The organism is Bacillus sp. Medicinal_06, assembly GCF_056711665.1.
In genome coordinates, this window is the sequence record NZ_JBWYHD010000006.1 from 344,204 (window position 1) to 444,461 (window position 100,258).

Below are 100,258 nucleotides of genomic sequence, written 5' to 3' on the forward strand. Positions count from 1 at the left end.
GGGTCAGCTTTTTTTATGAATGTATATCACCCCTTCTAGCACATATTACATATAACACCCTATGTACTAGGAGGTCCGTGATGAAACAAATGCCAAATCAAATTATGATATTATGGATTGCACAAATTTTATTCTATTTCACCACAGTTCATATAAGCTCATTTCCTTATGCTTTTTTCTTTACGATTATTTATGTACTCATCAACTTACTATTTCTATTCATTTCAAATAAATTTGCTTTCACTTTATTTATTGCCGGAACTCTCCTCTCCGTCTTCTATTTATTTTATGAAGCATGGTTATATTTATGGGATACTTCTACACAACTTACCTACATCATCGTTCATTTCCTAGCAATTGTGAATTTCTTTCTTATCTATATATCGACTTATATGTTAAAAAAACTCTTGCATGAAAATAGACGCTTGCAACAACAAGTCCATACACTTGAACAATATATTGGAGAAACAAAGTTATTAACAAGGCAGGAATTTGAAAGACGTGGTTTATTACTCGAAGCGGCTATGAAAAGGCGGAGTGAAACAGGCATGCTTGTCTATTTTTCATTCGCCTCTTTTGGTAGCTATACAAAACGAAGCGTCATGGATCGCGTCGCCTCCCTCCTACTTGATACAGTGCGGAGTGATTTTGATTTAGTTGGAAAATATGATGACAATACATTAGTCATTTTACTCCAAAATACAAATGAAGCTGGTGCAAATATTGTTTTGATGCGCCTTGAAAATAAATGGGAAGAATGGTTAACTGAGGATGCTCTTTCAAAAATTATAATCAAACAAGAAAAATTTGGAGAGCAGGTGTTAACAACATGATGACACTTATTCTTCTCCTGCTATTTCTTCTATTTTGCCTACTTGTTTTTTGGATTAGCATCATTTTTTCTATTAAATATGTGCTTATTTTTACAGCTTTCTTATTTTCTGGCTTGCTCGTCTACTATTCCTTACTAACACTTGCTGGACTTGTTCATCGAAATCGCAAGCTAAAGAATCGGACATTAGAACATTACCCGAGCGTAGATATACTGATTCCTGCACATAATGAAGGCGTTGTGATTATGGATACGTTAACTGCGATGGCAAATATCGAGTATCCTGGAAAACTTACCATTTATTTATTAAATGATAATTCCCAAGATGAAACTGGAGAAATTGGTGATGAATACGATGAGGCCTATGTGCATATAAAACATATCCGCGTACCACCTGGAGAGCCGAAAGGAAAATCACGTGTATTAAACTACGGGCTCAGCATATCAAATGGAGAGTATTTTTGTGTGTATGACGCCGATAACCAACCAGAGCCACATGCGCTGCGCATGCTTGTTGAATACGCAGAAACGACAAAAGATGCGGTCGGTGCGGTCGGCCATGTTCGCACTGTCAATGAAGAACGAAACTGGCTTACTAGGATGATCTCTCTTGAGTTTCAAATCTTCCAGTTACTCATGCAGTCTGGTCGTTGGCTCTTATTCCAAACTGGTTCATTAACAGGAACAAACATGCTCCTTCGTCGCTCCACACTTGAAGAGCTCGGTGGCTACGATCCTTATGCCATTGCTGAAGATGCAGAACTCACATTGCGAATTACACAAAAAGGATATCTATTACCAATCGTACCTGAATCCATTACATGGGAACAAGAACCGGAACATTTAAAAATTCTCATTAAACAACGAACACGCTGGCTTCAGGGCAACTTATATATTTTAGAAAAGATGTTTTCCTCCTTCAGCTTCTTTAAAGGAAAACTACTCGTTCATTCCTTGCAGCAAGTACTAGTATACGTTGTCTTTTGGCTGTTCCTAATCATCTCAAATGTATGGTTCATTATAGGCTTACTCGGTCTCTTTCAAATCAGCTATACTATTCCATTACTATTTATGTGGTACGTCGCTTACATCACATACACATCGCAACTCTTTAGTGCACAAAGCGTCGAAAATACATTCACGCCAACGAACATATTTATCAGCATCATTATGTACTTCACATACGCCCAACTCTTTACGTACCTATTTATCCGGAGTCTCATCCTATACTTACGCGCGAAAAGTAAAAAACAAATCATCGGATGGGACAAAACGGTAAGATTTAAAAAATAAAAGCGGAGGTGGCTCGGTCAGAATCGCAGGGCGTTGGAGCCACCGACAGAGAAGCGTTTTTTGCTTCGTCCGAGGGGGCGAAACGACCGGAGATTCTAGCCACCGCAGCTAGATACTAATAAAAGCGCAAGCGGCTCGGTCAGAATGAAAAAACCTTTGATTAAAAAAATAAGCACAGAGCGCCGTATGCTCTGTGCTTATTCTCACTTTAAATCTATATATCGGACAATACCCCTTAGTCGAAAGCAATTTTCACGTCCATCCCCCAACGAACGATCTACTTTCTTTTATATACGAAAAAGTGACTGCTATTTTTGTAAAACCAATTGCTTCTCTTGTTGCTCTTTAGATACTTCAGTCTTTGGTTCCGTGTTTTCTTGCACATTACGATGTGCCACACGTTTCAAACAAATATGCTTCCACTTTCTTTCGTAACGCTTCATTATTCTAGTTGTCCCCCTTGAATACGCTTAAAAACTATTTGAAATCGCTTACAGGAAATAATATAGCACATATACGAAAAAGTGACAACACATTTCCGACAAATTTTTGACAAAAATTTGGATGACCTTTGACAATATATCGACGGTTCGACACCTTGCGATAACTGACAACCACTAGAAATTCACACACCTCGCAAAAAAGAGCTGATTCAAAATCAGCTCTTTTCTTCTATATTATTATTTATGCTGATGGTGATGTCGACCTTCCTTTTGCAATTCTTTAAATAAAGCTGCAATCATAAAGAAAATAACAAATACAAACGGGAATGCTGCGATAATCGAAGCAGTTTGTAAAGCCTCTAATCCACCTACATATAGTAAGATTGCTGCTAGTGCTGCCTGTACAAGACCCCAAACTAATTTAATTCGATTTGGCGGGTTTAAGCTACCATGTGTCGTTAACATCCCAAGAACAAATGTCGCAGAATCTGCTGATGTAATAAAGAATGTTGAAATCAATAGAATCGCCAGAACCGATAAAGCTGGCCCCATACTACCCATATGATCTAACACAGCAAATAGGCCTACCTCTGTACCCATTTCCTTAATTTGTTCGTAAATATTTGCTCCATCAAACAACTCCATGTGAATGCCAGTTCCTCCAAATACTGAGAACCAAAGCGCACCAATAATTGTTGGAACGAGTAACACACCAATCACAAACTCACGAATCGTACGTCCACGTGACACACGGGCAATGAATGTACCAACGAATGGTGACCATGCAATCCACCATGCCCAGTAGAAAATCGTCCATGATTGAATCCACTGGTTGCCACCCTCATCTAATGGGCTTAAACGGAAACTCATACTCGGCAACTCTTGAATGTACGAACCGATTGTAGAAGTAAAGTAATTCATAATAAAGTTCGTTGGACCTGCAAATAATAAAATTGCCATAAGTGCAAAGGCTAAAATAATATTTGTATTACTTAAATATTTAATACCTTTATCTAATCCTGTTTGAGCAGATAACATATACAGAACCGTTACAATCCCAATAATAACTAGCTGCGTTGTTAATGAGTTTGGAATCGATGTTAAATAGCTAACACCACCTGCAATTTGCTTCGCTCCAAGCCCTAATGAAGTTGCAACACCAAATACTGTCGCAAATACAGCTAACACATCAAATATATGCGCAATACGGCCATGCTCACCGCTCTTAAATAAAGGACCAACTGTTGCACTAATTGTACTTGGCTTTCCTTTTCGGAATGTGAAATAAGCGATGCATAATGCTACAAGTGCATATAAGCCCCACGGATGCAATCCCCAATGGAAGAATGAAAAGCGAAGTGCAAGACGTGCACTCTCTTCTGTGGCACTTTCTCCAAATGGCGGTGCATATAAATGATTTAATGGTTCCGCAACGCCCCAAAAAATCAAACCGATTCCCATACCAGCACTAAAGAGCATAGCGAACCACGTCATATAACTATAATCAGGTTCATCATCGTCTTTACCTAAACGAATGGAACCGTACTTGGAAACAATTAAAAAGATAGCAACTCCTAAAAAGATAGAAACAGAAATAATATAAAACCACCCAAACTTACTAACTAACGCAGTTTGAATTGCAGTAGTTACATTTCCTAAGCTACCTTTTCCAATTATAGATTCGGGAATAATCCCCCAAATTGTAAATGCAATACATAATGTTAATGAGACAATAAATGTTTTTGTCAGTTTCCTCATAAAATCCCCCTTTTGTAGGTTTCTTTTCTTCGTAAAATGACCCTAATTCCGATAAATTAAATCGGATAAAGTGAAATGTTTCTTACGGTGATTTTCTTCAATTTCTCTAAAATCAGCCTTCACTAATTAGAATTCTTATGGACAAGTTCATCTTCCATATAACCGCTTGGATTATACAATGAAGATGCTACTGCCAAATCGTGCGAGATAGATGCGGATGGGAATATGTTTTCCCAAAAAATGGTGTGTTACATTTTAAAAAAAGGCAAATATATCGATTACCACTCTTTCTTTTTGTAACAATTATGCGGTTGTTTTGTCAGGATATTGTACGTATTTATAAATGCACAAACAAAATGTTTATGTTTATATAACTATTTTAGGCATAATTCGGTAAAATTCTCAATGAATGTAACACCTTAGTAAACCTTTTGTAACATTTGTGTAATATTATTATCTTCAATGAAAAATACCCTTCGTATTACAAATCATAGGGATATCTACTAAACCTCTTGAAAATATAGATTAAAAAACGTTTTCTATCATTTTTTTCTATATTACAGAGTATTAATGCTTTGTTACGAATGGTTTGTAATTGTGTGTTTTCCCAAATTCCGAAAAAAACAGTTGCTATAATGAGGACACGAAAACAAACGCAATGGAGGCTATCATGAAAAAATTAATTGGTATAGCAACAGCAGCAGTTTTTGGTCTTGGGATTTTCACTACTTCTGCACAAGCAGAAACTGTTGTAACAACAGACGTATTAAATGTACGAGAGAACCCAACTACTGAATCAAAAGTTGTAGGAAAATTATTAAATGGTCATAAATTAGATGTTACAAATACAACAAACGGATGGTCACAAATCAAATTAAATGGTAAAGACGTATTCGTAAGTGCAGAATTCACAAAAAGCATCTATTACGTAACAGCAAACGTATTAAACGTACGTGCTGAAGCGAACACAAACTCAGAAATTCTTGGTACGCTTAAGAAAGACGATATGATTGAAACAACAAGCCAAGTACAAAATGAGTGGTTACAATTCGAATATAACGGAAAAACGGCTTACGTTCATGTTCCTTACTTAACAGGTACAGCACCTGTTATTGAAAAACAAGAAACGCCTGCTCCTGCTAAAGCTGAAGCACCTGCAAAAGCAGAGGCACAAGCTCCAGCGGCACAAGAAAAACCAGCTGCTAAGCCAGCTGTTAAAGCAGCAACTACAAACGCTCCTGCAGGTGGCCGTGAGCTAACAGTTGTAGCAACAGCATATACAGCTCATCCGAGTGAAAATGGCGGCACATATGGTGGTCGTGTATTAACTGCAATGGGTCATGACCTAACAGCGAACCCAAACATGAAGATGATTGCTGTTGATCCGAAAGTGATTCCATTAGGATCAAAAGTATGGGTAGAAGGATATGGAGAAGCAATTGCTGGTGACACTGGTGGTGCAATTAAAGGTAACCGTATCGACGTTCTAGTTGGCTCTGACGCAATTGCTAACAAATGGGGACGTAAAACTGTTAAAGTGAAAATTTTAAAATAACCAATGACTGCTAAAAATTCAGCCAGTTCTCATATATTGAGAGCTGGCTTTTATTTATATAACCATAACTGAAAAGATTCTTTTTTATTTGGATGGATGCGGTTAGGGCTTTTTTAGCCCCATGCCATGTTTCAAACTAAGGGAGAAAATGAGTGCAGGTCTCTTTTGATTCTTCATAGCGGTGATTTATATATTGGTAAATCGAAATCGGTATATATATAATGACGATAAGGAGGCTACAATATGAATCTAAATGCAAAAGTAGATTGGATCGGCACACCAAAGCCATACATATACAAAGACGATGTAACATATGATGCGACCGCAATTGATTTTTCACTTGAAAAGGATGACAATCGCTATAAGTTGATTGTGCTCAAGCACGATCAATCCCTTCAATATAAGTTTGTGCAATACGGCATAAAACCGGGATCACACAAACCATTTCCAATTGATATACCCTTTCAAGAAGAAATGCTCCCATTAGTAGAAAGAATTCTACAAGATCCATACGTACGAGCTTTTCGCACTTTGTAGAAGCGTCGATATTTCCAGGCAAACGATCGATACACAAAAAAAAGACTACCTCTTTCTAAAGAGATAGTCTTTTCGCATGTTAACGTGTTGGACCAGATATTTCTTCTGATTTCAACGTGTTATTCGCACCAAGTGAGTGATACAATATTTCCCCATCAGCATTCACTGTAACAATATGTTCATTGCTAAAGCTTTTGAATTTCACAGATCCATCACCATAACGAATATTATATTCTTCATATGTCGTTACTTTATATTTCGTAGAACTTTGACGTTCAATGTTACGAACTTCAAATTTTAATAAATCCTCAGTAATTCCTTTTTTCTTTAAATATTGCAGATAATCGCGGTCTTCTTTATATGATTTTCCGCTCTTATCATAGTTATTTTCAATTAAACTAAAGTCATTTAAAGCGATCGCACGTACGTTGTCATAAATATGATTTCGAATGAAATCACCGATCGCAGTATCAGATGTTTCTTTTGGGAATTTTAAATAATAAGAGCTTTCATCACCAATTTTTACACTTTCAGATTTCACAGTTCCAAACTCTGTTTGTTTTTCTAAATGCACCTCAACCGTTTCATCTGTTGGTACAGGGCCTAGTTTATAACTGCCGTAATTTAATTTCCCACGCTTTTTGCCATTTACAATGACACTCGCACTATTTTCATCCGAAGAGATTGTTACGTAGTTGCCTTCAAGTGGTAATTTCACATCCACTTTCCCTTCTTTTTCTCCAGCTAATTCAACTTCTTTTTCCGTTTCCAGTTCAGTAAGATCGGCTTTCGCTTTTGCTTTTACTACATACGTCCCAGGGAAATAAGGCCCGATTTCTTTAGAAGATTTCTCACTAGAAATGTCAGTCACTTTTTTATCATTTACATATACTTCTGCAGTTTTTGCAGTTGTGCTGACCGTCATGAAATACGACTTAATGCTGAACTTATATTTCGGATATAAGAACCATTCTTTCCCATCTTCTACAATTTGCCCATCCACAAAGCTTTCTTTATCAACAAGCTTTGCATCTACCTTTTGCTTTTGTAAGTAAGATAACAATTCTTTATTGTACGAAGGGTTATCCTTTAAATAACGTAAATAAGATTTAATATCTTCTGTTTTAATTTTCAAACCTGGGTCATCCGATTTTATAAGAGAATCAATTGTATTTATATCTTTTTTATTGAAGGCATCAATTAATACATTGATTTGCTTTTCTTTCGAAAATTTATATGCTCCGAATTTATACGCACCAAACAATGCAGCCGCAAACACTGCAAGTATAATGAAAAGCACGATATTCTTCTTACTTTTCTTCGGCTGTACTTCCTGACGATATGTCCCTCTTTGCACATCCACTCTCGAAGCAGCCACATTTTCTTCAATTACTTCTACTTTACTTCCGCATTCCGAACAAAAATTCAAGTGATCTGCAACTGTTTTTTTACATGTTCCACAAAACTTCAATATACTTTCCTCCTACTTCCTTCCCAATTTCATTCCAGCGAAAGCGGCCACATATGTCAGAATAAAGCTACCGAGTGCAAATACATCCAGCTCCCTTGCATAGATAGCATCGTTCCACTCACTCCAAACATACTTGTCAAATTCCCTGAAATATCAATTTGAAACTTGGAAAGAATATTTACTAAGAGCATCATAACTGTGTAAACACCACTACATACAGCGAGTGTTACATATATATTAGCCTCCCGTATTCTCGCTAATTTTTGTCCCACTCTAAACATAAAGAAAAACGGAATAATAAGCAGTAACAATCCATAATGGAATGTATTATTTACATCTTCTATTCCAGCAAGTTCTTCTGGCCTTGCCCCTTCAGCAATCGCAAGATCCTTTAATCCTGTTCCATTAAAGGACATGCCCGATACAAATGAGAACTGCATTTCATTGTCTTTTCCTTTTGCATTCTTACGTGAAATGCCTTTATCAAAAGCAGGACTTTTCACTTCTACTGGTGCAAGATGAGCCATATTCCATACTTGCGGTGTTACTTGTAGTGATAACATCACGCGTTGCGATGTTGTAGATGTTAATTCTTTCAATGGTTTCACACTATCTTCTTTCATAAAGAGAGCAATTACACATAAAATAACAGCTGTTAGCAAAAAGCCTTTTATCATTGCTGCTACTCCGTAATAAAGTGATGTTCCGTATGGAAGTAGCTCACGGAATGCTTCGGCCATATTGTTTTGGCTTGTATGAGCAATCATCCCTAATAAACTAAACATCGTTCCACATATAAACCCACTCACTAAACTTTTAAAGGAAGAATATCCAACTGATACTGTTACAGCATCCATCCCCGGAATAGAGATTGATTTAGATGCAATGAAACTAATAATAAATAAAAATAGACCATAAACAATACCAACTGTAGCTGCCATTGTCACCTGTTCACCGATTGTATTCGCAATACGTTGTTTTCCAATCCATATACCTGTTCCGCCTAAAATAATAAATGGAATCAATAATAATAGTAAAAATGGAGTATGCCAATATAAAGAAAGAATCATTCCATCTGCATCTTCGGCTGAAAATCCAAGTAAATGGTAGTTTAATAGTGTAGCTGTTGCTCCATTATAAAAACCTGATAGCATATCTAATTCACGCGCAAACTTCTGAAGAAACTCTTGCGTCATTGCTGCAAATATAAAACTTCCAATCCATCCCGCAAGTAACATAAGAACACTCGCAATCGCTCCGCCAATTACCCCGGTTCTTAAGCCGTTCTTATGTAATCCTAATTCTACTTTAGGTCCTTTTTCCATACTCGGTAACTTTACGATTTGATCTTTCTTCTTCATGGTAAATAAAGAATACCCACAATTTTGACAGTACAGATTTTGCTGAGCATTTTCATTCCCACAACCACGGCAATATTTAGAGTTGTCTTGTTCAAGAACAACACTGTCCTCGGGCACCATTGCCATACTTCCTTCGTTAGGACAGTAGTTCACTTCTTCATGTTGATTTCCACACATGCGACAGTACATTTTATTCACTCCCCACCCTGCTTCATTCCACAAACAGGGCAATAGATGGAGTTTTTTGCAATGTGTTCATTACATGCGACACACGCAACCTTTTCCTCACTACTCTCTACCGCTAGCATTGGATTTGGTTTTCCGCATGACCCGCAAAACTTGTCATTGATTGATAGAGAACCACCACATTCACATGTCGCTTTCTCTCCTTGCTGCTTTTGCAATTCAACAATTCGCTTTCGCGCTTGATAAATCGCAACATCGAATACTTGGATTGGAGTAACCAATTGCTTTAATTCTGCTTCATTCACTCCAGAGTCTCGAAGCTGAACATACACCTTTTGACCAAGATCCAACAAAACTTCTGTCTTCTTTTGGAGCTGCACTTGTATTTCCTTTTTCAACTGTGCAATTTCTTGTGCAACCTGCAGTTTCATCTTTCCCTGTTCAATTCCCTCTTGCAGTTTATTCATACCGCTACCTAATTTCGTCTGTAAATCTGACAAACGCAATCTCCCTCTAGATAAAAAATGATATATTTTACCAAGTTAATATTACCGTGTTTTTCTATTTTTTGTGCAGGCAAATTCATTTTTTCTGTTTTCCCATCTTTTTGTTTATAATGGTAGAGGAAAGAAATCTTTGTACGGAGGAAAACTTATGCTGCAACATTCAATTACGAAAGATGAAATTATGATGATCGCCAGTGAGTTTGTTCAAGGGCTCGATCCGCAGCAAGCAGCCGATCAAGAGCATGTTGCCACTGCTCGCCATTTATATCGTAGCGGCTTTGTTTACAACGTTGATTTTGACGGTTATACGTTATCAGGTACAGTAGATGCTGAAGGAAATGTGTATAGCGTTCATATTCCGATTCGTAATATCGCCGAAAGTTATTGTGATTGCTTTGCACCGACGCAGTGTGAGCACATGCTCGCTGTTCTGCTATCAGCTGCTTCTAGCTTTGGGCAAGTGGGAGAAGTATTAACATTATTTAAAAATAAAACGAAACCATCACTCCCCCCGATTCGAACAGCACGACAAGTATTACAATCTTCAGCATTTGAAGAAACAGATTTTAAAAGTTGGCACGCATATTTTGAATCTGAATATAGCACGTTTAAAAAAGAACAAACACGGCTCACATATAAACAAATGTATTTTCTTATGAGTATCTTTACGGACTTTTACATGAAATTAGAACGAAAAGCACCACGCGTCATTGCCATACATGAATTGTTCAAATTGCACGGCGCACTGTTTAGCTTTCAAAAGTTACTAGAAGAAATCACGGAATTTGAGACAAACAAAACGTATTCCTATCACCAACCAATTCATGTTGTTCGTCTATTTGTTGATAAAGTGGAATCCATTGTACGTGACTTAAAATCAGAATCGGTTCCGGCTGAATGTGAAACAATTTTGCAAGAAACAGCTCGCCAAGTGCATAGCATTTTCTTCTCTACCGACTCCTATACACAGGAGAGATTCTTTATTTACCGGCATATATGGGGAGAGTTGCTAGCAGAAGCAGATTGGATCCAAGAAGAAGAAACACGAATTGATGCGAAGATGAATCCAATTTCGAAGGCACTCGCCTCTTCTCACCTATTCTTTTTAAAGCAAGAAGATGACGTTGCTATGGAATTGCTCGAAACACAACCATCGCAAGTGGTCGGCCTTTATTTCGACTGGCTCGAAGAATTGCTAAGTACCATGCAGTGGGAGCGCGCCAAGAATTGGCTGTCTTTCACATATAAACAATTGAAGAAAACAATAAATGATCCGGCCGATCCTCTTTTTGTAAAAGATATCGTTCGTTTGTTCATCATGATGTACGAAACATATGCGACGCACACAAACGAACAAGCAGGTCTTGAGATGATTTTGCAAGAACTATTGCCATACAGCTTCACAAACTATGAGCAATACGTACTAGCAAAAAAACAATATGATGCATGGACAGAACTTCATCTTTTATACGGATTTGAGGCAATTGAATTGCTAAAAGAACCACTAAAAGAAATCGAAAAAGAAGCACCAGAAGCAGCTCTTCCGCTCTATCATCTCGCAGCAGTGCAAGCAATTGAAGAACGGAATCGTAAGTCATATCGCCGCGCAGTCCGCTACTTAAAGAAATTGCGTATGCTCTATAAACGGCTCAAACGAACAGATGAGTGGCACATTTTCATTGTCCAAATCGCTAACTTACATTCACGCCTAAGAGCACTTCAGGAAGAACTGCGGAAAGGAAAGTTAATCGATGATCATACAAACTGAAGTAACAATTCGGCTCCAGCACGTAAGTCAAGGGTGGTTCCTTTGGGGAGAAGATGAAACCGGCAATCTCTTACCTATAACAGATTGGAAACAAAATGCTTTCACATGGCACACGACGTCCTTCTTTGGTACCTTTTTAAAAGAAGCTTCACATGAAGGACGAAGCGGTTTCATGTTAACAAACGTCCAAGCGCTAGAATACATTGCAAAAAAACCGATGAATTCCTTTGCTGGATTACAAATTAACGGTCCTGTGACTGCGCTTATGCCTGGTGCTAAAGAGCTATGGGATCACTTTACAACCGGAAACTTTGTACCAGATATGAAGCGTTGGGGTAATAATCCATCATGGAAAGCCATCGATGTTTCAATCCAAGATGAAACGCTTGGATCACTTTTCTCACATGCGATTAATGAAACAATTCGGCAAGACGCACGCTCTAGCGAGGGCTGGGAAAATGCAAAACGGTTATATGAACACTATGACTTTACGAAAAGACAATTGGAAACAGCGCTTCATGAAGAAGATTGGTTCCGAAAGATTGGTTACATAGAAGACGATCTTCCATTTACCATCGGTCTTCGCCTCCAAGAACCACAAGATGATTTTGAAATGTGGAAGCTTGAAACAATTATTACGACAAAGCGCGGAACTCACCGAATATATGTATATAATGGCATCGATTCACTACCAAAAAGATGGCATAGCTATGAAGAACGTATTAAAGAAACCCAGGAAGGATTCGGCAAGCTAGTCCCATGGCTTCGTGAAGATGATCACTTTCGAACGGAGCTCTATGAAACAGAAGCATGGAACTTCTTAACGGAAGCGAGCAACGAATTATTAGCAGCCGGCGTTGATATCTTACTACCGTCTTGGTGGCAAAATTTAAAAGCAACGAAACCGAAGTTACGCGTTCAATTGAAGCAAAGTACAAATCAAGTGCAGTCCTTCTTTGGTATGAACACTCTCGTTGATTTTGACTGGCGCGTTTCTACAGATGGGATTGATCTGTCAGAAAGTGAATTTTTTGACCTTGTCGAACAAAATAAACGACTTTTCAATTTAAATGGACAATGGATGAGACTGGATCCTGCCTTTATTGAAGAAGTGAAAAAACTCATGAAACGCGCAGATAAATATGGGCTTGAAATGAAAGATGTCTTGCAGCAACATTTATCAAACTCTGCCGAAGTAGAAGTCGTAGAAGAAGACAATCCATTTACGGATATTGAAATCAAGCTAGATGGCTATTACGAGGAACTCATCCAAAAGCTCCTCCATATCGGAGACATTCCAAAAGTTCCAATACCATTCTCCTTAAAGGCCACACTTCGTCCATACCAAAACCATGGTGTAGAGTGGCTCTTATATTTACGAGAACTCGGGTTTGGGGCTTTGCTAGCAGATGATATGGGACTTGGGAAAAGTATCCAAACCATTACTTACTTATTATATGTAAAAGAAAAGCGTCTCCAAACAGGCCCGGCATTAATCATCGCACCGACGTCTGTTCTTGGAAATTGGCAAAAAGAATTTGAACGCTTTGCCCCGAATTTACAGGTTCAACTGCATTATGGAAGCAACCGTTCAAAAGGCGATTCATTTAAAGACTTCCTTCAAAATGCAGATGTTGTACTAACTTCTTATGCATTAGCACAACTTGATGAAGAAGAGTTAAACGCGCAGTGCTGGGATGTAATCATCTTAGATGAGGCGCAGAATATTAAGAACCCGCAAACGAAACAATCTAGAGCGGTTCGTAATTTACAAGCAAATCACAAAATCGCTTTAACAGGTACACCTGTAGAAAACCGATTAGCAGAGCTATGGTCTATTTTTGACTTCTTGAATCACGGATATCTTGGTAGCCTAGGACAATTTCAGCGCCGTTTCGTAACACCGATTGAAAAAGACCGTGATGAAGCAAAAATCCAGCAAGTACAAAGATTCATCGCACCTTTCTTACTGCGCCGAACAAAACAAGACCAAACAGTCGCATTAAACTTACCGGACAAACAAGAACAGAAAGTATACTGCCCGCTAACAGGTGAGCAAGCATCACTATATGAACAGCTCGTACAAGATACGCTGCAAAATGTTGAAGGCTTAACAGGTATTGAAAGACGCGGCTTTATTTTAATGATGCTCAGTAAGCTAAAGCAAATTTGTAATCATCCTGCTCTTTATTTAAAAGAGGAAGAACCAAAAGATATTGTGCAGCGTTCCATGAAGACCCAAACATTAATGGATCTCATTGAAAATATAAAAGATCAAAATGAAAGCTGCTTAATTTTCACTCAATATATCGGAATGGGAAATATGCTACAGAAAATATTAGAAGAGAAATTCGGTCAGCGTGTTCTCTTCCTAAATGGTAGTGTACCGAAGGCAGAACGGGATAAGATGATCGAACAATTCCAAAATGGAACATATGACATCTTCATCCTCTCATTAAAAGCTGGTGGCACCGGTCTAAATTTAACTGCCGCAAACCATGTCATTCACTATGATCGTTGGTGGAATCCAGCTGTAGAAAATCAAGCAACAGACCGCGCTTATCGCATCGGTCAAAAGCGATTTGTACATGTCCATAAACTCATTACAACAGGTACACTTGAAGAAAAAATCGATGAAATGCTAGAGCGGAAACAATCGCTAAGTAGCGCCATCATCACAAGTGACAGCTGGATGACTGAGCTATCAACAGACGAATTGAAAGAATTACTTGGTGTATAACAAGAAATGTCGCATATTGCCGAATGGTCGATATCTTATGCCGAATCGCTGATATATTCCGAGTTACAGCTGATATATCTCAAAAATCGCCGATATCCGAAGCAACATACTGAAAATATATAAAAAAAGGAGCTATCCCGAAGGGTTAGCTCCTTTTTCTATGCCAAAACCAATTGCTTATTATAATTCCTGTCAATCCGCCCGACGTATCTAAAACAGAATCTTGCCACATCGGTGTACGGTCACCGGTAAACCATTGGTGAATTTCATCGAATGTTGCATATCCAGCGACAAAAAGAAGTGCAAATAAAAAAGACCTCTTCCTCGAATACCCTGAACGATGCAATGCATAGTATGTCAATGATCCAAGCATAAAGAACACCATAAAGTGAGCTCCCTTTCGAAGGAAAAACTCAATAAAACCGCCAACACCTTTATTTTCAATACTAACTGGTGTTCCTCCGCCATAATCAATGGATACCCATGAAAAATGTTCTTTCACAAATTCCACATTCACGTACTGCTCAATATCTGAACGCATATCCTGCTTCTTGTAAGGCTGTGCTGAAGAATAAAAAATAATCCCCATCCATAGTAAAACGGGAATCCAAACTAACCATTTACGATTCATCTTTAGAAACTCCTCTCTTATTCTTCTAAGAGTACCAAAAAAAAGAAAAAATTTCACGCCAAAATATGACCGTTGCCTCCTATATATAAGACGAAAAGGGGGTGAAAAACATGGCGATCGAAACGATTGTAACTGATTTAAGCTTACGCCTTGTCCTAAACGGTGGCACAGACAACAACGGGAAAGCAATCTTAAAAAACAAACAGTTTAAACGAGTAAAACCGAACGCTGATACAGCAAAAGTCCATGAAGTGGGACTGGCTCTTGCTTCCTTACAAGGATTAAAGCTTCATGCTGTTCAACTTTTAAGCACATCTGATATTTCGAATCCGTAAATTTTAATGAAAAGGAGGTAACTGACAATGACAGCACTCGAGCTGATTTTCTTAAAAGAGGATGGAAAAATCGTCGTCTTTTCTATCGACAATCCAATTACACCTGTGAATGAACAAACCATTAGCCAAGTGATGGACACAATTCTCTCCTCTGAAATTTTCTTATCACTTAGCGGGAACACTCGTAAAAAAGGAGCACGCCTCGTTGAAAAGAAAGTATCAGAAGTAACACTTGCTCCTTAAACCAAAAAGACGAAGCTGCATCACTTTGCAGCTTCGTCTTTTTTCTTCGGCATCTCAATCGGAATAAAAATATGAGAGAACCCAACTGAAACATATTTATAGTTTTCTTTGCCTAGTGTAAATTCTGTCGTATATGTCGAGAAGAAAATATAATCATTTCGCTTTGTATAATGATTAATCAACACGTCAACTTGTGGCTCTACATATTTCTTCGCTAACTTCTTACCAATTGTTGCAAGTTCACCAACAAGTCCATCTGGATCTTCTTTTTCAACCTCTGTTAACTTTTTACTAATATCATTGCGATTCATAAATTGCTTTGCCGCCCATTCGGTATATTCCCCTTTACTCGGGTTACTGTTTGCTAAATATACGAAAAGAAGGACAACAAGTGCCATAATAATATACTTCCGTTTCATACTCTATCACCGCCTAACTGTTTCTATTTTCATATATATGTACAAGCGATGCAAATTAGAAAACTTGCTACTTATAAAAAATGAAAATCCCTCATTAATTTTTACAAACATTTACAATGTTTTAAAATTATTTTTATATTCCATCTATATACTAAAATATGTAAACAATACTTTTAAAGGAGGCTTTTGAGTTGGACGCTCCAGCTAATCTTCATGCTATTTCTAGTACTTTAATGATGCTGTTGCCTTACAAAGATCCTTTTTACCGTACTCAAATTCATACCACCAAGGGAATTCTCTACTCGCCAAAAACACCATTGGAAATAATAAAAGAACTAATTATCTCACACAATTATTCCACATACGAAGGTCGACGAAAAGCCATTATTGAAAAATGGGATTTACGACAAAATACACCTATTCCTATTAATCATCGTTGTTTTATTTGTGCCATTCCGACAAAATCACCTGCCGCTTGGGATTGTATCTGGGTCTTCTATAAAAGTATTAAAACCATCACAAAAGGCAAAGATAGTCAAGCTATACTACATTTTTGTAATGGAGACACAATAACTCTCCCCATCTCCTGCTACAAAATGAAGCAGCAATGGAGAAAAGCTGGTAATCTAATCGCTCAGATGATGCTCGATGATTTTCATAATGATTTCTAGTAGAAATGATAGCATGGAGACAAGGGATCTTGTCTCCATTTTATGCTTCCTATATCTCAGCTCGCATCTTTTTTATTGCCTGCCGATATACCCATCTTACCTGATGATACGTCATGCCCGTCTCTTCTGCAATTTCGTGTATCTTCTTTCCTGCGTAAAAACGTTCGACAATAATATGTTTCTCTTCTTCATCTAACAAACCCATAAAATCTTGAATTTCTGACGACACTTCTATTCCACATACATTTTGCAAAATTTCCTGTGAGGCGAAAGTATGCCGCTTTTGAAATCTATTTTCTTTCTTTAATTTCTCTAATAAATAGCCGCGCACTGTTACAAATGCATACGCTGAAAAAGTACCTTTCTCCTCCTCATATTTTTCATATGCCTTCCAAAGTCCAATTAGGCCGCATTGATAATACTCTTCATAATCCCGGTACAGACAAAGCTTTTTCATTTGATTTTTAATCATCTTTTCATACAACGTAACTGCCTCTGTAAAAGTAGCCGGTTTCATATCGTACCTTTTTCTAAAAGGTATACCTCTTTGTTATTCCGCGGTACCTTTACAATATAAGAAGATAAGGGAGATTTCATGGGAGGTTATTTCAAATTCTGTATAGGTAAATTCCAAATATTTGTAGAGGGAATTTGAAATACGAAGTCTAGTATTTCAAATACAAACAAAAATATATAAATTGTGGCTATGAAGAACAGAAAGAGGCTTCCACTCATTTGCTCCTTCTGTTTTTACATGGCATGGGGCGAAAAAAAGGCACTGACCGCTTCTGTACATGAGCGAATCACCTCTCCCACCTAAAAGAAAGGGTTTTATGTTGGTCTTTCAATTCGTATTTATATAAAAAAAACGGCTCCTTATCGAGCCGTTTTTTTCCACATATCCTTATCCATTGAAACTTTGCATAAGCTGTGCTAATACGATAACAATTAAACTTAAGAACGCTGCTTTAATAATAAAGAGAACGACAATTGGAACCGCAGCTTTTACTTTTCCTAACCCAGCTGTAATTTGTAACCCAATCCAAATTAAAACAATATTCCATAAGTAGAATACTTCCACTACACTACCGATTGCGTATCCTGTCGTACCTTGTTCAAATAATGGTGCCAAACTTGTATACTCAGTTGCCCCACTGCCCAAAATTAAACCTAAGATAGAATTAATAAGTCCACCAATTACAAGTGCAATATTCGCATATACAACAATGGCTAACAATTTTTTGTACGGCGTATCATTTCCAAAAAACATCATAAAGACTTTATAAACAGTTGCCACAGCAAGAGTTCCAATCATGATCCAGATGAAACCTGAACCGATCGCTTTACCAACTAAATATCCGATAGATTGTTCTTGTCCTGTGCCAAATTTCTCCTGAAGTTCAATCACCTCAGGCGATGATTGCGCCACATATGTAGCTAATCCATTTACGAGCGCCTGTAACAATGCAACCAAAAAGAACATACCCCAAACTTTATCAGTCGTTTTCATTCTCTCAAACTGCAAACCTGGAGATGTAATCATTCCTAGCAACGATGGTTTCCCTCTATCAGCCTTTTGCGTATTAACATTCGGTTCCATTCTAACAACCTCCTTGTATTTATATCACCCGTTCTAACGGGCAGTTCACTTCCTCTTTCCTAGAGACCGTGAACCGCCCACTAGAACAATGTACATCCATTTTGATTTGCAGGCATATAAGTCGCTGCTATGAAATATAAAATTGACTTACACTCTTTGTCTCTCTTTATTTTCATTTTGCATGGGCTAAAAGGGGCTCTAACCGCTTCTACCCTCCAGCAGATCCTCTCTCCCATCTAAAAAAAATGGTTTATATCTTTTTTCTATTTGTATGTGTAGTAGAAGGAAATCCCCCTCTACTACACTAGCAACCTATTCATAACGAAGTGCTTCAATCGGATCTAATTTCGCTGCTTTGTTCGCTGGAATTAACCCGAAAATAATACCAAGCGTCATCGAGAATAACACGCCTCCAACGACAACTTCCCATGAAACGAGCGGTGGCCATTTTGCAAATGAAGAAACAATATACGCGCCCCCATAGCCAAGGCCAATTCCGATTAATCCACCAAGAAGCGTTAACATAACCGCTTCAATTAAGAATTGCAGCAAGATTTTACTGCGCGTTGCTCCAAGTGCCTTACGTACACCGATTTCACGCGTACGCTCTGTTACAGATACAAGCATAATGTTCATAACCCCAATACCACCAACGACTAGTGAAATACCTGCGATACCGCCGATAATCATCGTCATAATACCAGTCATTTTTGAAATACCTTCTTGAATTTCTTTTAAATTCATCACTTCGTATTTACCAGATGCATCACTTGGCTTACGACTATTTAATACATCAGCGGCTTTTTTACCCGCTTTTTCTAAATCATCTACATTTTTCGCTTGAACAGAAATACTTTGGATTTCGTCTTTTCCATATAATGTTGGCCATAATGTAATTGGAATTAAAGCTTCCGATGGCCCCATTCCCATGAACTCATTATCTGATTTATAGACACCGATAATTTGCATCGGCTGTCCTTTCATCTCAATAATTTTGCCAACTGGATTTTCCTTTTTGAAGACCTTTTCTTCCATACTCTTACTGATCATCACGACGTTATTACCTTGCGCAATATCTGATTCTTGTAAGGAGCGACCTTTTAATACTTTTACTTTATTTACCGCGAAGTACTCACTATCTAGCCCTGTAATACTCACCATCTCTTTTTTATCCTCAATATCGAGTGGCTCCATGCTTGAATTCGTTGTAAGAACATGCGCAATCTCTGGAAGTTTTTTTATTTCAAAAATATCTTCCTCTGTTAACTTCGGCTGTTCCATCATTTCCATACCAAATGGATCATTTATATCTGCACTATATTGAATTGGAATTACGTTATTACCAGATCCAACGAACTGTGACTTCAGTGCCGCTTCCCCGCCCTGCCCAATCGCAACAACAGTAATAATGGAACCAACGCCGATAATAATCCCAAGCATCGTAAGTGCTGAGCGCAGTTTATGAGCTAGAATAGAAGATAGGGCAATTTTGATACTATCTAGTAAACTCATACCGCACACCTTCTATCTTCTGTAATTTTTCCGTCTCTTAGCACGATTCGGCGCGAAGAATATGCCGCAACTTCCTCTTCATGTGTAACCATAACAATCGTCGTACCTTCTTCATTTAACTTTGTGAAAATGTCCATAACTTGCTGTCCAGACTTCGTATCAAGGGCACCAGTTGGCTCATCGGCCATAATAAACGTCGGATCATTCGCGATAGAACGAGCGATCGCCACACGCTGCTTTTGCCCACCTGAAAGTTCGCTTGGCAAATGATGCACACGATCGGACAATCCGACCTTCCCAAGTGCCTCAAGAGCTCTTTGTCGGCGCTCTGCTTTCTTCACACCGCCATAAATAAGCGGAAGTTCAACGTTTTCCACTGCTGATAGACGCGGCAGTAAATTAAAGTGCTGAAATACAAAGCCGATATATTCATTACGAATAAGAGCTAGTTTTGCCTCGTCTGCTGTTAAGATATTCACATCGTTTAACATATATTCGCCTTCTGTTGGACGATCTAAACAACCGATAATATTCATAAGCGTTGATTTCCCAGAACCAGACGGTCCCATAATAGAAACAAACTCACCGCTTTGAATCGTTAAACTAATACCATGTAAAATCGGTACCGCGAGTTTCCCTTGATAATATGTTTTATGAATATTGTTTAGCGTAATCATTTTTCTTTCACTTCCATTCCGTCATATACATTGTCGGAAGGATTTTTAACCACCTTTTGCCCCACTGTTACGCCTTCAAGAACTTCTGTCCAATCTCCGTCAGTAGAACCTTTTTTCACATTTTGTTTACGAAGTTTTCCTTTTTCTTCTACATAAACAAATGGTTCACCATCTTTTTCTACAATGCTCTTACTAGGAACAGCAATCATCTTCTTATTTTCTAAGCTTACTTGCAGTGATACGTGATAGCCTGGAGATAAACCTTCTTGTCCATCAAGACTTGCTTTATATGTATACTGAGACATGTTTTGTGTTCCCTCAGCACCAGCTGCTTGCGCCATCTCTGCACTTGTTGGGAATTCACTTACTTCTGTAATTTTCCCTGTCCATTTCTTCTTACTATTCGCTTTTGCTGTTGCAGTAAATGTTTGATCCTTTTGAATTTGTGATTTTTGAAGTTCTGTTAATGTCCCTTGAATTTGGAACGGATCTTTAGAGGCGATTTGTAAAAATGATTTTCCTTGTCCACCCACTGCTTGCGCTGAACTTTGTGCTGCATCTTTATCTAGCTTTTTTACAACACCAGCGAAATTGCTATAAATTGTGAGTTCACCTTGTTTTTTCTTTAACTCTTGGGATTGTAATTGTCCTTTTTCTTTCTCAAGATCAATTGTTTTTTGTCCCATTTCTAATTCACTTACTTGCTCTTCCATAGGATCTGTTACTTCTTTGCCAGCACCGCTATCTTTCGCTTTTTTAATCTCTTTCTTTAATGAATCTATTTTCTTTTTCCCTTGATCATAGCGCATATTTGCCATTTTTTGATCAAGCTCAGCTTGCTTCAACTGTAAGTTAATTTCTTCATTATCATAAGAGAATAATTTCGTTCCTTTTTCTACCTCTTGCCCTTCTTTCACTGCAATATCTTTTACTTTTCCTTTGCTCGGATCTGCGTAGAAGCTCTCAATATTTCCAGGTTTTACTTGCCCAGAAATCAATTTCGTATTATTGAGTGTACGTTCTGTTACTTTCTCAAAGCTAACAGCGTCTCCTTTTGCCGCCCCCTTTTTCTTCCCTTGCACCATAAAAATATTGACTGCTACAATGGCAACAATTAATGCAATAACCCCAATGATAATCCATTTCTTCTTTTTGTTTGGAGTACGAACGGTATTTGGTAACATATTCTCGCTCCTTCTATATCGTTATATAGTATTTCTAGGATTATATAAAACTTTCAGAAAACTGCAACTATACTTTTACATTATTACGCTTTCTTTACAAAGTTTTACACCATCACTTATATTGTAACAAAAATACCAATCTTTAGAAATATAACAACTTATCTTTTAAGCAAGTTTTAAGAAACATAAAAAACCGCCCTACATAAGGCGGTTTCAGTGTTTCTTCCAAGTGCTCGATTTCGTTTCGCCCAAATCATACTCTAACGGAAGAGTTGTTACGTCTTTTCTCATCTCACGCGGAATATTCTTTTCTACCATTTGAAACGCCTCATACTCATCAGTTCGCATTGCCCTTTGAACAATGCCTTCTTGGTTATTACCTTGCTTATCTAACATCCAGCCCGTTTCACTATTTAACTGTTTGCGAAATTCCTCTTTTTCCTCTTCATCTGGAAACATGCTTCCATTCACTTTCAAATATGTCTCCACCCTCATCGGAAACCACTCTACTTCATAATCTTCTACTAAACAAATCGAAAGTCCTATCGGCGTACTACGAACGACAAAATCAAATGTACAATCTTGCTGTGTGACCGTTGCAGAACAGAATAAAAACGCCTCTACCTCTGATACAAAAATCCCCAACTTTCAGCATCTCCTTTATACATATTAATTCGCCTTGCTTATTTCCACTAAATTTTAACATTTGTTTTTGAAGATATTGTAAAATGAATGTTAAATTTCTATATAACGGAATTAAAAACAATACAAACTGGAGGAATAAGCGTGAAGAATTATTTCCTAATTATCGAATTCCCTAATACTCTATTGAGCTTTATAGAGAAAATTTCATATAAATATCTCCTTAAAAAATTAGTATGACAAAACACGATTTTTCCTAACTATCTTGTTTTTACACAAATGTTTGATTAAAAAAGAGAACCTATCAATTGATAGATTCTCCTTCCATAAACGATTATGCAATTTTACCTTCAGGACCTTTTCTCCCATGTCCACGTTGAACGATCAACGATAACATCAATCGCTACGTTTGCTACAAGACTCTCTTCACTGATTAAAGTTTCACTTTATTAGATCACTCCAAAATTTTCATAGAAGATGCGCATTATGCTCCTTTTTCTGCATGTAGATGTGCAGTTTCTTTTTCGTCAAATAGATGCTGAATCACTAGGTTTGATTTATTTGTTGTTTTCTTTACGAATAAAGGATTGAGAATAACAAGAGATAGAACGTTTGCAGTTAATCCCCAAAAACCTTCATAGACTCCGAAAGAATACCCCGTTGCATATACGGTAAAAGTAGTAACTAAACCGATGATGAGCCCGATAATAGTTGCTTCTTTTGATTGGTTTCTCCAAAACAAACTAATAACGATGGCCGGAAAGATTTGTACCATACCAGATACGCCTAAAAGCTGCAGTGATACAAGGGCAGTTGGGAACAATAATCCAAATAGCAAAGCAAGTCCGATGACAACAAACACCATCATCCGGTTCACAAGCGTTAAACGACTACCATCTACCTTTGGATTCATGAGATCCCGATAAATGTTATTTGCAAACAAATTGGAAGCACCAATTGCCATGATGGAACAAGGAATTAAAGAAGCTAAAGCAATTGTCGAATATGCCAACCCTTGCGCTACCCCGCCATAAGAAGTTTGAATGAGATGTAATAAAGCAAAGCGTGGGTTTGTCTCTTCTGGCAGTACAAGAAATGCAATAAAACCAAGAAAAATAACGAGTATTAGTACGATATTGTATAAAGGTAGATACATTGAATTTTTTCGAATAGCATCAGCACTTTTAGCGGTAAATACACCTGTTGCTGCATGTGCCCACATAAATAATGCAAGAGCTGATACGAGAGATGCTGTTATAAACCATACAATCCCTTTTGGTCCTGCATCTGGAATCGTTAACAGTTGTGGTGCCTCAGTGGCAAGTGTATGTATCATAGGATTCCAACCGCCAAAATGGATAATAGGAAGTGAAACAACCATAAATAACATAATGGCCCAAACGAGAATATCTTTAATAATTGCAGTATATGCCGGTCCTTTAATGCCGCTAAAGAATGTATAAAGGGCAACAAGAAGAAAAGAAATAATGACGACTACCTTTACATTAATATAACCTGCACCAGCTACTTGAAGCGTATCTTGAATACCGCTTAATTGTAAATCAATATAAGGAATTAGCATACATACACCGACAATGGCAATGAGTGAAGAGAGCAACTTACTATTAAAGCGTTCTCTCGCATAATCTGCAAGAGTCGTTAATTTATGTACACTTGCAACTTTCCAGAGCTTTGGAAGGAAAAAATAAGCGATAAAATAGGCTAAAACAGAATAAGGAATCGCAAAGAAAGCGATACTGCCACCTTTATATGCAGTACTCGTTAATCCTAGAAATGTATAAGCGGTATATAAATCTGCACCAACTAAAAACCAGACAAGCAGTCCGCCAAATCGTCTGCCTCCTACAGACCATTCTTCTACAGAACTTCGTGCGGATTTATTCCGCCCTGCTAGAAATCCAATTAGAACGACAGTTAGTACAATGAAAGCAGTGATACTTAATGCTGTTATGTTTCCTTTCATTACAGAGAACCTCCTTGTGACTTATGTAGAGAATAAATACCAAATGTACATAATGGTGTTAACACAATCCATAAAAATAACCAAAAGTGCAAAAAAGGCAAGCCAATTATAAATGGCTCAATTCGATTAGCGAAAGGTAATAATACCAACTGTAGAAAAGGAATTAAAAAAAGAATGAAAATTGCGAACTTTTTCAATGTAATAAACCTCCTTTCTTAAAATAATGAATCCTAAAAATGAATTTAATGGTCATTATAGCAGTATTAAACTACTAGAACAAGAAAAAATTTAGAATTTACAGAATTATCTTTTATAAAATATTAAAAATGTTATTATATAAAACTGATAGGGACACGTATGAAGTAAAAAATCGCATCAGGATTAGTGCGAATGGAGAGGGAAAACAAATTCGAATTTTATCTTATAGTATGGAGTGATTGACTACTAAAATTTTAAACAAACGTTTGATTAAAAAAGAGAACCTATCAATTGATAGATTCTCCTTCCATAAACGATTATGCAATTTTACCTTCAGGACCTTTTCTCTCATGTCCACGTTGAACAATCAATAAGAATAATGTTGATAAAATACCGCCTGCTAATAGCAAGATGAAGCAACCGTCCCAACCAGAGCTATCAACCATGAATCCAATGACTAAGTTTGCTGTAAGACTTCCTCCTACATAAGCGAATAGACCACACATACCAACCGTTGTACCTACTGCAAATTTCGGAACTAACTCCATTGCACTTAAACCAATTAAGAACTGAGGTACATAAATTAAACAACCAATGATTGAAACCGCAATACTTACAACAAGTACGCTAGATGCTTGCCAATATACAAACGTTCCAATAACAACACCAGCCATACTAATAATACATAACGGCATACGTTTACCTTTAAATAATTTATCACTTAAGAAACCGACGATTAATGAACTTGGAATCGCAGCTGCTTCAAAGATAGAAAATGCTGCATGTGCCTCTGCTTTTGTAAATCCTTTAACAGTTGTTAAATAGATTGGTACCCAGTTAATTACACCGAAACGAATTAAATATACAAATGCATTTGCAATACATAAATACCAAACAAATTTGTTTTTCAATACATATTTCACCAAAATTTCTTTTGGTGACATTTTGTTGACATTTTCTGCCTTCTCAAGATTTTCATAATCATTGCGGTATTCTTCAATTGGTGGAAGACCGACAGATTCTGGTGTGTCCTTCGCATTTATCCACATAAGAACTGAAATTACCATTGCAATTATCGCCGGGAAGATAAACACGCCGGCTTGCCAATGACTTTCACCGAAAATACCAACACCAATTCCAACAAGCGGTGGTACAAGCATCGCACCAACATTATGTGAAATATTCCAAAGTCCTGTTTTTGTACCGCGCTCTTTCTTCGAGAACCACTTTGCCATTACGGTACTACAAGGCGGTGCTCCCATCCCTTGGAAAATATTATTGAAAACTAATAATGTTAAAATCATTCCAAATGAAGATGCAAAACCAAAACAAATATTTATAATTGCCGATAAGAATAAACCAACCGCAATAAAACGCTGAGCATACGCTTTATCTGATAAATTCCCCATAAAGAACTTACTTAGCCCATACACAATCGCCACAACGGAACCTAATAAACCAATTTCCGTTGTACTAAAACCGTATTCTTTCATTAAATACGTACTAGATAACGTAAAGTTACTACGAACTAAATAATACGCTGCATATCCAACTGAAATACCGATTAACATACGAATACGAAGGAGTCTGTATACTTTATCAATCATATTCGCTGGCAATCTTTCTATAGCTGGTGCTGGTTTTAACCACTTAAACATACCATCTCTTCTCCTTTTCTCATTTCTGAGAGAGACGTTGTCTATTCCATATCTCGATGACCCCACTATTTGATATATCCTTATTTGTTCTTCTAACAGGCTGACCTTCTATTTGTTTCTCGTTCTTCGTAAGCATCGTTGGTATGCCAAACGAAACCTTTTCTAAAATATGCCCCGCTTCTTCTGATAAACAATAATCAATAAATAAATCCGCTATAATACCACTCGGTGCATGTTTCAGTTTCGAAATCGCATTGACAGATAATCCTGTCTGCGCTGGAACTTTGCTTACAATCGGAAAGCCTTGTTTTTGAAGCATCCGTTGATCTCCCATAAAATTAATACCGATCATATATTCACCGCTCGCAACATACTCTGCAGGCATATAGCCATTCATCGTCACTTCTGCCACTTGCTCAGCAAGACCCTTTACATAATCGTTCGCCTCTTCTTCGCCGAACATATCAATAAGTGACCCGAAAAATGTATATGCTGTTCCTGATATATTTGGGTCGGGCATGACAATCTTTCCGGCATACGCAGGGTGTAATAAGTCTTTCCACTCTGATGGATAGGAAAGACCAAGCGGCTCTATCTCCTGCTTCCACCGCTCTTTATTTATAGCGATAGCAAGCTGCTCTACTTCATAGCCATACCAAAAACTATCTTTGTCTTTAACCGTTTTTGAAATGCTAGTTGCATGCTTACTTGTAACAGGAATTGATAAGTCCTTTTGCTTCATCATTTGATGTGCGTCTACTGTGCCGCCAATGATGATATCCGCCTTCGGGTTTCTCGCTTCCTCTTCTACCCTTCTAAGAATCTCTTCGGTAGAAAGACGAATAAATTCATACGTGCACCCGCGTGGTTTACAAAATGATGATAGAAGCGCTTCACCGACTTCTTCACGAGCCGCTACATACGCAACAAGATGGCGATCTTTTAAATTTGGAAGACCATTTTTACTATATTTGATAGAGGTAGTATCTCGAGAGCAACTAGACATCGCTCCTCCAATTACTAGCAAAAAGAAGAAAAAGGCTATCTTTCTCATGAAACATTCTCCTTTACAAATAGATTTGCTAGGGAGCCCTTCATATACATCACATTCCCATTATTATCGCCAAGGTATTGCACGACAAAGTAAGAAGGATATACAGAAATCGTTAAAATATCCTCGCGTTCATTCTTCACATACTTACCATTTTGATAAGCGGTAATATAGACGATTGGATCCTTCTGCGATTGCAGTAATTTCTGAATTTCTCCGTAATCTGTAATTTGCTTCGCTTGCCGAATAGAATCAAGTATTGGCGCAAGATTCGTCGTAAGCACTACGTCGCCTCTCCTCACGATAACTTCCTTTGCCTCCGCAAAAAAATTGCTAATAGATTCTGGCGTATAATACAAGCTCAGCAAATATGTTTGAAATGCGGAAATCATTGGATCCATTCCTTGCTTTCCGTATACGTTTGTCCCGTACTGGAACAAGTCACCTACTGCAAAAGTACGCCTATGCCCATTCAAGTACGTTACTTCTCCAGTAAATACTTGTTCGCGTGCCTTCGCTTCTGTTTGCTCCATTCGAATCTTGTCAAAGAATGAAACAATCGCATGTAGACGAACTTCATCTGTTACAACTACTTCTCCCCACTTCTCATGTTTTACTCTCACTTCAGTAGGAAGAGATTCACTTGCTCTTTCTAAAACGACCTGCTTGTCATCCAGAATTGTAACGCGGTTATACAATTGCTTTTCTATTACATAAAACAAAATGAGAGCAGCAATCGTACAAAAGACAAACAAGAGAATTTGAAATGATAGCCTTTTCATTTCTGCCTACCTCCACAATAAAAAAACGTTGTTTCGAAAATACCGCATAATTGTTTCATAAATGTATCATTTAACCGCTTTCAAGTTTTTTATATCTTCCATGCGTCTTGGCAATAAAAATGTGATCGCAATCATCGTTCCCATTTCCTCACTACTTTCAATTCGCATGCTTCCGCCTTGCTTGTTCATAATCTCCTGACAAATGAACAAACCATATCCATTTCCATAACTAGAAGAGAGTACTTTCCCTTTAGAAGAACGATTCCATTCTGCAAGTATCACTTCATCTATACCAATCCCATCATCATGAATGAGAACTGTTGCTTCCTCTTCATTTACAACAACATTCATCCTCATCTGCGTAGCATCACTATATTTAATCGCATTATCAAACACATTTAAGAAAATCTGCTTCGTCTTATCAAAATCTGCAACGACATGTGTCTCTATTAATTCATTCATAACTTCTATCTCATATTGCTCTAGACGAGGCTTCACAATCGAAATAGCTTCTTCCGCAATTTTCTTTATATCGACAATCGTCGGAGAGACTTCAAACGTACTCGTTCCGTACTTCGAAGATTGTAACAATTCCTCAACGAGTGATAATAGACGATGACTTTCAATCGAAACATAATGAAGACTTTCCTCTACATCCCGCGAAGACTCCAGTTTCGGAATTAAATCTACATAGCCAATAATCGCAGTAAGCGGTGTTTTCAGCTCATGTGTAATTCGGTCTAAGAAATCCTTTTGCTTCTCCTTCTCTTCCTTTAGCTGCGTTATATGCAGTTCAATCGCATCAGCCATCGCATTGAAAGACGCTGATAACTGGGCAATTTCTACATACTCATTTAGCTCAATTTTACTTTTATAATCCCCATTTGCGAGCCGCTTTGCCATTTGTCTTAACTGATCAATTGGCTTATGAAGAGATTTCGCTAAACGAATCGCAAAGAAAATCCCGCCAGTTGCTAAACAAATTGATGTAATGAGAAATGTCCAGCTCACATTCGTTAACACTTCTTTCTCATCTTGTAATTCATTGATAAAGCGAATCGCTCCGATGACATCGCTTCCATAATAAACCGGACTCGAGAATAAAAGAAGTGGCGCTGGATCACCATTTTCAAACACATATGCCTTCTTTCCACGTAACGACTGGTCAATATCTACATTCTTATAAAGCAAGGCTCCTTTTTCTGTATCGGCAACAACATCACCATTTTTCCCAATCATCTGCACACGAACATCCATCCGCTTCGCTAAATAAGAAGCAATAAGCAGTGAGTTTGGTCCAAGTGTCTCCATATCTGCTTCCTTCTCTAAATAGTTCATCGTATAAATTTGTGCTTCTACACTTAACTTTTCTAAAGAGCTTGCCGCATTATGATACATATTCTTTTCTAGTGTAATGTAAATTACCGTATAAAGAAGAAACAAAATCGGAATGAATAACCCTACTATACCAAGTACCATATTTCGTTTTAACGACATCTTATCACCTTTTAACACTCTAACTTATATCCAACGCCATAAATCGTCTTAATACTTTCACCGCTTGCCCCAAGCTTCTTCCGAAGGCGCTGCACCATAATATCCACCGCTCTCGTATTTCCTGTGTACTCAAAACCCCACACTTTCTCTAATAGCTCGTCACGCATAAATACGCGCTGCGGATGTGAAGCAAACAACTGGCATAAATTAAACTCACGGTACGTTAAATCAATTTCTTCCCCGTTCACATGCACTTTTCGTTCCTTCGGATAAATGACGATCTCACCAGTGCAAATCACCTCTTGCTGACTTCTCCCTCGCTTCGCCATGCGCCGGGCCATATTCTTCACCCGAAGAATTAACTCTGCATGATTAAACGGCTTCGTTACATAATCATCTGCACCAAGCTGAAGTCCGAGCAACTTATCATTCATCTGACTCTTCGCCGTTAACATAAGTACAGGAATATCTCGGTCCTTCTCCCTAAATACGCGAAGCAATTCATAACCATCCGTATCTGGAAGCATCACATCTAAAATCAATACATCCGGCTCTTCATTCCATCTTTGCAAAGCTTCATTTCCATCAGCTGCGGTAAGTACTTCATATCCTTCCATCTCTAGCTGCATACGAATCAAATTTCGAATGCTCGATTCATCATCAACAACAAGTATCTTCATATATATACCCTCCTTTCGCAGTACATTTTAGTATAGCAAATATCTTATGCAAAAAGAGAGTGCATTGTCGAACATATGTTGAACGACAATACACTCTCTTCTATACATCATTTTTACTTCTCATATCCATGCGGCTTGCTTTGATGCCAATTCCACGCATGTTCAATAATTGTTTTCACATCTGTATATTGCGGATTCCAGCCTAATTTTTCTTTTGCTTTTTGAGAAGATGCAACAAGGCGCGCTGGGTCTCCAGCTCTTCTTGGCGCAACTTCTGCTGGAATTTCATGATTTGTTACTTCACGAACTGCTTCAACAATTTCTTTTACACTAAATCCGTTTCCGTTACCTAAGTTATAAAAGTCACTGTCTCCGCCATTTTGTAAATCTTGAAGTCCAAGGAAGTGAGCTGCTACTAAATCATCAACATGGATATAGTCACGAATACATGTACCATCTGGTGTATTATAATCATCACCAAACATCATGATTTTCTCGCGTTGTCCTAAAGCTACTTGCAGTACAAGCGGAATTAAATGCGTTTCAGGGCGATGGTCTTCACCGATGATACCGCTTGGCGTTGCACCAGCTACGTTAAAGTATCTAAAGATTTTATATTTTAAATTAGAAGCTTGGCTATACCAATGTAACATTTTTTCAATCGCTAATTTTGTTTCACCATATGTGTTCGTAGGATTTGTCGGTGTTTCTTCTGAAATTAACGCAACATCTACATCTCCATATGTTGCGGCAGTTGATGAGAAGATAAATTTATCAATTTTAAACTCATCCATTACCTCTAGTAAGCATAGTGCACCATATACGTTGTTATTATAGTATTGAAGCGGTTTTTCCATGCTCACACCAACTAAAGAGTCCGCTGCAAAATGCATCACTGCGTCAATTGTTTCTTGTTTAAACACGTCTCTTAAGAAACCTTTATCGCGAAGATCGCCTTTATAAAATTTCACGCCTTCTGCAATTGCATCTTCATGACCTGTTTGCAAGTTATCTACTACGATTACAGATTTTCCTTCATCCACTAACTTTTTCACAGCGTGAGAACCAATATAACCAGCTCCGCCACAAACTAAAATAGAACCCATATTTTCCACCCAACTTTTCATTTTTTTAATCTATAGAATATAGCTTATCTACTTTTATTTTATATGGCAAGGAAAATTCCAATTATTTCATAAAACCATCACCAATTGTTAGTTCGCTAAAACAGCTAACTTTTCTTCTACTTTCTTCAAGTCCTCGATAGAATCAATTTCAAAACTATCATTGCTACCGATTTTGTACAAGTGAACATTTAAATCTTGAATGTTGTCTTTTACAATATTATCCCAGTATAGTTCAGTGAAATCTTCTTGATCTACTACTTCTTCTAGTTTTTTCACAATATGGACGCCGTCTTCTTTCGACCAATATGAAATACCACATAAGATGTAGTCATCATCACCGTCACCGATTTCAATATCGTATACTTTACGATTTTCGTCATGCTTAATAATCCATTCATTACGGAAATCTTCTTTCTTCGCACTAAAGTATAAAGATGATTTCGGATTTCGGGTAAAGATATTACGGTGTAAATAAACATCCGCATCCATTACATATGCATCTTGCAGGTATTCACGAACTAAGTACATTGTATAAATGTTGTTATACACATTATATTTGTCATTGTGTACAAGCTTTACATTATATTTATCAATAAGATAATCGAATTTCTCTGCTAAGTAGCCTGTTACGACAATAATTTCTTCCACACCGACTTCTTGTAAATATTCAATTTGGCGCTCTAACATCGGCTTGCCGTTTACCTCTACTAATGATTTTGGAGTCGTTAACGTTAATGGACGTAAACGAGTTCCCATACCTGCTGCTAATAAAATCGCTCTCACGTTACTTCACCTCTATATTTTTTCGCTTTCATAAACTCAGTTAGATCTGCAACTGTTAATACAGCTCCTACAAGAATCGCAATACAACAAATAATTAACTTCCATGAGAAAGGTGCTCCTAATGCTAACATAGAAATGACAACCGCCCATGCCGAATACGTAATGTTAAGCGCCATTGCTTTTGTCGGTCCAATTTCATGAATTGCCTTATAGTAGAACACGTAAGAAGCTGTTCCCACTAACGCAATCACAATAATTAACATAAACTCGCTGCTCATCACAACTTGTTTTGTTAAGAAATGTCCTCCAACTGAAGGTAAAATAACAAGGCCATATGTCACCGCTGAAACAAGCTGACGAATTTGAAGCGCCTCTTCTGGAGATACTTCTTCATCTTTCATACCGTACGCACAGATTACACATTCTAAGCCCCAGCCAACGATACAAATGAGGACGAAAATAAATCCTAACATATAGTTTTCAGTTGCAAAACCATCGCCTGTAAATCCAAGTACAATAATGAATGTAATACTAATGATAAGACCGAGCCAATTCCACGAACGAAGACGATCTTTCAAGAACACAAATGCAAAAAACGCACCAACCGCTGGATAGACAGCTGAAATCGCAGCTGTATAAGAAGCCCCGATATACTTAACAGCTAATACATAAAACGTCATCCCAATCGGTCCACCCATAAGTGCTCCTAACATAACGAACCGCCCGCTTCTTGTCTTCAGCTTAGAAAGGGCTGTTTTTAACTGCCCCTTTATTCCCATATATAACATCATCCATAACGTTGACATAAAGTCGTGTAAGAACGTACTCACTAAAGGAGCAAGGAACACAACTTGTTCTGTTGCTAACATCAGTTGTGAAGATAAGATAATTCCAATCAATACCGTATCTACAGCCCAAGCAAAACCAGAAAAGATCCCATAAAATATGCCTTTACTTTGTACTTTTCTCATTGTAATACCTCACACTCAAGCTCTAAGCAGAGCTGTAAGTTTTCCTTCGCACGATTATAGCGATCCAGTCCATATGTCCCAAAGTCGCTTCCAGTTGCTTCTTTAATCTTTGTCCAAATACTCCATAAGAAATCTTGGAAAATCTTATTCATCAATATTCTTTCTTTACAAGACTCATCTACTTGTCCATGAAAATAGTAATCTAAAAACAACTCATCATCTTCTAAAGAAAATCCACATTCTAAACTATGCGCAGCGATATCCCACATCGGATCGTTCATGCCGCCATATTCCCAATCAATTAAGTACACTTTGTCTTCGCCACTCTTCACAAAGTTTTCAGGAACAGTGTCATTATGACAAGGCGCAAGCACAACATTCATCGCCTCATACATATCTTTTAATCGCATCACTTGACGCTTTACTTCTTCATAATCATCGAAGTTAGAACCATTTACTTTATTTAATAACGCTTCATAATGCTCAATTTTTTCAAATACATTAAACGTATTATCCATCACGATATTTGAACTGTGTAATTTGTTTAAGATCGTTGCTGTTAACTTCATATTGTCATTACGTTTGGCCGTTTTCGGATTTAACGTTTCAGCATTTGGAATTAACTTCGCTAATTTCACACCAGTTTCTGCATTAAAGTATAACAGCTTCGCGTCAATTCCTAGGTCGCTCGCTAAATTCGAATTCATCATTTCATCGCGGCGACTAATCATCTCTTCCGTACCGCTTCCTGGAATACGTAACACATATTCCTCTCCGCCTGCAATGACTTTAAAATTCGTATTCGTCATACCACCGAATGATTGAATATCTGTAATTTCATCTTTTGAAATAGAAAGTGCTTCCGAAACATATCCTTTAATTTGTCTCTCTTTAAACTCTGCCTCTTTTTTCACTAAACGAGGATAGATTTTATTTTTCACCACTTCATATTGCTTCGTTGTATCAATCTCTGCCCATACAACATCCGGCAGTTTTGCATAGCCAACATCATACAATCTTGCCGCATCAAGAAGTAAATATTCATAGTTCACATATGGATTTTGATTATGACGGAATGTCGCTAACATGTTCATGAACACATCATACGAGATTTTAGAAATCCCAACCATCTCACCATCAATGCGGTTTAACTGATGAATATCTTTTGAAATTTTATAAAGATAACCATCTTGAATCTCAACAAACGCTTCATCACCAGATCCGCTCTCATTTGTAATGAGTACACAGTCTGGTTCTGGATGATGTAACACTTGTACAAGTGCCTTCTCTTCTATTAAAATATCATCTTCAATTAATAAGAAATCATCCGTAATATGCTCCCCAGCCGCTGCCAAAGATGCCATTGAGCCTGTCCACTTATATTTCGGATTTTCTACAAAGTGCACATTATGACGGCCTGTCCAACCTTCAAACTGCTCCTTCTTGTAGCCAACAACGACCACGATCTTTTCAATCCCATTATTTTTAAGGATTTCTAAACTACGATCTAACAAAAGCTTTTCCCCAACCGTTAACAAACCAGATGGCTTCCCAAACTCTTGACGTTTCCCAGCCGCAAGAACAACAGCTTGCGTAACTTTCTTGCTCTCTTTGCGATGAATGCGAAGCTTCTTCCCTTGATACGCAGCTAACTCCTGCTGCATATAATCAAAGCCTTTCTTGTACAAATAATAATTCATGTACTTTCCTTTTTTCTCGCTATAAATATATTGATTCTTCGTTAAATCGTTCATAATATAATTCACTTTACCAACAGATATATTGCACTTCTCTGCAATCTTTTTTTGATTCATCTGCGGGTTTTGATTGATAACCTCTAACACATTTAAAACTTGTTGCATAGTGTCCCCCTCCATAACCCAATTCATCCGTTCATTTTTTGAACACGTTATTATCATAGCATTTTTGGGTGGGAACGTAAATATTTTGTAAATTTATTGTGAGTTTTGTAAATTACATGGCAAAAGCGAAATATAAAAAATAATACACTTCCTACATAACATCAAAAAAGCCTAATTCCCCAAAACAAGGTCACTAGGCTTCTTATCTATACACAACTACTATTTTGTTAACTCTAAATGAGCTTTCAGCTTATTAGACAAGTCTTGACGGTCTTTATCTGGAACGAAATAGTACCAAACGCCATCTTGTTTATGGCCGTCTCCTGGAATTTGAATCTCTTCTTTATTTTGCATTGCATCTTTATAATTCTTCTGCATATCAAACATTTGATCTTGTGTTAAGTTTGTTTTTACGTTCTTCTCGACAGCCTTCAATACATCACCGTAATTCGCAAGGGAAGAAACACTTGCTCCTTTAGAAATAACAGCTTGTAATACTTGACGTTGACGCATTTGACGACCAAAATCCCCTCTTGGGTCTTTCTTTCTCATACGAGTATACTTCAGCGCTTCATCACCCGTTAAATGAATATCTCCTTTTGCAAAATGCGTACCGTCTTGCGTGAATTCTAAATCATTTTTCACATCTACTCCGCCAACTGCATCAACAATATCCTTAAAGCCTTCCATATTTACTTCAATGTAATAATCAATTGGCATATCTAAGAAATTCTCTACTGTATTAACAGACATGTTAATACCACCAAATGCATAAGCATGGTTAATTTTATCTTTCTTCCCTTTTCCAACAATCTCTGTATATGTATCACGAGGGATACTTAACAATTTCATTGATTTGTTTTTTGGATTTAAAGTAATAACCATTAGCGAATCTGAACGCCCTTGATCACCAGCACGCTCATCTGCACCCATTAATAAAATAGAAACTGGTTTTGAATCAGCTACTTTAACCTCTTCTGTACGTTTCTTAGAATGATCACGATCTAATGGCTGATGAACCTTATCTAATGTGCTTGAAACAGAAGAATATACACTATATGCATAAATTCCTACACCGACAATACATACGCCCAAAATACCTAAAATCCAAAATATAATCTTCTTCATTACTTCAACCTTCTTTCTATTCCTAACTAGCTATTTTAATATTACAATAATCTACCTATATATTTCTCAAACTTTACTTGGTCCAAAACTATTATACGATATTTTTGATTTTTTTCCAGTTTTCCCTAAATACTATCAATAAGCTACTTAAAATATAAAAAGATGAATGAAATAACTTTTCATTCATCCTTAAAGAAGAATCTTTTCTTTATACTATACTTATTCTTTCTTATCACCAAGTGCAAACGTAATCTCGGCTTCACAAGCAACTTCACCATTCACAGTTGCAACTGCTTTTCCTTTTCCAATCGGTCCACGTACACGTGTCATCTCAACTTCCAAGCGAAGCTGGTCACCTGGGCGCACCTGACGTTTGAAGCGACAATTGTCGATACCTGCGAAGAATGCAAGTCGACCACGGTTTTCTTCTTTCTTCAGTACAGCCACAGCCCCTACTTGTGCCAGTGCTTCGACAATTAAAACGCCTGGCATAACCGGATAATCTGGAAAATGTCCATTAAAGTATTCTTCATTCGCTGTTACATTTTTAATTCCAACCGCACGCTTACCTTCTTCTACTTCTAAAATTTGATCAACAAGTAGAAATGGATAACGATGCGGAATAATTTCTTTAATTTGCTGAATATCTAACATATAACTCTCTCCTTATACACGAAATTGGTCATACCACCAAACACTGTCCTTATTATCCCATTCTCTCCCGTTTTTGTCACGAAAAAACAAAAAAGACGCTCTCCTTTGAAAGCATCTCTTATATGCACATCTTATAAAAAAGATACACCCTTTTTCCTATACTACTTTTGGTATAACAAAATAATAGCAAATGACACGGAGGTTGGAAAAAGAGTGTATATCAAGTTAGGGAAAGGCAGTATGCTTAAAGCACTACTTACCTTAAGTGTCGTATTCACAAATTATTATAAAGGACAGAAATGAGAAAGAAAAACTGAATATTTTATGGTTTTCCCTATAATTCTCAAAGATTTCTTCATATATCTCTTTTTACCTCGCATTTTCTTAAATGTTATATTTAGAAATTGAGATTTCCTTTAAAGCAAACAATACTTCTAACAAAAGATACTTTGAAAACTATAAAATTTTGCTACGTTTTTTAATATTCTTGTGTAAATTTCGCTATTAAGATTATACATTAAATGATAGAATTTGAATAATAAGGAATATCTATTCTTAATACTCCCGAATAACAGAAGAAACCCTGACAAGAAGAAAGGAAATAACTGATGGCAAAGGGATCAAACATAGTAGAATTACACGTACCACTCGAGCATACTTGGAACTTTGTTAGTGATATGAATAACTGGGCTCCACTCGTTAACGGTTACGTCACACACAAGATTATTGATGATCGTCACTCAACTTGGCGTTTACATGGTGATTTAGGTGTAATAAAGCGTTATATTAACTTAAATGTTGAAATTACTGAATGGCAGGCACCCGATAAAATAAGCTTTACCATTGCTTCTCCAACAAAAAAATTAATTGGGAACGGATTTTTTCATGCTGAAGCAATCTCCCCATCAATGACACGAATAACAAGTGAGCTAGAAATGAAAGCAAGTGGGAAAGGAGCTTTCGTTTTTAATGGTGCAATGAAACCATTTGTACCAAGAATGGCCAAGAAGCTTGCAAATACCGTTGCTAACAAGATAGTAGAACAATGTAATGCAAATAGTAATACTTAATCGTGATACGTTTTTCACGCAATCAAAAAAGGAGATTTATCTTTACTCAAAAAGATAAATCTCTAAAAAAGAAACACAATCATTTCTTCACAATTGATATAGATTGAATTTCCTTATGTGTTTGATCTGAACGGGCCGCAATATAATAACTATTCGTTTCATAGAAGTAGTTATTTTCTTCATTATTGCTTATACTTTCTTTTCCTAATAATTCATGAAGCTTTGCAACAGACATCGAGATATCTTGGAACGTAACATCTACTACATTTTCTTGCGAAATACCAAATTGAATATTTCCATCTTTGACAACTTTTTTCCCTGCTACCTTTTGTAATGGATTTAATGCATTCGGATATGTTGTCTGTAATTCATTTTCTGTCTTTCCTAGATAAGAAGGTGCATTCTGAAATTGTGCCCCATACACACGTTTTAGCAACGAAAGTAAATCATCCAATTTTGAATCCTCAATTGTACTATTCTGTTGTATAAATGGTGTAATATATTGTGCACTCATCCATCCCGTGTCACCACTTAGCAATTTAACTTGTACCCATTCATTATTTGCTTCCGCATCCTTTTTACGATCAGATATAGTAAAGAGATCTCCAAAGTTTGCTACAGCCAAGCGTTCACTGCTTTTACTTGCTTCTTTACGAATACTAATTTCATTGCTGGTTACTATATATTTCTCGTCTTTTTTCTGCTCTTTTTCAACTTGCTTCTCTTCAGTCACAGTCTTACTTGAAACAACTTTTTCTACATCTTTATTTCCCTTGTTGAATGGAAGTAAATCCTTATAATAGATTCCTGCTGTAACAATTCCTGCTATCGCAGCGAAACAAATCCCCGCAACTATCGCACTTTTCTTTTTCACTTTACGGCGATGCGATTTAAAGTTACGACGAGGCTTTTGAATTTTCGTAGATTGCTCTTGTAATAAGCCATGCTGAAACTGTGATGTCTGTTCTTCTCTTAGTCTTTTTCTTTCCCCAGCACTCATTTGGTTATACTGCTTTAAGAAATCACTATAATGATTAACTACTTCTTTTATATCTCCATACTCTTTCACTTGACCATAGTGTAACCAAAGGGCCTTTGTACAAAAACTTTGTACTTGAGACAAAGAATGACTAATAAAGAAAATTGTTTTTCCTTTTTCTTTAAATTCATTCATTTTATCTAAACATTTTTTTGTGAAAGTTTGATCTCCAACCGACAGCGCTTCATCAATTACCAAAATATCCGGGTCAATATGAACCGAGATTGCAAATCCAATTCTTGACTTCATCCCACTCGAATATGTTTTAACAGGCTGATACATAAATTTTCCAATATCAGCAAATTCAATAACCTTAGGCGTAATTTCCCGAATCTGTTCTTTCGTAAGCCCCATCATTAAACCTTTTAGCTCGATATTTTCAATTCCTGTTAATTGGTTATTTAGCCCTGAAGAAATCGCAATTAATGCTGCAGAACCTTTAACATTCACTTTCCCTTTATTAGGAATTGTTACACCCGCAATTAAATTGGATAACGTACTCTTTCCCGAACCATTTAAACCTACAATTCCAACAATTTCTCCTTCTGGCACTTCAAATGATATATTATTTAAAGCATAATGGTACTCACCATCTTCACTCTTAAAAAATAAATCCTTTAACTTATCAGAAGGCTTGTTGTACATCTTATATTTTTTTGTAACATGTTCGAACTTCACTTTATAATTCATTGAATCATTCACCTTTTATAAGTAGTCAACAAACTGCTTGCGGAATCTTATATGAAACATTGATCCAACCACAAACAAAACAATAGCGATTCCCCAGAAGTATAATGTATATAGTGACCATATAAAGCTAATATCGCCGTGTAATAACGATAGTCTATATCCTTCCACCACATAGTAAAATGGGTTTACCTTCATTAAGAACGCAAAAATTCCACTCATATGCTCACTTGGTTTCCATAATACTGGTGTTAAATAAAATAACATTCTTGTAATTGATTGAATAAATAAATGTATATCTCTTGAAATAGTAGAAATTGTGGAAGTAATAAAAGCTAATGCAATTAAAAAACAAAAAGTAGAAAATATACAATATATCAATCCAACGATACTAAGAAAACTTAGTCCTTTAATAAATAAGATAATAATTAGCAACACGCCAAGTAAAATCATATGTGTATATAATTGCGACAATATGACATAAGTTGGGATTACACTCAATGGAAAATTCATTTTAGAAACTGTACTCAGTTTGGCATAAATAGAATTTGAACCTTGGATAATTGAACCATTAATGAAAAACCACGGAATAATTCCACATATCATCCAGACAAAGAAAGGAACCCCTTCTACAGGCGCTCCACCTCGAATGCCTAAACCAAATACTAACCAATATACTAAAATTTGCGTTAACGGATTTAAAAATACCCATATAACACCTAACGTACTTGCCGCATATTGTTGCTTGATCTCATACGAAGAAAGCCTTCCCATTAAATATAAATTATCTAATTGTTCACGCAAAACACTCTTTATTGCTTTCATACAGTAACCTCATTTTCCTGCAACACCTTGTATAAATTCCCAAAATGAATAATCTTCATATTACTTTCCAGATTTTCTTTTATACAGTTACGAGTATCAAAAAGAAATGGTTGTCTCATTTTAGAAGCTAATTTGTTATAATCCATACTGCTAAACTCACTATGATCTGCTAATACAAGAAGTAAATCTGCTGCCTCTACCGCATCTTCCGCTGATAATGTTTTAAAGAAACTCGCTTGAATGTATGGATCATGAATTGTAACTGTGTATCCTTCTTCATGCAGTAAATCAAGAATTTCTAGTGCCGGGCTCTCTCTCAGATCATCTGTATTTCCCTTATAAGTCACACCAAACACGGCAACTTTTGGTTTCTCAATCCCCTTAAGTAATTGCCTAACATTCTCTACAACATAGGAAGGCATAGAAATGTTTGTATCTCGGGAAATTTGAATAACATTTGTCAATTCTGGAGCTTTCGCTACAATAAAATATGGATCGACAGCTAAACAATGCCCACCGACCCCAGGGCCTGGTTGATGTAAATTTACACGTGGATGCTTATTTGCCATTTCAATAACATCCAATACATTGATTTCTAATTTATTACACACCTTTGCCAATTCATTTGACAGTGCAATATTCACATCTCTGAACGTATTTTCCATCAACTTAGACATTTCTGCTGTTTTTGCATCCGTTTCAACTATTTCACCTTGTACAAACGTTTCATATACCTTTGCACCCATTCGGGCACAATTGGGCGTTATTCCGCCTACAATTCTATTATTAAAAACAATTTCCTCCATAATTTTCCCTGGGAGTACTCTTTCTGGACAATGCACTAAATATATATCTTTACCAACTATAAAACCAGCCTCTTCAACTAAAGGCCTTACATAATCATCCATACTTCGTGGTGCAATTGTTGATTCTACTATTAATACGTTCCCCGGTTTAACGTGAGAGAGAATTTTCTTTACTGCCATCAATACACCAGTCAAATCACATGACTTATACTGATCTTCGGAATTTGGAGTTGGAACAGAAACAATAAAAACATCTGCCGCTTCCGGTGTAAGCGAGGCACGTAACATCCCTTTATTTACTGCTTCTTTCACAATCTCTCCAAGTCCCGGCTCTTCAATATGAATTTCTCCTCGGTTTAATTTGTCTACAACACCTGGATTAATATCAACCCCCACTACTTCAGCGCCATGTTTTGCAAACATGGCGGAAGTAGGGAGACCGATATAACCTAGGCCTATTACGCAGATTTTCACAAATCATCGACTCCCACTAGCAAATTTCACAAGTCTATCACAGTTACGTCCATCATCATATTTAATATAATGTTTCTTATTAATTTTCTTAAGCTGTCTTTGTTTTACTAAGTATGCTTCTACAGCATGAATTACATCATCTTCTGAATAAGACACATATCCTGGTAATACGTTTTTAATATTTTCTTCAGAAATTGGCGTATTATTTTGGAACAAGTAATTAATAATTGGTTTCTCAAGGTATACAAAATCAAAAGAAATACTTGAATAGTCCGTCAACATTAGAGAACTTCTTTCGATTAATTCCCTTACATTTGCTTTATTAAAATCGTGAATTTCAATATTGGGTGATGTTTTCAAGCTATTTAAGATACCTGAATTATCCTCTTCTAAAAGTTGACACGTCCTCGGATGTAAACATACATCTAATATAATATTATTTTTTTCTAACATTTTTATAAATTTACTATTATGCAATAATGATTGAATTGCTGTAAAATACTTACTTTCCATTAATTGCTCTAGATTTTGTATATTTTTTCGCCAAGTAAATGTCATCATGATACGTTTTTCTTTCTCTTTATTTTGTAACGTATCAAATCGAGGAAGCCCACAATTCCAAATCTCTTCATTATTGTAACCAAAATGATTTTTAATTATTTGTGTTTCTAGATTACTACTTGTCAAAATATAGTCTGCCAAATCTTTATTGGAATGATATACATTCTCTACCCGTCCAGGGAGAATGATACCATGTTGGATAAATACACGTGTAGCTTTTCTTAAATGCTTTATATTAGATGGTAATAGTATATTTACGTTGTCACTACTAAATACATATTTAGCATTCATAGAATAAATAATATGTTTTAAACTATAGAACGGAATAACGCGTCCTAGCTTTTTAACCTTAGCATAATCAGGAGATTTTTTATCGATTAAATAGTATACATTTTTGTTAGGATACTTTTCCCTACAATGCTTGAAGAACCAATATCCGGTATCACTTGCAGAATTCCCTAATTTTTCTCCTACTAACCAAATTTCTTTTTTATGAAGTAATAGGTGTGAAATATCTTCTGTTACTACTCCTAAAAAGAGTTTTAATTTCTTAGATTTACTAATATAATTATTGTTTTTAATTTGCTTCATCGAATACTGCTTTTTTCGTATATTAGAAGCTACTCTTCTTTTTAAATATTCCCACTTGCTATTAAATTTTTTGTAATTCAAAGTCAGCTTACTTCTGGTCTTAACAATAGGAATAATCTCAAATCTTCCCTTGTCACTTTCCATGAAGTAATTATTTGCTTTATAAATGAAATTATTATTCATACCTCCAAGTGCTATACTCTTTTGAACGCCTAAAAAGTCAGTCTCAATAAAAAAGTCATATCCACCAGGTTCAATATTTTTATCAAATTGAATGGTAACCTCATATCCACCATGACCATACTTAAAACGAGAAGAAGAAAATTTATTATTATATGTATAGTCTGATGTAAAACGATATTCTACTTCATTTTTTCGATGTTTCATTATAATAGTATGTTTAATGTCTTTTTTATTCGTTATTGAAATATTGTTAAAATAAGCTAACCCTCTTAAAACCATTTGGTTATCCATAAATTTGATATCAAGTAAACGATTAACTAGTTTAGTAGATTCAAAAACGTGTGTAATATCAATTAAAATTTCTTTCTTCTTATACATGAAAGAAAAATAAAAATTATCGTTACGCTTTAGAGTTTTAAAAGGAAATTGATCTACATAATCATACATCGCAACCTTATTAAGTAATTGAGATAAAGTTATTAGCTCTCCATATTTTTCAGTAATCAGAAGTGATAATTTAGCATAATTCATAATAGAAAAGATTTTTATTTTTTCTTGGTCAAAACCTTTACTAAATAAAGTATCTTTAATTATTTTCAATGCTTGAACTTGCTCATTTTCTGGATAATCGAGAATATTAGCGATATGCTGATTTGCTTCTAACATTCTATAATATTGAATATCATTATGGAACTTCTCTAACCTAGCGATAGAAAAACCATTTTTATTGATAATTTTGTCTACCGCCCTCAATGCTATTTGCAAATCTGATAAATTTTTAAGTGTTTTTTGTTGAGTTGTGGACTCATTATCTGTTTCACGTCTACCACGATAATAGTACACGAAATCCTCAATCAAAATCGTCTTTCTAGAATCAAAAAAGCTTTCAATTGCAAATAAGAAATCTTCTCCATATTTAATATGCTTATTAAAACGAGTTCTTTGAATTAATTCCGATTTATAAAATTTAGCGCACGAACTTGGGAATAAATATAAAATTGGATTATGCTTAATATGAGTCTCCTTATACCCTTCAATGCTACTTTCATACTTATATCTTTCAGCAAATCTTGGGTTTACCTTAGAGGATTCAAAGAACGATTCACCTACAAAAGACATCATTTTTCCTACAACTAAATCTGCCTTTTGTTCCTCTGCATATGAATACATTTTCTCACAAGCATCAAGCCCTAAATAATCATCTCCATCTAAAAATGTAGTGTATTTCGCATCAGCTAGATTTATACCTACATTTCTTGGTTCTGATGGACTTCCTGTATTCTTCAAAAATTTATATATGATATTTGTATGCTTACTCGCCATATCTTTAATAATACTTTGCGTCTTATCCGTGGATCCATCATCTACTACAACAACCTGTACATTTTTAAGTGTTTGATTTAATACAGATTGAATTGCTTCCTCGATATAGTTTTCAACATTATAGCTTGCAATAACAACTGCCGCATTATACTTGTATTCCTTTTCTTGATGTACACTTTGTATTTCTTCTACAAGCTTTTCAATATACTTCTCATTCTTTTTGGCAGGGTTTAAAACTTTAATTAAGGATAAATCAGAATAATTATTTTCTTCAATACTAATTATTCTAGCATTCGGAATATGGTCTTTTAAATATTTATAATACTGCTTAAGTTTTGTATTCCACGCTCTAATTTTATTAATGTTTTTAAATTCCTTGTATTCACCATCTTTTAAATATTGTTCTGATAAGTACATTTCATGAATAATTACCCTATTAGCAAAATGAGTATTTAAAAGTTTTATAAACTCATCACAATATTTTTTCCAAAGAATAAAATCAACATTTGAAATTACATTAGAGTTCTTTTGAATCTCTGAATATAGATTACTATCTTTTAATAACCAACTATCTAAAATCATAGTATTTTTATATTGTAGTAAATTATATCTTTCATCTAATAAATCAATAATAATATAATCTTTTTTTCTTCCTAACTCTTCAATATCTCCTACAATTTTTTTATTTAGTTCGTTTGCTAAAATAATTTGTTTATTATATACCGCCGGTTGTATTGCCTTAGGATCAACATTTAATGGTGTAGACATTACATCTATAATAGATCCCAGTGTATAATCAATGTCAACGTATAATTTTTCACGTGAAATCATGCTTAATATTGTACCTGTCTCATAACCTAAAGAGATAATGTTCATTGAACTCACCTTTCTAACTGTGCCTAGCCTATAATTTCATCAATTTGTTTCTCTAACTCTAAGTAATATCTATCATTAAAATGATATGGGAAGCATCCCCACAAATGTTTTGCATCGCAATAGAAATAGCCCTCATCATTCGGTCTAATTACATTTATCCCTGGAAAATTATCTTTAAAATATTGATGATAATGAGCTAATAGTTCATTGAACTTACGAATATAGTCTTGATTTTCAAATAAATGCATCTGATTTTCTTTTAAATAAGAATTTACCATTTGAACTTCATTTAAAATAATTTGCTTTGGATTCAAATGTTTTTTTAGTTCCTCAATGAACTTAAGACAGTTCTCCTCCCAAATTCTTGTTACATCTGAATCAAATCGATCTAATACAGTAGCATTAAACTCGTTTTGTAAATTTGATTCTCGATACTCCCAACTTCTTGTCAGATATGCATTGCTATACCTTAAAATATCAAAGCGCTCTTCCATAAAGTCTATTACTAAATAATCTACTTTCTTAGCAATATCTTTTAAGTTCTTTACAAAGGTCTTATCTAAGTCTCTATGTAATGATTTTCTTCTAAAATTACTACTCAAAGATATTTGCTCTTCTTCATATGGTATTGGCTTCGATGTTATACTAGCCAAACTGCTCCGAGCATAGTAGTCTATTATTTCATATTTCGGACGTCCATTTTGCTCCTCATATACTCTAAAAATGTCTCTAGAATCACAACTTCCGAATATTAGTATTCTATTCTTTGAATCCTCATGACTGTCTTCCTGCTTCACAGTAAGATTATTACATAAAGCATCATGCAGACATTCATAATAACTAACACTTAGTAAATGCGGCCTTAATAAATACTTATGATTAGCATCTGCATAGTTCTGATTTATATTTATAACATTAATCCCCTCAAAATTTTCTTTAAAGAATTCATATTTCCCCTTTAAAATTTTATTAATTTTTCTAATCTCTTCTACATTAGAAAACTCTAATAATCCCCCGTCTTTTTTGTACTTTTCTGCTAAATACATTTCATGAAGGATGATCTTTTTGTTAGAAATTAACTTTTTTAACTCATCTATTAATAATAAGCATATACTGTACCATTCTTCATTAAGCTCATTTGGATAAATTTCATTCTCTTTTAAAACTTTCATTAATGAACTATTTTGAACATCATAATTTAAAGTAATAAAACTTCCATTTTCCTTTACCGAACTATACATTTCATCCAAAAAATCTATAATGATATAATCACTCTCTTTTACCTTTTGAGATAACCGTTTAAAATATCCTTTTTGCAATTGTTCTAGTGCATAGCGATTTAATTCTACTTTAGTTTGCTGCTGTAATCCTTTGATTGGTTTAGACATTAAACTCATTACATTTGTTTTGCATATGCTATCAATTAAAGATATACCTGGCTTGTTACATAACTCGAATAACAACTGACTTCCTGTTCCAATAGTAATAACTTTCATAATTTGCTTTCCTCTAATCTACATATATTTTTTAATATTTCCTCACAATGTAAACGTGTATCTTGTATTAAGTATTTTTTTCTTTTACTTTGGAAGGTGAAAAACGAATTTTCTTCTATAAAATATTGTAATATACTTTGAAAAACCATATCTAAATCAATCACCACAGGACCAAATAAATCTTGTTTATGATCAATCGGCCCCTCATTATAATGCCTAGAATAAAATTCATCATAATCAAATTGATAGAAAATAACGGGTTTCTTCATATAAGCAAAATCAAATGAAACAGTAGAATAATCTGTAATTAATAATTGATGTCTTTTTAATAGACTTTGTACTGTTTCTTCCCCCTGCTTAACAACTTTAATTCTTTCATGAAATACAGGCATTTCCGCACCAAATTTTTGAGTCTGATAATGTGGGAAGAATGTTAAGGTTAAATCTTTTTCTTCTAATATTCGGTGAAGCTCTTTGCTTTGTAAAAAAGACATATACGTTTGCCAATACTTCGATTCTTCCAATTGCTCTTTTGTTTTAATCCAGCTTCTCCAAGTTGGCATCAGCAAGATTTCATTCCCTTTGCTTTCATCTTGCAATGCATCCCAGCGTGCAAGCCCAGTTACGATGACTTCGTCTTCTGCATAACCAAATTCTTTTACAATATGATCCTTTTCAAATTGAGAAGATACAACAAATAAAGAATATCCCATCCGATTTTTATTTAATACATGATTTACTCGACTTACGCCTATTACTCCATGTTGAATAAAGATTTTCTTATTTTGTTGCCATTCTGGATAGTACTTTAAAATATGTTTATAATCTTCTGTGTACATATTTGCTGTTTCTGAATAACTGTTAATCGTTTTATCACAAATCAACAAATAAAATGTATGCTTAAAACTCCCAAATTGAATAATATTACCTAGATTTTCAATATTCTTATAGTCATTACATTCCTTATCAATAATATAAAAGATTGGAATCTTAGGGTTTTCTTTTCGGATATAGGTAAACAAGTGATAAGAATTATCTTGCGCTGTATCTCGCCTTTCACCAATTAACCATACCTTTTTTCTACGAAAATATGAACCAAATAATTTATAAGCTATGATTGCAAAAAATGCTGCATACTTTTTCCTTTTTAAAAGACCTATATCATAGCGCATTGCACGTTTTATTTCATGATATTTATTCATTATGTGCTGTTTCTGATTACACTTACGAATGTAAATTGTAGCTTCACTATTTGTATATTTCATTCTAATTTCTAATGGATTTATATTTTGATGCTTTGTATTATTGCGTAACTGCGCTAATAGAACCTTCATTGGTTCTTCTACAACAGTATTCCCTATGCTGAGGCGTATAGATATTTTCCATTCTCCCTCTTCTAACAAATCTTTCACATTGACTTCTATTGTTTCAAACCCCGCATCATTATAATCAATGGTATTGTTAGAAAATAGATATGTTATATCGGTACGTAAGGAGCTTTTTAGTTGAATTATTTTAGTAGTTCCTTTTTTACGAAATACCAATTCTTTTTTTATTCTCTTTGTCGACATATTTTCAATAAAGGCATACCCACTAAGTGTTAGAACATCTTGACGAAGTTTTATACCTTCGATTCGATGATTCAATATTAACTTACTGACTCGCAACAAAGCCTTATATCGAGGAAAAAATCGGTAAAGGTAGTAATAATAATTTTCATTTTCATAAACATGTTCTTTCGAAATCGATTCATCTTGAATAATAACTAATAACTTTTCTAATGATACACAGTCATTCTGTTTAATCATTTCTGTTACTAATTGATCACGTATATTTAAATTCTCTGTAATATTTGAAACGCATACGTTTGATAAAAATTCATTTCCCAGTTGAATAACCTGAGAGATCTGTTCTTTTGAAAAACTAGAACCTTTCAAAATAATAGAATCAACAAAAAACTTCCATTGTCTTCCTTCAATAAAATGAATAGATGAGGCTTTTTGAAGATCCATATACAAATCTTTTAACTTCTTTTGTAAGGTGACTAACTGTTCAAAAAATGTAATGTTCGCTTTTTTAGATAAATTCCCCCCATTATCTAACACTCTATAATTCAGAAGTGGAATATCTTGCACCGCAATACGTTCAGAAAGAAGTAAACATCTTTGAGTGAATAATAAATCTTCTCCTACCCATAAGCCTTCATCAAAAATAAGATCATGTTGTCTACACAACTCTCTTTTGAATATTTTGTTACTAGCAGATGGAGTAAAGTGTAATTCTGGATTCGTTGTAATCTGTCTGATAACCGGCAGTTTTTTATCAAATACTTTTTTCATATATGAAAGCGGCCAACGTCTATGCTCATTAAAACAAGTAATATTTGCGATGGCTATATCTGCTTTTTCCTGATTAGCCAGCTCCCATAACTTTTGATACGCTGTTGGATCGACATAATCATCTGCATCTAAAAATGTAACATATTCCCCTTTCGCATGTTGAAGCCCAACATTACGTGCAACACTTACCCCTGCATTCTTCTGCGTATAGACGGTTAAATGCTTATGTTGTTTTTCATAATACTGTAAAGCTTCTATACTATTATCCGTTGATCCATCATCTACAACAATAATCTCAATGTCTTTTAATGTTTGATTTATGACAGACTGAAGGCATTGAACTAAATATTGTTCTTTATTATAGTTTGTAATTACTACACTTAACTTCACTTTTCTCAACAACCATCATTCCCATCTTCTAAACCATACAATAACGTAAAAATAGAAAATAACCTTCTATTCTTTACGTTATTGCAAACCCTTATATATATCTACAAAGACATTTTTTTCATTATCCCAATTATAATTCCCACGTGCAGTAAAACAATTTTGTCTCATTTTTTCACGTTCTTCTGGATGATTAAGTAAATAGTTTACACCTTCAGCAATGGAAGCTGGATCATGTGAATCTACACAAACACCTATGTACTCTTTTTCTACAACACGTTGAATTTCAGGGAAACTACAAGCAATAACAGGTACTCCGCTCATCATGTACTCAAATAATTTATTAGATGAGGCTGAGTAATGATTAAAGCAAACATTATTTAACACCTGAAAACCTAGATAAGCATTTTTAGTATAATGTAGCAATTCATTTACGGGTACCTTTGGAATAAATTTTACCTTGTTTTCTAATCCTAATTCCATGACCATTTTTTGTAAGTCGGGTTTAATACGTCCATCACCAATAAACACAACTGTTCCTCTGTCAAACATTGGAACTGCTTGTATTAATTTATCTAATCCTCTTCCTGTTTGAATACCACCTTGATATAAAAGTATTGGTTCTTCTATTGGAAGATTTAGCATCTTATGTAAATCAACCGAATCACTTTGTTCTGGTTGTGTAACGAAAGGGTAATTATGAATCACTTTTGGATAGAATCCATACAAATCCTCTGCATATTTTGCACGTGTATGATTTTCCATAATCATTACATCAGCATATTTTAAATAGAATTTTTCCATAATCCCATAAATTTTACTGTTATATCCTGTACGACTTGTCTGCACTTCATGTGAATCATAAATTAGTTTTTTCTTTCTAAATACTTTTGCACATAACCATCCTTGTGGCAACGTATTCAGGTCATTAGAATGATATAAATCATATTTCTTTTTTAAACCATTCTTCACCATTTGGCTCAAAATATATGAACGAATAATTAAAGTTCTAATTTTTTTTGTAGAAAATAAAATGGCAAATAACAATAAAACTGCTGTAACAATCGGAAACTTCCATAATGCAAAAGCAGCACCCGCAGCAAATAGTAACTTTGTAATCACATTTTTCATAGCAAATTGCTTCACACGATTTACTGCCCCAAATACTTTCTGTAAAGGCAGCAGGCGATTATTTACACGTGTAACTGTAAATCCTTCTTTTCGCATTTCCCACTTCGGCAGGTCACGTTGTTTCCAATCATGAATACATATTAAATCTACTTCATATCCAGCTTCAGCTAATGCAGTACATTCTCTTAAAACACGTGCATCATTTGTGAAGTGGTTCCATACGAACATACAAACTTTCTGCTGTGACATCCTGTTCCTCCATTAAGTTAGTTAGTACTTTGATGTTGTTTTTCCACCTTAAATGTTGAAAAGCATAACCGTGTCCATTCTTCCCTTTCCTTCTTCTCACCACTTCGTTTTCAGCTAAAGTTAAAATATGCTTTCCTAACTCTTCAACTGTACGATCATGTGAGATAATGCCACACTCTGCTTCTGTAATAACTTTCTTTGCATAGCCAGACACGTCTCCAACAATAGGTTTCTGCATACACATATAGTCAATTATTTTTCCTGGTAATACTGTTTGAAATACTTTTTCATCTACTAAGCTAACATATGCAATATGCGCCTTCGCAACTTCTTTCAAAGTAGCACTACGACTTTTTGCCTTAACAATTTGTATGTTGGAAAGACTTTTTCTCTTAATAACTTCTGCTACTTCATAGCTTTTAAATCCATAACCAATAATTTTGAATTTAATATGCTCGTAATTCTTCAAATGCTCTGCAACGTCAATTAATTTTCTAATATCTTGCGCTAAGCCAATGTTCCCCGTATAAATCACTGTAATATGCTCTTGCTTCTTAGCGTCCATTGCTGGCTGATGTGTTACCATCTTTAATTCTTTCTCTGTTAGTGAATTGGGCATAAAAGATATAATGCCCCTTGGAATTCCTTTCAACTCAATATATGGAATAAATCCTTCACTATTTACAATAATTCGATCCGCTGAACGATATAAAAACTTCTCTAAACCATAAGCAATAGATAATACAAATCGATTTGAGAAAACACCAACCCCCAACAAAGATTCCGGCCATAAATCTCGAACATCTAAAATGAGATTAGCCTTTAACCTTTTTTTCGCAAATATACCTGCTAAGCCTATAAAAATAGGGGGTGTTGAAACAAATACATGATCATATTTTTCTTTCATTCCAAAGATAGCCATAATGAATCGAAAAGTAATCTCTAAATATAAAAACAGTCTTCTAATCATGTTATTCGTATACTTTCTTGTTTTCGGCTTAACACGAATTATTTTCTCGTTGTCTAAGAACTCCTCATCCCAAAATTCCTGATTTTTATATAAATTTTGATTTGGATAACGAGGATCTGTTGTAAGAATTGTGACATCATATCCTTTTTCAGTTAGCTCTGAATAGATATTCTTAATACGATTGGCAGCGCTGCCGATTTCTGGATAAAAATTTTGCGCCACTATCAAAACTTTCTTCATTTTATTGTCCCCCTCTTTTCCCACACACAAACTACGTCCCCATCCTATATTTGTTAATTTTGTTAACTACATACCCAAAATAGATTTTGAATTAATTTCCTATCTTAACTTAAAATTTACAAACTTAATTTCAAATTTACAAATACTAGAATATCATTAAATCTGACAAAATTGAACCTTTATGTTTAATAAATCTACCATTTTTCGACTTAAATACTTACCTGTTTACATTTATATATCCTAAAATAAAAAAGAACGACCAAAAGGTCCATACATATCGACTAATTGAGTTCATCCTTTTCGGATTGATCTAAGTAATTTTCATAAATAGATGTAGGTAAATTCCGGCTCACATGAGGAGTTTTAGAGGGAATAATATCTGAAAAAAATAAAGAGGCCTCCCAAATTTATTGGTAAGCCTCTTCAAAAATTTTTCTATAACTATTTCAATAAACGCTTTGGCAATTTATCAATATTCTCTAACATAATGCCTGTACCAACAGCAACACAGTGCATTGGATTTTCAGCGATTAGTACTGGTACTTTTAATTCTTCTGCTAGAAGCATGTCGATACCGTGTAGTAATGCGCCGCCGCCTGTTAGGATCACGCCGCGGTCAATGATGTCTGCAGATAATTCTGGTGGCGTACGTTCTAGTACACCTTTTGCAGCTTGTACAATGATAGAGGCGTTTTCTTTTAACGCTTCTGTAATTTCTTCTGAACATACTGTGATTGTACGTGGTAAACCTGTTACCATGTCACGTCCACGAATTTCAAGTTCTTCACTACGTGCACCTGGGAATACTGTACCGACTTTAATTTTAATGTCTTCTGATGTACGTTCCCCGATTAATAGCTTGTACTTGCGTTTAATATAGTTTAAGATTTCCATATCAAACTTGTCACCAGCCATTTTGATAGAGGAGGAGGTAACAATATCACCCATTGAAAGTACGGCAATATCTGTTGTACCTCCGCCAATATCAACAACCATATTTCCGCTTGGTTGGAAGATTTCCATACCAGCACCAACAGCAGCTACTTTTGGTTCTTCTTCTAAGAATACTGTTTTACCACCTGAACGTTCAGCGGCTTCACGAATTGCTTTTTGTTCGACAGATGTGATGTTTGTTGGACAACAAATTAAAATGCGAGGTTTTGAAAAGAAGCTCTTCACGTCCAGTTTGTTAATGAAATACTTTAACATTGCTTCTGTAATCTCGAAATCTGCAATTACACCATCTTTAAGCGGACGAATCGCTACAATATTACCAGGTGTACGTCCTACCATACTTCTTGCTTCTTCACCTACCGCTAATACTTTTCCAGTATTGCGATCAATTGCTACAACAGACGGTTCGTTTAAAACGATCCCTTTACCCTTTACATGAATTAATACGTTAGCCGTGCCTAGGTCAATTCCGATATCTCTCGCAAACATTCCTGCTTTTTCCTCCTTGATATTCAAAATCAGGTTGTACCCGAATTCTTTTACACCTAATTCCTGATTTTATCATAATTTTAACGGAAACGTAATATTTGAAAAAATAATTCTTCTGAAAAATGTTCCGTAATGATCAAGGAATGTTTGCCGTATACTGAATTATTGCCGCACGATTTTTTCTGTATCTTCTTTTCGATACTTTTGCTTCGTCGCTTCCCCGCCCCTTAGGTGGCGAATCGACTTATGATAATCAAGAATTTCTTTCACTTCATTTGCGAGCTCTGCATTAATTTCTGGTAAACGTTCTGTCAAATCTTTATGAACTGTACTCTTTGATACCCCAAACTCTTTCGCAATCACACGAACTGTTTTTCTTGTCTCCACGATATACTTGCCAATCTTGATAGTTCTCTCTTTGATGTAATCGTGCACACCACTCGCCTCCCTAAATTGGATGTGAGAAGTGTGAAATGAGACTCGCTGCATATGACTAAGAAGTAAATTCGAGTGCTGTTTGTAAGCGTTAAACATTCTGGAATTTATAATGAAATGATTCACGATTTCTCACCTCAAACACTCTCTTTGCATTGGTTTATACCATTGTATTGCCCACATTACTGATATATGCTACAAGTTCGGTATTTTTGCGGACTAAGTTAAGAAAAATTACAATTTTGTTTGAGAAATTAAAAAAAAGAGTGTATAGGAATGATTTCACAATCATCCCTATACACTCTTTCACTTACACACATTATTTAATTAACGTCATCTTATTTTTTTACTGCCTCATAATTACCTGAAACTATATCAGTAAATATATCCATATTCATTTGCGGCTTCATTACAAAGCTGTTGACTTCCAAGGGCCCATTATCTGGTCTAGCATACCCAGCATTTGTAGTAAATGCTAAATGGAAACCTAATTCTTTTAATAACTTAATTGAATTCTCATCATACGCTCCAAATGGATAGCAAAAATATTTTGTATTTAAAACATTTTTACTTAATTCAATATCTTTTTTTACATCAGCGATTGGTTTAGTTACAAAATCAACCTTTCCCTTACTAAGTTCATTATGAAGATCATGTGAATGACTCCCAAATTCAAAAGTATCCTTCATCTTCTGAATATCCAATTTGCTAAGAAACTGTAATTGTTTCGCATCAAACTTTTCTTCACCATCTTTTAATTTAGATGTAATTGGGAATGACGCTGCATGCATTTTATATTTTTTTAGAATTGGATATGCATACACATAATTTGATTTCCAACCATCGTCAAAAATAATTAAAACACTTTTATCAGGTAATTTTTTCTTATGTTTTACAAATCCCTCGAATTCTTCTAATGTCAACGTTTTATAACCATTATCAGCTAAATACTTCATTTGTTGTTCAAATGTTTCTACCGATAAAATTGAATCCATATTCTTGAATTTCTGATTTTCATTTTTTTCTTTTTCCTTAAGTAAATGATGGTACATCAAAACAGGTACTTTCTCTTCTTTAGTACCTTTACTAAAAACAGCAAATACAATTCCACCAATCAACACAACCGCTGCAGCAATAAAAATTAACAGCTTTTTTGAACTTTTACCCTTTCTAGCTTCCAAGTTAAAACTCCCCCTCAAACACAACAAAAAAACACAGTACTTTTTACAACATACTGCACCTCAATATTGCTTTCTTATGTAAAAATCACAATTAGTATTATACGTGCTAAAACCAGAAATTCCAATAGTTGTATAAAAAGAAAAACACCCCTGCTTTAGGAGCGTCATTCTTCCTGATCACATTCTTCCTCTAATAATTGATGGTGGGGAACTTCTTTCTTACTAGCGATGTAATAATATAAAGTAAATAAGATAAACAACAAAATAAGAGCAATCGACAGAACAAATAAAAACGACATAGAATCCCCTCCTTTTCTTAATATATATTCGAGAATTCTGTCCAATTTCCTTGTTATTGCTATCTTTCTCTCGAAATGAACCATTTTTATATAATAATAAAAAAATCAGTTCCCCTAGTGAGAACTGATTTTTTCGTTTTACTATTCTTGTGTAGAAGAAGAGTCGCTAGATGATTCCGTAGAACCATTTGTTGATTTCTCTTCTTTTTGCTGTTTTTCATCAGCTGAACCATTCGTTGATTTCTCTTCTTTTTGCTGTTTTTCATCAGCTGAACCATTCGTTGACTTCTCTTCTTTTTGCTGCTTTTCATCAGCTGAAGTTGATTTTTCTTCTTTTTGTGATTTTTCATCCGTTTTACCATTTGTTGCTTTTTCATCAGCTGAGCCATTTGTCGCTTTCGCTGCTCCTGCCTCTGCTTTTACGTCTGTCGCAAGTTTGTTAAGGTAACGCTCTGGATTTACAGCTACATTATCTTTACGTACTTCAAAGTGTACATGGGAACCTGCTTCCTTATTCATTGCGCTTAAACCGGATTTTCCTAATACTTCACCTTGTGCAACTTTTGCACCTTTTTCTACTTTTACACTGCCTAAGCTTTGATAAGTTGTTGCAAGACCATTTCCGTTATCCACTGTTACAACATAACCGAGAAGTGAATCTTTTTCCGCTTTTTTTACTGTACCACTTAAAGCAGCTGTAACATCAAATTCCTTCCCGTTTTTCGCAGCAATATCAATTCCTTTGTTAGGAGAATATGTGTTGTTATAAAAGACAAGTGCTTGTTCTTGCTCTTTCTCCGGTGCTCCATCCTCATAGAACTTCTTCTTCACAACAACATCTACATTCGTTGCAGCTGGCATTTTCACCACTTCTGAAGATTTTGTTACTGGCACTGCTGGATTTTCCGTTTGACCGTACGGCGTTGCTTGCTCGTTATTAGGCGCTTTCTTTGGATTCGCTGCCTGGAACCATAGAGCAACTGTTAAGATTATCGCTGCACATGCAATATATAGTGCAGGAAATACCCAACGTTTTTGAAATAAATGAACTACCTTCCGCGACTTTTTATTATTCCTTCCTCGCATTCTATCATCACCTCAGCAATCATTTTGAACAATATTCATTCATCCTATACAACCTATAACTAATTACTTTTCGACAAAATCTGTAAAAATATGTATAGGAATTGCAAAATTTCCGAGGAAATGATAGAAAAAAGAAAAAACTGAGCGCTTTGGCTCAGTTTTTTAGTCTAGTTGTTTCTTTTTGTAGACAATAAGACACAAAATAATTGAGATGATTAACCAAATGGAGATATTTAATAGGTTTGTGTCAATTGCAGAGAAACCTTTATCCTCTACTATACTTACAACCGCATCAAAAATATGGCTTGTCGGTGAATAAGATAACACTTTTTTCAAAACATCATTTTTTATAAAATGACTTAAAAATGGAGCCATGAGTAAGATCATTGCAATCGGTGATGCAATAACAGAAACTTGCACTAAATTTTTAGCTAAAAGAGCAATAATTGTCCCAAATACGATAAATAGCAATGTTCCTAATAAAATCACCATAAACATGAGCAAAATACTTCCCTGTAAAATATCTAATATAAATAAATTAAGAAAACTTATAGCAAACGTTAAAATAATGATTGGTAGTGCTTTTCCAATAATAATTTCAACTGACGATGCAGGAGATAGCATAAGCACACGTAACGTATGTTTCTCCTTCTCTTCTGCAATAAGGGTTGCCTGCGAGATTGTTGTAACCATACATAATACCATGACGATTACAATCCCTCCCATAAACTCCTTACCATCTCCCATTTGCTTATAAAACAACGCCAATCCAAGTGGTAAAATTGCCATCAATAATATTTGTGCGTTATTTTTCAAATCCTGCATCTCTTTACGTAAGATAGCTGATAAACGTCTCATTGAAAATGTCATTATAATCCCCTCCCAGTTACTTCAATAAAGATATCCCCTAGTGTTGGCTCATAAGAATGAATTGATAAAAGCTCTCCTTTTTTCATCCATTCTGAAATACGTTTTGCGCCTAATTCATCTTTTTGCACTGTTTCTTTTTTCTTATCTTTTAAAACAACTTCAATTTTGTCTTTTGCGTATTGTAGACGAAGATTTTCTGGTGTATCAAGTGCTACAATTTCACCACCGCATAAGAAGGCAATACGATTACAAAGTGTTTCTGCTTCATCCATGTTGTGTGTTGTTAAGAAGATCGTTGTTCCTTCTCTATTTAAGTCTTTTAAGATGTTATGAATGTTTTGAACATTGACTGGATCAAGTGCTGATGTCGGTTCATCTAAGAAGAGGATATCTGGTTTGTGCAGGATTGCTCGTGCTAAAGTTACACGCTGTTTCATTCCTTTTGACAATTTCTTTACTGGTGTTTTTTTATCTTCTATTAAGTTCACTTGCGATAGCACTTCATCAATTCGTTCTTTTTTACAATCATATAAGTCGCAAAATAATAGTAAGTTATCATAAATGCTAAGTCTTTCATATAAGCCGCTGTTATCTGTTAAAATGCCAATTCGTTTATAATCGATACTATTTGGCCCTGTAATATCTTTCCCTAGTACTCTCACTTTTCCAACACTGTGAAGCAATTGAGAAGTTAAGATTTTCACTGTTGTTGTTTTTCCTGATCCACTCGGTCCAAGAAATCCGAAGATCTCCCCTTGCTTCACTTCAATATTTACATTTCGAAGTGCTGTTTTTTCATGAAAGGTTTTCATTACATCCTTCATTTCAATTGCCAATGTCATTTCGCCATCCCCTTTGTTTTTCTTTTATAGATCATTTCGCTTCAGCAGCTCATTTGCCGCCTCTGCTTGTTGTGTTCGCTTTTCTTGACCTAATCATATGAAAAACAAAGAAGCTCTGCAGTGAAATGCCAATAAAAGGAGTATTATTACCGGTGAATGAATCTTATTTTCAGCTGGGTGGAGCATCATTTATAGCCCAATCACACCTTTTAATTCATCCATTCGCCCTTTCGAAAGTGGAATGGAACTTTTTCGTTCATCATCCAAAATTAAGCTAAAGCTATTCCTGGTCCAGGTGATTACTTCTCGTACTCGCTGTAAGTTAACAAGGTAAGAACGGTGACATCTGAAGAATCCAAACCCTTTTAACCTTTCTTCTAACTCACTTAATGTTAACGCGCATACAAAGTCTCCCTCGCGAACATGAATATGCGTCGTTCCATTTTGCGTCTCAATAAAATGAATTTCCATTGGATCAAGCAAAATGATTTTATCATTCACTTTCGCAGGGATTCTCTCAAGCTTCATTTGCGGCATCATTTGCACGACGTTTTCTGAGTCTATTTCCTCATCTTCTTCCTGCTCAATTTCTACTTTTTTAACGCCATCTGGATTTAATATATACACATCTTCTGTTAGAGAAAGTGCATCCGATAAAAAGGATGATGTAATAAAGATGGCCTTTCCCTGTTCTTTCATCTTCATAATTGCTTTTCGAATGATAATTGTGCTTTCTATATCTACATTTTGTTCAGGTTCTTCCAAAATAATTAAATCCGGATTATGAATCATGACCCGGCCAATATGAAGACGACGTTTTTCAGAAAATGATAGCTTTTCAATTTTAACGTTCATTTTATCTAGTAAACCAACATACTGGACAACTTCTTCTATGCTAATATTCGAGTCATACAATCCAGATAAAAAGGCGAAATATTCTTTTACTTTCAAGCGATTGTATGCTTCATCTTTTAAAAAGCAAAAACCAATGCGCGAGTAAGCTTGCTTTTGAATCAACTCCCCGTCAAATAGAACACTCCCAGTCGATGCCTCTTCCTCGCCGATTATAATGCGGTGCAAAACCTTCGCCGTATGATTGTTACATTGCAGCACAACACATTGCCCTTTTTCAATTTCAAGCTGAATCACCTGCAACTGGTTCGTCTTACCCAATTGTTTTAGCTCCAGTAACGCCATGTTTTCTCCCCCAGATTGTTTTTATCTTATTATATCAAACAACTAATGGAAAATTATGATATTTATTCCGAAAATAAAAAGGAGCTCATTTAGCCCCTTTTTGATTGATTTGTATGATATATTTTATCGAAGCACCGATATATTACTCTAAGCGAGCGGCATACAACTATTATTTCTGCTTCACCATATAAGTTTTCAACTGATCACGCAGCGCTCTTTTCAGGAATTTCCCGACGGATGTTTTCGGGATTTCCTCGACAAATAAAATATCGTCTGGCATCCACCATTTCGGGAACTGGTCTTCTAATAATGCATAGAGCTCTTCTTGTTCTACTGCTTGTCCTTCTTTTAAAACAACGCAGGCAACAGGGCGTTCTTGCCACTTTTCATGCGGAACGGCAACGACGGATGCCTCTAGTACTTTATCATGGGCCATTAAAGCATTTTCTAGATCAACAGAGGAAATCCATTCACCGCCGCTTTTAATTAAGTCTTTCGTCCGGTCAGCAATTTTGATAAACCCTTCAGGATCGACTTTGACAATGTCCCCTGTATGGAGCCAACCGTCTTTCATCGACTCTTCTGTGCGTTCGTCTTTATAATAACTACCAGCAATCCATGGTCCGCGGAGGCACAGTTCACCCATTTCTTTCCCGTCCCACTTAATTTCTCCATCTTGACCAATTACCTTCATTTCAAGGCCTGGGAATAAGTAACCTTGGCGGGAGCGCAATTCGTAATATTCTTCTTTTGGTAAATCACGCTGATATGATTTTGGACAGTTAATGACAACAGCTGGACTGGTTTCGGTCATTCCATATATTTGCCTAAAAGCAATTCCGTAGTTCTCTTCATAGGTGCGAATCATACTTGTCGGAGCTGCTGACCCACCTGACCATATCGTACGAATACTACTAATATCATACGGGGACTTTTCAAGTTCTTGTAATAGACCAATCCAAATTGTTGGTACACCAGCAGTAATCGTCACCTTCTCACGTTCAATAAGCTGCGCTAAAATTTCCGGAGTAAAGTGTGGTCCTGGTAAAACGAGTGTTATTCCGAACCATGTACTAGCAAAAGGAAGCCCCCATGCGTTTACATGAAACATCGGAACGACAGGCATACAAGTGTCTTCTTCTGATATATTACCGCCGTCTACAAGGCCGAGCGTATAACTGTGGAGCGCTATACTACGATGTGTATACACAACGCCTTTCGGTTTCCCTGTCGTTGCGGAAGTGTAGCACATACCCGCAGGTTCTTTTTCATCTAAGTTTGTTAGGAATGGGAATGTTTCGTCGCCGTCTTCAAGTAGTTTGTTGTAATGATATACTGGTGATAGTGTTGTGTGAGGTAGTTCGTGATCATCTGTCATAATAATAAATGCTTTCACATGAGGAATTTCGTGTTGAATACTTTCGAGTACGGGAACCATATCTTCATCAACAAGGATGATTTTATCTTCGGCGTGGTTAATGATATATGAAATGTAATCTGCGGAAAGTCGTAAATTAATCGTATGTAACACCGCTCCAATTCCTGGAATCGCAAAATATGCTTCCAAATGGCGGTGGTGATTCCAAGCAATTGTTCCGACTTTATCTCCCTTTTCAATTCCCATTTTACTTAATACACTTGCAAGCCGCCTTGTCCGTTTCGCTATCTCTCCGTATGTTAATGTTTGAATGCGTGATGCAGTACGTGAAATAACTTCCTTCTTTGAAAAATATTTCTCTGCTCTCTCCAACATTGCTGGAATGAGGAGTGGTACATCCATCATCATATTCCATGCCCCCTGTTATTATTTTACATATATACATACATCTGTATTATAACACAGCACATCTAGACAAAATATTGTAACCTTTCTTTTGTTTTCTACAAAAAATGACATCTTATTATCTAATTGTCTTCTCTTCAAAAAAAAGGAGATATCCAAAAGTAGCTGAATAGCTACTTTTGAACATCCCCCTCTTTCGACTTGAACTACCTTCATAATTGTGTATTAAAGCCCTAATCCCTCTACTATACATAAACACATCCTATAAAACAGATCATTTATTTTCACAAGATTATTAGTGTACACATACAAGAGAAACTGAAGCTAAGTTTTAAATCAATTCTGCTTTATAGAACGCATCCACAAGTAATATTTCACCACATGAATTATTTATTACTTGATTTATAATTCATTATGCAAAATTGCATTTAAAAACACATTGATAAACATGAAATCGCTTACTATAATCGAGGTATCAAGGTTTTATATATTTTAATATTTCAACAAACAGGAGGTAATCGTATGGAAATCGCAATGGCTGTATTAAAATTTATCGGTGGTGTAATCCCATTAGTACAAGAACTTTTAAAAGCAGTAATGTAGGTTTATTATTCTGCAATTATTTTAATATTTATCATACAAATGATCTGCATATCCAAACATTTTTGGTATGCAGATCATTTGTATGAACAAAATTCAGTAAGGAAAAAGCCCATCTAGTATGATGGACTCGGTACTACGTCTTATTTAGTTCTTCGCCATTAACTTTCCTTCATAATCGTTTAGCGTCTTAATTTCGATCCCTTTATAGTAATGAGCAACAATATCTGTATACCCTTTTCCCTCTTTCGCCATTCCATTGGCACCATACTGACTCATGCCAACGCCATGACCATACCCTTTCGTTGTGACGACAATGTTATTTCCTTGTTGTTTCCACGTAAAGTCAGAAGAGCGTAACTCTAGTTTCGTTCGCACTTCTTTTCCTGTTAATGTTTTTCCTTGAAACTCTACATCCTTCACTCGTTTTCCTTCTGTACGTTCTTTAATGTTACCGACTTTTCCGTTTTCCAACACCTTTACGCCAAGGCGCTTTTGAAAATCAGCTACAGTAAAAGTTTGCTCACTCGCAAATTTCGGAGCAGCTTGGTCCCAAGGACTGTCTACGCTTTTCAAATATGGTAAGTCCTTTCCCCAGTAGTCTGCAGCATTTTCTGTATAGCCGTTACTTGTTGAGAAGAAGGACGCTGTAATAGGAGTACCTTCATAAGTTAAAACTTGTCCGGCTGTTTCAGATACAGCTTCTTCAATCTTCTTCAAGTTTTTCTCATACTCTTTGCCCCATGTCCTCTTTAATTCTTCTTTACTATGGTAGACTTGATGCTTGACCGTATCTGTCACATCCGCATTATTTTCCTTACTTCCACTTAACATACGCTGTACAATAAATGTCCTTGCCGCTAATGCCTGTGCCTTTAATGCCTCTATTTCAAAGCTAGCATTCATCTCAGAAGCTACTACACCTGCAACATACTCTTCCATCGGCACTGTTTCTACCTTCTTTTGCTGACTGCGATACACAGCGACTTGCACAGCAGTATTTACCTTTTCAGGGGCTGGCACATTTTGCACAGCTGGAGGATTTTTAGGCGGCTGACTTACCTTCTCTTTCGTAAACGGAATGACAAGTACGGTCGGTACAATAATGACGAGCGCCACTAAGAGCGCTATTGTAATGAAAAGTGGCTTTGAAATTTTCATCTTTTTCCCCCGATATGAAATTGGATTCATTTCATTCTTATGGGGCATGACAAGTTTTTAGAACATATCGGAAGGAAGTTCTTCTCATAGAAGTAGTAGTAAAATTTCTTTTCAAACAAACGAATTTTCCAAATATTTTTAATGAAACGTGCATAAGCCGAGTATTTCTTGACTATAACAGTAATAGAAAAAAAATCGCCCCCATGTCAAAAGACATAGAGACGATTTTAATTAAGCGTGAAGATCAGAAATTTGTTGCTGCTTCACTTCTTCTACTTTTTCGTTTACACGTTCAATTGTTGCACCTAATGCAGCTAGTTTCTCATGGAAGTTTACATATCCACGATCAAGGTGTTTTAATTCTGTTACACGTGTGTAACCGTCTGATACTAAACCAGCTAGAATTAATGCCGCTGCAGCGCGTAAGTCAGTTGCTGCTACTTCTGCACCTTGCAGGTTGTTAGGTCCATTCATAATAACAGAACGTCCTTCAATTTTAATATCTGCATTCATACGACGGAATTCTTCAACATGCATGAAGCGGTTTTCAAATACCGTTTCTGTAATCATGCTCGTTCCATCAGCATGTAATAACAATGCCATCATTTGTGATTGCATGTCTGTTGGGAAACCAGGATGAGGCATTGTTTTAATATCAACGGCTTTTAATTTACTTGGTCCGATAACACGTACGCCTTCATTTTCCTCAATCACCTTAACACCCATTTCTTCCATTTTCGCTGTAATAGAGCGTAAATGTTCTGGCACAGCATTTTCAATTAAGATGTCTCCACCAGTAATTGCTGCTGCAACCATAAATGTTCCTGCTTCAATACGGTCAGGAATAATAGAATGGTGTGCACCATATAATTTATCAACGCCTTCAATACGAATCGTTCCAGTTCCAGCTCCGCGTACTTTTGCTCCCATTGCATTTAAGAAGTTAGCTAAGTCAACGATTTCTGGTTCTTTCGCTGCGTTTTCAAGGATTGTTGTCCCTTTTGCCAATGTAGCAGCAGACATAATGTTTTCTGTTGCACCTACGCTTGGGAAGTCTAAGTAAATTTTCGCACCTTGTAATTGTCCATCTACATAAGCTTCAACAAATCCATTCCCAACTTTTACTTTCGCTCCCATTGCTTCAAAGCCTTTTAAATGTTGGTCAATTGGACGTGAACCAATCGCACATCCACCAGGAAGTGCAATACGAGCACGGCCATTACGTGCTAATAGTGGTCCCATTACTTGAACGGACGCACGCATTTTTCGTACATATTCAAATGGTGCTTCAATATTTAAATCCTTTGAAGCATCGATTGTTACTTGATTATTTTCAAATACGACTTCAGCATTTAAATGACGTAATACCTCATTAATTGTGTATACATCAGACAAAACTGGTACTTCAGATAGTACATTCTTTCCATCACTCGCTAATAGGGCTGCAGCGATTATTGGTAATACAGCATTTTTCGCGCCCTCAACACGCACTGTGCCGTTCAACCGCTTTCCGCCACGGACGATGATTTTTTCCAATTTATTCCCCTCCGTGTCCTTTTTTCAATATCTATTCAATACTCAGAAGTTATGATCGGTGTGCCAACCACAATTGTATCTTTGTTGTCTGTAGAACGTATTGCTATTTGCACATTGATTTTCTCTCTATTTGTTGAAAGAGCGTCATTCCACTTTTTATTATATGCGGAGACTGACACAAATGCTCTTTCTTCTATCTCTTCGATCGCTCTTGCTGAAAGATCTTTCAAAACCTGATTGGTTTTATTTTGCAAAACACCTTCAATCTTATCATTCAGTACACCTTGAACACAAGTGTAAATTTTAGGTTTTGTACTAAAAATTTTATCCATTTTTTGAATGTTTTTAGGGTTCCATTTTGACCCACTCACTTCAAAGATAATAAAAGTGTTTTCTTTAGTATTTTCCTTACTCCAAGTTACTACTATTCGTTCTTCATGGGAAGAAAATTTTTTGTATGCCGTTGCTTTATATCCATCATGAGACTGTTCCAATTCCCATTTTTGAATATTCGCTTTTTCTTTCACTTCATTTAACAATTTTTGAAACGTATGTATAGTAGAAATGGTTTTGGTTTCTCGTGCTAACCATGACCACCGCTCTATCTCTGTTCCGTTTTTTTCAAGAGCTGCAATCATACTCTCCATTTTCTCTTCGTCACTTACGGGCTTTATCTGTTTATACCCGACCAAGAATACGACAATACTTACGACAACAATAAGAATTGTTTTCAAACTTTTCAAGTTTCATCCCCTCCTACCCCCATTGTTAACGGAGATATGAGGTTCTATACACTTACTTTACTAAATACGTTAAACTCTTCGAATACCCTAAATAATCAAGGAAAAAGTTGCTGACAGATGTCCCGATTGCAATCGTAACAAGAATAAGCAAAATCCTCGTTTGCAATACCTTCCCAGACTTCATCAGGCGTTCGATATGAATACCTTGTAAGGCCCACCACGTAATGGTAATAAACAATAAATGCGAAACAATCGCAATCAGTGCTTGTTGCCCTAAAAGTTGCGCCAAAAAAATCGACTCCTTTTGTTTGGCTTACCATTACTTAGGATGCAAAACGATCCCATATAAATGGAAACCACACTTTTTCCCGCCTATAAATAGGCAGTATAAAGTTCTCCCTTCAAAAGAAGCTGAAGGGGGCACTACCGCGGAAACATCTCCGTCTTACTAGACGCTTCTGCTCCACAATAAAAAGCGTAGAGTGGTGACCCTACACTTTTTATTTTCACTATTGTACCACGTTCCCCGTAAAGAAGAAATCTTTCATGAGTGGAAAATATTCATAAAAGAAATTGTAGCCAATCGCCGGCAGAATCCCGAGTAATACGATTGCAATTGCACAAAAACTAATAACAATTTTCAAGTTAATCGGTACGTGTACCTGGTCTTCTTCACTGCTCTTTCGAAAGAACATTTGCTGCAAAATACGGAAATAATATACAAATGAGATAACGGTTGTGCCCATCATGACTGATGCTAGCACGTAATGAGCTGGACTAGCTGTAAAGGCACTTAAAAAAATGTTAACCTTTCCGATAAAACCAGCTGTTCCTGGAATTCCTGCCAAAGATAGAATAAAGATGGTCATCGCCGCAGAGATAAATGGAGAACGTTTGTATAAACCAGAGAAAATTGTTAAATTTTCCTTTCCACTTTGTAAGATTAATCCGTGGATGACTGCAAAAGCTCCTATATTCATCAGCACGTATGCCAACATATAAAACCACATACTATCCATCGTAAATGGCGATAACGCTACAAGTGGAACGAGTAAATATCCAGCATGAGCTATACCAGAATAGGCAAACAGACGCTTCACGCTGTATTGCTTTAACGCTACGACATTACCGATAATCATTGTAATTCCGGCTAAAATCGCAATATATATACTCATATTACTGAATACGGATTGCTCACTTCCATGAATCGGTATACCGCCGAATACCATAAGGAACAATCTGATCATCATAATAAATCCGGCGATTTTAGAGATTGTCCCGAGGAAAGCTGTAACAGGTGCCGCGGCACCCTCATATACATCTGGCGCCCACATATGAAACGGCACTGTCGCAATTTTAAAGGATAAACCAACAAACAGAAGCAAGAAAGCAAGTGATACTAAAAGCCTGATGCTTCCATCCACACCTTGCATCAGAACTTCCTGCATCGCAATTATATTAGTCGCACCCGTAATCCCATATAAATAGCTCATTCCAAAAAGCGTAATGGCCGTTCCAATTCCGCCATTAATGACATATTTCATCGCCGCTTCATTCGAAGCACGATTTTTCTTTCGAATCCCCACTAAAATGTACGAAGACAGTGATAACAACTCTAGGCCAATAAAGAGCGTAATAAAATCAACACTCGATGCCATGAACATTGCCCCGAGAACTGCCATTAAAAATAAGTAATAGTACTCTCCTTTATCTTGAATCGGCTCTTTTTTATCATCGCTCATCGCCATACATAAAACGAGAACAGCTCCAATTAATAGTAACGTTTTAAATCCTTTTGAAAATCCATCTAATACAAACGAACCGCTTAAAATATCACCAGCTGGTTCACCATATAGCATAATTAACGCGATAAGTGATAGCACCGCACTACCAATCGCACCAATCCCTAAATACTTACGATCAAACTTCAAAAATAAATCAAGAAGCGAGAGAAGGATGGCCGCCCCAAGAATGATGAACTCCGGTACCATTAGATGCCAAGATAAGCTAAGTAATGTATTCATATCCATCCTATCTCACCCCCAATATTTTCACTGTGTATTGTAGTGGCGCCCCTAATAGTTCTGGCATCACACCGATTGCGATAATACACGTTAGTAAGAGTACAATCGGAACGTATTCCCAGCCGCGGACATCCGGCTTTGTTTCCAATTCCTTCTTTCCAAATGTCACTTGAAGCGTCGCCCTTAAGACATATACCGCGGTTAAAATGATACCGAGTGCACCAACTGCGGCGATGATCGGCTCCCCTTGAAATAGTCCAAGGAAGGCCAGAAACTCACTAACAAATCCAGACATTCCTGGGAGGCCAAGCGATGCCATACCTCCTGCTAATAGGAAGCCGCTTAACACTGGAACTTGTTTGGCGAGGCCACCAAGCTTCGTCATATCAGAAGTGTCAAAGCGCCGCTCAATCATGCCGAGCAGAAAGAATAGTAACGCTGCAATCAAGCCGTGGGATACGACTTGAAATAGTGCTCCCTTTATGCCGGGGGCGTTAAGTGCTGCAAGTCCCATTAGCACGATTCCCATATGCGAAATACTGGAGTAGGCAAGTACCTTTCGGAAATCTGTTTGAATCATCGCTAGGAAAGCACCGTACAGCAAATTGATTACTCCTAAAATTGCCATAAACGTTGCAAAGTCTTGAAACTGCTCTGGGAATAGCCCTTTTCCAAAGCGAACGATGCCATATGCCCCGATTTTGAGCAGAACACCCGCATGGAGCATTACCGCTGCAGGATGGGCCTCGACATGCACATTCACCATCCAGCGATGCAAAGGGAATACCGGTAACTTAATCGCAAAGGCAATCATAAGAGCAATGAATAATCCACTTTGCAATGAATTTGAAATATCGCCTAGGAGCGACGTTTCCGCCCCAGTCAAAATATCTTTTAACGCTGTAATATTTGTTGTACCTGTTTTTGCAAAAAGGATAGAGAAAACGATAAGTAAAATTGCTGATCCAATTCCGTTATAAATCAAATAACTATAGGAAGCTTTTTCACTGTTCAATTTCCCCCACTTTCCAATCAACAAAAACATAGGTGGTAATGTAATTTCAAAGAAGACAAAGAATAAAAGTAAATTTTCTGCAGCAAAGACACCGAGCATCCCAACCTCAAGTGTCAATAAAAGCATGTAAAAACCTTTTATATTCTTTTGAATGGAAAAGGCAGCAATCGCCGCAAGTGTTGCTAAAAGTGCCGTCAATATCATCATGACAAGCGAGAAACCATCGATGCCAAGCTCGTAATAAATCGAAAACAACTTTTCATCTACGTTCAAAAAGCTTCCAAATTGAATCCATTTCACCTTTTCAGCAAAGATTGTTAAGCTCTTTCCGGAAGCGTATGTACCAGCTAAAACCATCGCGATGCCAAGCGGAAGAATTGTTCCGAACAAACCGAGGCCCCGCACTGCACGCACTTCCGTTTTCGGTGTTAACGTAAGTAAGAGAATCCCAAGAAGCGGGGAGAAAATGAAGAACGATAATAAGAATGCATTCATTGCCAATACCCCCCTGTATATAACAGAATGACAACTAATGCTGCCAAAGAAACAGCCACCGCAGTTCCGTATACTTGTACGTTTCCGTTTTGAAGTTTAGAACCAGCAGCACTTGCTCCCCTCACAATACCCGCGATGAACTGGGCAATTCCTTCGACAATATATACTTCACATAAGCGAAGTACATAAGCGATCCCTTTTACGAGCGGGAGCACAGTCACATTATATATTTCATCTACATAATATTTTTCCTTTAGGAGGCTATATAAGACTGTTTCTCTTCCGCCAGCCCAGTCTCTAGAGATAGAGCGTTTCCCATAGATGAGATATGCTAAGAAAATGCCTGCAAAGGAAACGAGCGCTGCAACAATCATAATCCACACCGGACCATGACTTTGCTCTACTTGAAACGGGACATTCTTTGTAAGCCAGTCCCCAAGGAATGTTCCAAACCACGGCGTATTGATGTAGCCCGCCAAAACCGCGAGAACACCCAGGACAATCATCGGAACTGTCATGACGCGAGGAGATTCATGCACATCCTCTTCTTTCTTCGCTTCCCCTGTAAAAACGAGAAAGTATAACCGGAACATGTAGAACGCCGTTAAGAATGCCGCAAGAACCGCGAGGACAAATAAAACATAATTACCGTGCATCCACGCCCTAGCCAAAATTTCATCTTTACTAAAAAAACCTGAGAAGAGCGGAACACCACTAATCGCTAGCGTGCCGATTAAGAAGAGTAGCCCTGTCACTTTCATTTTCTTCTGCAATCCGCCCATTTCATTAATGTTTTGCGTATGCACTGCATGAATGACGCTTCCTGCCGCTAAGAAAAGAAGCGCCTTAAAGAAAGCATGTGTCGTTAAATGAAAGATGCCAGCCACGTACCCTGCCGAGCCAAGCGCGAGCATCATATAACCGAGCTGACTGACCGTTGAATAGGCAAGGACTCTTTTTATATCCGTTTGTACGAGACCGATGGATGCGGCAAAGATTGCAGTAAAGGCACCGATAACCGCGACTGTTTGCATCGCCACAGGACTTGCTGAAAATAGTGGAAACATCGTTGCTACTAAGTACACGCCTGCTGCAACCATCGTTGCCGCGTGAATAAGTGCCGACACAGGCGTTGGTCCTTCCATCGCATCTGGTAACCACGTATGAAGCGGAAACTGACCTGATTTCCCCATCGCACCAATAAAGATTAAAATTGCCGTGAGTGTAATCATGCCAGGGGATATATCTCCTGTGTGCATTGCCTTAAAAATAGCACTATACTCAAAACTACCAGCCTGCCAGAAGAGTAAAATCATCCCGATAAATAAACCTACATCTCCAATACGCGTCATAATAAAAGCCTTTTTCGCAGCAGCCTTCGCTTCTGCTTTAAAGAAATAAAACCCAATGAGTAAAAACGAGCCAAGTCCAACTAATTCCCAAAATATATAAAGCTGCAATAAATTCGTTGAGATAACAAGCCCCAGCATCGCAAATGTAAAGAGCCCTAAATATGCATAAAAGGTGGGCAATCTTTCATCGCCATGCATATACCCTTTTGAATACACGTGCACCAGGAAACTAACGAGTGTCACAATAAAAAGCATTAAAGCATTTAATGCGTTAATCTCAAAACCAAACGAGAGATCTACATCTCCAACCCTTAGCCATAACCACTGATGCTTTACTGTTTCTGATGAAAATCGTTCTATTAATACTACCGCGGCACCCACAAAGGAGAGAAATGTGAGGAAGATCCCAAGTAAGCTGCTTCCTTCCCTCAACTTTCCTCCAAACATAACGAGCAAAAAAAACGAGGCAAGTGGGAAAAGCGGTATGAGCCATGCATAATCGATCATTGTTTCCTTCCCCCTTTTCGGTCACAATTAACCTTTCAGCGAATCCATTTCATCTACATTAACTGTTGCACGTCTGCGATATAACGCAATTAAGATTGCAAGTCCAACTGCCGCTTCAGCTGCCGCAACGGACATCGTAAACAGTGAAAAGATTTGTCCTGTTAAATTCGGGAAAAAGCCTAATTTACTAAAAGCGACTAAGTTTAAGTTCGCCGCATTTAACATTAATTCAATACAAACTAGGACAATGACCGTATTCCGCTTTGTCAAAGCACCGAATAAACCGATGCAAAACAGAATAATTGCAAGAGCTAAGTAGGCGGAAGCTGGAACACTATTCATTGGAATCCCCCTCTTTCTCATCTTTCTTCGCAAGTACAATTGCCCCAACAAGCGCAACAAGTAAAATAACCGACGTTAACTCAAACGGAATGACATATTTCGAATACAAGAGTGTACCAATTTGAAGTGTATTTTGTTCATGAAGCGGTAAGCTTCCTTGTACATTTCGATTTGTAAAATCTATATTATTAACAGCAAAGTACATCACTCCGCCAAACGCTACAACTGCAAAGAAGATAGCTAGCTTACGAAAACTAAAACTAGATTCATTTTCAGCGTCATGTTTCGTTAACATAATGCCGAAAATCATAATAATCGTAATGGCCCCGGAATAAATTAAAATTTGCGCGACCCCAACAAACTCTGCCGATAAGAGAAAGTACAATCCCGCAATGCTAAGAAACGTAAACACAAGGGAGAGCATCATGTGCATGACTTTTGTTAAGTTCAGCATAAGAATACCGCCAATAATCGCCGTTAAGGACAAGATAAAAAACGCTACTAACTCACCGCTCATGCTTTATTCTCCTTTCTGACGTTCTCATCATTTTCATCGAGCCACTGCAAATTTTTAAACAAATCATCACGCGTATACTCCGCTAACTCAAAATTATTTGTCATAACGATTGCCTCGGTTGGACAAACCTCTGTACATAAATCGCAAAGAATACAAATTTCAAAGTTAATATCGTACGTATCAATGATTTTTCCTTTTTTCGTAGGGTCTGGATGCTTCTTCCCAGTTAATTGAATACAGTCAGTGGGGCAGATATTAGAACATTGATTACAAACAATGCATTTTTCTGGATAAAATTTTTGAATTCCTCGGAAGCGATCTGGTAGTGGTAATGGTTGATTCGGATAATCGTACGTTACTTTTTTCTTACTTAAGTTGCTAAGTGTATACTTTAATCCTTTAAATAGTCCTTTCATACCTTACGGGCACCCCTCTCATAGATTAGAAGAATAACTCCTTAATCAATGCCGTTAAGAAAATGTTCGCAAGCGCGATTGGCAATAATACCTTCCAGCCAAACTCCATCAGTTGGTCGCCCCTGATACGTGGGAATGTAACGCGGAACCAAATTAAGAGAAAGACTACCGCGCTAAATTTCAAGGCAAACCATACAGCGCCAGGAATAAAACCAAGGAATATGACCGGATTCCATCCTCCTAAGAAGAGCACTGTAATGAGCGAAGCCATCCCAAAGAAGTACACGTATTCAGAAAGCATAAAGAACGCCCAGCGAAACCCTGAATATTCCGTATGATATCCAGAGACGAGTTCTGATTCTGCTTCCGGTAAATCAAACGGTGTCCGGTTGAGCTCGGCAACTGCTGCGATTAAGAAAATAACAAAACCGATTGGCTGCGCAAAAATGTACCAAACCTTCTCTTGCGCCGCTACAATTTCATTTAAATTCAGACTGCCAGCTAATAAAACAACGCCAATCACGCTCATCACAAGCGGAATTTCATAGGAAATCATTTGCGCCGCTGCACGCATCCCGCCTAAAAGTGAATATTTATTGTTTGATGCCCATCCCCCGGTCACAACACCAATCGTTGTAATCCCTGATACAGCGATATAGTAAAGAAGTCCTACTCCGATATCTGCAAACTGAAATTTATCCGTAAACGGAATGACCGCAAGCACCATAAAAGCTGGTGCAAATGCAATAATAGGTGCCAAGATAAATAACGGCTTATCTGCAGCCTTCGGAATACTATCTTCTTTTAATAAAAGCTTTAAAACGTCAGCAACTGTTTGCAATAAACCGAATCTGCCGCCGACTTGGTTCGGACCAATCCGCCCTTGCATAAATCCCATCACTTTTCGCTCTGCTAAAATCCCATATGTAACAAATCCAAGGACGGCAAATAAAAGAAGCACTGCTAGCCCGAAAAAAATGAAAAAATTCGTCCAACTTGCCGATGACTCTAAGAGGCGCTCTATCATCACCCATCAACCTCCCCAAGTACAATATCAACGCCACCTAAAATCGTAATTAAGTTCGCGATATTTTCACCCTTCAAAAGCTTTGGTAAAATTTGAAGGTTATAGAAAGATGGTCTGCGGAACTTTAAGCGATATGGCTCTTTCTTCCCTTCACTCGCGATATAACAGCCAATCTCTCCGCGCGGCGACTCGATGCGAACAAATGCCTCGCCCTTTGGTGCTTTAATAATTTTCGGCACTTTCGCCAGTACTGGCCCTTCTGATGGGAATTGCTGGGCTGCCTGCTCAATAATTTTGAGGGATTCCTCAATTTCCTCCATTCGGCAAACGTAACGGTCCCAAGCATCCCCCACGCTTCCTACCGGAACATCAAAATCAAAGCGATCATAAATAGAGTACGGTTCATCCTTACGAAGATCCCACTTCACACCCGTGCAGCGTAAATTTGCCCCGCTCAGCGAATAGGAAAGTGCATCTTCCGCGCTATATATGCCAACGCCCTTCACACGATTTAAAAAAATTTCATTCCCGCTTACAAGGTCGTGATAACCTTTCAATTGTTCTCTCATATATGGAACAAAGTCACGAACCTTCCCTATCCAGTCGTCTGGAGCATCCCACTTTACACCGCCCACTCGCATGTAATTAAACGTTAGGCGCGCACCACAAAGTTCATTTAAGAGATTAATAATCATTTCTCGCTCCCGGAATGCATATAGAAACGGACTAACCGCTCCAATATCAAGAAGATTTGTCCCCCACCAAACGAGATGACTCGCAACGCGGCCCAGTTCCATCGCAAGTACACGTAAATATTCTGCACGTTCGGGAATTTCAATGTCCATCATTGTCTCAACAGCGTGACAAATCACGTAGTTGTTCGTCATCGCTGATAAATAGTCCATTCGGTCTGTATAAGGGATAATTTGTGTATACTGTAAGCTCTCGGCGATTTTCTCTGTTCCGCGGTGTAAATAACCAATGACAGGTGTAGCTTCCTTAATCATTTCCCCATCAATTTTAATAACAAGCCGAAATACACCATGCGTACTTGGGTGCTGTGGTCCTACATTTAAAAGCATTTCTTCTGTACGAATCATAATGCTACACCTCCACATCGAGCGGTTCATAATCTTTACGAAGCGGATGACCAACCCAATCATCTGGCATTAAAATACGCGTTAAATTCGGATGACCTTCAAAAATAACACCAAGTAAATCATACGCTTCTCGCTCCGGCCAATTCGCCCCGTTCCATAGCGGCGTAATTGACGCTACCCGCGGCGCTTCTCTGCCGAGCTTCACCTTCACTGCTACAGACTGTTTCTTACTATATGAAAACAAATGAATATACACTTCCATATGTGTAACAAAGTCCGTCGCATGCAACTCCGACATATAATCAAAGGCAAGTCCCTCATGAATTCGTAATAATTCCATTACTTCATAGTAGTTCTCCAGCTTAATAACAAGCGTTGGGACATCCTTTGAAAGTTTATTAATATAGTAATCTTCTAATGAATGTTCACCCGCTTTCTCCTGAATAATCCCTACATAAGCATCCAAATATGGCTGATTCGGTGATGGTTCCTCCTGCTTCGGCACTTCTTTTTTCTTGCTTACAGCACCTTTTGCCTTGGCAGCTGCTGCTGCCTTTGCTTTCGCCGCTGCAATTGCCTTCGCCTTTTCATCGCCAGCTGGTACCCCGCCTTCTTTTGCTTTCTGTTTTGCTAACGCTGCCGCCTTCGCTTTTGCTGCTGCAACTGCTTTTTCCTTCGCTTTCGCTTTGTCCTCCTCCGATATTTCTTCGCCTTCTGTCCTTTTCTGTTTCGCTAACGCGGCTGCTTTTGCTTTCGCTGCCGCCGCCGCTTTTGCCTTCGCTTTCGCTTTGTCCTCTTCTGATATTTCTTCGCCTTCTGTCCTTTTCTGCTTCGCTAACGCGGCTGCTTTTGCTTTCGCTGCCGCCGCTTTTGCCTTCGCTTTCGCTTTGTCCTCTTCTGATATTTCTTCGCCTTCTGTCCTTTTCTGCTTCGCTAACGCGGCTGCTTTTGCTTTCGCTGCTGCCGCCGCTTTTGCCTTCGCTTTCGCTTTGTCCTCTTCCGATATTTCTTCGCCTTCTGTCCTTTTCTGCTTCGCTAACGCGGCTGCTTTTGCTTTCGCTGCTGCCGCCGCTTTTGCCTTCGCTTTCGCTTTGTCCTCTTCCGATATTTCTTCGCCTTCTGATGCCTTCTGCTTCGCTAACGCTGCCGCTTTTGCTTTCGCTGCTGCCGCCGCTTTTGCCTTCGCTTTCGCTTTGTCCTCTTCTGATATTTCTTCGCCTTCTGACGCCTTCTGCTTCGCTAACGCGGCTGCTTTTGCTTTCGCTGCTGCTGCCGCTTTTGCCTTCACTTTCGCTTTGTCCTCTTCTGATATTTCTTCGCCTTCTGACGCCTTCTGCTTCGCTAACGCTGCCGCTTTTGCTTCCTCTATACTTATCTCCTCACCTTTTGGTAGCGCTTTCTCTTTTTCTTCTTGTACCTCAGTTTTAGACATTTCCTCCTCATGTTTAGCGGCTAACCGTTTCCGAGCTTCTTCTTTTGCATGTCTTGCGGCCGCTTTTTTCATATCTTCTATCTCTTTATTCGGATCACTCATCTATTCGTCACCTGCTTTCCAGTCTTTGCTTCGTAACGAATCTTTTCTTTTAATTTATTAATCCCATAAATTAAAGCAGCTGGGTTCGGAGGACACCCTGGAATGTACACATCTACCGGTACGATTTGGTCCACTCCTTTCACAACAGCGTACGAATTCACATATGGACCGCCTGCTGTTGCGCAGGACCCCATCGCAATAACCCATTTCGGTTCTGGCATTTGATCGTATAAACGACGCACAATTGGTGCCATTTTCTTTGTCACTGTTCCTGAAACAATCATGACATCTGATTGCCTCGGCGATGTCCGAAAAAATGATCCAAACCGGTCTAAATCATAATGAGATGAGCCAACTCCCATCATTTCAATCGCACAACATGCCAGCCCAAATGTCATTGGCCATAAAGAATTACTACGCGCCCACCCCTTCACCTGCTCTAATGTTGTAAAAAAGATGTTCCTCTCTAATTCCGCCCGTTCCTGTGGATGTAACTCTTCGAAATTTATAGCCATTGTAACACCTTCTTTTTCCAAGCATACGCCAAACCAACAAGCAACATAATGACAAAGATTAACATTTCAATAAGCGCGAACAAACCAAGCTTGTCATAGGCAACGGCCCACGGATATAAAAATACGGTTTCCACATCAAAAATGACAAACAATAATGCAAAAATATAATAACGAGCATGAAAACGGACATTCGCATCATGATAAGGTTCAATTCCGCTTTCGTACGTCGTTGCCTTCGCTGCACTTGGTTTATGTGGGCGCAGCAACTTTCCTAACGTAAGAGCCACTATCGGTAGCAATATACCCAATAGTAAAAAGATCCCAACAATCATATAACTATTTTCATATACATTCGCCACCCTGAAACCCTCCCCCCCTAAATTAAGAACAAGTTCACTTAGTAAACAATATGTCTAACCTGCATCATTTATTATTTTTAAATTTTTCTAAATAATGCGACTATTAACCTCATTATAGCAAACTTCAAATTCCTATGTCGATATATTGGGAAAAAGAAAAACCAAGTAACGTAAGGCAAATTTTCTCCTTATATTACTTGGTTGACAGTAATTTGAACTAGTTTAATGAAATCTCATATTTCTCTTCATTTTTACAATTTGTGATAAATGTGTAAAATAAAATATGGAAACTGCATATACGTATCAAGCAATTCCCTCTAGAAAATAGAAAAGGACGATTTATACTCGTCTATATCGCGGGTGACTTCAGTGAAAACAAAGAAACAAACACATGTAACTATCCTTATAAGCTCTTTATTATTATATTTTATAATTCACTATATAGCTTTACTCTTTTTTTCCGGATACTCAGTTCCGTTCCAAATCATAGCGGGTATTACTACCATTTTTCTTAACATGATGATGAGTAGTTATTTATTTTACTTTTCATTAAATACAGATAAACAAGCTCATACATTTTGGATGTTAGTAACAATCGGCACAATACTTTATAGCATCGGTGATATAATCGTTTTTTATCAACGACTTATTCTAAATGATTATTACACATTTGTTGATCCATCTGATATTTTTTATTCACTATTTGTAATAAGCTTTGTATCTGCCTTTTTATACGAAATGATTCACAACAAAAATATATGGGAGAAACTTTTCACGCTATGTGACATTTGTATCATTGTGACTGCACAATTCACTTTAAGTTATTACCTTCTCATTGAACAAGCTATCCATATATTCACCTTATCTCTCATCAATATGGTTGTTCAACTTATGTATCCGATGGCAAATTTACTATTTGTATTAATAGGAATTCACTTATTATTTCGGCCGCTATCACTCATTTCAAAACAGGTTGCCACGCTACTTGGAATCTCTCTTATTTTATATGCAGGTACAGATTCTATTTATATGTATATCAAATACTCAGCACCAGAATATTCCATGTTTACGGTCGCACCAATTTATCAAGTTGTACTTATGATGATTACGATTGCATGCGTACTTCACACAAAAAAGACTAAGAAACATGAGCAAGTACTTTTAACACCACAAGCTGGTGAAGCAATCCGTTTATCATTACCATATATATCCGTAACTGTACTTAGTATTTTTATATTGGTAGAGCACGTTTTTGCACCCGTTTTAGTAACCGGATTTATTCTCACATTTTTCTTCTTATTGATTCGTCATATGTTAGTACGAAGACAAAATAAAGTGCTATTACTAAAACAGATGCATTTTAATTTAGAACTAGAAAAACAAATTGAACTACGTACAAAAGATTTAGTGGATCAAAAAAATAAATTGTTTCAAAGTAAGCAAATGTTTAAATCTTTATATGAACATCATCCGGATCCAATTTTCACGTTAGATTTACATGGGAATTTTTTAAATGTCAATAACGCGGGAACTACATTGCTTGGCTATCAAACAAATGAGTTATTTCACAAACCTTGTCATTCCCTCATTTATGAAAAAGATTTACAAAAGGTAATCGATGCATTTCGTCATGTAAAACAAGGACATTCTATTTCTTTAGATATACGAGCATATCATAAAAACAGAGATATTTATTATTTACACGTTACAGCTGTTCCTATTATTTTAAAGGAGCATATTACAGGGATTTATTTGATGCTTAAAGACATTACAGAAAGTATACAACAACAAAAGCAAATTAACTTCCTAGCATATCATGATACATTAACTGAACTAGCAAATCGCCGTGCTTTCCAGGAATACCTTGAATCTGCCATTATAAGAGCAAAAAAAGAAAAAGGTTCCTTTGCAGTTATGTTTCTTGACTTAGATCGCTTTAAAATTATAAATGATACCCTTGGACACCAGGTAGGAGACCTTCTCTTAATTGCTGTCGCAAAACGATTGAAGCGAATTTCAAAACCAAATGTGAAGATTGCAAGGCTTGCTGGAGATGAGTTTACACTTCTCATAGAAGACTATGAGAAAGACTCTGAAGTACAAAGAATTGCAGATAACATTTTATCATTGATGAATGAACCATTTGAAATTGAAAATCATCTACTGCAAATCTCACCAAGTATCGGTATCGCTATCTATCCAGAAGATGGTGAGGATGCAATGTCTATTTTGCAGCACGCTGATATGGCGATGTATGAAACAAAACATAAAGGAAAAAATGGTAGTTCTTTTTATACGAAAGAACTATATGAGAAGATGGAGCGAAGAGCTAGAATTGAAAAAGACTTACCGCTTGCCTTAGCAAATCATGAATTCTCTATCGTCTACCAACCACAAATTGATGTCGTCACAAAAAAGATAATCGGTGCAGAGGCGTTAATTCGTTGGCAACATCCGGAACTAGGAATGATTTCTCCGTATGAGTTCATTCCAATAGCGGAAGAAACGATACAAATGATCCCACTCAGTCACTGGATGTTAAAACAAGCTTGTCAACAACTACAAGTGTGGCATAGATTCGGTTATTGCGATTTAAACATGAGCGTTAATTTATCAGCAAAAGAATTTCAGCAGGATAACTTAATTGATGTAATTCTAAATATACTGCAAGAAACAAACTTAGAACCAAAATTTTTAACACTCGAATTAACGGAACGAATCGCAATGATAGATGAAGAAGAAACTTTATTAAAGCTAAGACAATTGAAAGAATACGGAATTCAAACATCAATCGATGACTTTGGTACAGGCTACTCATCACTTGCCTATCTATCTCTTTACCCAATTGATACATTAAAAGTACCAAGAGAATTTACACAAATGGCTGAACATCGCGAAGAAGAAAAAGCGATTGTATCAACAATTCTTTCACTTGCCAATACATTAAAGTTCTCTGTTGTTGCAGAAGGAATTGAAACAAAAGAACAACTCCAATTCTTACAAAACAATGGTTGTAAATATATGCAAGGCTATTACTTTAGCAAACCACTAAGCGGTAAAGAATTTATGAAATTCCTACAAAAAACCCCAAGCATGAACAATTAATGTTTATGCTTGGGGTTTTTTTAAAAAGTAGTATCTTCTTTTTTATAATAATTTTTAGGATGTGTAATTTTCAGCTCTCTTCTATCCAAGATATAATAAAAAATCCGTAAAGGAATGAACCTTTACGGATTTTTTTATTTCATATCGGAAACGTTCAAACGGTTAACCGCACGTTTTAGTGCAAGTTCTGCACGCTTGAAGTCAACATGTACTTGTTTATCTTGCATACGTTGCTCAGCACGACGCTTCGCTTCGTTTGCACGATGAATATCGATATGGTTTGCTTCTTCAGCAGATGGTGCTAATACTGTTACTTTATCTGGACGAACTTCGATAAAGCCACCGCTTACCGCTACATAATCAGTGTGACCGCCATTCTTTAAACGAACCGCACTAATTTTTAGAGGTGCAACAGTTGGAATGTGACCTGGTAAGATCCCCATTTCCCCACTTTCTGCTTTCACGCTTACCATTTCTACTTCTTTTTCGTAAACCGGTCCATCAGGAGTTACAATACTGACTGGAAATGTCTTCATAATTCGTCCCTCCTAAGGCCTTACGCCATCATTTTCTTCGCGTTTTCAATAACTTCTTCAATACCACCAACTAGACGGAATGCATCTTCTGGAAGGTCATCGTATTTACCTTCTAGAATTTCTTTGAAACCACGAACTGTTTCTTTTACAGGTACGTAAGAACCTTTTTGACCTGTAAATTGCTCCGCTACGTGGAAGTTTTGTGATAAGAAGAATTGAATGCGACGAGCGCGATGTACAACTAACTTATCTTCTTCAGATAACTCATCCATACCTAAGATAGCGATGATATCTTGAAGTTCTTTATAACGTTGAAGTGTTTGCTGTACTTGACGCGCTACTTCGTAATGCTCGTCTCCTACGATTTCCGGAGAAAGCGCACGAGATGTAGATGCCAATGGATCTACCGCTGGGTAAATACCCATTTGTGTTAAACGACGCTCTAAGTTTGTTGTTGCATCTAAGTGAGCGAACGTTGTAGCTGGTGCTGGGTCAGTATAGTCATCGGCTGGTACATATACCGCTTGGATAGACGTGATAGACCCTTTATTTGTAGATGTAATACGCTCTTGTAATTGACCCATTTCTGTTGCAAGTGTTGGTTGGTAACCTACCGCAGATGGCATACGACCAAGAAGGGCAGATACTTCAGAACCCGCTTGCGTGAAACGGAAAATGTTATCGATGAACAGTAGTACGTCTTGTCCTTGCTCATCACGGAAATGTTCAGCCATTGTTAATCCTGTTAACGCAACACGTTGACGTGCACCAGGCGGCTCGTTCATTTGTCCGAATACCATCGCTGTTTTCTTGATTACGCCAGAATCGCTCATTTCGTGGTATAAGTCGTTACCTTCACGAGTACGCTCACCTACACCAGCGAATACAGAAATACCACCGTGCTCTTGTGCGATGTTGTTAATTAACTCCTGGATTAATACTGTTTTACCTACACCGGCACCACCGAATAGACCGATTTTACCACCTTTAATGTATGGTGCAAGTAAGTCTACTACTTTAATACCAGTTTCAAGAATTTCTACTTTCGTAGATAACTCTTCGAATGCAGGTGCTTGACGGTGAATTGGATCACGGCGTACATCCGCTGCAACTTCACCATCTAAGTCAATTGCATCACCTAATACGTTAAATACACGACCAAGTGTTGCATCACCAACTGGAACAGAAATTGGTTTACCAGTATCTTCTACTTCTGTGCCACGAACAAGTCCATCTGTAGAAGACATCGCAACCGTACGAACTGTGTCATCACCTAAGTGAAGCGCAACTTCTAAAGTTAAGTTAACTTCATCTTTTTTAATTCTAAGGGCATTGTAGATTTCAGGTAGCTTTCCGCCGTCAAACTTAACGTCTACAACCGGACCCATGATTTGCGTAACGCGCCCTTTATTCATCGGGTTCCCTCCTAGCTTTCTTTAAATTAGCCAGCTTTCTATGAGCAGTCGGCTTTCATTTTTTTATTAATGTAGCTTGGGCGACTCTTCCGAAAGAGCCACCTCCGCTTTTTATTACAATCTAGCTTTGCCTCCTAGCCCCTTTCGTCTAAGAACCTTCCCCACGAGAAGGTAAAAAGCACCTTCTGTGGGAAAGAACCTTAGCCGGCGGGGCTAAACAGTCGGCTCCGCTTTATATTACTATTCTAACGCTGCCGCTCCACCAACGATTTCTGTAATTTCTTGCGTAATCGCTGCTTGTCGAGCACGGTTGAATGAAAGTGTAAGTGTATCGATAACTTCCATTGCGTTGTCTGTAGCACTTTTCATTGCTGTCATACGCGCCGCGTGTTCACTTGCTTTACCATCTAGTAATGCACCGTACACTAAGCTTTCTGCGTATTGTGGCAATAATACTTTTAAGATATCTTCCTCAGAAGGTTCAAACTCATAAGCTGTCGTCGGTTTGTCAGACGTCACGTCCGTAAGCGGTAAAATTTTATTTTCCGTTACTTCTTGTGAAATTTTACTTACGTAATGGTTGTAGTAAATATACAGCTCATCATAAGCACCATCTGCGAACATCGCAATTGCTCGAGAAGCAAGGTCTTTAATATCTGTAAATGATGGGTGGTCAGATAATCCAACTACTTCATCAATGATGTTAAAGCCGCGACGTTTTAAATAATCACGTCCTAGTCGTCCAAGCACAATAATTGAATATTGGTTTGAATCCATATTATGACGTTCACGAATTACGTTACTTACCGCACGTAATACGTTACTGTTATAACCACCTGCTAGTCCGCGATCAGATGTAATAACGATGTATCCTGTACGTTTTACAGGGCGCGCTGTTAACATTGGATGATTGATTCCTTTGCTACCTTGCGCAATACTCGCTACGACTTCTTGAATCTTTTCCATATACGGAACGAAAGATTTAGCATTTTGTTCTGCACGGTTTAATTTCGATGCAGATACCATCTCCATCGCTTTCGTAATTTGACTCGTTTTCTTAGTCGAGTTAATTTTCGCTTTTATATCGCGTAAAGATGCCACAGGTTTTCACCACCTTTTTTCCGGAAGTTGGCACGATTAGTAAGAATCCCTTTCGTTCATCTTTCTAATCTACGTTGCAAGATCTTCTTGCTCATGATTGAAGGAAAAGAATAGGTGCACCTACTCTTTTCCTTTACATAACCGTTAGCAATCCCTGTAAGAGTTGCCTGTTTATATCATTTAGTTTCAGCGGCACGAGCCGCTTCCGCTTTTTTATTCAATCTAGCTGCGGTGGCTAGAAGGGTCGGTCATTTCACCCCTTCCTGCGAGGCAAAAAGCGCCTCTTTGTCAGGAGTTCCAATGCCCTCCCCTTCTGGACAAGCCACCTTCGCTTTTTATCATTATTCAGAAGCTACGAATACTTTCTTAAATCCATTGATTGCTGCTGCAAATTTGTCGTCATCCGCAAGTTTTTTCGTTGTGCGGATTTCGTTTAATAGGTCAGCTGCATTTGAATCTAACCAAGCATGCAATTCTTCTTCAAAACGAGTGATGTCTGCTACTGGAATATCATCTAGGAATCCACGTGTTAGAGCGTAAAGAATGATAACTTGTTTCTCTACTCGCAGTGGTTTGTGTAATCCTTGTTTTAATACTTCAACTGTACGAGCACCACGGTTTAATTTCGCTTGTGTTGCTTTATCAAGGTCAGAACCGAACTGAGCGAACGCTTCTAACTCACGGTAAGATGCAAGGTCAAGACGAAGTGTACCTGATACTTTACTCATCGCTTTAATCTGAGCAGATCCACCAACACGAGATACTGAAGTACCTGCATCGATCGCTGGACGTACGCCAGAGAAGAATAAGTCAGACTGTAAGAAGATTTGTCCATCTGTAATAGAGATTACGTTTGTTGGGATGTAAGCTGATACGTCCCCTGCTTGTGTTTCGATGAAAGGTAGAGCTGTTAAAGAACCGCCGCCTTTTGCATCGCTTAATTTTGCTGCACGTTCTAATAAACGAGAATGTAAGTAGAATACATCCCCTGGATATGCTTCACGACCTGGAGGACGACGTAATAGTAATGACAGCTCACGGTAAGCAGCTGCTTGTTTTGATAAGTCATCATATACTACTAATACGTGTTTTCCGTTGTACATGAATTCTTCACCCATTGTTACACCAGCGTAAGCAGCTAAGTATAATAATGGAGCTGGTTGAGAAGCTGATGCAGTTACAACGATTGTGTAATCTAATGCACCATGCTTACGTAGTGTTTCTACTACATTACGTACTGTAGATTCTTTTTGTCCGATTGCAACGTAGATACAAATCATATCTTCATCTTTTTGATTCAAGATTGTATCAAGTGCAACTGCTGTTTTACCAGTTTGACGGTCACCGATGATTAACTCACGTTGACCGCGACCAATTGGTACAAGAGCGTCAATCGCTTTAATACCTGTTTGAAGTGGCTCATGAACAGATTTACGATCCATTACACCTGGTGCTGGACTTTCGATTGGACGAGTTTTTGTTGTATTGATTGGGCCTAAACCGTCTACTGGTTGACCTAATGGGTTTACAACACGACCGATTAGTTCTTCCCCTACTGGTACTTGCATGATGCGACCAGTACGACGAACTTCGTCACCTTCACGGATTTCTGTGTAAGGTCCTAAAATAATAATACCTACGTTGTTTTCCTCTAAGTTTTGTGCTAGTCCCATAACGCCGTTAGAGAACTCTACAAGTTCACCAGCCATAACGTTATCAAGACCATGAGCACGTGCGATACCGTCACCAACTTGGATAACTGTACCAACATCACTAACTTCGATTTCAGACTGATAGTTCTCGATTTGTTGCTTTATCAGTGCGCTAATTTCTTCAGCTCTGATGCTCATGTGCTTCACCCCTATCTATTCTTCATAAGTTCACGCTGAATACGTGCTAACTTTCCTTGTAAACTACCATCATAAATGCGATTTCCGATGCGTACTTTAATGCCGCCTAGTAAATCTTCATCTATAACATTCTTAATACGAATTGCATCTTTCCCTGTTCTCTTAGCAAATGATTCTGCAATACTAAGCTTTTCATCTTCTGATAGAGGACGAACTGAATATACAGTTGCATCAGCAACGTTACGTTCATCATTAGCAAGAACTACATATTCATTTGCAATTTCAGGTAGAATTTCAATGCGTTTGTTATCAATTAAAATATATAACGTATTTAAAATTGATTCAGAAACAGAAGAGAATACGTTAGAAAGGAACGTTTTTTTCTGCTCCTTTGAAATGTTTGGTTGTGTTAAAAAGCTATGTAGTTCTCCGTTCTTTACAAAAACGTTTTGTACAAGGCGTAATTCCTCTTCAAACATTTCTAATACGTGTTTTTCTTTTGCAATTTGAAAAAGAGCGACAGCATAACGTTTTGCTACAATCTCATTGCTCATCGCGCTTCTCCTACTTCTTTAATATAATCGCGAATTAACTTCACTTGGTCTTCTTCTTTTAATTCTTTTTCAATTACTTTAGAAGCAATTTGAACAGATAAAGAAGCGACTTGTTCTTGCAGAGCAGCAATTGCTTGCTCTTTTTCGCGTTGAATTTCTTGTACAGCAGATGCTTTAATAGATTCTGCTTCTTCTTTTGCAGCGGCAACAATACCATCTTTTTGCTCTTCTGCTTGTTTTTTCGCTCTTTCGATTAACTCTTGTGCTTCAACACGTGATTGTTTTAACATTTCACGTTGTTCTTCTACTAACTTTTTCGCCTCTGCATTATTTTGTTCTGCAGCGTCGATTTCACTAGCAACATGCTCTTCACGTTCCTTCATAATTCCCATCAAAGGACCCCAAGCAAATTTACGTAGCATTACTAATAAAATTAGGAAAACTAGCAATGTATAAGCGATTGTTCCAAATGGAATGGCAGCTCCTAACATTAAAGTTGGCACAAGGATTCACTCCCTTCGAGATATCTAATTTGACCATATGAAAAAAAAAGACATACATTTCGTTCATAAAGCAATGGCGAAGAAAGTCTAAAAACACTCTTCGCCATCTATGTAAGGGGAGTCTCCCTTATTTGTTCATTACGATGAATGCGATAACTACACCGATGATTGGAAGTGCCTCAACTAATGCAACCCCGATGAACATAATTGTTTGAAGTGCGCCTTTTAATTCTGGTTGACGAGCAACACCTTCGATTGTACGTGATACGATAAGACCGTTACCAATACCTGCACCTAATGCTGATAAACCAATTGCAATTGCAGCTGCGATTACACCTAAACTCATTTAATTTGTCCTCCTTTGTATTATAAAAAAAATAGATTTTTTTACTTACTTATTAAAGTATATTAATGGTCATGACTTACTTTATGAGCCATATAAACCATCGTTAACATTGTAAAGATAAACGCTTGGATTGAACCAACGAATACACTGAATCCCATCCATGCCAACATTGGTACAATCGCACCTAATGCTCCAAGTACTGCTCCGCTTCCACCTAATTTAGCAAGTAATCCTAACAAAATCTCACCTGCATAAATGTTACCGAATAGACGAAGACCTAACGTTAATGTGTTAGCAAATTCCTCAATAACCTTTAAAGGAAATAAGAACTTCATAGGTTGGAAATAACCTTTGATATATTCTTTTGTACCCTTCATCTTAATTCCATAATAATGGGTGAGGGTAACTACCATCACGGCTAATGTTAATGTAACTGCTGGATCAGACGTTGGCGATCTCCACCATGCAATGTGTTCACCAGCCTCAGTTGTTGAATACATGAATGGTAAACCTAGCATGTTTGATACGAAAATAAACATCATAAGTGTGACGCCAAGTGTTAAAAAGCGCCCACCTGTTTTCCAGTCCATCGTACTATTAATGATCCCTTTCACGAAGTCTAAAATCCATTCCAAGAAGTTTTGCATTCCCGTAGGACGAAGAGCTAAGCTGCGAGTTCCAATAACAGCGATTAAGAAAACAATAACTGCTGCAACAGTGACCATCATAACTGATGATAAATCGAACGTTAAACCTAGAAATTCAACTAATTTACCGTGTTCCACTAGTAATTCACCTCTCTTCCCTGCTCTTATACTCTAAATAAAGAAAATCTATGATCATGACAAGATATCCTGTCAGCAATCCTACACCTAAGCTCCACATCGCAATTAAATGCTGATATTTCGCTGCAAATAAAATTAATAACCCAATCGTGGCAAATCTCGAATATGTACTTACAGCCGTTGCTTTAAATTTCACGTTTTCTCCATTGGTAACGCGATCTAATAGCTTGTCTGTTCTACGTGCAATGATGCGCAAACTAAGAAAACTGAAAATCGTTCCGATAATCAGCCCAAGAAATACATCCTTGTAAGAGGTAAATCCCCATCCTAGCACAAGAAGCGCAAGCAAGTAGTACATATATTTCTTTTGTCTTTGGACAAGTCCATGTACGTCTATCATCATTGCTCTCCCGAATAGTAATGTCGAATGAGTCGAATCATTGCGTAAATCCCTGTTCCTAATCCTAGCAATAAGCCTATAATGAGAAACAATGGAAACGTTCCAACCTTACTATCAATCCATTGCCCACCAAAGATTCCAACAAGAATGGAACCGACTAACTGAGCAAGAATACCTGACATTAAAGCATACGCTTTTACCGGGTTGCGATCGTTTTTTTGCAAGGATTCATCCCTCCAATATGTAACCCTCATTCACGATGTGTTAATAATAACTCATTTTTTTGCATAAATCCTATACAAAATAAAAAGTTTACTTTTTCGTCACGGAATAGATGTAATTTTGTCACTGAAAGCCCTACCATCTATCCCCGTTGTTAGCATACAATAGGGTATTAGCACTGTCAACGAGAAATCGTAAAAAATCAAAAAATTTGAGTATTAGTTATTTCCTTCCAAAAATGAAAACGTTCCCCTTCAAAATACTGGTGAAAGATATGCAATTTCTAGAAGTTTTCCTCTTATAATAGAAGAAAAAGTTCACAAGTTTGTCACTATTACATTTTTGGGATATAACGTTTTTCTTCTATAGTATAGTGTTTCATAGAAGTTAGACTTCTATATTATATGTGATATATATGCAAGTTATGTTGTATATACAAAAAATACCATTTTATATAAACTTATCCCCCTCCCCCATTCTTCATCTTCCCATAAAAAAAAAGACGAGTAGGGAATCCCTCTCGTCTGTTGTCTTACTTCGTTCCAAATAAACGGTCACCAGCATCGCCAAGACCTGGAACAACATAACCATGGTCATTTAATTTCTCATCTAATGCCGCTACATAAATATCAACATCAGGATGTTCTTCTTGTACTACTTTTACTCCTTCTGGGGCAGCTACGATACACATTAATTTAATTTGCTTCGCACCGCGCTTTTTCAGAGAGTTAATTGCTTCAGCTGCAGAACCACCTGTTGCTAACATCGGATCAAGTACGATAAAGTCACGTTCTTCTACATCCGTTGGAAGTTTCACATAGTATTCTACCGGTTGCAATGTTTTCGGGTCACGGTATAAACCAACGTGTCCTACTTTTGCTGCTGGGATTAATTTCAGAATCCCATCTACCATTCCTAAGCCTGCACGTAAAATTGGAATTAGACCAAGCTTTTTACCAGCGATCACTTTTGTTTTCGCTTTGCTTACAGGTGTTTCAATTTCGATTTCTTCAAGTGGAAGGTCGCGTGTAATTTCAAATGCCATTAAGCTTGCTACTTCATCCACTAATTCACGAAATTCTTTAGTACCTGTATTTTTATCGCGAATATATGTAATCTTATGTTGAATTAACGGGTGATCAAATACATACAGTTTTCCCATGTGAATCTCTCCTTCAGATGATATTCATGCGTGCGCACACGCCGTTTTACACTATTTACGATTGTAAAGAAAACGCTACTAATATTCAAGGGCAAATTTGGAAAAATATTAAATTCATCATGAACCTACCTAATATCTTTACCAATTATGGAAGCCCTATCCTTCATTATATATCCAAAATTTATTCACCATTTGTATACATACTTCACAAGTTATATATGTCCTCGCTTATCTACTACGCTCTCCTATACTGGACTCCCAAAAGAATTTATTATCTTAGCGTTCTTTTCAGGTCATTTATCTTGCTATTCGCAGGCCGAGAAAACTGCAGTTCTATATCTTCCATATTAAAAACTCTGACTTATAGAAAGTATTCTAAAAAACCATCTATTACGAATCCCTGTTTCAAATGAAAAAAAACTGCTGAAACAATATATGCTTCAGCAGTCTTCATCTAATCTATTATAGATCTGTATACATTGGAAATTTATCTGTTAATGCTTCTACACGCTTACGTGCTTCTTCTAGTGCAGCTTCATTCTCATGATTTTTTAATGTATGAGCAATGATTGATGCGATTTCATCCATTTCTTCTAGACCGAAGCCACGAGATGTTACTGCTGCTGTACCGATACGTACACCACTTGTTACAAATGGGCTTGCTGTTTCAAATGGAATTGTGTTCTTGTTCACTGTAATACCAACTTCATCTAATACATGCTCTGCTACTTTACCTGTAATGTCTAAGTTACGAACATCAATTAAGATAAGATGGTTGTCCGTTCCACCAGAAACGAGTGTAAGTCCTTCTTTTTGAAGACCTTCCGCTAAGCGATTTGCATTATTAATGATGTTTTGTGCATATGTTTTAAAGTCATCTTGAAGTGCCTCACCGAATGCAACAGCTTTCGCAGCAATTACGTGCATAAGTGGGCCACCTTGAATACCAGGGAAGATTGATTTATCAATTTGCTTTGCAAATTTTTCTTCACATAAAATCATACCGCCACGTGGGCCACGTAATGTTTTATGTGTTGTTGTTGTAACGAAATGTGCATGTGGCACTGGGTTTGGATGTAAGCCTGCTGCAACTAAACCTGCGATATGTGCCATATCTACCATTAAGTATGCACCAACTTCATCTGCGATTTCACGGAATCTCTTGAAATCGATAACACGAGGGTAAGCACTTGCACCTGCAACGATTAGTTTTGGTTTATGTTCTTTTGCTTTTGCTAACACATCATCATAATTGATGCGATGTGATTCAGCATCTACGCCATATTCTACGAAATTATATTGTACCCCACTGAAGTTAACAGGGCTTCCGTGTGTTAAGTGACCACCGTGGGATAAGTTCATACCAAGTACTGTATCGCCTTGCTCTAAAATCGTGAAGTATACAGCCATATTCGCTTGTGCACCAGAGTGTGGTTGAACGTTCACATGCTCTGCACCAAAGATTTCTTTTACGCGATCACGTGCAATATCCTCTACTACGTCTACATGCTCACAACCGCCGTAGTAACGTTTACCAGGATATCCTTCTGCATACTTGTTTGTTAAAACAGAACCTTGTGCTTCCATTACAGCTTCACTTACGAAGTTTTCTGAAGCGATTAATTCAATTTTTGAACGTTGTCTTCCTAGTTCTGCTTCAATTGCAGCAAATACCTTTTCATCTTGACGTTTTAAATGATCCACCAAAATCCCCCTTTTCTGAACGAATTACACTGATTCCCGATAATTTTTTCTTATTTATTGAGAAAAAAACGAAAATTCAAGTTGTAATTCTTTAGAACCTTCATGTTTTCAACTACATTCTAACATGACTTTCTATATCATAAAAGAAAAAAAAGATCGAGTTTGGTCTTTTCTTTTTATCCTTTATAAGGTCAGACTACATACCTCTTTATATGAGATACTACATTTCTGTTTCTTCTTCATCCCAAGCGCTCTACCTAAAGATGCAAAGGGGAGATAACAGATAGCTGCCTATAAAAGCACAATTCGTGAAGGCCTTTCATCAGTAGGGGATATCCCCACTGATGAAAGGCCTTCACTTTATCTTTAGCTACAAGTAACTGTTTCTTCTACTGCTGCATACACAGCACGCGCACCACCAATAAGTTTCGCGCGTGTTTTGGCCATCGTTACGTGTGCACTTCCAATCTCTTTTACACTTGTGCGGATTGGAACTGCAACATGTTTTAAATGCATACCAATAAAAGTATCACCGATATCCATACCTGCATCTGCTTTTATAAACTCCACTACTACAGGATCCTTTAGATAATGATATGCATATGTTGCTAATGCGCCACCAGCTGATCTAACGGGCGTAACGGTTACAATTTCAAGTTGATACTTCATTGTCACTTCTCTTTCAACTACTAAAGCACGATTTAAATGTTCACAACATTGGAATGCCAATTCTATACCTGTTTGCGCTTGAAATTGTTTTAGCTCAGAAAAAATTGCTTCTGCTACTTCCATCGTTCCCGATGTTCCAATCCTCTCTCCGAGCACTTCGCTCGTACTACAGCCCACTACAAAAATTTGACCGCTTTGCAGGGAAGCTTGCTTTTGAAAATCAGAAAGCGATGTTTGTAGCTGCTTTTTCACTTTTACTATTTCCGTCATGACGCCTCTTCCTTTCACAGATTGGTTCAATAAATTAGTATGTCCAATAGAAAATTACTTCGCTTCGTATGTTTTAATTTTCCCTACGCGGTTTTCGTGACGTCCACCTTCATAATCAGTTGTTAGCCAAATTTTTGCGATATCACGCGCTAAACCAGCACCAATTACGCGCTCACCCATCGCTAACATGTTTGTATCATTATGTTCTCTTGTTGCTCTTGCACTAAATGTATCGTGAACTAATGCACAACGAATACCGTGTACTTTATTTGCTGCAATTGACATCCCAATACCTGTCCCACAAATTAAAATACCACGGTCTACTTCACCGTTTGCAACCATTTCTGCCGCTGGAAATGCAAAGTCAGGATAATCAACAGAACCGGCTTCACATTCACATCCTAAATCAACATATTCAATATTTAGTTCTTCTAATAAACTTACGATTTCTTTGCGGATATTCATTCCACCGTGATCAGATGCTACTACTACTTTCATTTTGACCCCTCCAAAATTTTAGTAAAACTTCTATCGAGTAAGGTTCTTCATCCCCACTGATAAATGATTGCAAAACACTTATACTTACTTGCTCATTCCAAGCAAGATCATCTCCAATATCGTATTATACACGAAACATTAACCTTCTGAATGTTTTTTCAATAAAGTTTGTACAAGTTTTTCCATCTCTACTAATGTTGATTGATAAATAGCGAGAGAACCGCCATACGGGTCTGAAATATCCTTACTTGTACCCTCTACAAATTCATAAAATGTATACACCTTTTTTCCAGCACTCGGATAGTGCCCAATCACAAGTTGCTTATGGCTTTCTGTCATCGTAAGTACCATATCAGCCCACTCAAGTAATTCTTCCGTTATTTGCTGCGAAGCATGTGCTGCCTTAATTCCCTTTTCTGCTAATGCATTTTTTGCATACAAAGATGCATCACTTCCAGGATTGGCAAAAACACCAGCGGACTTCGCTTCAAAATTCCCTTTCCCATAGTGACGAAGCAACGCCTCTGCCATTGGGCTACGACATGTATTTCCAGTGCAAACAAATAACACTCGCTTCATCCAAGCTCACTCCTTATAGTGAATGTTCTACATTTATCATAACGTACATTACAATGGAACAAAAGAAATGTGAACATACAAAAGGCGTATTTCTCCTTTTATTTTTTCTAAGAGAAATACGCCTTATCCACATATATGTGAAACCCTAGTTTCAAGTGCCTTACATATAATAACACACTTGAAGAAAACATCCACTCGAAAAGCCCCACTATGAATTGAACTCCCCCCCACCTACCTCTAAACAAGTTTGAGGTGGGGGATGAATCGGTTAAAATGATAAAATAAGGAATCCATTTCATATAAAATGGATTCCTTACAACAAACTATTACTTCATAGTAACTTTCATTACTTCTGTTGAACCTTTTGTAGCTGAAACGCCTACAGTTGTATGAATAGATTCAGCTGCATCTGTGTTTGTAATAACGATTGGCGTAATTGTGCTTTTTGCTTTTTCGCGAATTAATTCTAAATCGAAAGAAATTAATTTATCGCCAGCTTTCACAGCTTGTCCCTCAGATACGTGAGCTTCGAAACCTTCGCCTTCCATTTTTACAGTTTCTAAACCAACGTGGATTAAAATTTCCGTACCATTTTTCGCTTTAATTCCAACAGCATGTTTTGTATGGAATAATTGTACGATTTCACCGTCCACTGGTGATACAACTACACCTTCAGTTGGAACGATTGCAACACCGTCACCCATCATGCGACCAGCGAATACTGGATCTGGTACTTCTTCAATATTTTTCACTTCTCCAGTTAATGGAGCTACGATTGTTTCTGCATTTGTTTTTGAACCAAGGCCAAATAATTTTTTAAACATAGGATAGTCCTCCTTATAATTAGGTTGAAAATGTATAGGGCAATCCCTAGTAATAATTGAGATACATGTAAGACTTTATACTTCAAATATTATATTGTAAAAACGCTTTCGAAAAGAATCACGTTATTACCAATAGACTCTTATTGTATCGCTTTGCAAAATTCCAGTCAATTCAGATTGTCTGAATAACAATTATCAGAATTAATTCTTTCTTATATTTTCTCTTTTTTTCTCTCACTTGTCTAGAGGTCTTTACGACATATTTATTTTTTATTGTTGATTTGTAAAATTTTCTTCATATTTTCCACGAAAGTTACTTGACTAAAGTAAGTAACTGATTTATCATTACTTACGTAAGATAAGTAAATAACTTTTTTGGAGGTTTTATAAATGATGGACATCGGTCTTCTTATTATTCGTCTTATTATCGGAATTACATTCATGGGTCATGGTACTCAAAAATTATTCGGTTGGTTTGGTGGTCACGGCCTAAAAGGAACAGGCGGCTGGATGGAATCAATTGGCTTACGCCCTGGCGTATTTATGGCATTTATGGCTGGTGCAACTGAGCTGTTAGGCGGATTCTTATTCGCAGCAGGTATCTTCACTTGGGTTGGCTCATTACTTATCATAGGTACAATGCTAGTTGCAATCTTTACAGTCCATGGCAAAAATGGCTACTGGGTAACACAAAACGGATTTGAATATAACATGATCTTAATTGCTATTGCAGTTGGTGTTGCATTAACTGGACCTGGCGCTTACGTTTTATTTTAATTAACTATCTCAATTTCAAGATATTTATTAAAAAGAGGAGTAGATTTCAGTTTGAGATCTACTCCTTTTCAAATCGTTGAGAGACGGGAGGCACAAAGTCTCCAACTCAGTAGAAGTAAAATCCATAAAAAAATGATCCCTCCTGCGTGGTAGCAATCTGGTCTTTTTACCAACGGTCTATATAAGAGGAATCGCTTAGTGATCTTTTAGTGTTCTTATAGCTTTAATCTATGTACCACTTTTTTAAAGTTTAATTTTACGCTAAACACACATAATTTTTTATGCGCTCATATAAAAAAATATTCTTTAAAATGAGTAAACTCTTTCTATCGTTTGCAGGATTTTAAATAGATTTTTGACTGCTATTTTCGAACCTCCAGTCCTTATATAAACTAAACAAGTTACTTTATTTTTTCAAAAAAGGAATTAGTTACTGTTCCTACCTGTTCGATTTCTCCTTGTACATGTAGATTAACAGGCAGGTTCTCGAAATATTCATTCCAATCTTTTTTGAGTTTTTTCCAAGCTTTAGGATCAGCTCGATGAATCGCTTCTCCAAATCCAAATATATCTATTTTATATTTTTCCTGTACTTCTTTTATTGCTTTTTTAAAGAATTCCACCGATTCTTTTTCATAAATCTCCTCTAATTTTTCAATCGCTCCCGTTTTTTTAAAATCGATATCGCATGCTACTTCACCGACATTACCTTTCACACGAATATTTAGATCTATCTCCGGCTTTCCATTCTTTATCTTACCCTTCATTTCCGTGTTTGAGTTCATCACTTGATAAACAAATTTCCCTCCTTTTGGACACGATACATTCACAACTGTACTTAACTCATTGTTCGTAATGACATTATACGTCTTGCTTTGTTTCTCATTTAACCAACCCACTAATTTATCTTTTTCAAATACCGCTAAGTTTTGAAAAAGTATTCGAGCAGGAGTATCAATCACTTCTATATTCTGTTTACTTAAAGCTGTTTCTTCATCATCTTTTACATGTAAGGAGATTCCTGTTAACACTGGTTGTTTCCCATCGCTTACCATATCTACAATTAGCTCGTCTAATGTAACGAAACTTGTCGCTGACCATGCTTCTGACGAGGCCTTAAGGGTATTAAACAATTTATTAGCAGGTATTTTTTCTACAGGTGTACGCACCTTTAAAACATCTTCTGCTTTCATTCCCTTAGCTACAGCGATATAAAAATCTGATCGTAGTTCCCAATCTCTCGAGAGAAGATCTAACGATTTTCCAATTCCTTTTTTCGCTAATGACTCACCAATTACGAGCATCCGAAGGTGTGAAGGATAAATTTTCCTCGGGGAGTCCTTTGTCATTTTTCGGATCGCCTCAAATATGGTTTGCCCTTTCGCCTGATAGATAACTACTGGTGAACGACCACCACTGCCACCGCCTTTTGTCGTAGCTACTTCTCCTGGATTTACCACCTGAGCAGTCACAAGATATTGACCATTCATTGTACGATCTATCCCTAAGGCCAATGTGATGGCCAATTCATTTAATTCACGACGATTCCAGCAGCCTGTAGTAAATAATAGAAATACAAGCAGTATGATAAGCATTGTAAAGTAGCGTTTCATAGATTAAACACCTTTCGAATTTATTTATACATGCTTATATCTAAGGAGAATGCTCCATTTATTCTTTCTTGAGTGGTATTTCTTAAAAACTTTAACCATGTAAAATCATTTTCATCTTAATAATTCCTCAATAACGTAATAAAGTGGCTTATAAATGGCTGTAATCCAATCTAGTGGATTGGGAATCTTAATATTCAAGGCTTTTGCAACGCTTAACGAAGTGCCCAATAATAGAAGAATAGAAAACAACCATAACTCTCCTTTTAATTTTTCTTTTAACAGAAAAGGAACATCGATCGCAATAATGGCAGCGACAATGACAAAGATTCCAGCAACAGCCATCACTTTTGTATACTCCTTTCTTCCTTTGAGTGATTAGAAAATAGGGATATAGAGGCATCTAGTCGTCAAGTCTTTATACCTATCTATACTTATCCCTTTTTGCAAGCTTGAAATTGGTATTATTACTGACGTTATCAATTCCAAATAGACAGGTTTTACATTTTTTGAATTGATAACTTTTATGTTCATTTAAACTTTATTTCGAGGCGGTTTCGGAGCTGAATTTTGTTCACGTCTAACATTTTTTTGACTAATTAAACGCGGGCGAGAGAACATCCGCCATAGAGGTACCCGAATAAACGTATCTTTAATGTCCTCACGGATAAAAGGCCCAAAAGGGCTCATATAAGGAATCCCAAAAGAACGCAAGCTGCACAAGTGAAGAATAAGTGCAATAAACCCAATGAATATCCCAAATAAGCCAAAAGAGGCAGCAAGCACCATCATTGGGAAACGGAGTATCCTAATAGACATAGAAAAGGTAGATGCGGGGAGCACAAAACTTGAAATCGCCGTGACTGCAACAACGATTACCATAGCAACCGATACAATTCCCGCATCAACTGCCGCAGTACCAATTACCAGTGTTCCTACAATAGATATAGCTTGGCCAATAGCCTTTGGCATTCGTAAACCGGCTTCTCGTAAGATTTCAAATGCCACTTCCATCATGAGAGCTTCAATGAATGCAGGAAAGGGAACTCCTTCCCGTTGAGCAGCTAAACCGATTAACAGAGGAGTTGGTAACATTTCTTGATGAAACGTGGTGATGGCAATATATAGGGATGGTCCTAGCAGAGCGGTAAAAATACTTAAAAAACGAAGCAAACGGATGAGAGTACTAATGTCTGTACGTTGATAATAATCTTCCGCAGCTTGTACGAAGGAAACAAACAGTGCCGGGACAACTAGAACAATCGGCGTTCCATCCACTACGATAGCAATTCTTCCTTCTAAAAGCTCTGCAGCAATCACATCAGGTCGTTCCGAATGAAATACAGTCGGAAAAGGACTAAACGGTTCATCTTCAATCAATGCCTCAATATAACCACTCTCTAGAACCCCATCGATATCAATTTTATTTAGACGCCTATGCACTTCTTCGACAACTCTATCATTCGCAATCCCATCAATATACAAGATCGCCACATCTGTTTGGGTTACTCTTCCAAGCATTTTCGATTCAACCCAAAGGTTGGGTGCTTTTATTTTTCGGCGGATTAATGCCGTATTGGTACGCAAGCTCTCCGTAAAACTTTCTTTAGGTCCTCGAACGACGGTTTCCGTACTGGATTCCATGACACCACGGTCTCTCCACCCACGCATACATATTGTGAAACCTTGTTCATAGCCATCCAACAGGAAAATAACATCCCCTGATAACAAAGAATTGAATAAAGACCTGAATTCAGTAACATCTTTTATATCTCCAACCGTAAGAATACGATCTTTCAATATTTGTAAAACGTTCTGTTGAGATGATATGGTTTGATTCTGTTCGATAGGAATATCTAACATGAGCGACTCCAAAATAAAGTTCTGAATGGAGTTCGTATCCACCAATCCATCCGTATAGAAAATACCTGCTTTAATTAACCCATCTTTACCAATTTGTATTTCCCTAATCACTATGTCGCTACTATTTCCAAGCATTTTCTTTACATATTGAATATTTCCTTCGAGACTTGTTTCTAACAGGACTTTGTTATCTTCCTTACTTTCATCTTCTTGCTCAAATGAGGAGTACATTACACTGTTTTTTCTTTGTTTCTTAAAAAAACGCATACAATTTATCCTCTCTCATAATGTTGATTCATCGCTTATATAAAGTGAAACTTTAATCAGTGAGGGTTTTCCCCACTGATTATTAGCCCTCACCAATCGGGCCTTTACGGACAGTTCATCTCCCACTTAACTTCTTTGCTTTCGCTGAATTTTGAGGTGGGAGTGTTACTGTCCGTTAATGCGAGATAAATTTTGAAGTCTATTTCACTTCATAACCGTTATTTGTAGCCGAAGGATTTAAAAACATGTTAGTGAATACCTACGAAAACAATCTCTTAATTTACGGTGATTTTTCGCATAAATATTACTCGACCTTGTTCTTTCAAGTTCATTTTTACCAATTAAACTTGAATTATACTTGAACTTCCAATAAGTACGGTATAGCATCCCCATTACCAAAATCCAATAAAATAATCCCCCTCGAATATCTTCTACTGGATACGGAAATTGTTATGGAACTGTTAAAACCTGACCATACTTATGAAATAACAAAACCTCACAAGATAATGTAAAGTGAAACTTTTACTCAGGATTATTTAAAAAAGATTTTCTTTTTAAGAATTCTATTGGGTAGGTATAAACTAATGAGAAAATGGGGTAGGTTCCTATTGTGAAAAATGAAAAGATCAATTCACATCAATTTTTAACTTTAGTAACTTTATTTACAATTGGTACGACTATCTTAATTATTCCAGGAGGATTAGCAGTCGAAGCAAAACAAGACGCTTGGATTGTATCTCTAGTGGGTACAGGGATAGGAGTTTTTGTAATATGGATATTTAACACTTTAGTTCGTAATTTTCCTAACATGACTATTGTACAAATCAATGAACAATTATTTGGAAAATGGTTAGGGAAAACAGTGTCTCTTTTCTTTGTTTCTATGCCATTACTTTATACTTCTATTCTTTTGATTTATAATGGTAGCTTTTTAAACACACATATGATGCCTAATACACCCGCCCTAGCCCTTAACCTATTGATGATACTCATTTTGGTAATGGGAGTACGTCTGGGGCTCGAAACAATCGCTCGCTCCGCAGAAATATTCATACCAATTTTCTTTATCCTTTTTATCATTTTAGTCATCTTTCTTATTCCACAAATCAAGTTTGAAAATATTCAACCTGTATTTGAGGTAGAGACAAAAACGATATTACGAGCATCCTTACACTTGATTACTACATCTTCTGTAAACTCTGTGATTTTATTAATGATTTTTCCTGCCTTAATTAATCAACCGAAAGAAGCCAGAAAATCGTTTTATATTGGAAATATAATTGGGGGAGTTGTCATTATTATCATCACAATTTTAAGTATTTTGGTTTTAGGTGCCGAAACTACTGCAAGACACACGTATCCAAGCTTTATACTAGCAAGAAAAATAAACGTAGGTGATTTTATCCAACGTATCGAAGGAACAATCGCGATCATGTGGTTTATTACAATCTATTTTAAGATGGCTCTTTATTTTTACGCTTCTGTTTTAGGTATTACACAAATTTTGAATTTGAAATATTATCGCCCATTAGTATTACCTTTAGCGATGATTGTAGGTGTTCTTTCTATCATTATGTATGAAGACGTCGTAAAACAACAAAACTTCGACGCTACAGTGACTATAGCCTATTCGTTGTCAGTTGGGCTTTTTTTACCTCTAATCATGTTAATAGTCAGTATATTTAGGAGAAAAGGAAAGACCGAACAAAGAGAATAGTTATTTTCTTTGAAGAGTATCCCTGACAAAGCGTAGAAAATACACATTATGGTCTTGTTATGGAAGCTTGTTTACCGAAGTGTAAAGTTTTCTTCGGGAATTTTACAAAAACCGCCAAAAAATATTTTTTAGCAGGAATTTCCCCTCCTCATCTTGTAAACAAACAAAGAGTATTCATATCGAGGAAGGGAGATTACAAATATGCTTTCGATTAATCCAAATGAACAAACAGAAAAAGATAATTACAAATTATTAACAGGGAGTATTATTCCGCGCCCTGTAGCATTCGTGACTTCTGTAACAAAAGATGGTGTTTTAAACGGCGCTCCATACAGCTATTTTAATATCGTCGCTGCTAATCCACCGCTCATCTCTGTTTCAGTGCAACGTAAAGGAGGAGAACGAAAAGATACTTCTCGAAATGCCATTGAAAAAGGTGAATTTGTTGTACATATTTCCGATGAATCTTATGTGGAGGCCATCAATGAAACTGCTGCAAACCTTCCTCCAAATCAAAGTGAAATTGAATTAGCCAAACTAACTCCAATCGAAAGTGATGTCATCTCCGTACCAGGCGTAAAAGAAGCGAATATTCGAATGGAATGTATATTAGAACGCGCCATCCCACTGGGTGGAACAGAAGACTCTCCAGCATGCGACCTACTAATCGGCCGCGTTGTCCGCTTCCACGTCGCAGAACATTTATATGAAAACGGCCGGATTCATGCAGAAGGACTAAAACCAGTAAGCCGACTAGCAGGACACAACTACGCAAAACTAGGAGAACAATTCGAGCTTGTAAGGCCAGTTTAAAAGTGGAAGCGGCTCGTTCAGAATGAGAGGGGGATGGAGCTTCTGACGTAGAGGCGCCTTTTGCCTCGTAGGAAGACGCGAAGCCACCGACCATTCTTGCCACTGGAGCTGGATATCTCTAAAAGCAGAGACGGCTCGTTCAGAATCGCAGGGCATTGGAAAGTTCGACCATTTCACACCAAAAAAGACCAGCTTATGGTGTTAGCCCTGTTAAGTAGACAGCTATAAAAAAGACTAAGCAGCCATCAAGATTCGATATTCTATCGGAGCTCGGTGGTTGAGTCGTTTTTGGAATCGTTTATAGTTATAGAAGTAGATATATT

91 protein-coding genes and 1 pseudogene are annotated in these 100,258 nt (G+C 37.0%); 14 read left to right on the forward strand and 78 right to left on the reverse strand.

Going from position 1 to position 100,258, the window contains the following annotated elements; all coding sequences use genetic code 11:
- Nucleotides 1-80 precede the first annotated feature (80 nt).
- On the forward strand, nucleotides 81-833 hold the full coding sequence (locus AC1M36_RS17065) for a dGTP triphosphohydrolase (protein WP_336451621.1): 753 nt from the start codon (nucleotides 81-83) through the stop codon (nucleotides 831-833).
- Nucleotides 830-2,125 (forward strand): glycosyltransferase family 2 protein, encoded by a 1,296-nt coding sequence (locus AC1M36_RS17070; RefSeq protein ID WP_336451620.1) that lies wholly within the window; start codon nucleotides 830-832, stop codon nucleotides 2,123-2,125. The genes AC1M36_RS17065 and AC1M36_RS17070 overlap by 4 nt, the downstream gene beginning before the upstream one ends.
- 308 nt (nucleotides 2,126-2,433) lie before the next feature.
- Here AC1M36_RS17070 and AC1M36_RS17075 read toward each other — a convergent pair whose 3' ends face one another.
- Nucleotides 2,434-2,568: a hypothetical protein gene (locus AC1M36_RS17075; protein WP_000833063.1), complete on the reverse strand. Its 135-nt coding sequence runs from the start codon at nucleotides 2,566-2,568 to the stop codon at nucleotides 2,434-2,436.
- A 237-nt stretch (nucleotides 2,569-2,805) separates the two neighbouring features.
- Nucleotides 2,806-4,326 carry a glycine betaine transporter OpuD gene (opuD, locus tag AC1M36_RS17080; RefSeq protein ID WP_479846061.1) on the reverse strand — a complete coding sequence of 507 codons (1,521 nt, stop codon included), beginning with the start codon at nucleotides 4,324-4,326 and terminating at the stop codon, nucleotides 2,806-2,808.
- A 658-nt stretch (nucleotides 4,327-4,984) separates the two neighbouring features.
- Between opuD and AC1M36_RS17085 the strand changes: the two genes are divergently transcribed.
- Nucleotides 4,985-5,881, forward strand: a complete 897-nt coding sequence (locus AC1M36_RS17085; protein WP_479846062.1) for a cell wall-binding protein EntA — start codon at nucleotides 4,985-4,987, stop codon at nucleotides 5,879-5,881.
- Nucleotides 5,882-6,124: 243 nt separating this feature from the next.
- Nucleotides 6,125-6,418, forward strand: a complete 294-nt coding sequence (locus tag AC1M36_RS17090) for a DUF3910 family protein (protein WP_479846063.1) — start codon at nucleotides 6,125-6,127, stop codon at nucleotides 6,416-6,418.
- A gap of 79 nt (nucleotides 6,419-6,497) precedes the next feature.
- On the opposite strand, the gene AC1M36_RS17095 is transcribed toward AC1M36_RS17090, so the two are convergent.
- The 3 genes and pseudogenes from AC1M36_RS17095 to AC1M36_RS17105 form a co-directional block, all read right to left on the reverse strand.
- Nucleotides 6,498-7,889 carry a zinc ribbon domain-containing protein gene (locus AC1M36_RS17095; RefSeq protein ID WP_479846064.1) on the reverse strand — a complete coding sequence of 464 codons (1,392 nt, stop codon included), beginning with the start codon at nucleotides 7,887-7,889 and terminating at the stop codon, nucleotides 6,498-6,500.
- A 12-nt stretch (nucleotides 7,890-7,901) separates the two neighbouring features.
- A pseudogene (locus AC1M36_RS17100) lies at nucleotides 7,902-9,439 on the reverse strand (zinc ribbon domain-containing protein).
- Nucleotides 9,440-9,444: 5 nt separating this feature from the next.
- A complete protein-coding gene (locus tag AC1M36_RS17105; RefSeq protein ID WP_479846065.1) occupies nucleotides 9,445-9,936 on the reverse strand; it encodes a zinc ribbon domain-containing protein in 492 nt (163 codons plus the stop codon).
- Nucleotides 9,937-10,090: 154 nt separating this feature from the next.
- Here AC1M36_RS17105 and AC1M36_RS17110 point away from each other — a divergent pair, with 154 nt between their 5' ends.
- Nucleotides 10,091-11,710, forward strand: coding sequence for an SWIM zinc finger family protein (locus tag AC1M36_RS17110; RefSeq protein WP_479846066.1), 1,620 nt, complete (start codon nucleotides 10,091-10,093; stop codon nucleotides 11,708-11,710).
- Complete coding sequence (locus tag AC1M36_RS17115) at nucleotides 11,694-14,450, forward strand: DEAD/DEAH box helicase (RefSeq protein WP_479846067.1); 2,757 nt, start codon at nucleotides 11,694-11,696, stop codon at nucleotides 14,448-14,450. Before AC1M36_RS17110 ends, AC1M36_RS17115 begins: the two co-directional genes overlap by 17 nt.
- Before the next feature lie 145 nt (nucleotides 14,451-14,595).
- Here AC1M36_RS17115 and AC1M36_RS17120 read toward each other — a convergent pair whose 3' ends face one another.
- Nucleotides 14,596-15,081: a VanZ family protein gene (locus AC1M36_RS17120; protein WP_336451611.1), complete on the reverse strand. Its 486-nt coding sequence runs from the start codon at nucleotides 15,079-15,081 to the stop codon at nucleotides 14,596-14,598.
- Nucleotides 15,082-15,191: 110 nt separating this feature from the next.
- Between AC1M36_RS17120 and AC1M36_RS17125 the strand changes: the two genes are divergently transcribed.
- Entirely contained in the window at nucleotides 15,192-15,416 is a 225-nt protein-coding gene (locus AC1M36_RS17125) for a DUF1659 domain-containing protein (protein ID WP_336451610.1), read from the forward strand.
- Between the two features lie 27 nt (nucleotides 15,417-15,443).
- Nucleotides 15,444-15,659, forward strand: coding sequence for a DUF2922 domain-containing protein (locus AC1M36_RS17130; protein ID WP_479846068.1), 216 nt, complete (start codon nucleotides 15,444-15,446; stop codon nucleotides 15,657-15,659).
- A gap of 20 nt (nucleotides 15,660-15,679) precedes the next feature.
- Here the strand turns inward: AC1M36_RS17130 and AC1M36_RS17135 are convergent, their stop codons facing one another.
- Entirely contained in the window at nucleotides 15,680-16,078 is a 399-nt protein-coding gene (locus AC1M36_RS17135; protein ID WP_336451608.1) for a DUF4359 domain-containing protein, read from the reverse strand.
- 191 nt (nucleotides 16,079-16,269) lie between these two features.
- Here AC1M36_RS17135 and AC1M36_RS17140 point away from each other — a divergent pair, with 191 nt between their 5' ends.
- Entirely contained in the window at nucleotides 16,270-16,749 is a 480-nt protein-coding gene (locus AC1M36_RS17140; protein ID WP_479846069.1) for a competence protein ComK, read from the forward strand.
- A 49-nt stretch (nucleotides 16,750-16,798) separates the two neighbouring features.
- Here AC1M36_RS17140 and AC1M36_RS17145 read toward each other — a convergent pair whose 3' ends face one another.
- From AC1M36_RS17145 to fabZ, 19 genes are all read right to left on the reverse strand, one after another.
- Nucleotides 16,799-17,266: a sigma-70 family RNA polymerase sigma factor gene (locus AC1M36_RS17145; RefSeq protein ID WP_336451606.1), complete on the reverse strand. Its 468-nt coding sequence runs from the start codon at nucleotides 17,264-17,266 to the stop codon at nucleotides 16,799-16,801.
- 387 nt (nucleotides 17,267-17,653) lie between these two features.
- Complete coding sequence (gene yknW, locus AC1M36_RS17150; RefSeq protein ID WP_336451605.1) at nucleotides 17,654-18,349, reverse strand: YknW family membrane protein; 696 nt, start codon at nucleotides 18,347-18,349, stop codon at nucleotides 17,654-17,656.
- A 312-nt stretch (nucleotides 18,350-18,661) separates the two neighbouring features.
- Entirely contained in the window at nucleotides 18,662-19,861 is a 1,200-nt protein-coding gene (locus tag AC1M36_RS17155; protein WP_336451604.1) for an ABC transporter permease, read from the reverse strand.
- Nucleotides 19,858-20,538, reverse strand: coding sequence for an ABC transporter ATP-binding protein (locus tag AC1M36_RS17160; protein WP_174100416.1), 681 nt, complete (start codon nucleotides 20,536-20,538; stop codon nucleotides 19,858-19,860). The genes AC1M36_RS17155 and AC1M36_RS17160 overlap by 4 nt, the downstream gene beginning before the upstream one ends.
- Nucleotides 20,535-21,722 carry an efflux RND transporter periplasmic adaptor subunit gene (locus tag AC1M36_RS17165; RefSeq protein ID WP_479846070.1) on the reverse strand — a complete coding sequence of 396 codons (1,188 nt, stop codon included), beginning with the start codon at nucleotides 21,720-21,722 and terminating at the stop codon, nucleotides 20,535-20,537. The genes AC1M36_RS17160 and AC1M36_RS17165 overlap by 4 nt, the downstream gene beginning before the upstream one ends.
- Before the next feature lie 213 nt (nucleotides 21,723-21,935).
- Nucleotides 21,936-22,367, reverse strand: a complete 432-nt coding sequence (locus AC1M36_RS17170; protein WP_479846071.1) for a hypothetical protein — start codon at nucleotides 22,365-22,367, stop codon at nucleotides 21,936-21,938.
- A 481-nt stretch (nucleotides 22,368-22,848) separates the two neighbouring features.
- A complete protein-coding gene (locus AC1M36_RS17175; RefSeq protein ID WP_336451601.1) occupies nucleotides 22,849-24,348 on the reverse strand; it encodes a sodium:solute symporter family protein in 1,500 nt (499 codons plus the stop codon).
- Nucleotides 24,348-24,545 carry a DUF3311 domain-containing protein gene (locus AC1M36_RS17180; protein ID WP_336451600.1) on the reverse strand — a complete coding sequence of 66 codons (198 nt, stop codon included), beginning with the start codon at nucleotides 24,543-24,545 and terminating at the stop codon, nucleotides 24,348-24,350. Before AC1M36_RS17180 ends, AC1M36_RS17175 begins: the two co-directional genes overlap by 1 nt.
- A gap of 318 nt (nucleotides 24,546-24,863) precedes the next feature.
- Nucleotides 24,864-26,204 (reverse strand): MFS transporter, encoded by a 1,341-nt coding sequence (pgtP, locus tag AC1M36_RS17185; RefSeq protein WP_336451599.1) that lies wholly within the window; start codon nucleotides 26,202-26,204, stop codon nucleotides 24,864-24,866.
- Between the two features lie 19 nt (nucleotides 26,205-26,223).
- On the reverse strand, nucleotides 26,224-27,258 hold the full coding sequence (locus AC1M36_RS17190; RefSeq protein WP_336451598.1) for an ABC transporter substrate-binding protein: 1,035 nt from the start codon (nucleotides 27,256-27,258) through the stop codon (nucleotides 26,224-26,226).
- Nucleotides 27,255-28,037: a DUF3919 family protein gene (locus AC1M36_RS17195; RefSeq protein WP_336451597.1), complete on the reverse strand. Its 783-nt coding sequence runs from the start codon at nucleotides 28,035-28,037 to the stop codon at nucleotides 27,255-27,257. The genes AC1M36_RS17190 and AC1M36_RS17195 overlap by 4 nt, the downstream gene beginning before the upstream one ends.
- Before the next feature lie 66 nt (nucleotides 28,038-28,103).
- A complete protein-coding gene (locus AC1M36_RS17200) occupies nucleotides 28,104-29,534 on the reverse strand; it encodes a HAMP domain-containing sensor histidine kinase (RefSeq protein WP_336451596.1) in 1,431 nt (476 codons plus the stop codon).
- Nucleotides 29,535-29,545: 11 nt separating this feature from the next.
- Nucleotides 29,546-30,214 (reverse strand): response regulator transcription factor, encoded by a 669-nt coding sequence (locus tag AC1M36_RS17205; RefSeq protein ID WP_336451595.1) that lies wholly within the window; start codon nucleotides 30,212-30,214, stop codon nucleotides 29,546-29,548.
- Between the two features lie 113 nt (nucleotides 30,215-30,327).
- Nucleotides 30,328-31,320 carry a UDP-glucose 4-epimerase GalE gene (gene galE, locus AC1M36_RS17210; RefSeq protein WP_336451594.1) on the reverse strand — a complete coding sequence of 331 codons (993 nt, stop codon included), beginning with the start codon at nucleotides 31,318-31,320 and terminating at the stop codon, nucleotides 30,328-30,330.
- Nucleotides 31,321-31,428: 108 nt separating this feature from the next.
- Nucleotides 31,429-32,124, reverse strand: coding sequence for a sugar phosphate nucleotidyltransferase (locus AC1M36_RS17215; RefSeq protein ID WP_336451593.1), 696 nt, complete (start codon nucleotides 32,122-32,124; stop codon nucleotides 31,429-31,431).
- The gene (locus AC1M36_RS17220) at nucleotides 32,121-33,095 is read right to left on the reverse strand and encodes a DMT family transporter (RefSeq protein WP_336451592.1); all 975 of its coding nucleotides are present in this window, start codon (nucleotides 33,093-33,095) and stop codon (nucleotides 32,121-32,123) included. The genes AC1M36_RS17215 and AC1M36_RS17220 overlap by 4 nt, the downstream gene beginning before the upstream one ends.
- Complete coding sequence (locus AC1M36_RS17225; protein ID WP_336451591.1) at nucleotides 33,092-34,957, reverse strand: NTP transferase domain-containing protein; 1,866 nt, start codon at nucleotides 34,955-34,957, stop codon at nucleotides 33,092-33,094. The genes AC1M36_RS17220 and AC1M36_RS17225 overlap by 4 nt, the downstream gene beginning before the upstream one ends.
- Before the next feature lie 219 nt (nucleotides 34,958-35,176).
- On the reverse strand, nucleotides 35,177-36,085 hold the full coding sequence (gene tagU, locus AC1M36_RS17230; RefSeq protein ID WP_479846072.1) for a polyisoprenyl-teichoic acid--peptidoglycan teichoic acid transferase TagU: 909 nt from the start codon (nucleotides 36,083-36,085) through the stop codon (nucleotides 35,177-35,179).
- Nucleotides 36,086-36,304: 219 nt separating this feature from the next.
- Nucleotides 36,305-36,739 carry a 3-hydroxyacyl-ACP dehydratase FabZ gene (gene fabZ / locus AC1M36_RS17235; protein WP_336451590.1) on the reverse strand — a complete coding sequence of 145 codons (435 nt, stop codon included), beginning with the start codon at nucleotides 36,737-36,739 and terminating at the stop codon, nucleotides 36,305-36,307.
- A gap of 608 nt (nucleotides 36,740-37,347) precedes the next feature.
- Between fabZ and AC1M36_RS17240 the strand changes: the two genes are divergently transcribed.
- Nucleotides 37,348-37,809 (forward strand): SRPBCC family protein, encoded by a 462-nt coding sequence (locus AC1M36_RS17240; protein WP_336451589.1) that lies wholly within the window; start codon nucleotides 37,348-37,350, stop codon nucleotides 37,807-37,809.
- Between the two features lie 79 nt (nucleotides 37,810-37,888).
- On the opposite strand, the gene tagH is transcribed toward AC1M36_RS17240, so the two are convergent.
- The 32 genes from tagH to AC1M36_RS17400 form a co-directional block, all read right to left on the reverse strand.
- Nucleotides 37,889-39,538 carry a teichoic acids export ABC transporter ATP-binding subunit TagH gene (gene tagH / locus AC1M36_RS17245; RefSeq protein WP_336451588.1) on the reverse strand — a complete coding sequence of 550 codons (1,650 nt, stop codon included), beginning with the start codon at nucleotides 39,536-39,538 and terminating at the stop codon, nucleotides 37,889-37,891.
- Nucleotides 39,539-39,553: 15 nt separating this feature from the next.
- On the reverse strand, nucleotides 39,554-40,360 hold the full coding sequence (locus AC1M36_RS17250) for an ABC transporter permease (protein WP_336451587.1): 807 nt from the start codon (nucleotides 40,358-40,360) through the stop codon (nucleotides 39,554-39,556).
- On the reverse strand, nucleotides 40,357-41,640 hold the full coding sequence (locus AC1M36_RS17255; protein WP_336451586.1) for a nucleotide sugar dehydrogenase: 1,284 nt from the start codon (nucleotides 41,638-41,640) through the stop codon (nucleotides 40,357-40,359). The genes AC1M36_RS17250 and AC1M36_RS17255 overlap by 4 nt, the downstream gene beginning before the upstream one ends.
- A gap of 3 nt (nucleotides 41,641-41,643) precedes the next feature.
- Complete coding sequence (locus AC1M36_RS17260) at nucleotides 41,644-45,174, reverse strand: bifunctional glycosyltransferase/CDP-glycerol:glycerophosphate glycerophosphotransferase (RefSeq protein ID WP_336451585.1); 3,531 nt, start codon at nucleotides 45,172-45,174, stop codon at nucleotides 41,644-41,646.
- A gap of 23 nt (nucleotides 45,175-45,197) precedes the next feature.
- Nucleotides 45,198-46,670: a DUF6270 domain-containing protein gene (locus tag AC1M36_RS17265; RefSeq protein WP_336451584.1), complete on the reverse strand. Its 1,473-nt coding sequence runs from the start codon at nucleotides 46,668-46,670 to the stop codon at nucleotides 45,198-45,200.
- On the reverse strand, nucleotides 46,667-49,399 hold the full coding sequence (locus AC1M36_RS17270; protein WP_336451711.1) for a glycosyltransferase: 2,733 nt from the start codon (nucleotides 49,397-49,399) through the stop codon (nucleotides 46,667-46,669). Before AC1M36_RS17270 ends, AC1M36_RS17265 begins: the two co-directional genes overlap by 4 nt.
- A gap of 78 nt (nucleotides 49,400-49,477) precedes the next feature.
- Complete coding sequence (locus AC1M36_RS17275) at nucleotides 49,478-50,776, reverse strand: glycosyltransferase (RefSeq protein WP_479846073.1); 1,299 nt, start codon at nucleotides 50,774-50,776, stop codon at nucleotides 49,478-49,480.
- Nucleotides 50,727-51,986 carry a glycosyltransferase family 4 protein gene (locus AC1M36_RS17280; RefSeq protein WP_336451582.1) on the reverse strand — a complete coding sequence of 420 codons (1,260 nt, stop codon included), beginning with the start codon at nucleotides 51,984-51,986 and terminating at the stop codon, nucleotides 50,727-50,729. The genes AC1M36_RS17275 and AC1M36_RS17280 overlap by 50 nt, the downstream gene beginning before the upstream one ends.
- 441 nt (nucleotides 51,987-52,427) lie before the next feature.
- Nucleotides 52,428-53,429 (reverse strand): rod shape-determining protein, encoded by a 1,002-nt coding sequence (gene mreB, locus AC1M36_RS17285; protein WP_174100446.1) that lies wholly within the window; start codon nucleotides 53,427-53,429, stop codon nucleotides 52,428-52,430.
- 162 nt (nucleotides 53,430-53,591) lie between these two features.
- Complete coding sequence (gene spoIIID / locus AC1M36_RS17290; protein ID WP_336451581.1) at nucleotides 53,592-53,864, reverse strand: sporulation transcriptional regulator SpoIIID; 273 nt, start codon at nucleotides 53,862-53,864, stop codon at nucleotides 53,592-53,594.
- Nucleotides 53,865-54,202: 338 nt separating this feature from the next.
- The gene (locus AC1M36_RS17295; protein ID WP_336451580.1) at nucleotides 54,203-55,045 is read right to left on the reverse strand and encodes a polysaccharide deacetylase family protein; all 843 of its coding nucleotides are present in this window, start codon (nucleotides 55,043-55,045) and stop codon (nucleotides 54,203-54,205) included.
- Between the two features lie 164 nt (nucleotides 55,046-55,209).
- On the reverse strand, nucleotides 55,210-55,344 hold the full coding sequence (locus AC1M36_RS17300; RefSeq protein ID WP_174100448.1) for an ABC transporter ATP-binding protein: 135 nt from the start codon (nucleotides 55,342-55,344) through the stop codon (nucleotides 55,210-55,212).
- A gap of 141 nt (nucleotides 55,345-55,485) precedes the next feature.
- Nucleotides 55,486-56,430, reverse strand: a complete 945-nt coding sequence (gene spoIIQ / locus AC1M36_RS17305; RefSeq protein WP_336451579.1) for a stage II sporulation protein SpoIIQ — start codon at nucleotides 56,428-56,430, stop codon at nucleotides 55,486-55,488.
- A gap of 162 nt (nucleotides 56,431-56,592) precedes the next feature.
- Nucleotides 56,593-57,300 carry an ABC transporter permease gene (locus AC1M36_RS17310; protein WP_336451578.1) on the reverse strand — a complete coding sequence of 236 codons (708 nt, stop codon included), beginning with the start codon at nucleotides 57,298-57,300 and terminating at the stop codon, nucleotides 56,593-56,595.
- Entirely contained in the window at nucleotides 57,300-58,142 is an 843-nt protein-coding gene (locus AC1M36_RS17315; RefSeq protein WP_336451577.1) for an ABC transporter ATP-binding protein, read from the reverse strand. Before AC1M36_RS17315 ends, AC1M36_RS17310 begins: the two co-directional genes overlap by 1 nt.
- Before the next feature lie 189 nt (nucleotides 58,143-58,331).
- The gene (locus tag AC1M36_RS17320) at nucleotides 58,332-59,339 is read right to left on the reverse strand and encodes a LytTR family transcriptional regulator DNA-binding domain-containing protein (protein ID WP_336451576.1); all 1,008 of its coding nucleotides are present in this window, start codon (nucleotides 59,337-59,339) and stop codon (nucleotides 58,332-58,334) included.
- Nucleotides 59,340-59,508: 169 nt separating this feature from the next.
- Nucleotides 59,509-61,125: a long-chain fatty acid--CoA ligase gene (locus AC1M36_RS17325; protein WP_479846074.1), complete on the reverse strand. Its 1,617-nt coding sequence runs from the start codon at nucleotides 61,123-61,125 to the stop codon at nucleotides 59,509-59,511.
- Between the two features lie 744 nt (nucleotides 61,126-61,869).
- Nucleotides 61,870-62,883 carry a stage II sporulation protein D gene (spoIID, locus tag AC1M36_RS17330; RefSeq protein WP_336451574.1) on the reverse strand — a complete coding sequence of 338 codons (1,014 nt, stop codon included), beginning with the start codon at nucleotides 62,881-62,883 and terminating at the stop codon, nucleotides 61,870-61,872.
- Nucleotides 62,884-63,114: 231 nt separating this feature from the next.
- On the reverse strand, nucleotides 63,115-64,419 hold the full coding sequence (gene murA, locus AC1M36_RS17335; protein WP_336451573.1) for a UDP-N-acetylglucosamine 1-carboxyvinyltransferase: 1,305 nt from the start codon (nucleotides 64,417-64,419) through the stop codon (nucleotides 63,115-63,117).
- A 35-nt stretch (nucleotides 64,420-64,454) separates the two neighbouring features.
- Nucleotides 64,455-65,162: a YwmB family TATA-box binding protein gene (locus tag AC1M36_RS17340; protein ID WP_336451572.1), complete on the reverse strand. Its 708-nt coding sequence runs from the start codon at nucleotides 65,160-65,162 to the stop codon at nucleotides 64,455-64,457.
- 52 nt (nucleotides 65,163-65,214) lie between these two features.
- Nucleotides 65,215-65,451 (reverse strand): DUF1146 family protein, encoded by a 237-nt coding sequence (locus AC1M36_RS17345; protein ID WP_003202077.1) that lies wholly within the window; start codon nucleotides 65,449-65,451, stop codon nucleotides 65,215-65,217.
- Between the two features lie 220 nt (nucleotides 65,452-65,671).
- Nucleotides 65,672-67,186: an NADH-quinone oxidoreductase subunit NuoN gene (gene nuoN / locus AC1M36_RS17350; RefSeq protein WP_336451710.1), complete on the reverse strand. Its 1,515-nt coding sequence runs from the start codon at nucleotides 67,184-67,186 to the stop codon at nucleotides 65,672-65,674.
- 7 nt (nucleotides 67,187-67,193) lie between these two features.
- Nucleotides 67,194-68,696 carry an NADH-quinone oxidoreductase subunit M gene (locus AC1M36_RS17355; RefSeq protein ID WP_336451571.1) on the reverse strand — a complete coding sequence of 501 codons (1,503 nt, stop codon included), beginning with the start codon at nucleotides 68,694-68,696 and terminating at the stop codon, nucleotides 67,194-67,196.
- Nucleotides 68,693-70,555, reverse strand: a complete 1,863-nt coding sequence (gene nuoL, locus AC1M36_RS17360; RefSeq protein WP_336451570.1) for an NADH-quinone oxidoreductase subunit L — start codon at nucleotides 70,553-70,555, stop codon at nucleotides 68,693-68,695. Before nuoL ends, AC1M36_RS17355 begins: the two co-directional genes overlap by 4 nt.
- Nucleotides 70,556-70,582: 27 nt before the next feature.
- Complete coding sequence (gene nuoK, locus AC1M36_RS17365; protein WP_336451569.1) at nucleotides 70,583-70,897, reverse strand: NADH-quinone oxidoreductase subunit NuoK; 315 nt, start codon at nucleotides 70,895-70,897, stop codon at nucleotides 70,583-70,585.
- Nucleotides 70,890-71,414, reverse strand: coding sequence for an NADH-quinone oxidoreductase subunit J (locus AC1M36_RS17370; RefSeq protein ID WP_336451568.1), 525 nt, complete (start codon nucleotides 71,412-71,414; stop codon nucleotides 70,890-70,892). The genes nuoK and AC1M36_RS17370 overlap by 8 nt, the downstream gene beginning before the upstream one ends.
- A complete protein-coding gene (gene nuoI / locus AC1M36_RS17375; protein ID WP_042981023.1) occupies nucleotides 71,411-71,830 on the reverse strand; it encodes an NADH-quinone oxidoreductase subunit NuoI in 420 nt (139 codons plus the stop codon). The genes AC1M36_RS17370 and nuoI overlap by 4 nt, the downstream gene beginning before the upstream one ends.
- Nucleotides 71,831-71,855: 25 nt before the next feature.
- Nucleotides 71,856-72,857 carry an NADH-quinone oxidoreductase subunit NuoH gene (nuoH, locus tag AC1M36_RS17380; RefSeq protein WP_336451567.1) on the reverse strand — a complete coding sequence of 334 codons (1,002 nt, stop codon included), beginning with the start codon at nucleotides 72,855-72,857 and terminating at the stop codon, nucleotides 71,856-71,858.
- The gene (gene nuoD, locus AC1M36_RS17385; RefSeq protein ID WP_336451566.1) at nucleotides 72,857-73,957 is read right to left on the reverse strand and encodes an NADH-quinone oxidoreductase subunit NuoD; all 1,101 of its coding nucleotides are present in this window, start codon (nucleotides 73,955-73,957) and stop codon (nucleotides 72,857-72,859) included. The genes nuoH and nuoD overlap by 1 nt, the downstream gene beginning before the upstream one ends.
- Before the next feature lie 4 nt (nucleotides 73,958-73,961).
- The gene (locus AC1M36_RS17390; RefSeq protein WP_336451565.1) at nucleotides 73,962-75,491 is read right to left on the reverse strand and encodes an NADH-quinone oxidoreductase subunit C; all 1,530 of its coding nucleotides are present in this window, start codon (nucleotides 75,489-75,491) and stop codon (nucleotides 73,962-73,964) included.
- Nucleotides 75,488-76,006: an NADH-quinone oxidoreductase subunit NuoB gene (gene nuoB / locus AC1M36_RS17395; RefSeq protein WP_017153544.1), complete on the reverse strand. Its 519-nt coding sequence runs from the start codon at nucleotides 76,004-76,006 to the stop codon at nucleotides 75,488-75,490. The genes AC1M36_RS17390 and nuoB overlap by 4 nt, the downstream gene beginning before the upstream one ends.
- The gene (locus AC1M36_RS17400; RefSeq protein WP_336451564.1) at nucleotides 75,997-76,365 is read right to left on the reverse strand and encodes an NADH-quinone oxidoreductase subunit A; all 369 of its coding nucleotides are present in this window, start codon (nucleotides 76,363-76,365) and stop codon (nucleotides 75,997-75,999) included. The genes nuoB and AC1M36_RS17400 overlap by 10 nt, the downstream gene beginning before the upstream one ends.
- An 891-nt stretch (nucleotides 76,366-77,256) precedes the next feature.
- Here AC1M36_RS17400 and AC1M36_RS17405 point away from each other — a divergent pair.
- The gene (locus AC1M36_RS17405) at nucleotides 77,257-79,470 is read left to right on the forward strand and encodes a putative bifunctional diguanylate cyclase/phosphodiesterase (protein ID WP_420792339.1); all 2,214 of its coding nucleotides are present in this window, start codon (nucleotides 77,257-77,259) and stop codon (nucleotides 79,468-79,470) included.
- A 134-nt stretch (nucleotides 79,471-79,604) separates the two neighbouring features.
- Here AC1M36_RS17405 and atpC read toward each other — a convergent pair whose 3' ends face one another.
- The 17 genes from atpC to AC1M36_RS17490 all read right to left on the reverse strand — a co-directional run bounded on the left by atpC (nucleotide 79,605) and on the right by AC1M36_RS17490 (nucleotide 92,888).
- On the reverse strand, nucleotides 79,605-80,006 hold the full coding sequence (gene atpC / locus AC1M36_RS17410; protein ID WP_026591864.1) for a F0F1 ATP synthase subunit epsilon: 402 nt from the start codon (nucleotides 80,004-80,006) through the stop codon (nucleotides 79,605-79,607).
- 20 nt (nucleotides 80,007-80,026) lie between these two features.
- Nucleotides 80,027-81,421 (reverse strand): F0F1 ATP synthase subunit beta, encoded by a 1,395-nt coding sequence (atpD, locus tag AC1M36_RS17415; protein WP_336451563.1) that lies wholly within the window; start codon nucleotides 81,419-81,421, stop codon nucleotides 80,027-80,029.
- Nucleotides 81,422-81,661: 240 nt separating this feature from the next.
- Nucleotides 81,662-82,522 carry a F0F1 ATP synthase subunit gamma gene (gene atpG, locus AC1M36_RS17420; RefSeq protein WP_336451562.1) on the reverse strand — a complete coding sequence of 287 codons (861 nt, stop codon included), beginning with the start codon at nucleotides 82,520-82,522 and terminating at the stop codon, nucleotides 81,662-81,664.
- 341 nt (nucleotides 82,523-82,863) lie between these two features.
- On the reverse strand, nucleotides 82,864-84,372 hold the full coding sequence (atpA, locus tag AC1M36_RS17425) for a F0F1 ATP synthase subunit alpha (RefSeq protein ID WP_336451561.1): 1,509 nt from the start codon (nucleotides 84,370-84,372) through the stop codon (nucleotides 82,864-82,866).
- 11 nt (nucleotides 84,373-84,383) lie between these two features.
- Nucleotides 84,384-84,926, reverse strand: coding sequence for a F0F1 ATP synthase subunit delta (locus tag AC1M36_RS17430; protein ID WP_336451560.1), 543 nt, complete (start codon nucleotides 84,924-84,926; stop codon nucleotides 84,384-84,386).
- A complete protein-coding gene (gene atpF, locus AC1M36_RS17435; protein WP_336451559.1) occupies nucleotides 84,923-85,429 on the reverse strand; it encodes a F0F1 ATP synthase subunit B in 507 nt (168 codons plus the stop codon). Before atpF ends, AC1M36_RS17430 begins: the two co-directional genes overlap by 4 nt.
- Nucleotides 85,430-85,556: 127 nt before the next feature.
- Entirely contained in the window at nucleotides 85,557-85,775 is a 219-nt protein-coding gene (gene atpE, locus AC1M36_RS17440; RefSeq protein WP_000052064.1) for a F0F1 ATP synthase subunit C, read from the reverse strand.
- A 62-nt stretch (nucleotides 85,776-85,837) separates the two neighbouring features.
- Entirely contained in the window at nucleotides 85,838-86,560 is a 723-nt protein-coding gene (gene atpB / locus AC1M36_RS17445) for a F0F1 ATP synthase subunit A (RefSeq protein ID WP_336451558.1), read from the reverse strand.
- Between the two features lie 7 nt (nucleotides 86,561-86,567).
- Entirely contained in the window at nucleotides 86,568-86,960 is a 393-nt protein-coding gene (locus AC1M36_RS17450) for an ATP synthase subunit I (protein WP_000567602.1), read from the reverse strand.
- Nucleotides 86,960-87,184 carry an AtpZ/AtpI family protein gene (locus tag AC1M36_RS17455; protein ID WP_001171217.1) on the reverse strand — a complete coding sequence of 75 codons (225 nt, stop codon included), beginning with the start codon at nucleotides 87,182-87,184 and terminating at the stop codon, nucleotides 86,960-86,962. The genes AC1M36_RS17450 and AC1M36_RS17455 overlap by 1 nt, the downstream gene beginning before the upstream one ends.
- A 26-nt stretch (nucleotides 87,185-87,210) precedes the next feature.
- On the reverse strand, nucleotides 87,211-87,324 hold the full coding sequence (locus tag AC1M36_RS17460) for a DUF4024 domain-containing protein (protein WP_034278971.1): 114 nt from the start codon (nucleotides 87,322-87,324) through the stop codon (nucleotides 87,211-87,213).
- 390 nt (nucleotides 87,325-87,714) lie between these two features.
- Entirely contained in the window at nucleotides 87,715-88,344 is a 630-nt protein-coding gene (upp, locus tag AC1M36_RS17465; protein ID WP_003202275.1) for a uracil phosphoribosyltransferase, read from the reverse strand.
- 462 nt (nucleotides 88,345-88,806) lie between these two features.
- Nucleotides 88,807-90,048: a serine hydroxymethyltransferase gene (gene glyA, locus AC1M36_RS17470; RefSeq protein ID WP_336451557.1), complete on the reverse strand. Its 1,242-nt coding sequence runs from the start codon at nucleotides 90,046-90,048 to the stop codon at nucleotides 88,807-88,809.
- 366 nt (nucleotides 90,049-90,414) lie between these two features.
- Nucleotides 90,415-90,987, reverse strand: a complete 573-nt coding sequence (locus AC1M36_RS17475) for a TIGR01440 family protein (protein WP_431613157.1) — start codon at nucleotides 90,985-90,987, stop codon at nucleotides 90,415-90,417.
- 54 nt (nucleotides 90,988-91,041) lie between these two features.
- Nucleotides 91,042-91,485, reverse strand: a complete 444-nt coding sequence (gene rpiB / locus AC1M36_RS17480; RefSeq protein ID WP_003202270.1) for a ribose 5-phosphate isomerase B — start codon at nucleotides 91,483-91,485, stop codon at nucleotides 91,042-91,044.
- A 138-nt stretch (nucleotides 91,486-91,623) separates the two neighbouring features.
- Nucleotides 91,624-92,064 carry a low molecular weight protein arginine phosphatase gene (locus tag AC1M36_RS17485; protein WP_336451555.1) on the reverse strand — a complete coding sequence of 147 codons (441 nt, stop codon included), beginning with the start codon at nucleotides 92,062-92,064 and terminating at the stop codon, nucleotides 91,624-91,626.
- 326 nt (nucleotides 92,065-92,390) lie between these two features.
- Nucleotides 92,391-92,888, reverse strand: a complete 498-nt coding sequence (locus AC1M36_RS17490) for a PTS sugar transporter subunit IIA (protein ID WP_336451554.1) — start codon at nucleotides 92,886-92,888, stop codon at nucleotides 92,391-92,393.
- 390 nt (nucleotides 92,889-93,278) lie between these two features.
- Between AC1M36_RS17490 and AC1M36_RS17495 the strand changes: the two genes are divergently transcribed.
- On the forward strand, nucleotides 93,279-93,665 hold the full coding sequence (locus AC1M36_RS17495) for a DoxX family protein (RefSeq protein WP_431613155.1): 387 nt from the start codon (nucleotides 93,279-93,281) through the stop codon (nucleotides 93,663-93,665).
- Between the two features lie 401 nt (nucleotides 93,666-94,066).
- On the opposite strand, the gene AC1M36_RS17500 is transcribed toward AC1M36_RS17495, so the two are convergent.
- The 3 genes from AC1M36_RS17500 to AC1M36_RS17510 form a co-directional block, all read right to left on the reverse strand.
- Nucleotides 94,067-95,278: a Ger(x)C family spore germination protein gene (locus AC1M36_RS17500; RefSeq protein ID WP_336451552.1), complete on the reverse strand. Its 1,212-nt coding sequence runs from the start codon at nucleotides 95,276-95,278 to the stop codon at nucleotides 94,067-94,069.
- A gap of 111 nt (nucleotides 95,279-95,389) precedes the next feature.
- Nucleotides 95,390-95,620: a hypothetical protein gene (locus AC1M36_RS17505; protein WP_336451708.1), complete on the reverse strand. Its 231-nt coding sequence runs from the start codon at nucleotides 95,618-95,620 to the stop codon at nucleotides 95,390-95,392.
- A gap of 189 nt (nucleotides 95,621-95,809) precedes the next feature.
- Nucleotides 95,810-97,405, reverse strand: a complete 1,596-nt coding sequence (locus tag AC1M36_RS17510) for a spore germination protein (protein ID WP_420792336.1) — start codon at nucleotides 97,403-97,405, stop codon at nucleotides 95,810-95,812.
- A gap of 610 nt (nucleotides 97,406-98,015) precedes the next feature.
- On the opposite strand from AC1M36_RS17510, the gene AC1M36_RS17515 reads away from it, so the two are divergent.
- Nucleotides 98,016-99,122: a GerAB/ArcD/ProY family transporter gene (locus tag AC1M36_RS17515; RefSeq protein WP_336451550.1), complete on the forward strand. Its 1,107-nt coding sequence runs from the start codon at nucleotides 98,016-98,018 to the stop codon at nucleotides 99,120-99,122.
- 201 nt (nucleotides 99,123-99,323) lie between these two features.
- On the forward strand, nucleotides 99,324-99,935 hold the full coding sequence (locus AC1M36_RS17520; protein ID WP_336451549.1) for a flavin reductase family protein: 612 nt from the start codon (nucleotides 99,324-99,326) through the stop codon (nucleotides 99,933-99,935).
- The last annotated feature ends 323 nt before the right edge of the window (nucleotides 99,936-100,258 follow it).

Coding starts and splice junctions, on each gene's coding strand:
- AC1M36_RS17450 (WP_000567602.1), bottom strand. CDS start 86,960: ATGATAGACGTACATGGACTTGTCCAAAGACAAAAGAAATATATGTAC.
- AC1M36_RS17145 (WP_336451606.1), bottom strand. CDS start 17,266: ATGAAACCGGCTACTTTTACAGAGGCAGTTACGTTGTATGAAAAGATG.
- AC1M36_RS17070 (WP_336451620.1), top strand. CDS start 830: ATGATGACACTTATTCTTCTCCTGCTATTTCTTCTATTTTGCCTACTT.
- nuoL (WP_336451570.1), bottom strand. CDS start 70,555: ATGATCGATTATGCATGGCTCATACCGCTTTTCCCACTTGCCTCGTTT.
- AC1M36_RS17110 (WP_479846066.1), top strand. CDS start 10,091: ATGCTGCAACATTCAATTACGAAAGATGAAATTATGATGATCGCCAGT.
- AC1M36_RS17200 (WP_336451596.1), bottom strand. CDS start 29,534: ATGTCGTTAAAACGAAATATGGTACTTGGTATAGTAGGGTTATTCATT.
- AC1M36_RS17520 (WP_336451549.1), top strand. CDS start 99,324: ATGCTTTCGATTAATCCAAATGAACAAACAGAAAAAGATAATTACAAA.
- AC1M36_RS17390 (WP_336451565.1), bottom strand. CDS start 75,491: ATGAGTGATCCGAATAAAGAGATAGAAGATATGAAAAAAGCGGCCGCA.
- mreB (WP_174100446.1), bottom strand. CDS start 53,429: ATGTTTGCGAGAGATATCGGAATTGACCTAGGCACGGCTAACGTATTA.
- nuoH (WP_336451567.1), bottom strand. CDS start 72,857: ATGATAGAGCGCCTCTTAGAGTCATCGGCAAGTTGGACGAATTTTTTC.
- spoIIQ (WP_336451579.1), bottom strand. CDS start 56,430: ATGCGAGGAAGGAATAATAAAAAGTCGCGGAAGGTAGTTCATTTATTT.
- AC1M36_RS17240 (WP_336451589.1), top strand. CDS start 37,348: ATGGCAAAGGGATCAAACATAGTAGAATTACACGTACCACTCGAGCAT.
- nuoN (WP_336451710.1), bottom strand. CDS start 67,186: ATGAATACATTACTTAGCTTATCTTGGCATCTAATGGTACCGGAGTTC.
- AC1M36_RS17125 (WP_336451610.1), top strand. CDS start 15,192: ATGGCGATCGAAACGATTGTAACTGATTTAAGCTTACGCCTTGTCCTA.
- fabZ (WP_336451590.1), bottom strand. CDS start 36,739: ATGTTAGATATTCAGCAAATTAAAGAAATTATTCCGCATCGTTATCCA.
- AC1M36_RS17315 (WP_336451577.1), bottom strand. CDS start 58,142: ATGACATTGGCAATTGAAATGAAGGATGTAATGAAAACCTTTCATGAA.
- AC1M36_RS17485 (WP_336451555.1), bottom strand. CDS start 92,064: ATGAAGCGAGTGTTATTTGTTTGCACTGGAAATACATGTCGTAGCCCA.
- opuD (WP_479846061.1), bottom strand. CDS start 4,326: ATGAGGAAACTGACAAAAACATTTATTGTCTCATTAACATTATGTATT.
- AC1M36_RS17220 (WP_336451592.1), bottom strand. CDS start 33,095: ATGAGAAAAGTACAAAGTAAAGGCATATTTTATGGGATCTTTTCTGGT.
- AC1M36_RS17160 (WP_174100416.1), bottom strand. CDS start 20,538: ATGATTACGCTAAACAATATTCATAAAACATATTATCAAGGGAAACTC.
- galE (WP_336451594.1), bottom strand. CDS start 31,320: ATGGGTTCTATTTTAGTTTGTGGCGGAGCTGGTTATATTGGTTCTCAC.
- AC1M36_RS17370 (WP_336451568.1), bottom strand. CDS start 71,414: ATGAGCGGTGAGTTAGTAGCGTTTTTTATCTTGTCCTTAACGGCGATT.
- AC1M36_RS17475 (WP_431613157.1), bottom strand. CDS start 90,987: ATGACGGAAATAGTAAAAGTGAAAAAGCAGCTACAAACATCGCTTTCT.
- AC1M36_RS17495 (WP_431613155.1), top strand. CDS start 93,279: ATGATGGACATCGGTCTTCTTATTATTCGTCTTATTATCGGAATTACA.
- AC1M36_RS17195 (WP_336451597.1), bottom strand. CDS start 28,037: ATGAAAAGGCTATCATTTCAAATTCTCTTGTTTGTCTTTTGTACGATT.
- AC1M36_RS17430 (WP_336451560.1), bottom strand. CDS start 84,926: ATGAGCAATGAGATTGTAGCAAAACGTTATGCTGTCGCTCTTTTTCAA.
- atpE (WP_000052064.1), bottom strand. CDS start 85,775: ATGAGTTTAGGTGTAATCGCAGCTGCAATTGCAATTGGTTTATCAGCA.
- spoIID (WP_336451574.1), bottom strand. CDS start 62,883: ATGAAAATTTCAAAGCCACTTTTCATTACAATAGCGCTCTTAGTGGCG.
- AC1M36_RS17225 (WP_336451591.1), bottom strand. CDS start 34,957: ATGCAACAAGTTTTAAATGTGTTAGAGGTTATCAATCAAAACCCGCAG.
- AC1M36_RS17155 (WP_336451604.1), bottom strand. CDS start 19,861: ATGAGTTTACTAGATAGTATCAAAATTGCCCTATCTTCTATTCTAGCT.
- AC1M36_RS17355 (WP_336451571.1), bottom strand. CDS start 68,696: ATGAATGCATTCTTATTATCGTTCTTCATTTTCTCCCCGCTTCTTGGG.
- upp (WP_003202275.1), bottom strand. CDS start 88,344: ATGGGAAAACTGTATGTATTTGATCACCCGTTAATTCAACATAAGATT.
- AC1M36_RS17065 (WP_336451621.1), top strand. CDS start 81: ATGAAACAAATGCCAAATCAAATTATGATATTATGGATTGCACAAATT.
- tagU (WP_479846072.1), bottom strand. CDS start 36,085: ATGAAGAAGATTATATTTTGGATTTTAGGTATTTTGGGCGTATGTATT.
- atpD (WP_336451563.1), bottom strand. CDS start 81,421: ATGAATAAAGGGCGCGTTACGCAAATCATGGGTCCGGTTGTAGACGTT.
- yknW (WP_336451605.1), bottom strand. CDS start 18,349: ATGGAACCGAATGTTAATACGCAAAAGGCTGATAGAGGGAAACCATCG.
- AC1M36_RS17265 (WP_336451584.1), bottom strand. CDS start 46,670: ATGAAAGTTATTACTATTGGAACAGGAAGTCAGTTGTTATTCGAGTTA.
- nuoB (WP_017153544.1), bottom strand. CDS start 76,006: ATGGCTATAAATTTCGAAGAGTTACATCCACAGGAACGGGCGGAATTA.
- AC1M36_RS17300 (WP_174100448.1), bottom strand. CDS start 55,344: ATGTCGTTTTTATTTGTTCTGTCGATTGCTCTTATTTTGTTGTTTATC.
- AC1M36_RS17175 (WP_336451601.1), bottom strand. CDS start 24,348: ATGAAAGGAAACATAACAGCATTAAGTATCACTGCTTTCATTGTACTA.
- AC1M36_RS17500 (WP_336451552.1), bottom strand. CDS start 95,278: ATGAAACGCTACTTTACAATGCTTATCATACTGCTTGTATTTCTATTA.
- rpiB (WP_003202270.1), bottom strand. CDS start 91,485: ATGAAAGTAGTAGTAGCATCTGATCACGGTGGAATGAATATCCGCAAA.
- AC1M36_RS17405 (WP_420792339.1), top strand. CDS start 77,257: ATGTATCCGATGGCAAATTTACTATTTGTATTAATAGGAATTCACTTA.
- pgtP (WP_336451599.1), bottom strand. CDS start 26,204: ATGTTTAAGTGGTTAAAACCAGCACCAGCTATAGAAAGATTGCCAGCG.
- AC1M36_RS17260 (WP_336451585.1), bottom strand. CDS start 45,174: ATGAACATTATCTCTTTAGGTTATGAGACAGGTACAATATTAAGCATG.
- nuoK (WP_336451569.1), bottom strand. CDS start 70,897: ATGAATAGTGTTCCAGCTTCCGCCTACTTAGCTCTTGCAATTATTCTG.
- AC1M36_RS17135 (WP_336451608.1), bottom strand. CDS start 16,078: ATGAAACGGAAGTATATTATTATGGCACTTGTTGTCCTTCTTTTCGTA.
- AC1M36_RS17490 (WP_336451554.1), bottom strand. CDS start 92,888: ATGTTTAAAAAATTATTTGGCCTTGGTTCAAAAACAAATGCAGAAACA.
- AC1M36_RS17310 (WP_336451578.1), bottom strand. CDS start 57,300: ATGACATTTTCAATGAGACGTTTATCAGCTATCTTACGTAAAGAGATG.
- AC1M36_RS17130 (WP_479846068.1), top strand. CDS start 15,444: ATGACAGCACTCGAGCTGATTTTCTTAAAAGAGGATGGAAAAATCGTC.
- atpA (WP_336451561.1), bottom strand. CDS start 84,372: ATGAGCATCAGAGCTGAAGAAATTAGCGCACTGATAAAGCAACAAATC.
- AC1M36_RS17460 (WP_034278971.1), bottom strand. CDS start 87,324: ATGGTAGGGCTTTCAGTGACAAAATTACATCTATTCCGTGACGAAAAA.
- AC1M36_RS17280 (WP_336451582.1), bottom strand. CDS start 51,986: ATGAAGAAAGTTTTGATAGTGGCGCAAAATTTTTATCCAGAAATCGGC.
- AC1M36_RS17115 (WP_479846067.1), top strand. CDS start 11,694: ATGATCATACAAACTGAAGTAACAATTCGGCTCCAGCACGTAAGTCAA.
- AC1M36_RS17190 (WP_336451598.1), bottom strand. CDS start 27,258: ATGAGAAAGATAGCCTTTTTCTTCTTTTTGCTAGTAATTGGAGGAGCG.
- AC1M36_RS17205 (WP_336451595.1), bottom strand. CDS start 30,214: ATGAAGATACTTGTTGTTGATGATGAATCGAGCATTCGAAATTTGATT.
- atpC (WP_026591864.1), bottom strand. CDS start 80,006: ATGAAGACATTTCCAGTCAGTATTGTAACTCCTGATGGACCGGTTTAC.
- AC1M36_RS17120 (WP_336451611.1), bottom strand. CDS start 15,081: ATGAATCGTAAATGGTTAGTTTGGATTCCCGTTTTACTATGGATGGGG.
- nuoD (WP_336451566.1), bottom strand. CDS start 73,957: ATGATTCGTACAGAAGAAATGCTTTTAAATGTAGGACCACAGCACCCA.
- AC1M36_RS17165 (WP_479846070.1), bottom strand. CDS start 21,722: ATGTTACCAAATACCGTTCGTACTCCAAACAAAAAGAAGAAATGGATT.
- AC1M36_RS17510 (WP_420792336.1), bottom strand. CDS start 97,405: ATGCGTTTTTTTAAGAAACAAAGAAAAAACAGTGTAATGTACTCCTCA.
- AC1M36_RS17250 (WP_336451587.1), bottom strand. CDS start 40,360: ATGAAAGCAATAAAGAGTGTTTTGCGTGAACAATTAGATAATTTATAT.
- tagH (WP_336451588.1), bottom strand. CDS start 39,538: ATGAATTATAAAGTGAAGTTCGAACATGTTACAAAAAAATATAAGATG.
- AC1M36_RS17320 (WP_336451576.1), bottom strand. CDS start 59,339: ATGGCGTTACTGGAGCTAAAACAATTGGGTAAGACGAACCAGTTGCAG.
- AC1M36_RS17505 (WP_336451708.1), bottom strand. CDS start 95,620: ATGGCTGTTGCTGGAATCTTTGTCATTGTCGCTGCCATTATTGCGATC.
- nuoI (WP_042981023.1), bottom strand. CDS start 71,830: ATGAAAGGACTATTTAAAGGATTAAAGTATACACTTAGCAACTTAAGT.
- AC1M36_RS17090 (WP_479846063.1), top strand. CDS start 6,125: ATGAATCTAAATGCAAAAGTAGATTGGATCGGCACACCAAAGCCATAC.
- AC1M36_RS17275 (WP_479846073.1), bottom strand. CDS start 50,776: ATGTCACAGCAGAAAGTTTGTATGTTCGTATGGAACCACTTCACAAAT.
- AC1M36_RS17325 (WP_479846074.1), bottom strand. CDS start 61,125: ATGATGATGGATGTACCACTCCTCATTCCAGCAATGTTGGAGAGAGCA.
- AC1M36_RS17075 (WP_000833063.1), bottom strand. CDS start 2,568: ATGAAGCGTTACGAAAGAAAGTGGAAGCATATTTGTTTGAAACGTGTG.
- AC1M36_RS17085 (WP_479846062.1), top strand. CDS start 4,985: ATGGAGGCTATCATGAAAAAATTAATTGGTATAGCAACAGCAGCAGTT.